The following is a 113,156-nucleotide window of genomic DNA, read 5'->3' on the forward strand; positions in this document are numbered from 1 at the left end:
CATGAAGGAATAGGCAACGGCGACCAGAAGCGGCACGACCATGAAGATGCCGATCACCAGGACAGCGGGGGCTGCGAGCGTCAGGGTGCGCTGGCTATTCATTCCACCCTCCCCTAATTCGCCAGATGCCGTTCGGCATCGCTTGGCCAATCGAGGATGACGGGCTGACCGGCATCGAGGCCAGAGATGGACTGCCGGCTTCGGCTTCGCAGACGCTCGCCATTGTCGAGCGTGATCTCGTAAAGCGTATCCAGACCAAGATAAGTGATGGAGGTGATCGTGCCGCGGATCTTGCCGGGCAAACCGCTGGCCAGCATTGAAAGCGCGATCCGTTCCGGCCGCACGGCAACCATGATATCGCTCCCGTGACCGACGATCGCCCCCGGCAACACATTGGATTCACCGATGAAATCGGCAACAAAGCGGCTTTTCGGATTGTCGTAGATTTCCCGCGGCGCGCCCATCTGCAGGACACGGCCCGCCGACATGACGGCGATACGGTCGGACATGGCGAGCGCCTCTTCCTGGTCATGCGTCACTAGGATGAAGGTGATGCCGGTTTCCTGTTGCAGTCGCTTCAGCTCGCCCTGCATCTCCCGGCGTAATTTCAGATCGAGAGCGCTGAGCGGTTCGTCGAGGAGCAGAACCTTCGGGCGCGGCGCAAGCGCCCGGGCCAGAGCCACGCGCTGCTGCTGTCCACCAGACAATTGCCGCGGCAAGCGCGAGGCCATGCTTTCGAGCCGCACGAGCCTCAACGCTTCGGCGACACGGGCCTGGCGATCGGATTTCGCTACCTTCTGCATCTGCAGCCCGAATGCGACGTTTTCGGCCACCGTCATGTGCGGGAAAAGCGCATAACTCTGGAAAACTGTGTTCACCGGGCGCTTTTGTGGAGGCAATGCCGAGCTGTCCGCCCCCTCGATCAACACCTTTCCGGCGCTCGGAAGCTCGAAGCCGGCGATAATTCGCAAAAGTGTTGTTTTACCGCAGCCGGAGGGACCGAGCAGCGTGAAGAATTCGCGGTCACGAATCCGCATGGACACGTCGTCCAGAGCCGTGAATGCCTCCGCCCCTTTTGCGAGGAACGATTTTGAGACGTTTTCGATGCTGATCATCGCTTGCAAGACGGCCTCGCATTACCACCAAATAACTAGTTAGTTACAAGCTATCAGCGGGAAATTTGCATTGTCAAGTTGAGTGTTTCACTTTTATTTTCGATCCCATCGTCACATGAAAAAACTCGTCGAAAGTCGGGCTCGCGATTCACACATCTGATTTTTATTGCTTATTTTCTGATATTTTTCTTCAGTCGACACCATTTCGGATTTCCATGGCACAACCAGTAGTTAAGCATCGCCAACTTCGCAAGAAGACGGCGTTCGGGTCAGGCGTGGCGATCATGCGACAGAACTCACCTGTCTGCGAGATTGAACTTCATCGATGTCATCCCGGTTCTTCGTTCACCCTTAATGCTCCTGAAACCGCCTTGTGCGCGGCCGGCTGATCCAGCTCTTCGGCGTCTTCGAGCCAAGGCGGAGTTTCATTTTTTATCCGCCATAGACGAAAAGATAACACAACACTTTTTATTTAAAAGGATTTTGATAAAGATCGGGCTGATGATAAGAATGCGACCATGAATTTGCGCCTTGACCGTGAAGGCGTGCTACCCGGCACGAACCTCCTTCAGACCCGCACGCTCAACAGACGGGCCGTTTTCGATGCGGTGCGCCGCAGCGGACCGATTACGCGCACCGAGCTCGCTCAATCGATCGGCCTGACTGTTCAGGCTATTTCCAATATTGCCGCCGAGCTTGAGGAAGCCGGCCTCATCCGGCAGGAGGGCCGACGCTCGGGGCAGCGCGGTCAGCCGGCGGTCGAGCTGTCGCTTAATCCGAAGGGCGGATACACCATTGGACTGAGCCTTGCCCATCAGCGCATCACCGGACTTCTCGTGGACCTGACCGGTAGTGTGGTGGCAAGCGAAACAAGGCCGCTGCCAGAGCGAGATCCGGCAACCACGGCAGATGCTCTCGGCGAACTCGCGCTGCGCCTGCTGGTAGCCGGCGAAATTGAACGCCAGCACGTATGGGGCGTCGGTTGCAGCGTACCCGGAACTGTCGAGAACGGCACCTTCTGGTACGATAAGGTTCAGGAAGGTGACGACTGGACGAAATTTCCGCTGACCGCGCGGCTGGAGGATCTAACGGGTATCAAAACCTTCGTGGAAAACGATGCCACGGTTGCCGCCATTGGCGAGCGGCTTTACGGGATTGGCCGATCGGTTCGTTCCTTTTTCTACCTGCATTTCAACCTGGGCATCGGAGGGGGCCTCGTTCTCGACGGCCAGCATTATCGTGGCGCTTTCGGCGGAGCCGGTGAAATCGGTCACCTGATCGTCAAGCCGGGCGGCAGATTGTGCGCCTGCGGAAGCCGTGGCTGTCTGGAACAATATGTTTCCTTCTATGCGGCAGCTGAGACCATCTGCGGCCCGACCCGAACGCCGGATGAGGTTTCGGCAGAAGAACTCGTGGCCTGCATGCTGGACGATGATCCGCGATTGACCGCCTGGCTGCGCGAGGCGGCGCACTACCTGCGTATTGCCATCCGCAATATAGAAGCCATGTTCGACCCGGATACCGTGGTCATTGGCGGTGGCTTGCCGGCCGAGATATTGGACCGGCTCATCGATGCAACTTCACCGCTTCTGCCTGCCATGATCCACCGACATGCAAGCCCGTATCCCCGATTGATGCGCGCCGAACACAGCTCGGAGCTTCCTGCTCTGGGGGCAGCGGCGTTACCGATTGCCATCGCTCTGCAACCCGGCGTCTCTGCCGTCAACGCGACCACTTCCTCTGCGGCGGGGATTGATAATCCTGCCCTGCTGACACTCGGCATCGATCTCGGCCGGCGGTGAAATCTCGTCAACCTCGCCCGGACGCTTGTCGAACACCCTACTCGGCTGGAGCTTGTCACAGGTGTCGTTGAGCTGTTCCGCGACGGAAGCATCACGCTTCCTTCGCCCCCGGGGCACGCGCCCGGAAGCCAATCTCTGACGGTTCATCCGGAGAACACCGAATACGTGATCCTCTCCGGCGACGTGATCCACCTGGGAGTCAACTTCGAACGCGATATCGTTCCGAAGCCGATGTGAACAAGTCAGAGTCCTTCGCCTCCATGGAGCGCGTCATAGCATTCATGACGAAATCCCGTGCAGGGCTCTTCATCAACCACGACAAGCAACAGACAGGCACGCCGAAGCTCCTGCCGGACTACTACGATTGGTGAGCCAAGGGCCCTGTAACCTGCGCTGGGCAGTGGTACCGCCGGGAACTAGAAGGTGGCGGCAGTCTTCAACCCGAACACGTAGACGTCGTCGTTCTCGCTCGTTCCGCCGGGATGGTGGATATATTGCAGATTGGGGCGGACGAGCAGGCCGTTCGTCGGTCGATATGTGTAATAGAGCTCGGCAGCGTATTCGGATCCACCCGGATTATTGGGAGCGAACGCACGACTGTTGACGTGCGTCGTGCCTACGGCAAGGCCGATATCATCCTCGGGACGGGAATCGAACAATCCCTTGTAGACAAGCCCTGCAGCGACCTGATGGTCGGTGACAGATGTCCGCTTGTCTGCAAAGACCGCATTCAGAAAGAGACTGAGGTTTTCGCTTACCTGCTGCTGGAAGGTCAGGTACGCACCGTAGCGGCCCCGGTGCTGTTGCGCGGGAAGCCCGGTCAGTTCGAAAGGATCACCGTTGATGTCCCGGGAAACGTCATCGGCACTCGAGGTGTCATACCAGGCACCAACCTTGTAGCTGCCCGGCAGGGCACCGTTCGCGAACTGAGGAAGCCAGCCGATCTCGACGGGTATCAACGCTCCGGTCGAGTTGCTGAAGAAGACGGGCAGCACCTGATCGTCTACCCCGAGATATTTGGGGTTAACGTCATACACGCCCACCTGGAAGTAACCGAAACCGTTGATATTGATCTTGGCGCGCGTCGCCCACTGGCTGATGGGCCAATTGAAGATGTAGTTACCGACAAGATTCCCGAGATCGGATCCACAGAACGTGAGATTTTGAAAGTCGCAGGGGAATGCTGCAAAGTCCTCGTTCACTGGAATTCGCCCGATCTTCCAATCGATAAGACCGTTCGCGAACTGCTGCTCGTACCAGAAGTCCGTCAGCCGAATGGTCTGACCGCGCCCAAAGACTTCCTGAACTTGCTGGAGGGTGCCGAGAAGTGCGTCATCACTCAGGTTGCGCCCGGTACGCTGCGTCAGCGTCACTTGGAACTTTGCATCCGGGACGCCAAGCAATCGATCGAGGTCGAAGGTCACTCCGGCGGTATACTGGTCGGCATACCTGGCCTTGGTTTCTATGCCTCCGCCCGGATTGACGGCAAACTCCCCGACGTAGCCAAACTGAAAATCGATGCCCCGGTCGCGAAGGTCGGTGCGAGCGCCATTCCAGTCGCCGAACAGCCACTGTTCGGGCTCGCTGGCAACCGCCTTGGGCTGAGAAGCTGGAGGAATCGCGTCTCCGGCGTGCGCGAGGGAAGAACCGTCCAATGCAATGAGCATGATAGCCACTCCCACCGTCCTTGCATGACGCACTTCGATATCCTCCGATTAGACACGCGTCCCCTCAGCCTTGCGAGGTCGCGACTGAAAACAAAATTTGCGTCCCGATTCGGGGCGGGTCGATTTTACAATGGTGTCGCTTAACGCAGCCGATGGGCTTGGTCGAGCATTTTACGAAGGTGCTTGGGCTCTTCACGCCTGCCTGGAACAGACCTAAAAGTTGGCGGCCTCCAGTGCACCGTCAGCCGCGACTGACTTGCCGGAATTGTACAAGGATTCGCTGCTTGCGATCAAATGTCTTTGGCCACATTCCACATCGGAGTTTGACCGCCGGGATAGAAGACGGCGTCGAAGTCGTCGGGAGGGGCGTCTTCGAGCAGTCTTGTCGTCGCGAAGATCTCCTGGGCGGCGGGATCCTTCTTGATTCCTGAATGTCAGTCCGAACACGAGCGGCTTGGAACGCCGCAGATAGTGGCGGGACGCCTCCAGCAGGAGAGACTGGGTGGCCCCTATGATCCAGCCAACCCCATGCTTATACGATTCGGTACATTGCAAATCAGGGGCCCGGCGGCGTGCAGGTGGCAGGACATGATGATGGGCGGTGGCTTATGGAGCGCAGCAAAGATCTTCGCCTCGTCTCCCACGTCAACGTGAGGGATATCTCCCAATCGCATATTGAACTGCCGATGCTCCGAGAACTCCAATGGCGATCGGAATATACAAAGTCGCGGGCGCAGCAGTGAATTCAACGGCAATCAACATGGCCGTGAGGGGCATGGCCATGGAGCATGATAGGAAAGCGGCGGCGCCTACGAGCGCGACGGCCCCAAGATCGATATTGGGAAGCCATTGGTTCCAGAAGGCCCCTATCACTATGGCGAGAAGAGCTCCTATCGAGAGCCCAGGGGTTAACAGGCCGCCTCTGGCTCCGGCTCGCAGGACTATCGTGACGCTCAATAATTTGGCGAGAACGAGGGGCGCCGCGAGGCCAAGCGTCAGATTGTCGGTGAACGCGAGCTCTGCAAGTCCCTTGCCGTTGCCAAGCAATTGCGGAAATATCATCGATAGAGCGCCGACAATGACAAATGCGATCAAGGAGCCGGCCACTTGCCGGAGGCCAGTCGCTGCGCGAGCCGAACAGCCGCTAGTCCACCGCCGGAAGAAAACGCCTGCTCCACCGACCAGTGGGCCGACGATAAGGCTGATCAACAACAAGCAGCCATTCGATGTGAAATAAGGTATCGGATATTGCACTTCGTTACCCAGACCCAGCCGGGAAACATATGCCGCAACGAAGCAGCTCAGCAGCGCTGCCACGACGATCTTTAGCTCAACACGTCTGAGAAGCACCTCCATGACGAAGATGATAGCTGCCAGCGGAACGTTATACACCGCGGCCAGACCTGCACCTGAACCACATGCCACCAGAATGCGCAGTTCGTCAGCAGGAGCGCCGAAAAGCGCGCAGACCCTCTGTGCGAAAAGAGCGCCATATTCCCTTGGTGCAACTTCTCTCCCGAGCGGTGACCCCAGTGCTACGGTCACGATCTGGAGAAGGCCATGGACGAGGGTTTCACCGACGGGCATCGGCCGCAGTGCCTTGCCCACGGCTGCGGTCACCGAAACCAAAGGGCGTCCGTATTTGGCAAGGACTGGCCAACCCACCCCCGCAACCAGCCCGCATATGCCGAGCATGGTCAGCCGTCGAAAGGGAGATGCGTTCGACACGCCTTGAAGGAAGCTCTCGGGACTGATGACGGCTTGCAGGCTGTATCCATAGGCGAGATGCTGTATCCAATGCAGGATCAGGGCCAGTGACAGGCCTCCGATCCCGGCAGCGATACCGGTGAGAATTGCGAGCGCGCCCATTCGCAGGGCGGCCTCGGCATCTGGCCTGCCAAAGGAAGGCCATCGCCGTAAATGGTCGCCACCCGTGGCCACATTCTCTCGTGGTGCATGAGACATGACGAGATGCCCGGTCCGTTTCCCAGAATTCCTCTGGCTGGCTTCGTCTTGATGCCGCCGCAAATCTTTCGGTCAGGCATGGAAAAGCGGTCACTTGAAACAAGGCGGGACGAATCATCGCCCTTTCTCAAGTGCTTCGCTCTCGGTTACGTCTACTGGCAGACGCGAACACTCTCGTTGTGCCAGCCGCCGTCGTAGGAATTCGGAACCTGTCGATTTTCGTACCAGCAACGCGGCGCTGGCTGCGGATCAATGTAGCGGGGACCGTTGTTAGCGCCCGCGATCGCGCCACCAAGCAGACCTCCGATCACACCAGCGGCAATTCCTCCCGCTATCGCTGCGCCGTTGCCGTGGTGATGATGCCATTGCGGTTGATCGTCATAGTAGGGCCGGCGCCATTCCTGCGCCGATGCCGGTAAGGCGGAAGCGACGAGGGTGATAACAAGCGCGGCAGCGGCCGCAGCGCGAAAGGTGGGCATCGTGACTACTCCACAGGTTGGCGACACTCGATCGCCAAAGCGGACTAGAAGGGTCTGACTTCATGCGATCGAGTTTTCGATGGAGAGAAGTTACGTCGTACCTATCGCGGGCGCATCTATACCCTCGTGTATAAGTCTTTCCCATAGGTATAGCTCGCATCCGAAGAGGCACCCGGCGGCGACACAGACCACGAGCGCGGGGACGATGGGAGGCAAGGGGATGCTGCCTCACGCGAACGACCTACACGTACGTATGGAACGCTTAAACCTAGTCGTAATTTGCAACGAAAGCGGATTGAGCGAAGGTTTGGGCAGTTAGGCCCCATACGCCCTCAAAAACGAGCTTCCAATGGTCATCCAGCACTCCTCGTACGTTATCAACGACGGAACAGTCCCGAGAACCGGCGTGAGAAAATTCTTGCGCGCTGCAAATTCGAACGAGAGGCGCGTGCATCTAGACTATCCGGTCCAGGCCGCAACTACTCCTTCGTCATGCCTCACTAGCGATCTTTGTATTCCGGTAGCCGTCATGGCGGTCTCCTTTACTTCGATTACGCTCGTTCTTCTCGCGCTAGCGCCCGTTGCAACGAGGGCAATCGAATATATGGTTTCCAGCGGATTTGGAGGCTGACGGAGTTCTGTAGGCACGGCAGCCGCGATTTTTAGAGGCGTCAATCGCCGATTCGTGGCTGGCTACACCTTGCTCGAGCACTTGTCGTCGCAAGGCGGTCAATTTGCGCTCTATCGCCTTGGTGAAGTTTGATTTCAGCGACATGCAGATCCTCAAGACCGATCTTGCACTTCAGCGAGAGTCACGGGGTCAACGTGGACGGGGCGCATAAGCGTATCGCCCGCCCTTTTCCAATGCCCTGCGATAGGCGGGGCGATCATGGATCCGTTTCAGCCAGTCCGCGGTCGCAGGGCGAGGCGTCACTTCGCCTGCTCTCTTCGCTGCTGTCTCCAGCGGAAAACTCATCATGATATCTGCCGCAGTCAACGTATCGCCGGCAAACCACTGGCGCGAGGAGAGTTCGCTTTCGACGTAATCGAGGTGAACGTCGAGCATCGGCCGGATCCTCTTCGCTCCCAGTCTGCCGAGGAGCGGAACCTTCGAAAGGACGAGGAGAGCGAGCAAGACTGGCATGACCGATCCCTCGGCGTAATGCAGGAACTGTCTGTATCGGTAGACCTCCTCCGGATCTGCCGAAGGGCCGAGACGTCCAGCAGACCTGTCTACCAGATATTGGCAAATTGCTCCGGTCTCGACCAGGATCGTTCGATTTTCGTCGTCGCCGATATCCTCGACGATGGGCGACTTGCCGAGAGGATGGATACGTTTCAGCGCATCCGGAGCCGTCATGTCGGGATTCCGTTTATAGAAACGGATCTGGTAATCGAGGCCGAGCTCCTCCAGCATCCAGAGAACGCGTTGCGATCGGCTGTTGTTTAGGTGATGGACGACGAGCACGGCTGTCTCCGCTGCGATATATCGAGGGCGCCTCAATTAACCTTCGACCGCTCCCGCGGTTCCAGAGCCGCGGGCGACTAACCGAAAACACGCTCGGTGAAGCCTCTAGGACGCGGCACTTCGCGACGGTAATGCCGCCCCCTTGCTCCGCCACGCGATCCATGCCTCTATTCAACCTTAGAGGGGTGAGCTTCAACGTCATGGCATCACGCACGAAGATAGCCGCTTCGCGGCAGCGCGGAGCTGGGGTCGACCTCCATCCCCAAGGGACAACCGAAGACTTGAGGATGGGTGTTTTGCGCAAGAATTCAACTCGGGTTGGCCCCGGCTATCCGCAGGTCGTTGTGCTCGTCGGCGCAACGGGCGATCTCTCAAGGCGCAAGCTGTTGACCGGGCTGTTCCACCTCACCAATGCGGGCTTCATTCCAGGGTGCCGTATTATCGGCGTCTCGCTCGACGATATCGATGCAGATGCCTTCCGGACCATCGCCCGTGACTCGCTGGACAAGTTCTTGACCCGCAAGTTCTCGCAGTCCGAATGGGAAGCGTTTGCCGCATCGCTCGACTACGTCCCCCTCGCTGCCGGCGCCAATGCTCTCAAGGCAGCGGTCGACAGGGCCGAGGAAGCACTGGGCGCCGAGACACGGCGCGTGCATTATTTATCCGTGCCACCAAGCGCCGCCCTTCCGGCCGTGCAACTCCTCGCCCAGGCTGGGCTGACCGAACGCTCCCGTATCATCATGGAAAAACCCTTCGGCACGGACCTTGCCAGTGCCGTTGAACTGAACAAGAAGCTGCACGAAGTGTTCGACGAGAAGCAGATATTCCGCATCGACCATTTCCTCGGCAAGGAGCCGGCGCAAAACATCCTGGCCTTCCGATTTGCTAATGGCCTGTTCGAACCAATCTGGAACCGCAACTTCATCGACCACGTGCAGATCGACGTTCCGGAGACGCTCGGCCTTTCCACCCGCGCCGCCTTTTACGAGACCACCGGCGCCTATCGTGACATGGTTGTGACCCACCTCTTCCAAATCCTCGCCTTCATGGCGATGGAGCCGCCCACTGCCCTTGAGCCTGCACCAATCTCGGAAGAGAAGAACAAGGTGTTCCGCTCCATGTTGCCGATCGAGCCGCGCGACGTGGTGCGCGGTCAATACATTGGCTATCGCAAGGAGCCTGGCGTCGATTCCGAAAGCGACACTGACACGTTCATCGCGCTGAAATGCGCCATCGACAACTGGCGCTGGGCTGGCGTGCCCTTCTATCTGCGTACCGGCAAGCGCATGGCCGAGGGGCAGCGCATTATTTCGATCGCATTCCGCGAGCCCCCGAAATCGATGTTCCCTGCGGGCTCTGGCGTGGGGGCACAGGGCCCCGACCACCTTACCTTCGACCTTGCTGATGCCTCCAAGGTCTCGCTTTCCTTCTACGGCAAACGCCCTGGACCAGGCTTCCGGCTCGACAAGCTCTCGCTGCAATTCGCCATGAGCGAAACCGGCCTGATTGGCGAAGTTCTGGAGGCCTATGAACGTCTGATCCTCGACGCCATGCGCGGTGACCACACGCTGTTCACGACGGCCGAGGGCATTGAGCGGCTCTGGGAGGTTTCCCAACCTCTCCTCGACAACCCGCCGCCCGTACGCCTCTACGACCAGGGCGGCTGGGGGCCGAAGTCGATCCACCAACTCATTGCCCCGCACGCTTGGCGCCTACCGTTCGAGCGCGCCTGGAGGGATGCGGCAAAGCGTGATTGACGGTCAGTTGTCGGATCGACGCCGGCGACCAGAATGGCGACCGATTGCGAAAAATCCCAATACAATGACGTTGCCAGAGACATGCAGGAAACCGAGCTTCGACCGCGAATACTCCAGAGTGGCATCGGTGCATGGATCTGCGTTTGTGCGGAATTCGGTCTTTGGCATCTTTTATTTGGTCGCCGCGGTCGGCGCCTTGCCGCGAATGGATTCAGGCGCCCGCAGGCATGCATTCGGTTCGGTATTGCGACGCCGATTACAGCCTTTGTTTGCTGAGCGGCGAACGAGCTACGCAGTCAGGACTTAGCGATTGGGATAGCGGTCAGGAAGAAGACCGTGCAAGCGGCCACTCCCGCCATTAAGCGGAATGTCCTTGAACAACCGCGATATCAGGCGCGGTCGAAGTCCTTGCCTCTCATCGATGAGGAGGAATGACATCCTCTTGATTTCGATCGTCATCACGCCTGCATTGTCATGGCGACGATAATTCCGCGAATCGATCGCATGGAATCCGTTTTCCATCGCCCAGGCGGCTATCATATCCGCGTTCATCAAGATCCTGCTCCAGGAGGTGCGGACGTGGCTTCTCCAGCTGTCCCGACCGTGCAAATCGCTTTTGCAGTCCTACTGATATCGCAACCGAAACGCTCTAAGCCAGTCAAATGCGTCCAAGATTTCAGTTGCCCCATAGGTGTTGCCAGAAAGACTCGCAGCAACCGGCACGACTCAGCCGTAAGCCCTGCCGTTTGGTGCTCTGGGATAGGAACTGGCGACACCGCCCGTAGGACCCTCAGCTCGAAGGCAATAAGGCAAAAACGGACTTACGGCGCATTTCGGTAGGGCGACCGCCTCACGCAGTCATTTCCAGTTGGCGAGGTACTGGACGTCATGGCGATACTGAGATTGTTCGAATTCCGCCTCGCCTAGCCTTTGATAGCCCCCGCCGTCATCGAGCCCGAAATTTGCCGATACATCAGCAAGCCGAGGAGGACAGGCGGCAGAGCGCCGAGGATCATGACCGCCGACGCGGTCCCCCATTGGACGCCGCCGCCGCTCGCGGCAAAGAAGAACGATGCACCGACAGTCATCGGCACTGCCTTGTTCGTCGTCAGCATCAGCCCGAAGAGGAACTCGTTCCAGGCGGTGATAAAGCCGAAGATGAAGGTCGTCACCATTGCGGGCCGCACCACCGGCCGGATGATGCTGACCATGATCTGCCACGAACTCGCCCCGTCCACCCTCGCCGCCTCGTCCAGTTCCAGCGGAACGTCGGAAATCGCATTGACGAGGATGACGAGCGCCAGCGGCGTGTTGACGATCGTCAGGATCAGGCCGAGGCCAAGCTGAGTGTCGAGCAGTCCCAGAAACTGGTACATCATGTAGAGCGGGATCGCGAAAATGATGAGCGGCACGGCGCGCAGATTGATGACAACAGGCAGCAGCGTGTGTTTGCCTACCTCGCTCCTTGCGATCGCATAGGCAGCGGGAAAAGCAAGCAGGATTGCAAGCCCGGTGCCGATCAATGAGGCAACGGTACTGTTCCAAAGATAGGAATAGATGTTGAAGCGATCGGTCTGCGTCAAAACACGCAGGTAATTTTCGAACGTCGGCTGATTGATCCACAAACCGGGATTGATCGAAAGCTCACGCGCGCTTTTGAACGACGTGACCAGCGTGACGATGACCGGAAAATTCATTGCGAGAGCGGCAACGGCAAAGACGATCCAGCGCAGTGCGTTTATCATGGCTCACGCCTCCTGCGGCCAGCCAGCCAGTTGAGGCCGTAGAGCACGATCAGCGACGTCAGGAAGAGGACGACGGAAGCCGCAACAGCCTTGCCGATCGCGCCCTCCTTGAAAAACGCCTGGTAGATATAGATCGACAATGATGTCGTCGAGCCGCCTGCGCCGCTGCCCGTCAGGGCGTAGACATTGTCGAACACGCGAAAGCCGTCGATGAAACGGATGAAAAAGGCGATCACCAGTGTCGGCAGCATCAACGGCAGCTCGACAAACCAGAGGGTTTTAATGGCCGAGGCCCCATCGAGCGCGGCTGCCTCACGCACGTCGATCGGCACTGCGACATAGGCCATGTAGAAGAGCAGGAAGGCGAATGGCGTCCATTGCAGGGTTTCGACCACGATCAGGGTCCACAATGCGTGTGAAACGTCGAGAAAGGCCGGGCTGTCGCCAAACCACATGAAGAGATAATAGGGCACAGGCCCGGCAAATTCGTGAAGCACCAGCCGGTACATCAGGCCGATCATGGCGGGCGCCACCATCAGCGGCAGCATGAGCGGCGCCATCAGTGCCGATCGCTTCGATAAAAGCGGCGCCAGAAAGATCGCCAGGAACAGCCCGAGCAGGCATTCGATCATCGCCGTCAGAATGCCGAAGCGCAGGGAAAAAGACGTGGCGCGCCAGAAATCGCGATCGGCGAGCACGGAAACATAGTTGCCGAAGCCGCTCAGCGTCGGACTTCGCAGGGTCTGGAAGTCGACGGTCGAGACTGAATAGATGAGGTTGATGACAGCAGGAAAACCGAGAAACAGCAGCAGGAACCCCACGAGCGGCGTGAGATAGGCTCTTGCCTCAGCACGTTTTATGATCGCCATTTCAATCCGCCGGATGGGCCGGACGCCTTGCAGGAGGCAAGGCGTCCGGCTGACATCACTTCTTTAAGAGGTCCTGCATTCCGGCCTTGGTGTGAGCCAGGGTATCGTCGAGGTTCTGCTGGCCCGACCAGTAGCCGGTGAATTCCTTGGCCTGCAGCTCGTAGACCGAGAGGGCGTTGGCCGAGGTGGCGCCGTTCATAACGTAGCCGTATTTGCTGGCAAATTCGCCGAGCTTGACAAGATCCGGACGTTCCTTGGCGACTTTCGCCACAACGTCAGGCGTAAGGGCTGGCGAACCGCCCTTTCGGGCATAGAGCAAGGCGGCATCCTCGCTCGCCAGCCATTTCAGGAATTTGACGGCGCCGTCCTTGTTCTTGGCGTTCTTGTTGAGGCCGAGGCCAAGGCCGTGAATATGGTCGGCCCGGCTATCCGGCCCGGCCGGCGGCGCCACGATACCGGTGACCTCGGCAACGGCAGGGGTTTTCTCGGCACTGGTGAGATCCGCGGCAGCCGCATTCCACTGAAGGGCCGTTGCCGCCTGACCGGAACCGAACGCGGCATTGGTCTCGGCATATTCGTAGCTCAGCGAATCCTTGGGCGAAGCGCCAGCGTCGTAAAGCTTCTTATAGAGTTCGAGGCCAGTCTTGTAGGCATTGGAATCGACGGTGATATTGCCTTCTTCATCGGTCCAGTTTCCACCGTAGGAGCGTGGCAAAGACTGAAACACCATCATGTTGAAAAGCAGGTTCTTCATCTGCAGGACCGTGCCATAACGCACGGGGCTTTCGGGATTGACCTGCTTGGAGAAGTAGAGAGCCGTCGCCGCCCAATCGTCCCAGGTCCAGTTGTCCGGATCCTTCGGCTGCAATTCCTTGCCGAGATACTGCTTGGCGATTTCGGCATATTTCTTCTTGGCCGCATCGTCCTTCATCAGCGCATCGATCAGATCCTTGCGGTAATACATGAAATGCAGCGACAGGTCCGTCGGCACGCCGTACTGCTTGCCATCGAACTGCATGGTCTTCAGCACGGATTCGCCAAACGTCTTGGCAGCGCCATCGCCGAGATCGACGGGTTCCATATACGGCGCGTAACGGCCGATCGAGTAAGTGGCGACGAGATTGATATCAAAGGCGGTCGAGCCCGCTGCCATGTCGGCCTGCAGCTTGTCGAAGAAGCCCTCCCGGTTGAAGAACAAAAGCTCGACCTTGTCGGCATCGCTGATGCCGGCTGTCTTGTTGTATTCTTCGACGGTTGCTCGCAGCGCCGTTTCTTCCGAACCGCCCGGCCAGCCGAGAACGGTGACTGTCGCATTGGACGTACCAGGCAGAGCAACGCTTGCGAGAAGTACGGCAAGCGCGGATAGGGTCGTTCTGTTCAATGTCATCGTAGTTCCCTCTTTTTTGGTTAGGTTAGGATCGATGTCTTCCGGAATTCATCAGTCACCCTGAACTGCAAGGCTCGCCACGCCGATGATACCCGCACGGCTGCCGAGCTTGGCGGCCACCAGAACAGGCGTCAGCCTGGGATCGACACCCGCAAAACAATCGCGCATGCGGTCGAGATAACCGGATGCAAGGCCGATGCCGCCACCGATGACGATATGCCTCGGATCGAGCATCATCTTGATGTCGCGGCAGAGCGTTGCCGCACGAAATGCCGATTGCGAGACGATCTCGCCAGCCCAGGTCTCGCCGCGGTCGGCCTGCTCGAACACTTCGGCTGCGGTACCCGGATGCCCGGCCTTTTGGGCCTCCGCCGCGATCCAGCGGCCGGACGTCTGATCTTCAAGCGGCGACTGCCCGGCGGACGGACCACGGATCAGTCCGAAATGGCCGGCAAGCCCGGTCAGCGCACGACCATTGACGATAATGCCGCCGCCGATGCCGGTCGAGATAGTCAGGAACACCAGATCGCCACCACTACCGGCGCCAAACCGATATTCTCCCCAAGCGGCCGCCTGCGCATCGTTGATCGCAAAAACCGGTTTGCCGAAAACGGCGCTCGCCTTGTCAACCAACGGATAGCGGTCGGGGATCCCGAGCGTTGCCGGGTTGAGGGCCGACCAGCATCCATCCTGAATGAAGCCGGTGACGGCAATGCCGACGTGGGAATAGCGATCCGCCCACGATCGAGTAGAGCTGGCAATCGTAGCAAGCCACGCATCCGGACCTGCTTCCCGTGCCGTCGGCACCGTCATTTCATCCAGCACGTCGCTGCCTCTGACCAGCGCGGCCATCGTCTTCGTGCCGCCAATATCGATGGCAAGCGCCGTCTGCAGGCTTTCGGCATCATAGGCCGCGGCAACGGCATCGCGAAACCACGAGGTCACATGCTCGGTGCGGGTGATCGCCGAGCCCACCACGACGGCGAATGCTCCGGCGTCGGCGGCACTTGCCGCCTGCTCGGGCGTGCGAATGCGACCCTCGGCAATGACATAGGGTGTGAGCGCTCGCATCGCTCTGATCAGGTCGATATCCGGATCGACGGGCTCAGGCCCGCCGACATAGCCGGAAAGCGTTGTGCCAACGAAATCGACCCCGGCTGCCAAAGCGGTGCGCGCGTCTTCGAGGTTCGAGCAGTCTGCCATTGTCAGCTTGCCGCGAGCCCTGACAGCCTTGACCAGCGCTTCGATGGATGCCGGCCGAACGCGATCCGTCGCATCGAAGGCGATGATGTCGGCGCCGGCATCCGCCAGCGCTTCGGCATCGGCAACGAAGGGCGTGATCCGCACCGGACTGTCATCGAGATCGCGCTTGACGATGCCGATGATCGGTACGGTCACGGCAGGGCGTACCGCTGTCACGTAGCTGACGGATTCGATCCGCAATGCCTTCGCACCGGCATCGACGGCGGCTTTCGCAAATCCAATGACGAATTCAGCCGTGTCCGTCGGCCCGCCGGGAACCGGCTGGCAGGAAACGATAAGGCTTTTCTTGATGTCGTCGCGCTGCAATCGTGACACTCCATTTCAGCATCACGATAATTGGAAAGTACCAGATTACAACCAGTTTATGACTGGTATCATCGCGTTAGCTCGAACACGAAGTCATAGACATCGCCCTTGTAGCGGCTCTCGCAATATTCGACGATCTGGCCGTCACCAAGAAAACAGCGGCGCTCCGTCATCAGCAGCGGCGCTCCAGCTTCGCAATGGAGATATTGCGCATCCTCAGCTGAGGCCGCCCGCGAACGCATACGCTGGACGGCACGCTGAGGAAGAAACCCGCGTGCTTGCAGCGCTTCGTAAAGGGAATCGCCGACCAGGCTTGCCGACGGAATGAAGCGAACGGGGACCGTTGACGTCTCCACGGCAATGGGCACGCCATCGGCTGTGCGGATGCGCTTCATGCGCAGGATATGGCTGTTTCCGGCCACTCCGAGCGCCATCATTTCCGTGGGGGACGGTCGGCTTATCTGCTTGGAAAGCCATATACATCCGGGAGTAAGCCCGCGCGCAAGGATATCCTCCGAGAAGCTCGTGAGTGTGGAAAGAGACTTTTCGACCCGTGATCCGACCTCGGTCTTGAAACCGTGGCGGCGATTGAGAAAGCCCTCCTCCTCAAGCAGCGCCAGCGCCTTGCGTATCGTCACGCGCGAAAGCGACAGGGCTTCCGCAAGCACCCGCTCTCCGGGCAGAACGGCGCCTGCCTTGACCGCATTCGAAAGGATCGCAGTTTCGATCGCGGACTTTAGCCGCTTGTAGAGCGGCAGACCCGATGCCGAGGCCTGTAACTCCTTGCCGATCACGTCGATCAGTTCATCCGTCGCCATAGTGTTCCCGATGCTCTCAAAATTTTTCTGCGAACCCCCTCTGGATCTATACTGGTATTAAGATGACGGGGCAATCGCCTTGGTCGCAACCTGTTTTCCACAGACAGTTCCAAACCTGCCCATTTGACAGATATCCTACAAGTGGATATGTAGCTCGCATCTTATCGACGAGGCGAAGAGAAGATCAGGCATGGCGTTGAAATCGATGAAGCCGTTGACACGCGCACCGCTGCTGCATGTATCCGTGCAGGAAAGCCTGCGCGCCTACGTCCATGATAACGGCCTGGCGCCGGGAACGATGTTGCCTGCCGAGGGAGAGCTCGCCGCCCAGCTCGGCGTCAGCCGCAATTCGCTGCGCGAAGGCATCAAGGCGCTGGAATCGCTCGGAGTTCTGGAGACGCGGCGCGGCGTCGGCATCTTCGTGAAGGCCTTTTCCTTCGAGCCGCTTTTAGACAACCTTGCCTATGGCCTCGGCGGGGCGTTGCGACAGATCGAAGAAGTGATCGAAATTCGCCGCACGCTTGAGGTGGGTTTGATCGGCAAGACGATCGAGATGATCGGCGCGGAGGATCTCGCCGAGCTGCGTGCGACCGTCAACCGGATGCGTGTCCATGCCGAACGCGGCGAAACCTTCGCCGAGGATGACCAGCTTTTCCACCGGCTGCTGTTTCGCTGCCAAGACAATGAGACGCTCGTCCGACTGATCGATGTCTTCTGGCTCGCCTTCTACAAGGCATCGGATTTCGTCAACCTCGAGAATATCGATCCCATGGCGACCTGGCGGGATCACGCCGCAATTGTCGATGCGATCGAGGCGAAGGATCTGGAGGAAGCGCGCAAGCGCATGGATCGCCACTACGAGGGCATTGCCCAAGTAATTGCCAACAACAAGACAAGTTCAAACGTGGGAGGAACACATGAAAAGACTGTCTAGATTATCCGTAGCCGCGCTCGGCGCCATGCTGTCGACGGTTGCCGTTCCGGCACTTGTCGCTTCGACCATCGCAACAAAGGCTGAGGCCGCCACGCTATCTGGCGGTTTCGATGTCGGTCCAGGCGGTTTCCAGGGTAATTTCAATCCGCTTGCCGCGACCTCCGGTTTCACCTGGCTCAGCGTTTATTACGAACCGCTCATTACCTATGACGAGAAATTGCAGAAGGTCGTCGGCGCACTGGCCAGCTCCTATGAGGTCAGCCCGGACCAGTTGACCTACACATTCAAGCTGGCGGATGCCAAATGGCACGACGGCAAGCCGTTTACCGCCAAGGACGCAAAGTTCACCATGGGCCTTGCGATGGATGCGAAAACCGGTTCGGTGCTCGCAGCACGCCTGAAGGCCGTCTCGTCTGTCGAGGCGCCGGATGACCACACCGTCGTCATCAAGCTCAGCGCACCGAGCGGCAGTCTGCTCGATACGATGACCAAGGTGATGATGCTGCCGGAGCATGCGCTCTCCTCGATACCGGCCGACCAACTGGCGAAGAGCACATGGTGGTCCACCACTCCGATCGGCACCGGTCCGTTCAAGTTTACCAAATACGTCTCGGATCAATATGTCGAACTTGCCGCCAACACCGACTATCGCGGTGGCAAGCCTGCACTGGAGCGCGTCATCAATCGCTATTTCGCCAATCCGGCAGCCGCTATTGCGGCGCTGAGATCCGGCGAGATCCAGTTCACCTATGTCGATTCCAACGACGTCCCGACCTTCAAGGACAGCAAGGACTTCAAGGTCATCGAAGGTGACTCCTTCGTGGTCAACTATCTCGGCTTCAATCACGATTCGCCGATCTGGAAGGATGTGCGGGTCCGCAAGGCGGTGATGTATGCGATCAATCGCGATGCCATCATCAAGAGCCTCTATGGCGGCGCGGCCAAACCCGCCAACTGCGCCTACGTTGCCGAGCAACTGATACCGCAGGGCATCGACAACTATGCCTATGATCCGGAGAAGGCCAAGCAACTGTTGACGGAAGCAGGCTGGGATCAGATCAACGGCGGCAAACCAATCACGCTTCTGACCTATTATACCACGCCTTTGGCGACCAATGTCCTTGCCGCAGTCCAGGCCATGCTTGCCCAGGTCGGCATCAATATCGTTCCGCGTGCCGTCGATACGCCGACCTATAACAGCATCGTGCTGAACGCGAAGCCGGATATCGCCCAATTCCAGATGGTCTATGCCGGGCTTCAGAACGGACCGGATGCCGGAAGCATCAATGTCGGCCTCAACGAGAAGCAGATTCCGCCGGCCGGACCGAACGTCGCCAGAGTTCGCATGCCTGACCTTTCGAAGGCACTCGATACGGCGCTTGGCGAGCCGGACATCGCCAAGCGGGATGCGGCCTATCAGGACGTCTGCAAGGTGATGAATACCAACCTCCCCTGGGCGACGCTCTGGGTCGCCAATCGCTACGGCGTCGTCTCGGCCAAGGTGAAGGATTTCGTCTGGACGCCTGCGCCGGGCGGCGGGCCTTATCAGGCCGACCCGCAGAAATGGTCGGTCGCCGAATAGGCGTTTCCGCAAAGCTAAAGGGTGGCTTCGGCCACCCTGACGGACGGATTTACGATGCTCCGATACAGTCTCAGACGCCTGATGATAGGAATAGGCATGCTCATTGCGTTGAGCATGCTGATTTTCCTGATGCTGCGCCTGGCGCCAGGCGATCCGATCGATGCCTATATCGATCCGAACATACCGATGTCGCCGGCCGATCTCGCCGATCTGCGCAGCCGCCTCGGCCTCGATCAGCCGCTTCCCCTCCAGTATCTTGGCTGGCTGCAGCAGGCGTTGACGGGCAATCTTGGCTATTCGATCAAGCGTCTCGACCAGCCGGTTCTCGGCCTGGTTCTGTCGCGGATCGGTCCGACAGTGCTGTTGATGGGCACTGCACTTGTCTTTGCCGTCATTGCCGGCATCGCCTTTGGGGTGATCAGCGCGGTCCGCCGTAATTCCATCGCCGATCTCTCCCTGTCTGTCGTTGCGCTCGCCGGCATTTCGAGCCCGGCATTTCTCAGCGCGCTGATCGGCCTCTATGTTTTCTCGGTCCGGCTGCACTGGATGCCCTCAGGAGGCATGCTGACCCCTGGCGAGGAATTCTCGGTTGGCGATCTCCTGCATCACCTGATCCTGCCGGCCGCCCTTCTGTCTGTCGCACAGGGCGCATTGATCATGCGCTACATGCGCGCTTCGCTGCTCGAAGTCCTGAACCAGGATTATGTCCGCACAGCGCGCGCCAAGGGCGTCCACAAGTTCTGGGTGATCGCCAAGCATGCCCTGCGCAATGCACTCCTTCCGATCGTGACGCTGATCGGTTCGACCATCGGCCTTGCGATCGGCGGCGCCATTTTCATCGAGAGTGTCTTCAATTGGCCGGGCATGGGGCTTCTGCTGGTCGATGCCGTGCAGACCCGTGATTACCCGGTCATCATGGGGGCAACGCTCATCATCGGCGCTTGCGTCATCGTCGTCAATCTTCTGACCGACATCACGTATGCGGTTGTCGATCCGCGCATCAAGGTGGGCTGACATGCTGGCACGCTCTCCGCAATCCCGCAGCCCGGGGCCACTTGCCCGCGCCTTCGAACGCTTTCTGCACAATCGCGCCGCCGTTGCCGGCATCTGCATCGCAGTTCCCATGCTGGCGCTGATCCTCTCCTACGCGCTGTGGTGGACTTTCCAGCCAAATGACATCGATCTCCTGGCGATGAACAGCGGTCCGACGATGACGCACTGGTTCGGAACCGACGGTGTCGGCCGCGATGTCTTTGCGCGAGTGCTGGAAGGCGGCAGGATTTCGCTGCTGGTTGCCGTCGCATCGACGGCTCTTTCCGCGGTTATCGGCTTTCTTTTCGGAGCCATCTCCGCGCTTGCCGGACGCTGGGCCGATGCAGCCTCCATGCGCTTCGTCGATCTGGTGATGACCCTGCCGCCCGTCATCTTCCTGCTGGTGCTTGCCTCGATTGCGGGCACCGGCATCTGGCCGACGGTCGTCGTCATCTCGCTTCTCTCATGGCCCTTGCTTGCGCGCATGATCCGCTCCCGACTGCTGGAATTGCGCGAGCGCGACTTCGTCATGGCCGCGCGCGGTATGGGTGCCGGCATCGGCCACCTGCTCTTCCGACATGGCCTGCCGAATTCGATCGATATCCTTGTGGTCTATGCGACGCTGCAGATTGCCAATGCCATCCTGCTCGAGGCGGGCCTCTCCTTCCTCGGTCTCGGTATCGCACCGCCGGCGGCAAGCTGGGGCAACATGCTGAATGCGGCCCGCTCGACGGCCGTGCTCGAACAATATCCGTGGCAATGGCTCTTCCCCGGTGCCGCGTTGATCCTTGCCGTGCTTGCAATCAACTTCATTGGCGATGGCCTCAGAGATGCCTTCGACCCTCGTGCCGAACTGAACTGACAATCGAAAGAAAGAGAAAATGACCAAATTCAAGGGCGTTGTTCCCCCCGTCGTCACGCCGCTCAATCCGGATTTCACCGTCGACTACCCCTCCTACACACGCGTGCTGGAACATCTGATCGATGCCGGCTGCCACGGCGTATTCGTGCTGGGGTCGACGAGCGAAGTCATCTTCCATGACGAAAAGACCCGGCGTGAGATCATCGAGCATTCCGCCAAGGTGGTGAATGGGCGCGTGCCGCTGATCGTCGGGGTCATCGATCCGACCACGGATCGCGTCATCGCCCATTCCAAGGTTGCAAAGGCGGCCGGTGCCGATGCAGTCGTGGTGACCGCACCCTTCTACACCGTCACCAGCCAGTCCGAGATCCTCGATCACTTCCGCTATATTCGCGACGCGGTGGACGTTCCGCTGGTTGCCTATGACATCCCCGTCTGCGTGCACGTCAAGCTTCAACGGCAGACCGTCGTCACGCTCGCCAAGGAAGGCACGATCATCGGCCTCAAGGATTCCAGCGGCGACGATGGCAACTTCCGTTACGCGCTCCTCGACCTCGCCGAACACAAGGACATCTTCCTGATGACCGGCTCCGAGATCGTCGTCGACAATGCTCTCCTGATGGGTGCGCATGGCGTCGTTCCCGGTATCGCCAATGTCGATCCCCACGGCTACGTCCGCCTTTGGGATGCCGCCCAGCGTGGTGACTGGGTTGCCGCCAAGAAGGAGCAGGAGCGGCTTTGCCGTCTCTTCGAAATCGTTTGGGTCGCGCAGGGTCGTGTGAGCGGCGGCGCATCCGGCATCGGCGCCTTTAAGGCCGCCATGCGCAGCCTCGGCATCATCGATTCCGCCGTGATGCCGCGACCGCGCGCCGCTCTGAACGATGCCGAAACCGCACGGATCGACGGGATCCTGCGCGCGACCGGCCTTCTGAACTGAGAGAACTGATGGAACAGACCGCCGAACCCGTACTCGACATCAAGGGATTGCGAACGGTCTTCCGCGTCCGCGGCAGCGAGATCACGGCGGTCAACGATATCGACCTGACGGTCGCCGCCGGCGAGACGCTCGCTCTCGTCGGCGAATCCGGCTCCGGCAAGTCTGTGACCAGCCTCTCGGTCATGCGGTTGCTCACCCGCAACATCGGGGTGATCGCCGCAGGCAGCATCCGTCTGACGACGCGCTCCGGTGCAGTCCAGGATCTTGTTTCTCTCGACGAGGAGAGCATGCGCCGGATCAGGGGCGACGACATCGGCATGGTGTTCCAGGAGCCGATGTCGAGCCTCAACCCCGTCTTCACGATCGGCGATCAGATTGCCGAACCGATCCGTATCCATCGCGGTGCAAGCCGCAAGGCCGCGATGGATGCCGCCGTCACGCTGCTTGAAAGTGTCGGCATACCGGACGCCAGACGTCGCGCCGGCCAATACCCGCATGAACTCTCCGGCGGCATGCGCCAACGCGCCACGATCGCAATGGCGCTCGCCTGCGATCCGGCACTGTTGATTGCAGACGAGCCGACCACTGCGCTCGACGTGACGATCCAGGCGCAGATTCTCGATCTGCTGCTCAAGCTGCAGCGCGAGCGCGGCATGGCGATGCTCTTCGTCACGCACAATCTCGGCGTCGTCGCCGAAATTGCCCATCGCGTCGCGGTCATGTATGCCGGCAGGATTGTCGAGGAAGGCCCGGTCGGCGAGGTTTTCCGCAATCCGAAGCATCCCTATACGATGGGCCTGCTCGCTTCCATGCCACGGCTTGGCGACGCGACACGGATGAAACAGGCGGGTGAAAAGCTCGCAGCCATTCCCGGCATGGTCCCGAGCCTGATGAACATGCCGAGCGGCTGTGCTTTTGCGCCGCGCTGCAAATTCGCGGTCGATGCCTGTCGCACCGCGGTTCCCGCGCTTGAAGAGATCAATTCGCAGCATCGCAGCCGCTGCATCAGATGGCAGGAGATCTAGATGAGCGAACCCCTGCTCTCCGTCCGTGACCTTTCGAAACACTATACGTCCCGCGGTGCGCGGCTGAATATCCTGCAAGGTATCTCCTTCGATATCGGCAAGGGTGAAGTCGTCGGGCTTGTCGGCGAATCCGGCAGCGGAAAGACCACGATCGGGCGCTCCGTGCTTCGGCTGGTCGAACCTTCGTCAGGCAGCGTCCGCTTCGACGGGAAGGAACTGACCGACCTTTCTGCCTCGGCGCTGAGACGGCAACGGCCGCGCATGCAGTATATTTTCCAGGACCCCTTCGCCAGCCTGTCGCCGCGGATGACGATCGGCGAAATCCTTACGGAAGGTTTGAAGATCCAGGGGATCGGATCGGCGCGCGACAGGCTTGACCGCGCGCAAGCCGCCTTGGCGCAGGTCGAGCTGCCGGCCGATGCGATCAACCGGTATGCGCATGAGTTTTCCGGTGGGCAGAGGCAGCGCATCGGCATCGCCCGCGCCCTGACCCTGTCGCCCGAATTCATCGTGGCCGATGAACCGGTCTCCGCGCTGGATGTCTCGATCCAGGCGCAGGTCATCAACCTTCTGCGCGAATTGCAGCAACGGCTCGGGCTGACCATGCTGTTCATCTCGCATGATCTTGCTGTCGTTGAATATATCTGCGACCGGGTGATCGTGCTCTATCTCGGCCGCATCATGGAGATCGCACCGAGCGCCGACCTTTATGCGAGGCCTCAGCATCCCTATACGCGCGCCCTGCTCTCCGCCATTCCGTCACCCGATCCGGATGCCCGGCGTGACCGGCAGATCCTGAAAGGCGATATTCCAAGCCCCGCCAATCCGCCGAGCGGTTGCGTCTTTCGCACGCGCTGTCCGAGCGCGCTCGATGCCTGCGCCGCCACGGTTCCTCAACTGCGGGAGGTCGCGCCTGGCCAATACAAGGCCTGTATCCGCGACGATCTCGATTGAACTCACGCCACAGGGAAACAAGTGATGAATGCGAAGACGTCGCAACCAACCCTCCGCGGAAACTGGGCGAGCCTACTTTTGCCGATTGCGCCCGACGATAGCATCGAATTCGACAAACTCGGCGAGGAGATCGACATCCTCATCGACGCCAAAGTCGATGGCATTTATTCGAACGGCACCGCCGGCGAATTCCACAATCAGACCGAGGAGGAGTTCGACAGGATACAGGCATTGCTGGCCGAGCGCTGCAGCGCATCCTCGACGCCCTTTGTGATTGGCGCCTGCCAGCCGGACCCGCTGATCATGCTCAACCGCGTCCGCCGGGCCAGCGCACTTTATCCGGCCGCCATTCAGGTGATCTTGCCGGACTGGTGGCCGCTCACCGATGCCGAAGCGACCGACTTCCTGAACCGTGCCGCGGAAACGGCCGGTGGAATTCCACTCATCCTTTACAATCCGCCACACGCAAAGCGCGTCCTCACGCCCAAGGAGTTGGGCGAGGTCTGCGCGTCAGTGCCCGGCGTGACCGGCATCAAGCTCGCCGACGGCGACAGCGCCTGGTATGCCGAAGCCCGCCAACATCTGTCGGACCTATCGCTCTTCGTTCCCGGCCACCATCTTGCAACCGGCACGAAGGAGGGTGTGGCGGCAGGCTCGTTTTCCAATGTCGCTTGCCTCAGCCCCCGCGGCGCGCAAAAGTGGACGGCGTCGATGCGCAGCAATATCGATGCCGCACTCGATCTCGAGCGACGCATCTGCGCTTTCATGGACAATCACATCGTCCCTTTCCGCCAAAACATGGGTTTTTCGAACGCTGCCCTCGACAAATTGCTGAGTGCGATCGGCAATTGGGGACCCGTGGGAACTCGTCTGAGATTTCCCTACCGATCGATCGATGCTTCGGAAGCCGAGAGTTTGCGAAGAATTGCAATGTCTGAGCTCCCCGATCTATTTCACTGAGTCACAGGGCGAGGCGCGTTGGGGCCTCGAGCGGACCCGAACCGGCGATCCTAAAGAAACAAATCGCTGCTCCCACCACATCGATGAGTTGAGGCGATAGCGACGCCGTCAGCAATGCCATCGAGCCGTCCTCGAGCAACGGACAGGCCGAAGGCCAGATCAACCGCCTAAGAACCTCAGCGCGCAATGCATGGTCGGGCAGGTCCCGAACTGCTGAGAGCACGAATGCTACCGCCGCTCCACACCAAGCGAGGAAGAACCCGGTTAACTGCCAAACGACATGAGCCCGTTCTGCGAACGAGCATGAAGTGGCGCCAACGTTTCAGTGTGCGACGCCTTGTCCCTCGTGTGCCCTAACGATGGCGTCCGCTTCCTTGCCGTATAGCTCCTCGAAGTGATCGAAGGTCTTGGAAAAGTAACCAATGCCCTGCGTCGCCGAACGCAGCGCCCGCGCGAGATCGTCAAGTGCGCTGCCGGGAACAAGTGCCCGGAAGATGTCCCATCCCTTAGCGGTTTCATCCCGGTCGAAGCCGAGAACCTGACCCTTGAGAGCGGAGACGATCTGGACGAGGTTGCCGGAATAGATCGACGGAATGTGAATCTCACTGCGGAAGACCGGTTGCATCAAAACGGCCGACCCTTCGGAAAGCGCCTGTCGCACTCCCATTTTCGACGCAGTCCTGAAGGCGTGTTCCGAACTGTCGACGGCATGGTGCTGACCATCAAACAGCGTTACCCCGACGTCGATGACCTCAAAGCCGAGCGGCCCTTTCTCCATGGCTTCGCGCGCGCCTGCTTCGACGGCAGGGATGTAGTTGCGCGGAACGACGCCACCCTTGACGGTTTCGCTGAAGGTGAACCCGCGGCCGCGCTCGTTGGGGCGAATGCTCAGCTTCACATCCGCGAATTGCCCGGCGCCGCCGGTCTGTTTGCGATGCCGGTAGTGAACCTCGGCCGGCTTTGCAATTGTCTCGCGGTAGATCGGGTTGGGCGTTCGATCGGTTACGTCGATGTGGAAGACGTCGGACAGGGTTCGGCAGAGATCGCGCAGATGTACCGGGCCCTGGGCGCGGACGAGCTGGGCGCCAGTGCCCTCCTCCTGCAAGACGACAAGACCCCGATCCGTCTCCGAAAGTTTTGTCAGCGTTTCGGAGAGCTTGTTTTCATCGCGTGCGCTGCCCGGGACCAGGATCCTTTCAAGCATGGGCGTAGGCGGCGCGGTCCATTCGGGTGGGGCGACCGTCGCGTCTGATGTCAACAGCGACGGGACGGGCAAATGGTCGGACTTGACCGTCGCGAAGACATCCCCCGGCGCAGGCACGATCGCCGAGCTCGACCGTCCGTTTGCGGGATCCTGCACGGCGCCGAGGCCGGAGCCGCCGAGTGATGCGCCTTGCCGAAGTCCCTCACCAAACGCACGCACCAGCACCGTCTTGCCGATATTCTGACGATGATAGGCATGGAAGCTCACGGCGCTCAGCTTGTTTTCATCGAGATTACCTGCACGAGCCAGGCGCTGTCGAAGAACCCCTGCCGGCGGCGCCTCGTGACGCAGCGCCTTCATCAGCCGCATCATGCCGTTGCCGTGACTTGCGGCACCGATCAGGACTGGAATAATCCTGTTTTCACTGAGAACTCGCGATGAAATGGCATAGAGCGCGTCGCTGGGCGGCTCGCGATCTTCGACCAGTTCCTCGAGAAGCCAGTCATCGAATTCGGACAGGTGTTCCAGGAGCTCGCTGCGCGCTTCGTGCTCGCGCTCGGCGGCGCTTTCGGGAATTGCGATCAGCGCCGACGTCTGGCCTTCCCGGTAGCGCCACGCCCGTTCCGAAATCAGATCGCAACTGCCTACGATCCTGTCTCCCTCTCGGATCGGGATCTGGCGAAGCAAAAGCGTGTGGTTGGCGTAGTCTTGAAGCGCGGCTATCACGTCTCTCAGCCGCCCTCTCGGTTCGTCCATTCGGTTGACGAAGAGGATGCACGGCGTCCCCGAGGCTTCGACTATCCGCAGATAGGGCGCGGCAAGCACAGCTTCCTCGGGTGCCGATGAAACGCACAGGATGCAGGCGTCGCTGGCAAGAAGCGCGTGCTGTGCATGCGCCAACGCTTCGTTGGCTCCTGGCGCATCCAGCGCACACCAGGCCTCGTTTCCAAAGGTGAATTCTGTGAGGTTCAATCCATAAGGGGACCTGGATTTTCTCGCCACCCCCTCCAGGGAGCCGAGCTTTTCCACGACTGTTGATTTTCCGGTCTGCGAGGGTCCAAGCACGGTAAAGCAGCGCATCGGCATTCCTCCAACTGCCATAAACACAATTTTCAGCCATCATAGGATGCCCTGAACCGCTGCAACGCGCCAGAGGTGTTCAGTTTCACAATGCTTTGACCTGGAGACGTAGGAGTTATTCTCGAATTCCCAGTGGATTTGAGCGCAGGGGAACGATCTATCAGCGGCTCTGAAGCTGCTCCTACAAGGAGTTAGGCCTGAACTTGCCCGCTGTCGCGCCAGCTTGGCGGCAAGTGCATCGCGTTCATCGCTACCACGCAAGGGACGGTCGACAACAACGAACTCCTCGATCGCCGCTAGGCAAGAGGAGGGAGGTAAGCTTGCGAGATAAGAACTCGGTGAAGTGGCGCACACGCTGGTCCTGCGCGTCTCACCCTGTGTGAGAAGCCAGAGCATGCCGTATATGTGCAGGTTCGAAGATCCGCAGAAGGGCGCTCCTTTCTGGGCACAAAGTGTGGATAAGTTCACTGTCAGGGGACATCTGCAAGCACGACGCTTCAATACGGGCTTCAGCAGGGCTATGCCCGAAGACGCAGTCAATAGCGTCGGCCAAGTGCCCCAAAACCTCTTTCAACTCCGGAACGATGACGATAGTACCCCCCAACCCATCTGACGATCAGCAAGAGAGGTTCGTGCGCTGCCAGGATGCGCTGTATAGCTCGTTTCTGAAGCTCCTGGAGGACGCGAACGAAACGGGATGGGGCCAGCAGGAAACGCTCGTCGCACTCATTTCGCTCGCCGATAACCATGCTTTGATGCTGAACGCGAATGCCGAGGCCGAAGAGCTATTGGCGACCATCAAACGCCGCAGTTGACACTACGAACGCGGAGATGTCCGAGATAAGTGGGCGAAGCGGCTTACGCCTGTTGCGCGCGAAGCAGTGGCGCAATGCGGTCGCGATATCTCAATCTTGCGTTAAGTCGCCAACTTCACCGAAGGCTGCAAGCAGCCTTGGCGAGCTCATGTCACCCGTTTCGCTGTCGACCATCACCGAATAGGCTCCGACACCCAGGGATCTGGCCGACATTGCGGAAGCGATTTTTTCCGCAGATGTCCCATTCGAAGCCTGTCGCATCTCTCCCGGGACCAAGCCAGCTCGGTTGCGCTTGAATGGAACGACGATGAATTTCTCAGCCAACGACATTATTGATCCCTTGTTGCCCCAAACTATTCGAAGGCGCCGAGCGCTTCGATTTGATCGTCCAGTTCACGCACGCGTTCCAAATATCGTGGCCGAAGCGGATGGTCCTCTGCCAGGTGTTCGAGTTTTGACAGCGCGAGCTGACGCTGGTCTCTAAGGAGCTTCAACCGACTCATGTAGTCCCTCGTTTTGTTGCCATTCCATAGCCCCAAAACGGCCGGAACGCCAGCGATGTTCTGTTTATGTTCGAAGTCGCCCTGTTGTCGCCTGATATCGAGTGAATGCCGCGCCTTTTTGGACCTGAGAGCGATCCGATTTTTTCACGGCGGCATGAGGCGCATCGCAGTCGGTTGCGAGGTTCGACATCTTGGTCGGCGATTCCTCCCGCACCACTCTCATGTCGGCAACACTCGACTGCGAGGCATTTACAAAGTGGAGCTTTTGAAAAACATGCAGCGGATAGAGATTTTCAGGCGGTAGCTCGCCATCGAATAACCAACATCCTGCGCGGCTCTGCAGTATTGCTCGGCTAGCTTCAGAGCGTCTTCCGAAGGGACAGGCGGGACATACTGAACTTCACTTACGGTGTAGGAACTTCCCGGTGATCTCGACCTTGTCGCCGCTCTCGAAGGTCCGTTCCGCATGGAACTCAAGGGGCTTGAAGTTGACGGGAAAAAGCGCCAGCGTCATGACCGAACCACGGGGCAAGAAACCCAACCTGCAGCCCCACTGGACCTGAGGTCATGGGGGCGGTGATCACCTTGGGTCGAAAGCGGTCCGAATGACGCAAGCTCTCGGCCGCCCTCCAGGACGTCGAACGGGCAGATGACCGTTCGACATGTTCTCTTCATCGTCTCCTGTTTCAGAGAATCTTCTCAAACGAAGACACCAAATGGGCGCCCGATGGCATTTCGATTCCGGACCCCGAAAATTTCGTGCAGCAGAGCAGATTGAGCCAAAAGCTGCTTCTGCCCTGGTTTCCCAATATATCGACGAGGCTGCTCAGCCTGATTTTCCAGTCATCTTTCAGCCTGATATAGTTGCGAGTGTTCATATTGATGAGGAAGAGGAACAGATTGTCGTCGCCCGCCAAATCAATATCCGGAGCGAAAGAGTTCGGTCCGGCCAGAACTGGCTCGGGATGGTAGTTGTGGATTGCCTTGGCCAGGCTCTTGTCATCCACTGTGGGGTCTGATCTCAAAGCTTTCCAGACAGCCAATGCTGTCCCATAGTCGAGGGCGGCTCCGAAATTGCCGCGGTATTGAAGCTCTTGCTTGGCAGCCAGGTTAAAACTTCCGAACTCGCGGATGTCACCGTGGCAAACGAGTACATAGTTCGACATCGAAGGCTCTCCTTTCAAGACGAGCGATAACGAGGTTGGCGGACTAGCAATGTTTGGTCGTTGGCGCTGCGGGGAGCACCGAGGTGTCACTTCCCCGCAGTCTTTGTCTTGGAAACAAACCTCTGCCAATCCGCCAGGTCAGCCGCATCCGCCATGCGTGCGAAGTCGAACGCATACGCGGAAATGACATCTGCCAGGCTCAACCAGACACCGGGCGGCTTCATGTTGGAGGTTTGTGCTGTCGTGGCCAGGCGATCGATCACATATACTTTCACGACAGGGTTGCCGGAGTCGCCTGGCATAGCGCTCATCACTATGAACACGAGCCTGGCGGTCGCCGAAGTCATGAGGCTCTGGCGCAATTCGTCGCTGATGTCGGATAGGCGCTTTTGCAGGGCAACATTATCATCAATGATCTGCCTGGCCTCAGGCACAAGCTCCACGATCAGCCCAGTCACGATCGGCCCATAGCCGACATCCCGCTCAGGTCTCGTGACCGTCTGCGTTCGTTCGAACCGACCTGCAGGTGACAGAAACGGCACATGGTTGAGCCCTGTTTCCCAAGCTGCCGCGGCAGCCAGACCTGGCTGACCGGCAACATAGCGGCCCACGACATCGGCGATTGTGTCGAGGACAGAGCGTGGCGTGACGGAGCCGGCAACGCATTGATCTGTCTTTGGATCGACAAAATGCAGTAAGATGCAGCTTTCCATCGAAGCTTCTCCTATGGTTGACGTGCCGCCGCAAAGCGGCGGCACTGCCGGATCAGTTCGTATCGAACTTGCCGTCGAAGAAGTTGGTGGCCGACTCGATGTCGTCGATCTGCGTGCCCGAGATGAAGGCGTCGTATTTTTTCTTGACGTCAGCATTTGCGAGTGCGCCGTAATTGAACAACGATGTTGCGACGCGATAGCTGAACGACATCGAGAAGCTCTCGGCCGATCCACACGATGAGTAGATCTTCTTTTCATCCTGGGTAAAGTCGATGAAGTACCCCTTCAGCCAGGGATTTATCTTGATCTCGTTGCCGACCTGTTGGCCCTCGAGCACGATCGAGATCGTGCCGACGCTATAGGATTTCGTACCGGTCTGGACCCCCATCCGTATGGAATCGCCGAGACCTGAAACGAATTCAGCAAAGGAGGCCAATGCAGGTCCACCGCCCACCGCGACGCCAAGAATCGTCGAGATGAATTTTCCAGCCAGTTCCACCCCCTTGATGTTCTGGGTCATCGTCTGCTTGACGAATTGGCTCGGCCCCATCAGCGGCAGATGATTGAAGACGCTCTGCCACAGCATGGTGTCGTAGACCTTGTTGGGATCGTTGGCTTTGTCCGCGGCCTTGCGGACGTAGGCCGACGCGACCCCGGTCAGGTCGATGAGGTTTTGACGCTGAACGTCCAACTCCTTCTGAACAGAGTCAGGCACTTTGGGCTGCGCCAGGATGACCGAGATCAGGCCATTGTCGGTTGTATTGAAAGCAGTTTGCGGATCTTTGGGCGCACTGGGCAGCGGAGCGCCGGCCTTTAGCATTTCGTTGACGGTTGGCAGATGCGGGTGACGAATTTCCGCGAAGTAATCCACTGCGGAATCAAGTGTAATCGAATTCATGATCGTCTCCATCTCGGTTTAAATGAACGTAACGATCGGATAGACCCGTTATATTTGGCTCTATACCGTGACTTCTCTTGCACAATTCAGTTGCGATCTCGGCAAATACATCCGGGATGCGAGACAAATAGACATCGATTGAAGGATATTTTCAACTTATAGGTATTTTGCTATTCGCAAAACGACCTCAGATTGTTTTCGCTCTGCGCAAAATGATGGTCACCCATCTGAACAAACAGACCGTAGGAAGGCCGTTAGGTGATCTGCGGCACCGGGCGGAAGGGCACGGAAGACACTGGCAAATTCGTGCTCCGGTTCAGAGCGCGAGGGTAGCTTATGGTGTTCAGGTGAGCCTCGCCCAAGCACCAGCCAGTCGAGGGACACATCCAGGGCCTTGCAGAGATTTGCGGCACTCTCCAGCGAAATTGAATCGCCTTTGCGCCAGCGCGTCAGCGCACTTTCGTTTACACCCAGGGCTGCAGCGAGCGCCGTAAGTTTGCGCCAATTCCGGAGATCGATAGCCTCCTGTATTCTACGGCCGCGAACGATATCTCTGGAAAAAAGATGGAGGGGGTTCCATGTAGACCTCACAGGATCGCTTTAAAGTAGCGCCGGTATAGCGATAATCTACCTTAAGAAGTGTAAACTGCGGGATGGAATTGCGCTACCGAGGGAGAGAAGCAGGGCATCGCTCTTAAAGCGGTCTTTTATGGAATAGCACAAGAACTTGGCGCGAACTTCTCGCCCTTGGGTGCGCAGAAACGACATCTGCAGCGACAGTCAATCGGTTTTCGTCAGACGGCGATGGCGAGGTCACGGGAGGTTTGCGGGGATGGTTGAAACTTGGGCCGACCTTTGCCCCCTCCTTTCTCGACGGCGCATTCACAGCGTCATATTGCTTGAACGTCCTGCTCGAGCCCCTCGTTTGGCCAATTCGCCCTCAAGGACGGTGGGCCAACGATCGCGAGCATCGTGCCGTTAGCGCTGAGCGGTATGGCACGCCATGATGGCCTCGCGAGCCACCGCCTGCAATATGATGATCACCGCGTTATCCATCTCAGGCTCGGTTGGCTGTCGACAACGGACACTGATCGGTCGAGCTCATGACCCGCGCAGTCGTCTGGCAAGCGCAGCGATACACTTGCGATGCGCAAGATGGTTTTCGCGAAGCGTTACTGCGTCGAAAGTAATAGATCCCATGCTCAACTCTTCACCGACCCGGCCGCCATGCCCGCGAGGAAGTAGCGCTGGGCTATCAGATACAAGACCAGAAGCGGGAGCGATCCGAGCACGCTCATCGCCATCATCTCGTTCCATTCGAACGCGTGTTGGCCCATAAGCAACTCGATACCGATGGGAACAGTCCTCATGTCCATTGACTTCGTCAAGGTCAGCGCGAAGAGGAATTCGTTCCATGCCAGCAGAAATGTATAGACCGCCGTCGCGACGATGCCCGGCACGGACAGCGGGATGATCACACGCCATAGTGCCGTCCAGCTTGACCCGCCGTCGACAAGCACCGCCTCGTCGAGTTCCTTCGGCAAGGTATTGAGATATCCAGTCATGAGAAGGATCGCATAAGGCAGCGTGAAAACCATGTAGGTTAAAATCAGCGCAAAATAGGTGTTGAAAATGCCGAAGGCGACGACCATGCCGAAATAGGGGATCAAAAGCGTGATCGGCGGCACGGTCTGCGTGCTGATGATGAACACGTTCAGCGTTTTCTTGAGCCGGAATGAATACCGGCTGAAAGCATAGGCTGTAAGGATGGCGATCAGCACCGTCAGAACCGTTACCACTCCAGCGACGAGATAGCTGTTGATAAAGAAGCGAACCTTCGTTGGGTCGTTGAAGATCGAAAGATAGGCGACGCTGGTGAAACGGTCGGGCAGCAGCCGCGGCGGCAGGGCAAAGATCTCAGTGTTCGATTTCAAGGACGTGAAGAACATCCACAGGATCGGAAAGCCCGCGAAGACCAGCCCGACCGCCAGCCCGAGATATGTCAGGAGGGTCGGTACTATGGTGCGACTGAGAGAGCGTTTTGCCATTGCCGGTCACCTGGCCTTCTGGTGTTTGATGTAGAAATATGTGGCGCCCATCGAGATGATCAGAATGAAGATTGCGCTCGCCGACGCGCGCGAAAATTCATAACTCGAAAACGCAAGTTTGTAGGTGTAGGTGCTGAGCACCTCGGTCGCGTAGATCGGACCGCCTCCCGTCGTCATCCACACGAGGGGAAAGACCTGCATCGTCCAGATGAAATCAAGCAAGGCGATGCTGATGATGATCGGCATCAGTTGCGGGATCGTGATGTAGCGGAATTTCTGAAACTCGTTGGCGCCGTCAATGCCGGCGGCCTCGTAGAGATCCTTGGGAATGCCTTGAAGACCAGCGAGAAGGCTGACCATATAGAGCGGGTATCCCGCCCAGATATTCGCAAAGGTCAGCGCATGCAGCGCGGTTCTCGTCGAAGAAAACCACTCGACCTTGAAGTCAATGATATGGAGCGTCATCAGGATGCTGTTGACGACACCATTCGGATCCAGAAGCAGCCGCCAGATGATTGCGATGATTACCGCCGTGAAGAGCCAGGGCAGAATGTAGAGAACCCGCAGAATGCTTCTGACCAACGGATCGACACGCTGGCTGTTGAGCAAAAGGGCGAAGGCGAGACCGATCAGAAGATGGAAGATGACGCTCATCACCGTGAAGTAGAGGGTCTGCCCGACCGACTGCCAGAAAACCGGATCTTTGAAGATCGTCACATAGTTCTGCAATCCGACGAAGGACGCGTCCTTTTTCGTGATCGCGCCGTCCATCAGCGAATAGCGCAGGACGGTGATCATGGGAAACAGCATCAGGAGGCAGAACAGAAACGTCGCTGGCGCAACATAAAAGTAGGGAACCAGCCTTTTTCTTGTCTTGTAAGACAGCAGACCGCGCTTGCGCGTTTTTGATTGCGTCCGGATCATAGTTTCGGTGGCGAGGCTCATGAGAGGTAATTTCTCCCTGGTCGTAACGCATTGCTTCGTCGCGATGCGACGGCAGCGTGATCGAAGTCTGTCACGCTGCCGCCCGTCTTGGGAGACTACTTGCTGAATTCGACCAACCATTGCTTCTGCGTATTGGCAGCCGCGTCCTTTGCGGTTTGCTGACCGTCGAACATCTTCTGAACTTCGACATTCATCTGACGCATGAGATCTTCGGCCACGGGCAGTCCGACGAATTCGTTGGCGAGCTTCCCGCTCTGGAATATCTTGAAGGCTTCTTCAAACAGCGGGTCCGATTTCGAGAAATCGGGTTTGGCGTGGATATTACCCGGGAAGGCATTGGCGATCGACACGAGGCGGCTGTTCACTTCCGGGCTCATCAGATATTCGACGAGCTTCCAGGCCTCCGCCTTGTGCTCGCTTTTGTCACTGATGCCGATGCCCCAGGAGGCATAGGGCAACCCGCGCTTGCCGGTGTAGCCGTCAACGGCTGGAAGGGCGGAGATGCCGAATTTGAGATTGGGGTTTCGCTGGCGAATGAGATTGATGTGCGCCAACGAGTCGATCATCATGCCGACACGCCCGTTGACGAACTCTTCGACCTTGTCCTGTTCCTTCTTGGCAAAAATACCAGGCGAGATGACGCCGGCGTCCTGCAGCGACTTGATGTATTCAAGCGTGCCGACGACAGAGGCATTTTCCAGATCTGGCTTGCCATCCTTCAGCATGGATGCTCCGGATGCCCAGACCCAGGACATCACATCATTCTGGATGCCGCCGGGGTTTTGCAACGACAGAGGCAACACCCAGCCATATTGGTTCTTGTCCGCATTGGTCATCTTCTTCGCGGCAGCAGCGAATTCGGTGCGGTTTGTCGGCAACTTTTCGACCCCGGCCGCCTTTGCCAGATCGAGGTTGACGAAGACCGGGTAGACGAACGAGGCAAGCGGGAACATGACGCTTTGCCCATTGACCTTGATGATGTCGGCGATCTGGCTCTGATCATATTTGGCATCAGCCATCAGGCTGTCCATCGAGGCGATTGCGCCCTGCTTTGCCAAGCCGTTGACCCATGCGCCGTCCAGGCCGACGACATCGCTGAGTGTCCCGGACGCTGCGCCCACGACGATCTGATCATGGGTGGCGGAATAGGGACCGCTGACAAGCGTCACCTTGATGCCGGGGTTCTTGGCTTCAAAGTCATCCATGATGCCGCGCAGAGCACCGGCGGGCATTTCTGGCTCCCACCACTGGATGAACTCGAGATTGGTCTGGGCAAAGGCGCAGGTGGTGCATAGTGCCCAGGCGGCCACAGCCGACTGAGCCGCCACGATAAATCTTCTGACGTTCATGTTTCCCTCCCTGAAAACGATATTTCGCTCGATCCTCCCGATCGAGACCAAAGTAGGTTCCTCCAGGCGTCTGGCTGTCAATGAAGAACTGCAATCGGAAAAAGCATGAGGGCTTCAGGGGCGATAAAAATTACTTTAAGCTATTGATTTTTATAAGCTTTATCTTCAAATCCCGAAGACATTTTTTCTTTCCGACATATTGCTCATGTCGCATTTTTTCTTTACTTTCGTAAACAAATGAAAGCTGCGCCGCCCAAAGGAAAACAAATGAAAGGCTTTGGCGACCCAGGAAAAGCGGTTCCGCCAGGCTATCCTCACGGACTTAACACTTTAAAGTAGCAATCAGCCGCCAACTAACTAACGCCAAAAGAACTCAGCCTCTGGCCGTAAAGTCACGGGTTACGAAACGGTGTAAGATCCTGCACTTTCGATGCGGAACGCGCAAAGCCGGCCGGCAAGGAGCGGCGAGGACTTGTGAACGATGACGCAAGCAGGCGCTCTTGCGAACGCCCGCCAAGCAGCTCGGTCGCCGCAGATCTTGCTAGATTGCCAGATGCGTCTGAGGATCGAAGAAGTGTAGTTTGGCTACATCGATCGCCAGGTTGATCATTGCGCCCGGCTGGACTGTGCTCACGGATTCGAACTTCGCCACGGCATTTGCCGCGCCGCTCAAGTCCTCGACGGCATCCGGGTCACCGGAATCGATCCGCGCTGCTTCTATCTTCAGATGAACGATCAGCTCCGAACCCAACTCCTCGATCGATTTCACGAGGGCAGGGATCGTCGCGTAGCGTGATCCCGATTCCAGACCGCTGTCGTAAAGGTCTTCCGGGCGAATGCCGAAGACGATCGTCTTGCCTTCGAACGCCCTCAGACCGGGAGACTGCTCGAATGCGGTCGTCGCGACCGGTATGGAAAAGGTCGGCAGATCAATCCTGCCGTTCTGCAAGCGGCCCTCGAACAGATTCATGGATGGCGAGCCGATGAAACCCGCAACGAAGGCGTTGACCGGCCGGCTATACAGTGTTTTTGGTGTGTCGACCTGCTGAAGGACGCCGCCCTTCAAGACCGCAACCCGGTCGCCCATGGTCAAGGCTTCGGTCTGATCGTGCGTCACATAGATCGTCGTCACGCCAAGCTGTCTTTGCAGGCTGACGATTTCGGCGCGCATTTGCACGCGCAGCTTGGCATCGAGGTTTGACAGGGGCTCGTCCATGAGAAACGCTGCCGGTTCCCGCACCATTGCGCGTCCCATGGCGACCCGCTGGCGTTGGCCGCCGGAGAGCGCGGCCGGCTTGCTGTCGAGCAGCGTATGCAGTTGAAGGGTCTTAGCAATTTCATGGACCCGCTTCGTGCGCTCTTCCTTGCTCTTGCCTGCAAGCTTCATCGAGAAGGCAATATTTTCGAACACCGTCATATGCGGGTAAAGCGCATAATTCTGAAAGACCATCGCTATGTCCCGGTCCTTCGGCGCGAGATCCTCGACATTCTCTCCACCGATGCTCAGGGTCCCGCTGCTGATCTCTTCCAGCCCGGCGATCATGCGCAATGCCGTCGATTTTCCACATCCTGAAGGACCGACGAGGATGAGGAACTCGCCATCATTTATCGTCAGGCTAAGATCCTTGATCGCGTGGAATTTGGTTCCAAAGGTCTTGCAAATTTTATCCAGTACAACAACAGCCACGGCACTTCCTCATTAGTATCGTCGCCATCCAATCCCCAGGACAGCCCCTCCCCGGCGTCGAACCGAAACCGTCATCTGCGCAGCGCTAGTCCGATCGTCCAGGGCACCGGTGTGATGAACTCTCACTCCGCTGGCGCGATCGGTCTGGGCACGGGTGCATTTTCCCTCGCCAGCCACGCGAGACAGGCGCTTTGATCCGGCAGGGCCATGCGGCCACCGGGGCCAGTCACCGAGATCGCGGCTGCGGCAGTTGCATAGATGGCGCAGTCGAGAGGCGGCTTTCCCTGTGTCAGCGCAAAAGCATAAGCACCGTGAAAGCAATCTCCGGCGCCCGTCGTGTCGACCGCTTTGACCTCGTAGGCCGGAACATGCCAAAAAACGGCGTCTCCCGTCTGCCTGATATAGGATCCTCGTTCACCGTCGGTCAAAACGACTGCGGTGCGGTCGTCAGACCAGAGCTTATGGAGGACCAACGCCGGATCGGCTTCGCAGGAATAAGTCTGCGCAAATTTCAATGGCAGTACCAGATGGTTGGACAGGCTCAATAATCGTTCGGTTGCAGGCCCGATCGTCCATTCAATGTCTGCCACCACAGCAAGGCCCAGTTTGCGGGCGCGCGCAACGATCGTATCGGCGTGGGTGGCATAGCCGTCGATCAACAGCACCTGGGCTTGTGCAAGAGTGCTATCGGCGAGTGCCTCGGAGGTTCCGTGCGGCACATTGTCGTCATAGGCGATAAACCTGTCCCCTTCAGGTCCGACCGTGATCACCGACCGTATCGGCCTGGCATCGGGGCGGCGCGGTGAGAAGGATATATCGACCCCGTGCCGTTCAAGCTCGCGGGCGCTGATATCGGTAACAGGCTGATCACTCAGCCAACCGATGAAACCGGCCCGTCCCCCCAGCTTTGCGACCGCAACAAGGGCCGTCGCGACATTGCCGCCGTGGTCCCGGGTGCGACTTATCACCTTTCCCTTGCCGGCACTCAGCGGTCGATCGACGTAGATGATATCGTCGATCGCCAGCGCCCCGAAGCCGAGAACCTGAAGGTTGTGTGTCACCCGTTAACCGCCCGCGGCAGCGAGCGCCTCTTGCGGCGCCATACCGCTGTGAATGACGAGCTTGAAGGCGCGCGCCGCCATCGTCGTATCGCCGTGGCCCCAAAGGTTTCGTCCCACTACGGCACCCTTCGCTCCCGCCCGCAAGGCATCGAAGGTTTGAGTGAGAGCCCCGAGCAGATTTTCCGTCTTCGGGCCGCCCGCGATAACGATGGGAACCGGGCAGGTGGCGACGGTTTCCCGGAAAGAGTCGAAGTCCCCGGTGTACCCGACCTTGATCACGTCAACGCCGGTCTCAAACCCGATCCGCACGGCATAGGCGATCTCGTCTGGGGTGAAGACAATCTTGCCGCCGTTTGAATAGTCGCGGGGATAGACATGGGCAACGACCGGCATTTCAAAGCGAGCTGCGGCGTTGACGGTATCGGTGAGCCAGCGAATGTATTCGCCTTCGGTATTGCCGCGCACCGGAATGGCAACGGCCAGAGCATCTGCCCCGTAGCGCACCGCATCCTCGGGGGTCGCGATCAACTGACGGATTCGATCGTCCGGCGTAAAGCACCCGGCTTGAATGACCAGCGCCGCCTTGCCTGCATAGGCGGGCCACAAGTGGCGCGCAGCACCAGGCTGAATGCTGATATAGTCCGGCTCTCCGGCCATCACCCGCTTCAGCGCGCCCGGTAGATCCGCCAGGCCGCCCTCACGGACGTTGCCATAGCCAACGAAGTGGTCGACCGCGCCACCGAACAGATGCCCCGACGGATGTGAAAACAGCCGTGACAGGCGAATTTTGGTTCCAAGGCCCATATCGATGCTGTCCCTCTACAATTTGATCTCGCGTTGAGACCCTAACTCGAAAATAAACGAACGTTCAATATTTCGATTTCTTTCGTTTTGATTTAATATGACAGTAGTGTGGGCTCAGCATACGTTGATGCCGCCCTCCATCGCGTCTTTTGATCACAATAGTTGCCGTGCATTTTCGATTTTCGAAAGATCGGTACCGTCATCTAAGGGAATTCGAGGTCACACATGCTTGCGGAACAACGGCGACATCAGATCATGCTGGAACTTCAACGGACCGGCCAGGCGCGCACCACGCAGCTGGCGGAAAACTTCGGTGTCTCCGAGGTGACCATCAGATCCGACCTGGAAATTCTGGATGCCAAGAAGCAGCTCATCAAAACGCATGGCGGCGCAATCGCATTGCCGGCCAGTTCGCCCGCAGCAGCCTTCGAAGAACGGATGAACCGTAATTTCGACGCCAAACGACGCATCGCGCAGATGGCGGCACGTCAAATAATCGACAACCAGTCCGTTGTGTTCGACAGCGGCTCGACACTGCTGCAGGTTGCCATGCAAATGCCCCCGGTCAATAACGTTGTCGTGGCCACAACCGCCATGAATATCGCGCAGCATCTGATGTATCGGCCGGGGCTGGACGTGCATATGATAGGCGGCCGTGTCTTTCCAAGTACCGTCAGCACGATCGTCTCGGATTCCGACAAGGCCGTGGGCGGTCTTGTCGCCCACCAGGCGTTCCTCAGTGCTCATGCCATCGATCACGCATTCGATGTCGTAGATGTCTCGGAAGACATTGCACGCACCAAACGCAATCTGGTCCGCATGGCGAGGCGCGTCATCCTCGTGGCGGATTCCAGCAAGTGGGATATTGGCGCCTCGTCTAAGGCATTTTCGCTTTCACGTGTCGATCTGATCATCACCGACACCGGCATGCCGCACGGGATTCGCAGCCGATTGGACAAGCTGGGGGTCGAAGTGCGCTATGTGTAGGGGCGTTTAGGCTGCCAATTGTACCTATGTAACAAAAAATTTTGCGCATGCGATATTCTCAGGCTACAAACGCATTTCGAAGCCCCCACACTGACCGCCCTTGCGACATCGGCTTACGCAGAGGTGCCTTGGCGCAGTGCAACCAGAATTGCCGATGGACAAGATGACAATCAAAACCATGGACGATTTCGCCCGGTCCTGTGGCGTTTCTCGTCCAACGCTTTCGAGGTATTTCGATGACCCGAGCAGCGTAAAGCCGGTGACACGCAAACGCATCGAGGATGCGCTCTCGGCATCGGACTACCGTCCTAATCTCTATGCGCGCAATCTCAATCGCAAGAGGACACGCAACGTCGGCATTCTCGTGCCTGTCATCACAGATCCATTCTATGCCGAAATGGTCAACCGTCTTGAATTGCTCGTCCGGGGTGAAGGTTACTGGCCAATCGTCATCTCGTCCCACGGCTTGCCGGATCTTGAAGCCGAGGCTGTGAACACGCTGCTGTCCTTGAAGGCTGCCGGCGCGATCATCGCGCCTCTGGGTCTTTCTTCCGAGCCCGGCATCTTCGAAAAACTCCGGGAGAGCATTCCCATTGTCTACTTCGATACGTTCATCGAGGGCGACACGCCCTTCATTGGCAACAACAATGCCCAAAGCGTTGCGACAATTGTCGACTATCTCTGCCGGTCCGGCGAGCCGCCCGCATATTTCGACATTCCGCATGTCAATCACAATTCCGGGGAGCGGCTGGCAAGCTATGTCGCCACGATGGAAGCGCTCGGTTTCGAACCGGTCGTGTTTGGCGCCACCGATAGCTACGGCTGGGATTTCGAACGTATGGGGTATGAGCAGACCGACGCAATGATCGCGGCTGGAACGCTTCCGGGCAGGACGATCCTCTGCGCGAACGATCGACTTGCCTTCGGCGCGATGGCTGCCGCCCACTCGCGCGGCCTCCGCATCGGCCGCAGGGGCGATAGCGATCTTCGCATCGCCGCCCATGACGATCACCCTCTCAGCCGTTATACCTGCCCGCCATTGACGACGATGGCGCAAGATTTCACCGCCATGGCACGCAGCAGTGTCGACACACTGCTTTCTATGCTGGACGAAGACAACGACACCAAGCAGGTCGTTGCACGAAAAATCATCCTCGATGGTACATTGGTGATGCGTCAGTCGGCGTGATCGACGAGGCTGCGCCATCCGGCAACCGCTTCTTCCACCGCCCGCCGCGCCGCCGGAATGTGCCGCCCCATGGAAACGAAGCCGTGGATCTGGTCCTGCCAACGCCGCAGGACTACAGGAACGCCCGCCTCGGCAAGCCGGCGGGTATAGGCCTCGCCTTCGTCTGCGAGGATATCCTGGCCCGCAATCGCGACGAAGGCCGGTGGCAAACCCACGACATTTCCGACCCGCAGCGGTGAGACGCGCCAATCACCGATATCAGCCGCGTCGCGGACATAATGATCGCGGAACCAGCGCATCGTCGATGCAGTCAAACCGTATCCTTCTGAAAACCTGACAAAGCTGTCGGTCGTCTGCCCGGCATCGGTGTTGGGATAGAGCAGAAGCTGCGCCGAGATTTTCTGCGCAACGCCATCGCGCGCAAGAAGCGACAGGACAGCGGCCAGATTACCGCCGGCACTATCGCCCGCAACCGCGATCCGATCTGGATCGATACCAAGCGCGCTTGCCTGCCCCACCACATAGGCAAGCGCCGATACGCAATCTTCCAAACCCGCCGGGAACTTGTGCTCGGGCGCCAGCCGATAGTCCGGGCAAAATACGATGCAGGCGCCGACATTCGCAAACCACCGGCAGATCTCGTCGTGGGATTCAAGCGTGCCGACGACCCAGCCACCACCGTGAAGGTAGAGAAGTGCCGGCGCATCCGCGTTCGGAGCGCCGACGCCTCGGTAGATCCTGAGCGGGATCGGGCCGCCCGTCCCGGCAATCGTTCTGTCCTCGATGGCCGCGACAGGCTCGCGATCGCCCTGCAATGTCGGGCATCCCGCGTCATAGGCAGCGCGCGCCTCACTTACTGTCCCCTGCTCAAAGGGCGGCTGGTTTGCTGCGCGACCGAGCGCCAGGACATGCGCGGCGCCGGGATCCAATCGATCTTTCATCGTCTCACCTCAAGCAAGCAGGCTGCGGGCTTCATCGTCCCCGAGCAGCGGCGGCTGTGCGACTGTGCCTGCGATCACAACCGCGCTCCTGGCCTCGCTGGATGCCAGGGCCGCTTCCATGATCTCGAGAACATGAAGGGCCAGATCGCCGGAGGCGCGTGGCGCCCTGCCCTCGCCAAGCGCGCGGACGAGATCGGCAACGCCCAGCATGCGATAGTTGGCGCGGTCGGGAGCGCTATACGGCCAGTTTGGGGCACCATACAGCTCGTTTTCGCTTTCGAAATTCTTCCATTCAGCGCCGCGCTCGGAGAGCCAGACCGTTCCACCGAACGTGTCGGGATCGGGCAGGCGCAACGACCCCTCGGTGCCGTGCAACTCGATCGGATGATTGGAGTGCCGGAAGACATCCCACGACGCACCGAAATTCACCGTCGCGCCCGATTGAAACTCGAGAAGCGAGAGCACATTGGTCGGCGTGCCCACTTTGAACGTCGTGTTCCTGAAGGGGCCGTCGGCCGTTATCAGCCGTTCTTCCTGGCCTTTCGTCGCCATCGCCATCACGCTTTTCACCGGGCCGAGCAGATTGACCAGCATCGTCAGATAATAGGGACCCATGTCAAAGAGCGGGCCACCGCCGGGTTGATAGTAGAATTGTGGATTGGGATGCCAATGTTCCATGCCGCGGCCGAACATGAAGGCGGTGCCGCTGACCGGGCGGCCGATCGCACCTGCATCCATCAGGCCTCGGGCACGCCGCCCAGCGGCGCCGAGGAATGTATCAGGAGCCGATCCCAACAGAAGACCGCGACCTGCGGCTTCGGCCACGAGCTTGCGGCCCTCGGCAGCAGACGTCGCGAGAGGCTTTTCGGTGAAGACATGCTTGCCCGCACAAAGCGCCGACATCGTCACGTCGAAATGGACGGCCGGGATCGTGAGGTTGAGGACCAGATCGATTTCGGGGTCGGCCAAGAGCGCATCGACCTCCATCGCCCGGATGCCATATTCCCTCGCCCTCAGCGCCGACATGTCGGATGAGATGTCGGCACAGGCCCTCAATTCGACTCCGGCAAACAGGGCAGCGTTACGCAGGTAAGTCATCGAGATATTGCCGCAGCCGATAACGCCGATGCCCAGCCTGGTCCCCGGATATGCTCTCATAAACTGGCCTCCCCACCAATTTCAGATATTCCGCCCATCATCGATGGGCGTTGCCGCAGCGACAACCGCTATAGAACATTTTATTTCTTGACGCGCGACATATTTTTATAAACCATGCGGAAATAGCAATCCAACCGTTACACGCAGCTCGCCAGGGGACGTCGCCGCTTCACCATCATGCCAAGAGCGCGGTCAACCGGTCCAGCGGCATATCAACGAAGGCCTACACAGGTCGAAGTCAAGGAATGGGCATGAGTATCAGAGACCTGAAAGTCGGCTGCCAGACATTCACCTGGGAAATGCTCGGGAAAAACTGGAATGGCGGCCCGGACGATCTGCTGGAAGCCATTGCGGCGGGCGGCTACGCGGGTATCGAGATTACCGACACGATGATCGGTCGCTACGCGGATCATCCCGATAATTTCGCCGCGAGCCTGAAGAAACATGGCCTGACGCTCGTGTCTTTTGCGATTGGCTCCAAAAGCGGCTTCACCCTCAGGGAAGAGATCGAGAACGACCTCACGACCACACAATACTGGATCGATTTCGCGGCCACCTTTTCCGGCGCCTTCGTTTCGATCGGCTCTGCGACGGTAGTCTCCGAAGGATCGCGGGAGGCGAAATTCGAAATCGCCGCGGAATTCTACAATCGGGCGGGCGAACTGGGCAAAGCTTCCGGCGTGGATATCGCTGTGCATCCGAGCTCGCACCACAATACGCTGCTGTTCGACCGCGCCGATTATGACAGGATCTTCTCGCTTCTCGACAAGAACCTCGTCGGCTGGGTGCCGGATACCGGTCATATTCTGCGCGGTCACGACGATATTCTGGATACGCTGCGAACCTATCAGGACCGTATCCGCTATCTGCACCTCAAGGACGTCGATGCAGAGGGCAATTGGGCCATGCTTGGCAAAGGGGTCTGCGATACGCCCGCCGTGATCGACATCGTCGCTGCCGCGCCGCGCTTCAATGGCTGGCTGGTCTTGGAAGAGGAATCAGACACCGCCGCCGCCGATCCCGTGGCAGCCGTCCGGACGAACCGGGAAACGATGCGCCGCTACGGCGCCTGAGGGAGAAGTCATGATCCGTAAGGAAGACCGTCGGCTGCGTGTGGGCGTGCTCGGCTGCGGCCCGATCGCGCAGTTCGCCCATCTCGAATCCTGCGTGAAGGCTGGGAATGCCGACCTCTACGCGATCTGCGACGCAGCACCCGACCTGCTCGCGCGCATGGGCGCGACATACGAACCACAGAAGATATACGCCGATTATGACGCGATGCTTGCCGATCCCGAGCTGGAAGCCGTCATCATCGCGACGTCGGACGCCTATCACGTGCCGATGTCGGTCAAGGCGCTCGATGCTGGAAAGCATGTGCTCTGCGAGAAACCGACCGGCGTGACGATCGAGGAGGGCCGCGCGCTCGCCGACGCCGTCAAGCGCTCCGGCAAAGTGCTGCAGGTCGGCCACATGAAGCGTTTCGACCCGGCGCTGGAGGCTGCACGGGATTTTGTCCGTGACGATATCGGCGAGATCTTCGCGCTGAAAGCCTGGTACTGCGACTCCACCCACCGCTACACCAATACCGATGCGGTTCAACCGCTGCCGATCACCAGCAAATTCGCGAGAAAACCCTCCGGAAACCCCAAGGCTGACCTGCGCCAGTATTTCATGCTGGCGCATGGCTCGCATCTCGTCGACACCGCCCGTTTCCTGTGTGGCGAGATCGTCGCGGTGCGAGCCCGCCTTCTCGAGCGTGCCGGCGCCTATTGCTGGTTCGTGGAAACCGAGTTCGCCAATGGCGCACTCGGTCATCTCGATCTGACGGTCGCGGTCCGCATGGACTGGCATGAGGGCTTCCAGCTCTATGGCGAAAACGGTTCGGTGATCGCCAAGACCTTCAATCCCTGGTACTTCAGGGCGAGCGAGGTCGAGATCTTCCACGAAAAGGACGCGACCACGCGCAAGCCACTAGGCGCCGACGGGCACTTCTTCCGCCGGCAACTGGAAGGGCTTGCCGATACCGTGCTGAACGGCGCGCCCATGCGCGGCGCCGATATAGAGGACGGCATCGCCTCCATCCGTGCCATGGTCGCCATCGCCCGCTCGGTCGAAACGGGCGAACGCGTCGAACTCGCAACCGTCACGGGATCGGTCTGATGCAGCTTGGCATCTTCGCAAAGACCTTCCCCGGCACAGACCCCGAGCGTGTGCTCTCGGCCGTGCGTGACAGCGGATTTGCGGCAACGCAGTTCAATCTCGCCTGCGTCGGCCTGCCGTCGATGCCGGATGCGGTGGCGCCGGAAACGATTGCCGCGATCCGGGCGGCATCTGAAGAGACCGGTATTTCACTCGCGGCACTTTCAGGCACCTATAACATGGCCCACCCGGACAAATCCGTGCGGGAAAAAGGGCTCAAACAGCTTGGGGTGGTGATCGAAACGGCAGCAGCCTTGCAGATTCCGCTTGTGACGCTTTGCACAGGCAGCCGCCATGCCCAGGATCAATGGATGCATCATCCGGACAATGCGCTTCCGTCTGCCTGGGCCGATATGGCTGCCGAAATGGAAAAAGCGCTGGAACTCGCCGAGCGGCACGACATCGATCTCGGCATCGAGCCGGAACAGGCAAACATCGTCACTTCCGCCGCTGATGCGGTGCGACTGATCGGAGAGATGGGGTCGAGGCACCTGCGCATCGTGCTCGATCCGGCAAACCTCTTCGAGCAGGCGACACCGGCCGAAGTGTCCGACATCGTCGACAGAGCAATCGATATCTCGGCCGGGTACGTGGCGATGGCCCATGCGAAGGATCGTTATGCCGATGGCCGCTTCGCGACAGCAGGTCAAGGTATCGTCGATTTCCCTGCCTTCATCGACGGCCTGTGCGTGACCGGTTTCGACGGTACGCTCGTCACGCATGGTCTTACGGCAGAGGAAGCACCCGCCGTCGCCAGATTTCTTTCGGATCTGATCCGATGAAGACGCACATCGCCTTCAGACGAGACGATGCCGACCTTTCAGTTTACGACTGCGGAACAGGCAAAGCCTTGCTCTTTCAGCACGGGCTCGGAGGCAATGAGGCGCAGGTCGCGCAGGTTATCCCCGAAGGGCTCGACTGGCGGCGGATCACGACTGAGTGCCGCGGGCATGGGAGCTCGACGCTCGGCATGCCACGCCCCTTCTCGATTGCGATGTTTGCCGCCGACGTCATCGCCGCCGCAGACGAAAAGGGAGTAGACCGGTTCATCGCCGGCGGCATCTCCATGGGCGCAGCGATCGCACTGCATCTGGCAAAAACGCACCCCGATCGCGTCATGGGCATCGTCCTGGTGCGCCCGGCCTGGTCGTTTGCCCGCGCCCCAGACAATCTCACGCCGATCCGCGAGATCGCGGCCTTGCTTCGATCTCATCCACCTGCCGAAGGCCAGGCGCTTTTTGCCAGGTCGGCGACAGCGGAACGTCTGCGGGTGGAAGCGCCAGACAATCTCGCTTCCCTGCTCGGATATTTCGAGCGCCCGGATGCACCTGATTTCGCCGACGTGCTTCATGACATCGCCTCGGATGGGACCGGCGTTTCGCGAGCAGACGCGGCAAGGCTCGCTGTTCCCGCCCTCGTCCTCGGCAACCGGCAGGATGCCATTCACCCTCTCGCCGTCGCACAAGTGATAGCCGACGCGCTTCCAAATGCGCATTTCCTCGAAGTGCCGGCAAAGGCAGCGGATGCGGAATCTCATTTCGCCGCGGTCCGAACGGTGATCCGGCAATTCCTCACCACAGAATTCAAACATCGGAGCGTCGCTCAGCCATGACATCGAAATCTCTCTCGGGCGGCACCATCGCCACATTGCCGCGGCATAGGCTGCTCGGCGAGTTTTCACTCTGGTCCGCAGATCTCGCCAATATGGAACGCGACCTTCACCGCATCGAACCCTATGTCGATCTCCACCATATCGACGTTGCCGACGCGCGCTTCACACCCGGCTTCCTGTTCTTTCCCGATTTCGTCGCCCGCATCGCCAAGCTGACGGCAAAACCGATCCATGTGCATCTGATGGTCGAGGCCGAGATTGTGGAGGAGCAGACACGCCAGTTCATCGAAGCGGGCGCCGATCTCGTCAGCGTTCATGCCGAGAACGGTGAAGCAGGCTTGCGCGCAGTAGCACTCGCAAAAGAGCTTGGAGCCGAAGCCGGCGTCGTTCTGCGGCTGGAAACTCCGGTCAGCGAGGCAGAACCGTTCCTTACCGAGGTCGCTTTCTTCACGCTGCTCGGAACCTCGATCGGCGTCAAGGGACAAAGCCTTTCGGATAAAGCCTGTGACCGGCTGCGCGAAGCCCGGTCGCTGATGAAGCGTGCCGGACGTGAAAAGGAGATCGTTCTTGCCGCGGATGGCGGCATCCGCGAACAGACCGTTCCAATGTTGCGGGCAGCAGGTGCGGAGACGGTCGTGCTCGGATCACTGGCGTTCGGCGATAAGGATCTGCCAGGGCGTATCGCCTGGCTGCACGCTTTGGAGACTCAGCCCTGATGAGCAAGATTGCGCTTGCATTCGATCTGGGTGGAACGGAGTTGCGCGCCGCATTGGTTGACGACGGCGGCAAATTACTGGCCTTCGCGTCCGTGCCGACGCGCGCGAGGGATGGCCCGAATGCAGTCATCGAGCAGATCGCGATGCTTGCCGAGAAAACCTGTTCGGAAATTCCCGACGCCAGGCCGCTCGGTGTCGGCATCGGAGCACCTGGTCCGCTCGATCCGGTCTTAGGCATTCTCACCGCGCCGCCTACCCTCTCGGGCTGGCGTGAAGTGCCCCTTGCGCGTCTTCTTCAGGAGCGCTTGAAACTTCCTGTGCGACTGGAGAACGATGCGAACGCCGCCGCTCTTGGCGAATGGCGTTTCGGCGCCGGGCGCGGCGCAGCCTCGCTGGTGTTCGTCACCGTGTCCACCGGCATCGGCGGTGGGGTGATCTCCGATGGCCGGATCATGCATGGGCGCCGCGGGCTCGCAGGCGAAATCGGCCACATGACTATCACGAGCGAGGGCGAACGATGCCTTTGCGGAGCGGTGGGCTGCTTCGAGGCGGTGGCGTCGGGTACTGCCCTCGGCCGGCGTGCGACGGCTCTGACAAAACCCGGCGACGGTTCGGCGCTGCGAACGCTGTCCGATGATGGCGAAGTGACAGGCCGACACGTTGTGGAGGCGGCGCGCGCGGGTGACGAAGCAGCCCTTGCACTGATCGAGAGGGAAGCCCGCTGGCTGGGCATCGGCTTTACCAACCTGCTGCATCTCTACTCGCCCGACATGATCGTCATGGGCGGCGGAATATCTCACGGCCATGATCTGCTACGCGACAGAATCGAGGCCACCATGCGGGAGCGGGCAATGCCGGCCTATCGCGACGTGCCGGTCGTGCCGGCACAACTCGCAAGGCATGCCGGATTGATCGGCGCCGCAAGCTTGATTTTTCTCAGCTGAGGAAGGTTGGAAATCTCTAGGCCGTGGTGACAAATTAACTATTTGAGCCAAAGCATGATGCTTGCCAGCTTGATGAAGCCGAGGAAATTGGCTGCGAGTTTGTCATGGCGTGTGGCGAGGCGTCGCCATTGTTTGAGATTGGCGAAGAAACTCTCGATGCCCCAGCGCTGCTTGTAGGCGATGCGAGCACCTGTTTGGCTGGCAGTCCCCGAACGAGGTCGCAAGCCGGAGCCATGTGGTTCTGCTGTCCTCGGCCGAGATGGAAACGAACCGGCAGCCCGAGGGCATCCACTACAGCATGGATTTTGCTGCCAAATCCGCCACGGGAGCTGCCGAGAGCCTGGGCTTGCGCCCCCCTTTTGCGGCGTCCGCCAGCCGCTTGCGCCTGCGCTCGGATCACGGTGGCATCGATGGACAGCCATTCCATATCCGGATCGGCAGCCACCGCTTCGAATATCCGGTCGAAGACGCCTTGATCGATCCAGCGGTAGTAACGTCGTTTGACCGTTTGATACGGACCGAAGCGATCTTCGGGCAGGTCGCGCCAACGCGCACCGGAGCGGGCCAGCCACAAGATCGCATCGAAGAACCGCCGTCCGTCGCTGCGTGGACCCCGCCTGCCCTTGCGACCGCCAAGCACAAACGGCTTCAACCGCTCCCACTGATCATCCCGGACAACTTCACCTTCCATCGCTGACCTCCAAAAGTCAGCGTTGAATCTGATTTGCTCCTCAAACGGCATCCCAAATCATTAATTTGTCACCACAGCCTAGAACAGAGCCGCTGCGATCTCGGCCTTGTCGAGCAGATGGTCGCGGCTCGACTCCAGCCTCGCCCGCAGTGCCGCAATATCATGACCGAGAAGCTTGCCCTGCCATTTGCGGACCTTGCCTGCACATAGGACGGTCGAGACATTCGAGCGCTCCATCAGGGTCACCACGGCGCCAGGGACGTTGTTCAGCGGAGCAACGTTGATGGCGGTGGCGTCAAGAAGGATGATGTCAGCTTCTTTACCGGGCGTCAGGCTACCCGTCTTATGGTCGAGCTTCAGTCCGCGCGCGCCTTCGATTGTCGCGAAGCGGATGACATCCATGGCCGACAGAAGCTTCGGATAATCTTCACCACGAAGAGCCTGATCATTTGCCAGCATACGCTGCAAAGTAATTGCCGAGCGCATCTGCGTGAACATGTCGGCAGTCATGGTGCATTCGACATCGGTCGACAGCGACGGCTGAAGTCCGAGATCGAGTGCCTGCTGCAGTGGCGGATTGCCATGGCGCATCTGCATCTCGATCGGCACCGAGAGCGAAATATGTGAACCGGCATCGGCTGCACGCTTCCACGCCATGTCGCTCATGCCGGTCATATGAATGAAGATATTGTCCGGCCCGAACCGGCCAGCTTCAGCCAATTGATCGAAGACCGGGCGCATGCCGAAAGTCCCGACGACATGCAGTGCGATCGGAATGCCGAGTTCACGGCCGAGCGCCCAGGCATCCTCGTAGAAAGGCAGGTAAATCTCGCCGCCCATGACCATCGTCAGTAACTGGTCGTCACTCGAAAAATGTTCGGCTTTGATGCGACGCGCATCCCCTGGGTATTTTGATGCATCCCCCCAGCCTTCGAAATAGCCGAAGACGGCACGCCGCCCCGCGTCGCGCAGTGCCGCGATGGCGGCATCCGAATGGTCAGGCGAATGATGGATCTGGCTGACATCCATTACAGTCGTCACGCCGGCATCGATCTGCGACAGGCCACCGAACAATTCGGAAATATAGACATCCTCGGGCCGGTAGAGGACGGAGAACTTTTGCAGGATCCATTCATAGTAATTTGCCGCACTCTCCGGCCGCCCGTCATTGATCAGGATCGCGTCGGCAAGCAGGCTTCGAAGCGCGGTCTCGAATTGATGGTGGTGGGTATCGATAAAACCCGGCATGACCACCATGCCCGACGCGTCGATGACAGCGGCTTCAGGCGCGTCGATCGCCTCGGCGATCTTGACGATCCGCGAACCACGGACCAAGACATCGCCTTTTCTAAAATTGCCGACTGCTGCATCCATCGAAAGGACCGCGCCCCCGCGAATGAGCGTCAAGCGGTCGGCCTCGCCGATGCCGGCGGGCATGTCTGCCGATACGGCGCTTGCCCTGTTTGCGCCGCTCCCGAGTTCGGCCGGCGCATGCGTCCGGTTACCACAGAACTTGCACATGGTTTTCCTCCACAATCCGATCCAGATAGCTTCCTTCGCCCAGGGCGCCGAAAGGTCGTTCAAAACGAAGTCTTCAGCGTGCAGCAGCCTGCCATAGCGCGACGGACGGATAATCCTTGCCTGTCCAGTGCTGCAACTTCTCAGCGAATTCCCGCTGGAAAGACAGCGGACCGTTCTTTGTCATGTAATCCTCGTCGTAGATGGCGATGAAGATCGTCAACGACAGGAAGAAATGCGCACCCATTTCGAAGAGCGTGACATAGTCGTGCTTGATCAGCGCTTCGCGCTCGGCATCCGTCAGGAAATTGACGGTGGAGATTTCCGCATCGTTGAGCTTCGGTCCGATCGACTGCTCCCAGCTGGCGACCAGCGAGCGCGGATCGTCCTTATATCGGCGCAGCAGGTCGGGATCGCGATCGACGGTGAAGAGGAACTTGTTCACATAATACTTGCTCATGCTGCAGCTCCTTCGGGATACCAGGTGAAATAGGCCTCCATGGTGTGGAAGAGATCGAGATTGTCGTGATAGGCCGTCGGGATCGGCCCGGCGATGCCCATCATCAGGATCAGGTCCATGAAGCCATGGGTGGCGTTGCCGCTTCTCGTCATGCTGTCATGCGTGACGTTTTCGAGGATCGCTTCGATATTGCCGGTCGACAGCCATTCGATCGCCTTGCGGTCGAATTCCGGGTCGGGACCAGTTTCCTTGAACTGGCGCGGACCGCCAAGCTCCAGTGAAAGATGCCCGCTGCCGACGGCGGCGATACGCTGGTCCGAGGGATACTCGTCGATGATCTCTCGAATGGCGCGGCCAAGATCCCAGAAGCGTTTCGGCGAGGGCAGCGGCGGCACGAAGATGTTTGTATAGATCGGCACGACCGGCAGGTCGGCATCCGGCCGGGTGGTGATGATCGGGCAGATGATCGAATGGTCGAGCTTCAGCTCATGGCTGAAGGCGAAGTCGAAGCCGCGGTCCATCAGACCCTGGTGCATGAAGTTCGACAGTTCCTCATGGCCCTCAAGCACATATTTCGGAATGCCGAATTCGCGCTCCTCATTGTAGAAGGTGGCGTCGTAGCGCGGTGCCTTTCCGATCAGGAAGGTCGGGTAGTTATCGAGGAAGAACTGGTGGAAATGGTCGGCGCCAACCATGACCAGAATATCGGGCTTCGCACGAGTGAGCGTCTCACGATAGGCCTCGATCTTGCGCTTCCATTCCGGCGCCTGCGGCATCTGCTGCTCGGGCGGTGCCGTTGTCGCCTTCAGGTAAAAGGGATGGTGGGTGGTCGCAAGGACCGCTGCCAGGGTTGCCATGTCTCTCCTCCAAATATCGCTTGTCCATTAAGCCGTTTTATTGCGCCGCTGCCACCGGTTCCATTTCGCGGTTCAGTTCCGGCCAGGCGCCGGGATTGCCTTTGAGCGCGGCGCGGATTTCCTCGCTGTGCTGGTCGACGATGGGCGCGGCCCGTACCGTCGTGGCGTGCTTGCCGTCGAAGGAAAAAGCCGGGCGCACTGTCTGCTCGGCGCCTTCGATGCGCCCTGCGACCGGAACGAACATGTTGAGATGCTGGGCCTGTGGATCGCCGACAACGTCAGGGATTGAGTTGATCGGTGCAAAGGGCACGTCGAAGCCGGAGAAACGCTCCACCCATTCGGCCCGCGTCCTCGTTGCGAAGATCGCATTCAGCTCGGCATTCAGCGCTTCATAATTGTCGATGCGTTTCAGGCGTTGCGAAAAGCGTTCGTCTTTGGCCAGTTCCTGCCCGCCGATCGCCTCCACCAGTGCATCCCAGAACTTGTCGAGCGAAGAGAGATGGAAGGCGAAGAGCTTTCCGTCCTTGCAGCGGACGATATAGGCCTGCGCGAGCCGCGGACGGTCGACGCCGCTCGGTTCTTCGCCGAGCGCGAAATAGCCCATGTAGGGTTCGACGGCAAAATGCATCATTGCCTCGATCATCGAAATGTCGATGCGCTTGCCCTTGCCGGTTCGGCCGCGCTCGACGAGGGCTGCGGAGATGCCGAGCGAGGCATAGATGCCGGTGATGGCATCGGCGAGCGCGGGCCCTATGAACCGCGGCTGCTCGGGATCGATGGAGACACTGAGGAACCCGCTAACGGCCTGGGCGACGGAATCATAGACCGGCCGCTGCGCGTATGGACCGTCAGGCCCGAAGCCGCTGATTGAGCAATAGATGAGTTTCGGATTGATCTTCGACAGCGTCTCGTAATCCGCGCCGATACGGGCGGCAGCGCCTGGGCGGAAGTTCTGGATATAAACATCCGCCTGGGCGATCAGCTGATAGAAGACTTCGCGATCCGCATCGCTTTTCAGATCCAGCCCGATCGCCCGCTTGTTGCGGTTATAGGCCTGGAAATGCGCGCTGTAGAAGCCGGTCTTGAAGCTGCGATAAGGGTCGCCGTTACCTGCGGATTCAATTTTGATCACGTCAGCGCCGAGATCGGCGAGCATCATGCCCGCGCAGGGCCCGGTAATGAACGTGCCCTGTTCGACGACACGGATTTGGTTCAAAGCAGTCAGCATTTCCGGATCCTAATTCTCGTTCGCAATGAAACCCTCGGGCGCGGGACCGTCATAGTCGATGGCGCCGGCGGCAGCGTGGGACATGATGAAGCCAATCGGACGGGTCTGCTCTTCGAGCAGGTGCCCGATAAGGCCGGCTGTTCGGGCCAGAAGCGGCACGCCCTTCAGCGCAAGAAGTGGATAACCGGCATCGAGCAGCACGCTTGGGATGGCGCTCGATACGTTCATCACCAACGACTTACCGATGATATCGGGAATGAGTTTCTCGACCGTCTTGGCGATCTCGCAATGTATGCCGGCGACGCCGAGATACCGGGCGATCTCAAGCAGCCGCTCGGCGCGGGGATCATGCCCCTTGTGCAGCGGATGGCCGTAGCCAGGCACCGGCTTCTTGTCTTCCCTGTAGCGCCGCAGCAGCTTTTCGGCCGCAGCCTCGGTGGAACTACCGTTTGCTTCGCTTTCCTGGCGCACGTCGCGAAAGAAGGCACCGGCCGATTCAGAAGCACCCAGGATCACCGAACCGCAGCCGAGAAGACCGGCGGCAACCGCTCCCTGAACGGCTTCCGGAGAGGCGGCGAGCGTCATTCGGGCCGCCTGCACGCTCGGGACGAGACCATGTTCGGCGATTGCCACAAGCGTGGCATCCAGCATGCGGCGCTGCTTTTCGTCCGGCAGCGAACCGGCCACAAGCAGCCAGGTATAGTCGGTGAAGGAAATGGAGCCCACGAGGTCTTTCACGAGGTCGTGGCCCCGGACGATGATCGTCTCCGGGTTCGAGGTGCAGATCGCCTGATAGGGCTGTGATTGCTTTCCGATTTTCATGCTGAAGTCCTTGGGTTGGTTCCCGTGTCAGGCGGCAGCGCTCTTCGCCGAAACGAAGCGGCTGACCCAGAGATCGAACTGATCCATGTAGAGCTGCAGGAAACGGCGGGTTTCCTCGTTCGTCACCTCGCCCTCAGGCGTGATGAGATCGGGGTAGAGATGGATGAAGGCCTCGGGCTGTCCCATGACGGCGATGTCGAGACAACCGAGAATGGCGCGCAGGTGCTGCTGGGCGGCGGCGGTTCCGATGCGCCCGTAAGACGCGCCGGCGATTGCGCCCGGCTTGCCCGTCCAGACGCTGGAATCCCGGGGCCGCGAAGCCCAGTCGATGGCATTTTTCAGCATGGCCGAAATGGAGCGATTATGCTCGGGCGTCACGAACAGCAGCGCATCGGCGCGCTTGATCTGGCTCTTCAGCCGCTCGACCTGCGGCGGTGTGCCGGCATCCAGAACCTCCTGGTCGAAGATCGGCAGGTCGCGGATCGTTACCCAGTCGAACTCGACGTCGGGCTTGGCAAGCTTTGTCATCGCAAGGGCGAGCAGTCGGTTGAGGGAGGCAGCCCGTGCACTGCCGACAATAAGGGCGACTTTCAATCGCGTCATAAGCTCCTCCCGAGGCCCTCTATTCGTCTAGCGAATTTATATTCGTATAATGAATTTCGAAAAAGGCAGGTGTCAAGCCCCGGCGTCGAGCCCTGTCAAAAAATACGGCTGGAGATTTGTTTAGCGCCCGGGTGCGGCGGTCGGCGCCAACGAGTGCAGGAGCGCCGGGAAGCGGGTAAAAAGTTGCGAGAGCCGGTTGGCGGCCAGCCGCATTTCCGGCAGCCGTTGAGCGATCAATTCATCCGGTGTGAGCCGCGGCGTATAGCCAGAACTGTTGATGGAACAGACGATACGGCCGGTACTGTCCTTCACCGGCACCGCGATTGCCGTGATGCCGTAGTCGAGTTGGTCGACGGTGATCGAATAGCCTTTGTTGCGGGTCTCGACGAGAATATCGCGCAGTTCCCCTTCGTCGGTAATCGTATAGTCGGTGAGCTTGATCGGATTGTAAGCCTGAAAATAGCGCTCGATCTCGTCGTCCGGCAATGCTGCGAGCAAGATACGGCCCATCGACGTTGCATAGGCAGGGTAGGTGACACCGAGGCTTGCATTGCGACGTACGCCACGGCTTTCAGACAGATGGGCGATATAGAGAACATTCGTACCATCGAGGACTGCCATGTTGGCCGCATCGCCGAACTGCGTTGTGATGCGATGAAGTTCGGGGGTAACCGCCTCCTCGACATTGAAGGCGTTCAAATAAGCGGAGCCGAGCGTCAGAATACGCGGGGCCAGCAGGAAATGTTTGTTGTGGCGACGAATGAAACCCAGCGCCTCCAATGTCAGCACATTGCGGCGGACGGTGGCAATCGACATGCCGACCTTGCGCGACAGTTCCGCCAGCGTCATTTCCGGATCATGCCGATCGAAAGCTTCCAGAACGGACAGGCCCCTAGCCAGCGCCTCGACAAATTCGGGCGAATTGTTGTCGATCATCGGAATCCTCCTGCAGTTCCTATTTTCGTTCGCACACGGGATTGACAAGCGCAAGAGCTGCCGCCTATCGTTATGCGAATATTTATTCGTCTAGCGAATTTTCTTGGGAGGGAAAAACGATGAAGACAAGGCGTGAGTTTCATAAGCTCGTGGCCGCAACCGCAGCCGGGCTTACCGCACCTGCCATTCTCGGAGGCAGAGCTTTCGCACAGGACAAGCCGATCCGCATCGGCGCCAGCGTTTCGCTGACGGGCCCGCTCGCCAGCACGAAGAACGGGCTGATCGGTTACGAGCTCTGGCGTGATGACGTCAATGCCGCCGGCGGTCTTCTCGGCCGCAAGGTCGAGCTCGTCACCTATGACGACCAGAGCAGCGCGGCCAATGTTCCGGCCATCTATTCCAAGCTCGTCGATGTCGATGCCTGTGACGTGCTTTTCTCGCCCTATGGAGCCAATCTCTCGGCGCCGGTTATGCCCTTCATCAAGCAGCGCGATCTCTTCATGATCGGTATGTTCGGGCTCGCCGGCAACGATGTCGCCCGCCACGACAAGTTCTTCCACAGCGGCCCCTGGGGACCGAATTCCGGCCGAGACTGGGCGCGCGGCTTCTTCGATCTCGCCAAGGGGCAGGGTGTGACGAAGATCGCCATCATCAATGCTGACCTGGAATTTTCAAAGAATGCCGCCAAGGGCGGCGCGGAAGTCGCCAAGGAATACGGCATCGATGTCGTCTTCAACCAGAGCTACCCGCCCAACACGACCGATTTCTCCTCGATCATCCGCAACATCAATGCCGCCGATCCGGAAGCGATCTTCATCGCCTCCTATCCGGCCGACAGCACGGCAATCATTCGCGGCGTCAAGGAAATTGGCATTTCCGACAAGGTGAAACTCTTTGGCGGCGCCATGATCGGTCCGCAATATGGCGCGCTCCTGAGTTCGCTCGGGCCGGAGCTCAACGGTATCGTCAACTCCCATACATTTGTTCCTGAACCGACGATGCAGACCTCGGCGATCAAGAGCTTCTTCGACCGCTACACACCGATCGCCGTCAAGCAGGGCGTTGATCCTCTCGGCTTCTATATCCCACCCTTCTACTATGTCGCGGGTCAGCTCGCCGAAGCGGCGATCAAGGGCTCGAACTCGGTCGATCCGGCGAAGATGGCCGAATATCTACATGCCAACGAGGTCGACACGATTGCCGGCAAGATCGGCTTCAACGAGATCGGCGACTGGAAGGAGCGGCGGGTGCTGATGGTGCAGCTACGCGGCATCAAGGGCAACGACCTTCAACAGTTCCGCAATCCCGGCCACCAGGTCATTCTCGATCCGCCTTCGCTGAAGACCGGCGATCTTGCCGGCCCCTACAATGCGGCGCGCGCCGGCTGATTTGTCAACCGATCCAGAGCCGGCTTGAGGCCGGCTCAAGGGCTCCATGATGTTTTCGATCGATATTCTGCTGAACGCCATCGTGACGGGCATTCTGCTGGGAAGCGTCTATGCAGCGCTTGCCCTCGGGCTCGGGATCACCTTCGGCATCCTTCACATTCCCAATATCGCCCATCCGACCCTGGTCGTGGCGGGCGCCTTCTTCGTCTATACCCTGTGCCAATGGGGGCTTGATCCAATCGTCGCAGCGCTGATCGGTTTGGTGCCGTTCTATCTTCTCGGCGTAGTGCTCTACATCTTCTATTCCCGTGTCTTCGAACGGCGGGGCAGCGCCAATGTGCTACAGAGCCTGACATTGTTCTTTGGTCTGTCACTGGTGATCGAGATCCTGCTTTCGCTCGGCTTCGGCTCGGAGCTGAAATCGGTCAGTGCCTCCTATATCGGCTCCAGCCTGAAGCTCGGCCTTCTCACCATTCCATACCGGCTGCTGATCCCTGCACTTCTTGGCCCACTGATGATCGCGGCTCTCTCGCTCTATCTCGCTCGCACCAGTTCCGGGACCGCGATCCGAGCGGTCGCGCACGAAGAGCGAGCATTGTCGATCGCCGGCATCAATCCGGCCGCCGTCAAGCGGCATGCGTTCGGCATTGCGACGGCGACAGCCGTGATTGCCGGGGCGGCGCTTATCATGGTCGGGCCGATCGAACCGTTTGCCGGCCGCTACCAGATCGGTCGCGTCTTTGCGATCATCGTCCTCGCCGGCATGGGCTCGATTCCCGGCAGTCTGGTGATCGCGATCATTATCGGCATCGCCGAAGCACTTGTTGCTTCCTATCTCAATCCGTCCTGGGCTCCGGGCGTGGCATTCGCCATCCTTTTGCTCGGCCTTGCCGGACGTCCCCAAGGCCTATTCGGAGTCGCACGATGAGCAAGAACTCCGCCCTCTTCCTCGCCGGAGCCTTCATCGTGCTAGCGGTTGGCTTCCTGATGCCGTGGCTTTTGAAGAACCCGTTCTATTTCTTCGTCGGTTACGTCGTGCTGCAATATGTGACGATCGCCACCGGCTGGAATATCCTTGGCGGCTACGCTGGCTACATCAATTTCGGAGCCGCCGGATTTGTCGGCGCCGGCGTCTATCTCTCCGCTTTCCTGTTTACGACCTTCGGCCTGCCGCTCCCGGTTCTCATCGTCGCAGCAGCTGTGGTCGGCGCCATCCTCGGTGTGCTGATGGGATATCTGACGCTTCGCATCCAGGGTGTCTATTTCGCCATCGCCACACTCGGTCTCGTTGTCGTTCTGGAAACCCTCGTACACAATATCTCAGCGCTCGGAGGTGCAAGCGGTATGGCCGTCTACGGGCCGCGCCCACCGGCCTGGAGCCCGGGGCCATCGCAGTATAATTTCACCGTCATGCTGGTGATCGCGGTGGCGAGCGTCGCTCTTGCCCGCTTCGTCGAAATCTCCTGGATTGGCCGCGGTCTGCGCGCCGTGCGGGCGAGCGAAGACGCGGCGGAATGTTCCGGAGTTCCGACGCTGCGCCTCAAGCTGCTCGCCTGCGCCCTGAGCGGCGCCGTGCTGGCTGCGGCCGGCGCTCCCTATCCCTTCTACACATCCTTCGTCGAGCCGGTCACTGCATTCAGCCTGATCATCGGGCTCAATGCCATCGCCATGCCGCTGATCGGCGGCACAAAGAGCTGGGCCGGACCGGTGCTTGGCGCACTGCTGCTTGCCTCCGTTCAGCAGATCGCCACCGTCACCATTTCCTCCGAGCTCAACATCCTCTTCGTCGGACTGGTGCTGATCGCTTTCGTCGCCTTCGCACCCGGCGGACTGTCCGGTGTCCTTGGCCGCAGACGGGAGCGAGCAGGGGCATGAGCGACATGGTTCTTTCCCTCAAGGGTGTCGAGAAAGTCTTCGGCGCATTCCGTGCGCTTGGTCCTGTTGACCTCGACATCACTCCCGGCGAGCGGCTCGGCATCATCGGCCCCAACGGATCCGGCAAGACGACGCTGATCAACTGCATCACCGGGGTCTATCGTCCCGACAAGGGTTCGGTGCATTTTCAGGGCCAGGATATTTCCCATGTGGAAGCCCACAAACGTGCTCGGCTCGGCATTTCCCGCAGCTTCCAGATTCCGCGGCCCTTTACCGGCATGACGGTGCTGGAGAACCTGCTGGTGCCGCTCGACTATTGCCATGTCGAAGGCAGCAAGCCCGAGCGCGCCCGCTCGGTCCTTGCAAGCGTCGGGCTCGCAAACAGGATATCCGACGCTTCTGAAAACCTGTCGCAGCTCGAATTGCGCAAGCTGGAACTCGCCCGCGCGCTCGTCGGCAATCCGAAGGTGCTGATTGCCGACGAAGCGATGGCGGGACTGTCCGAAGAGGAGATCGACGAGGTTCTGGCAATCCTCTTTGCGCTCAACGAGACAGGCGTAGCGGTCATCATGATCGAGCACATCATGCATGCGGTGATGCGCTTTTCGCAGCGGATCGTCTGTTTCGAAACCGGCCGCCTCATCGCCTCGGGTACCTCGGCCGAAATCGCCGACAATCCGCTCGTCCAGAAGGTGTATTTCGGTGAATAGACTGATCATCGACAATCTGTCCGCCGGCTACGGCGCGGTGGCCGTGTTGCGCAACGTTTCGCTGGAACTCAACGAAAGCGAGATGGTGGCTTTGCTCGGCATGAACGGCAACGGCAAGAGCACGCTGCTCAACTGCGTTCTCGGCTTCGTGCAGGCAAGCGCCGGCCGCATTCTGCTGGAATGGGATGGCAGGACGACCGACCTCACCCAACTGCGGCCACATGAAATCGTCCGCCTCGGCCTGTCGATCGTGCCGGAAGGACGACGGCTGGTGCCCAACATTTCGGTGGAAGACAATCTCAAGCTTGCGGGTAGCAATCCCCTCGTCAGTGCCCGCATGAAAGACAATCTCGCCTATTGTTTCGAGACCTTCCCGCTTCTCCTGGAACGCCGCAAGCAGATTGCATCCACGATGAGCGGCGGTCAGCAGCAATTGCTGGCAATCGCCCGGTCGCTGATGACGTCGCCGAAGATCATCATCATCGACGAGCCTTCGGTCGGTCTCGCACCGATCGTCGTGCGTGACGTGCTGAACGCCATCATGCAACTGCGCGAAAAGAGCAACATGACGATCCTGATGGCGGAGCAAAGCTTCCTGCAAGCAATCGACATATCATCGCGCGCCTACGTGCTGGCGCATGGCAGCATCCACCAGGAGTTTAAGCGGTCGCAGGGAGAATTTGCTCATGCGGAGATACGCCGTGCCATGTTGGGGACGGCACATTAAGACAGCTTTGGGGCCGCCAGTCGTAAAGCGGTCTGAAGCCGCGAAGGATCAGCTTCGCCATTGCCCAAAGTCGATTGTCCGGGCAGTGGCTAGCGTGTCGCCTCCATTGTCTTTCGAAGGGCCGCGTTGATGCGTTCCTGCCAGCCCGGTCCGTCTTCCTGGAAGAATGCCAGCACATCCCCGTCGATCTTGATCGAGACGGTCTCGGTCGCGACTGGAATTACGGGTCGCTCGACAGGTGGCGCCGTTGTCTTCTTGGCTGGTTTGAACAGGGCTTCGGCGGCATCGAGTGGATTGACCGGTCTGCGTGGGGTCGTCGCCATTGATCGTTCCTTTAGTCGGGGAGTGAAGAGGGGAGGTTAGGTGATGGTCTAGTGTCGGTGGCCTGGCTGCGCTCGGACCCGTTCGCGAACCCGTTGCATTCCATCAATTGCGGATTTACTCCCCGAGCGGATCGAGATGTCCGGGCGGACTCTTGCTCGCGCAGAACTGTCAGGTAACGGCGCCGCATTTCTCGTGCCTCGATGGCGCCGTCGACCCAGAGTTCGACAAGGAGCGTATATTGCGGATCAGCGTCGAGCGCAAAGCCGTGTGCCTTCCATCGTGCGACGACACGCTCCGCAATCTCTTTTCTTCGGTGCATTACACCTCGCGTGACTCCTCGAAACCGAGCGCCGTTCAAATTGCCATAGCAGTGCGGCAAGTAAGCGAACAGCCGAAAATGCCGTCCGAGCTTCTCGGCAATGATCTCGATACCTAGGCCAGCCATTCGCCAGCGGGCGATCTTGCGTCGTTCATCCAGATCGATATGCGAATGGGTACGATCCATTGCGTCTTCTTTGCGAGTGACAACCCACTGATATCATTCGCAAGTCTCTATCTTACGGAACCGAGGTGCGTCACCGCTCTTGCCCATCATGGGATACACAATTTTGCTCGCGCCCATCGTCATCGACGTCCACTGCCAGCGACCGCCTGGGCATCCGAAGCTATCCGGCGTTGATCCGCGTAAGATCGAGGGCCTTGTCATGACCGGCGACTGAAGGGCTTGTTTTTCGACTGTGACCGCCGGTGGAGCCCATATCGGCCGAGAGAGACCGGCCGACGTCAGGTCGCCACAATGATGGCGGTCCAATCGGGACAGACGCAGGGTTCCCTCCTCGCTCGTCAAACGTTAGAAGGGCGGAGTTCGATTGACGCTCGACCCTGCCCTTCCCATTTGCTGCAGTATGCCCAGAACAAAGACGAAAACCAAAGAAAGCGACGATCCCGAGCTGATCAGAGAATGGTCACTGCCGGTGGGTGCAACGCTTGGATCCGCTGTTCGGGTCAAGGGAATCCTTCAGGAAATCCGTTCCCGACTGCCGACCGCCGTCAGAAAATCGCTCGACATGCAGACCGGGGCACTGACCCTCACGATGCCCGAGACTGCCAGGGCGTCGTTCCGCGCGACCGCGTCGGTCATCTCCGAAGCGCTGGAGGACATTTCGAACCTTCCGATCATCCCCCGGGAGATCGAGGATATCCTGACGATTACAGCTTCTGAAAGGAAACGTTGGCTGGAGGACGGCCGTCTGCCGAGCGCTGGAACGCGAACCGTCAGATTGCAGGGGCGAGCAAGAAAAATCACTTTCCATGTATTTGATCCCCGGGTGGTCGAAGACCTGCTCGACCGCGCCGCCGTAGACGAATGGCGAGAGGAAGAAGCTGCCGCAAGAGCAGAAACCCGCAGGCGCGCTGCACACCAGGCGAAACTGACGCGTTCTCGGAAAAAGAAGAAGACGCAGCGCACCGAAGCCAACATTGATAAGACAGCGACAGAATTGAGCGGTTGGGACGACTTCGACAGCGACGGCCTGCTGCGTTAAAGGTGACCAATCAGCGAGAACTGAACTCATTTGAGCCACGCTCGCGGCCTCAGCTCATTGAGCGTCGTCGCCCAGGTGCACGACAAATGCAGCCACAACAGCTCAACGCAGCCCGAAGGAATGCCGGAACCAGCTGCCAGTGCCGAGGCGAAGGAGCGCTTCCCCGCAAAGGGGCTGATCTGCAAGCTCTTCGAAAGTGCTCTGCCTCTTGCACGCCATTGTGATCATGGCGGACCTGAAGACGATACCCTGGTACACTTGTCAAGGTTGCCCCTCGATCCCAGTTTCGGTGGCAAGGGCCACATCCGGTCGCCAGAAATGAAAGAATAGGTCATGAATATCGGAATCATTGGTGCCGGCCACATCGGCGGCGCTCTCACACGACTCTTGACGGCCGCCGGCCACACTGTTTTCGTCGCGAATTCCCGGGGCCCCGAGAGCCTAACTGCTCTCGCCAAAGAAACCGGCGCCAAGGCGGTAGCGGCTCGTGAAGCAGCGCGCAGCGGTGAGATTGTGATCGTCACCATCCCACAAATCCGGGTCCCTGACCTGCCGCAGGATCTCTTCGAAAGCGTCGATCCGGCCGTCGCCGTCGTCGACACGGGCAATTATTACCCGCGCCAGCGCGACGGGAAGATTGCTGCAATCGAGGACGGGCTGACGGAGAGCCAATGGGTGGAAACACAGATCGGGCGTCCCGTTCTGAAAGCCTTCAACAACATCAACTGGAAGAACCTTCTCAACGACGGCAAGCCGGCGGGCTCGCCGGGCCGCATTGCGCTCCCCGTTGCGGGTGACGATACAAACGCCAAGTCGAAACTCATTAGGCTCATCGATGATATTGGGTTCGACGCTGTGGACGCCGGCAAACTGAGGGACTCCTGGAGGCAGCAGCCCGGCACTCCGGTTTACGGCACCAATCTCGATCTTGCGGGCGTTCGAGATGCGCTGTCCGAGGCAAGCCCGATACGCAATTCCGATTTTCTTGCAGAGTGATCCAATCTGGCGAAATCCAGCCCGCGTTCGCCGCCGGAGACCGATCTTGACCTGCGGGCGCTGTGCTGTTCCCCCATACACATGGCCCGCATTGATCGAGCCGGGACACACACTGCCTGTTACTGGTCGTTAGTGAAGGGAGCGCTTCACAACGGCCAGAAACAGATCCCCAAGCCGAACCCGATCTGCAGCCGCGGTGAACAGGATGGCCTCCAATCGGTGGGCCGAGAGCCTCGATCGTTGGTGGCTGGCGCTGGTGCCATGGCCTGGCTTGAGGCAAATTCGGCCGCCGATTCCCGATTGATATTGGGCCAGCGTAAGGCCTGCCCTGATTAACAGGGCGCGCATATCCGGGCGATGCTCGGCCGCAATGACGGTGCAAAAAGCCTTCACGAGCAGTCTCTTACGGACGGGCAGCTCGATTTCATCAATCAGCTGCCTGCCGATATCGCTCTCTTTGACTAAGTGGAGGTATTCGTCGACGACTGCATTTGCCTGCCCGAGTTCATCAGGCTCGTCGTAATCGCGACCGATGCGATGATAGTCACCTTCAATGATCAGGCCCATGACGTTCTCCTTGCCCAGAAAACGCGGGAAAATGCTGTTGGTTCACGGGCTGCGCTGACCATCCATTCCGGAGATATCAAAGATACCGGCCGTCGCAGTTCGACCTGGCACGGCGGCGTATGCTGGACAGATCAGGTGACCTCGGTCGACATGTGTGGTGGGCCGCTAACACTGGTACGACATTGCGGGAACGAATGGAGCCTGCGGCTCGGAAAAGCTGCTCCACCCAAGGAGCAGCAGGTAACATCGCGGATGTGAATTTAGGGACCATCGGCGCTGGGAGTGGAAGCGGGTGGCTTTTTTTGAACCGAAGCATCCTCAGCATGAGTGCCGTGTCCAGGCGAACCGGCGATCAGTCGCATTGCGCCGGCCAATAGCAGAATCGAGATCGGGAGGACCAACGCGTTCCACTGTAACATCTGGTCAGTCTCGGCGACGAGCGTGGCGAAATGGACGACCAGATAGAGGATAATCATCTGGATGAAGAGATTCTTGAGTTCGGCGACACTATCGATGACCATCCACTCGGGCAGCGCCGCGCGTCGTTCGGGCGACAGATCGATGAGAAAGCCGAGCGCGATGGCACAGCCGAAGATGATAAGGACGATGGCAAACAGTAGCTTGTCCGTGGCCCGCATGACGGCCGCAATAACGGCAAGGTCAGGGTCGGTTCTCACATAGGCAAAGGCATGCCATAATGTCAGCAGGCCCTCCCAAAACATCAAACCCGCGGCGGCAATAACTCCTATGGATGCAAGCGCCATGACGAAGCGTAACTTCAGCAGGATGTTTATCATGGTTTCTCCGATCGAACCTTCAACTTCCAATTCAGAGTAAGAAAGACGAGAGGATACTGGTTTCTTTCTGCGCGAGGGTAAATGGTTTCTTGCAGTAGACGTCACTGGCCGACGTCCCGCAAATAGGCGCCACTCAACCGGATAACGTAGAGGCGACGATATGGACGCCAGCCAATCAATTCTCCTCAAACTGGTGATTGCCCTGCTGCTTGGAACGCTGATCGGCGCCGAAAGGCATTTAAAGCAGCGGAACTCAAATCTCGTAACGCATGCGCTTGTTTCCCTTGGTGCCGCATCCTATGCATCGCTTCCAAGCGCGATGGGCTTCGAATTCGATCTGCGCATGGGCGCTCAAGTCGTTACCGGTATAGGCTTCCTTGGGGCCGGTCTCATTATCCGCGACGGCACCAATATAAAAGGATTGAGCACGGCTGCGACTGTCTGGAGCACCGGCGCGGTAGGCGTCTTTGCTGGCTATGGGCAGCTTCTGCTGGCCGGCGAAGCGGCTCTTTTTATTGTCGCCTTCAATTACACGCTTCCAAAGCTTGGATCGTATATTGAAGCTTGGTCAGTGGTCGCACCAGAACAAGAGCTTATCTACGATATAAAGCTCAAATGCCCAACCGATCGTGAAATAGCCGTCCGTGCGACGCTGCTGCAATCGCTGAACGCCAACAAACTGCAGTTCCGATCGATAAAAAGCCGCCTATGCGATGCCGGCGACGGGATGGAAATCGAAGCAATCGTATTCACGAAAAACGACCAGGATAGCGTTGTCGAACAACTCGTAGCCCAGCTAAGCTTGAGATCGGACGTCGAACAAACAAGCTGGTCGAAAATCGATGAGACTAACTGAGAAATGAGAAAGTGCCCCCTGCAGTGAGCATGAAAAGACGGTGCACGAAATCCCCGGCTTTTGCCGCCTCGATGGTCAACTTCGCCGATGACGCCACCGGCATCTGGCCGGCACCAAATCGGTAGGTTCGCAAAGTCCAGCCGGCAAAAAGTCTTTGCGGAGCTCGAAGCCAGACGCGCGCGGGTACTGCGAACTCGCGATCGCCGGATGCTGCCCCCACGCGGCGAACGCTCAGAGATGTGCCTAATGCAACGCTGCCGCGCTGGCGTGATCGCAGTGGCTCTGCATCCGGCGAGCGTCGCCAGAGCGCCGAATTGGGACAGGACGCACCATCAGTAATGCTTGCTGCTTTCCACGTCCGGTAGTAGAACTTGAGCGCTTGCTAATTTTTGTAGACTGCTTCCATCCGCCTTGAGTTGTCGAATTTCTCGGTCTTGTTGGAGACATGTCGATGAAGTTGCATCGTCGGGTTCCGCCGACGTTCCTGATGTTATTGTTCGCAGCTCTGATGTCAGTGCCGCAGAACGTGGCGGCACAGGCTGGTCCGTCCGTTGGCGTCCTCACCGTGCCGGTTCAAGACGTTTCGCCGAAACACGAATTTGTCGGACGTGTGGAGGCAGTCAATGCCGTCGATATCCGTTCGCGCATCGAAGGCTTTGTCGATCAACGTCTTTTCAATGAAGGCCAACTGGTCAGGAAGGATCAGGATCTCTTCCTGATCGACAAGCGATCCCTGGAAATAGCGCTGTCGGACGCCAGGGCAGCGCTTGCGAGCGCCCAGGCGGCTTTGGCGGATGCTGAACGCCGCGTCGCGCGAAATCAATCGCTGAGCAACCAAACCGTTTCGCGCGCGACGCTGGAGGAAAGCCAGACCGCCCTTGAAACCAGTCAGGCAAACCTTCTGTCGGCACAAGCGCGCGTGAGCCAGGCCGAGCTCAATCTCAGCTTCACCCGGATAGTCTCGCCGATCGACGGCCGCATCGGAGCCGCGGAATTGTCTGTTGGAAGCTTCGTCAGCGGCAGCTCAACGACATTGGCTCGTGTCGTCGAAATGGATCCGATCCGCGTTGTGTTCTCCGTGAGCGATCGATCGATCCTCGAACTGCGTGCGGCCGGAGGCAATATTGGCAAGGAGGAGCTCGCCGGCGGCTATAAGCCCAGCCTGCGGCTGTCGAACGGCCAACCTTACACGGAGCCGGGAAGGATTGAATTCTTCGGCAACGAAATCGACCCGGCAACGGGGACGCTGGCAATTCGAACGCTGTTTCCCAATCCGGATGCACTGCTTATTCCAGGTCAGTTCGTAACGGTCATCATATCGGAAAGGGAAAAGACGCTTCGTCCTGTCGTGCCGCTGGGGGCGGTGCAGCAGGATCGGGGTGGCAAGTACGTTCTGCTCGTCAATGCGCAGAATGCCGTCGAGCTTCGTCGAATAAAAATTATTCGGCAGATCGGCGGCAACTGGGCAGTAGACGATGGTCTTAAAGGCGGGGAGAAACTGATCGTCGACGGCCTGCAGAACGTCTCGGAAGGCCTCGTCGTCGAACCGACGGAAGTTTCTCCAGCCGACAGCAGCGCGATCTCGCTCGCGCCTATGGAACCGCAATCGGGTTCAGCGCAATGAACCTTTCGGCGCACTTCATTGCCAGGCCGAGATTTGCGATGGTCATCGCAGTTGTGATGATGATTGCGGGTGGCCTGTCTCTCTTCTTGATACCCGTCGCCCAGTTTCCGCAGATCACACCGCCCGAAGTGCAGGTCACGGCAAGCTATCCCGGCGCGAATGCCAGCGTCATGACCGACAGCGTGGCGGCGCCGATCGAGGATCAGGTGAACGGCGTTGAAGACATGCTCTACATGTCATCGTCGAGCACCAATAACGGCACCTACAGTCTGACGGTTACGTTCGCGGCGGGTACGGATCCAGCGATCGCCCAGGTCAATGTGCAAAATCGCGTGTCAATGGCGTCGCCTCGGCTTCCTGCAGCCGTTACACAGACAGGCGTCTCGGTCAGAACTCGTTCGTCGAGCATGCTGCTCGGCTTTGCGGTTTACTCGCCGAAGGGCACTAAAGACGATGTCTTCATCAGTAACTATGCCATGATCAACATCCGGGATGCGATCGCCCGCCTGCCGGGCGTCGGTGAAGCGAGCGTGTTTGGTCCCGCCTACAGCATGCGTATCTGGATGAATCCCGATCGCATGCAGGCCCTTGGCATAACCGCAGCCGACTTGATGGCGGCGATACAGGCCCAGAACGTCCAGGCATCCGCCGGCCAGCTCGGTTCGCCCCCGTCACCCACCGGTCAGCAGCTGCAGTTGACCGTCATGGCCAGAGGACGGCTTGCCGATGCAAACGAGTTCGGCAACATCATCATCCGCACCAACAAGGATGGAGCGATCGTCCATCTCCGCGACGTTGCCCGGATCGAGCTCGGCGCACAATCCTACGATACGGCTTCGACCCTGAATGGCAGGCCCAGCGCGACCGTCGTCGTCTACCAATCGACCGATGCAAACGCGCTCGCGGTCTCGAACGCTGTTCTTGGCGAGCTGCAGACATTGTCGAAACAATTTCCGGATGACCTCGCCTACACGGTCGTTTTCGACACGACCGCTTTCGTTCGGCAGACCATCCATGAGATTTTTGTCACATTGGCGATCACCTTCGTACTCGTTGTCCTTGTCGTGTTCTTTTTCCTGCAGGACTGGCGCGCGACAATCATCCCGACGCTGACCATACCCGTTTCGCTGATCGGCGGTTTTGCCGTGCTTTATCTCATGGGTTATTCGGCCAATACGATCACGCTTTTCGCGATGATACTCGCGATCAGTCTTGTCGTGGACGACGCGATCATCGTGGTGGAAAACGTCCAGCGCATCATGAGCGAGATGGGCGTCGACGTGCGTGAAGCGACGCTGCGCACGATGAGCCAGGTCACGGGGCCAATCGTTGCAACAACGTTGGTGCTGGCCGCCCTCTTCGTACCGGTTGCGTTCCTCGCCGGCATAACCGGTGAACTCTACCGTCAGTTCGCGGTCACCATCTTGATCACAATCACATTCTCGACGATCAATGCCTTGACCCTCAGTCCGGCACTCTGCGTCCTGATCCTCCGGCCGGTACAGGAGAGCCGGTCGAAGCTGTTCGGCAGGATAAACCAGGGCCTCGATGCGTCGCGACGGTTTTACGTTTCTTTGCTGGCGGTTTTTGCCCGCAGGATTGCCCTCAGTCTGCTGTTTCTCATGATTACCGTCGTGGGCGTCTACGGTCTCTATCGCATCCTGCCTGTGGGTTTTGTCCCCGCAGAAGACCAGGGCTATCTCTTCATGAACGTGCAATTGCCCGATTCCGCTTCCCTCGAGCGCACGCAGGAGACAATTGCGACGGTCACCACTGTGCTCCAGCGGACGCCCGGGATTGCAAACACCATCGCCATTGCCGGAACGAGCATGATTGGCGGTGGCGGCTCCAATTCGGCAATGATCATCTCGGCGCTGAAGCCGTGGAGCGAACGCGGGTCGGACCAGAGCGCCTTTGCGTTGATGAATGAGCTTCGAACAGAGTTCAGAAAGGTTTCGACGGCGTCGGTGGTCCCGTTCAATCCGCCAGCAATACCTGGTCTCGGGACAACCGGTGGCTTTGACTTTCGCCTTCAGGCCCGCGCCGGGCAAAGTCAGGAGGAACTTGCCGAAGTGATGCGCGGGCTGATCGTCGCGGCAAACCAGACGGAGCGGTTAACAGGCGTGTTCAGCACGTTTTCGGCTGACGCGCCGCAGATCTATCTCGATATCGACCGGCGACGAGCCGAACTTTTCGGCGTTTCACCGGCGACGATCTTTAGCACGCTGCAAGCGCATCTGGGATCGGCCTATGTCGACGACTTCAACATTTTTTCGCGCGTATACCAGGTTCGGATCCAGGACGAGCCGACGTTCCGTTCGCGCATTGAGGACATCCAGCGGCTGAGAGTGCGGAGCCAGTCCGGCGATCTGGTTCCCTTGCAAGGATTGCTTTCCATCTCGACCATCTACGGACCAAACTCGGTCAATCGCTACAACCTTTTTCCATCCGCCGCTATCAACGGGCAGGCTGCGGCGGGGGCGAGCACCGGGGATGCCTTGAAGGCCATGGAGGCGCTCGCAACGGAGAAGCTGCCGCCAGGCTTTGGATATGAATGGACGGGGCTGGCGCTTCAGGAAAAGCAAGCGGGTGGACAGACGGTCATCATCCTGATCATGGGGATCATTATCACCTACCTCTTCCTCGTCGCCCAATATGAAAGCTGGAGCGTTCCGCTTGCAGTGATGATGTCCGTGATCGTCGCGGTGCTCGGGGCCTTGGCGGGACTGGTGATCGGCAGGATCGATCTCAATATCTACGCCCAGATCGGCCTGCTGCTGCTGATCGGCCTGGCGGCCAAGAACGCCATCCTCATTGTAGAATTCGCCAAGGAGCGCCGGGAAGACGGTCTCAGCATCATAGAAGCGGCACGCGAAGGGACGTCACAGCGCTTCAGACCGGTATTGATGACGGCGATGGCTTCGATATTGGGCGTAGTGCCGTTGGTGGTGGCGACGGGAGCCGGAGCAGGCAGCCGCCAGGCGATCGGCGTTACCGTGCTCGGTGGGCTGCTGCTCGGAACAATCGTAGGCCTTCTCGTCATTCCTTTGCTCTATATATTCGTTCAGACGGTGAGAGAGATTGCCAAGCGGCGAATATTCGGTTCCGGGCATGTCGAGAAGGATCGCGGCCTCACCGCAGCGACCGGTCGCGATTTATTGGATCGAACCAGGGATCTCTGAAACCGACTTCTTCAGAACCACATCGAGGGATTTGGCAATGATTGCTGCTAAGGACCGTGCGGAAAATGTCGTGCTGGTGCACGGCCTTGCGCGCAGCAGCGGATCCCTTCGGCTTGTCGAGAAGACTCTGGCGCGGCGCGGATACGTCGTCATCAACAACGAATATCCTTCGACGCGCGCGACCATTTCCGAACTCGCCGGCCACATAGGTGAGGCAGTGGCAATGTGCGGGTCAGGACGCGTCAATTTCGTTACCCATTCGATGGGTGGCATTCTTGTCCGCTATTGGCTGGCGCAAGTGCGTCCTGCAAATCTCGGCCGGATTGTCATGCTGGCGCCCCCGAACAACGGGTCCGAGATCGTGGACGTCTTCGGAGAGATGACGCCATTTCACTGGATCAATGGCCCCGCCGGGTGCGAGCTTGGGACTGGCCCCGCCGCGTTGCCGAAGCTTCTGCCACTTCCGGACTATCCAGTGGGCATTATCGCGGGTGATATATCCATCAATCCGTTTTTCAACGCCATCATAGAAGGGCGCAACGATGGGAAAGTGTCCGTCGCTTCGACGAAGCTGGAGGGCGCGACGGACCATCTGGTGCTTCATGCGACGCACACCTTCATGATGTTCAACCCCATCGTCATCGCCGAAATCGTCAATTTCATCGAAACAGGCGCGTTTCGGCGCGGCCTGACGATGCAGGAGGCAAGCAAGGCGCTTTTTGCGATGTTCCGATAGGGAACCCGGCGCATCTTTCTGCCTCGGATGGGCATTCCGACTTGTTTCCATCGGTCGCCAGGCGTCGCCGGTTTTCTGGCCCGAATAAATGAAGGAGTATTCCATGAACGTCCTGCATATGGCGACAGTCGCCTTTTTCACAGTTGCCTTAACCTTGGCGGAAGTTGCTCCGGCAGACGCTGCTTCGGCGCAGGTGACCGGCACAGTTCAAGTGCGATCCGGACCCGGTACCTCGTTTCGCGTCGTTGGTCAGTTACGAAGGGGAGATAGAGTGACCATTGACCGCTGCTCTTCGTCGCGCAGATGGTGTAATGTCCGCTCCCGGTATTCCCGCAGCGGCTGGGTCAACTCGCGCTTCCTCGACCGCGTTTCGAGCGGTGGCGGCAGTCGGGGCGGCATATGTTTTTACGGTGCTCGCGGCTATATATGCGTCGGGCGGTGAACATTCATTTCGCTGGCGCCGTTTCAGCCTGAGTCATCACCATGATCGTCTTCGCTGTCGCGTCCGAGAAGTTCGGATACCCACCGGCTGGATGGATGATTGCGGCAGAACGTCACCAGCGCGATCGAGATGGGTACACCGATGAATGCGCCGAAGATCCCCCATAGATAACCCCAGGCAAAAACGGAAAACAGCACGACGACCGGTGAAAGGGAGAGAGCATTGCCTGATACGCGAGGCTCGATATAGCTGCCGAGCGTGAATTGGATGAGGTTGAGCCCCAGGAACAGGGTAAGCGCCGATTGCCAGTTGTCGAACTGAATGAGGGCAAAGGCGGTAGGAAGCAGCGTTGCCACGAGCGGTCCGATAAAGGGTATGTAATTCAGAACGAAGGCGATGGCGCCCCATTCCTTTGCGAGGGGAAGTCCGAAAGCACTGGTGAAACCCCAGACGACGAGGCCCGTTACGATGCTCATGATCGTCCGGATCCTCATGTAGCGGCGAAGCTTTTCTGCCGTCTGCCGGCTGCCATCGAGAAGCAATTGCCGCGCCACAGGATAAGGCATTGTTTTGAGGCGATTGGCAAAACCCTCTACTTCCATCACTCCGAGAAGCAAGTAGGTCAGAGCGACCAACCAGAAGCTGAACGTGCTGTTGAGGCGGGTCGTCACGGTTTGAACCATGCGCACGACTGAGGCTGTGCCAACATTGTTGGCCCAGAGCACATCGACGTCGATACCCTGTTCCTCCAGCCACTGACGAACTTCATCATAGTGTTGTTGAAAGCGGGCGGCATTGCTGATCATCCATCCGCCGACACGGCCGAAGGACCAAGAGAAGATCCAGGCAAACGCAAGAAGGGCGATCATCACAACGGTCAAGGTAGCCAGAAGCGCGACGTATTTTGGAAGGAATGCCTGCATGCCGTGTTGGACCGGCCACAGAAGGGCTATTGCCAGGAGCGCGAATGCCAGTGGCGCAATCACCGGCGCGCTCGCCGGCAACAGAGCGATCACGACAAGCACCGCAATCACGACTTCGGCCGAAGAAACTGCTCGTTGGCGTCCAGCCCGCATCATCGTCCTCGAGTGGGTACCTCAGAGTGCATTCTTGAAAATCTGGCCGTCCTTCATGACGAGCTTCAGGTTTTTCTCGGGTTCCTCGATCATCTTGATGTCGTCGAGCGGATTGCCGTCCCAGACGAGGATATCGGCAAAGGCTCCCTTTTCGATGACACCCAAACTGCCCGAATAGGGCGTGCGCAGGTTGGAGAGCGTCAGAAGACTTGCATTGCCCGATGTCGCCATGCGCAACGCCTCGGCGTTGGAGTACCAGTTGCTCAGATGCGTGAGCATGACGTTCTGGCGAGGCGTCAATTCCGGCGAAAACAGGAGATCCGACCCCCAGGCCGTCTTGATCCCGTATTTTTTCGCGTATCCGTAGATCTTTGGTGTTCCGATGAAAATCTGCGCTGCGCGCTCGGCACCCACGCCGGTCTGCGAGGCAGCATCTTCGATCGACAGGAACGGTTGAGTGCTGAGCCAGATATTCTTGTCGGCAAACATCCTTGCCGTCTCTTCATCCATAAGGTGGGCATGTTCGATACATGCCACTCCCGCGTCGATCGCGCGCCGGACGGTATTGGATGCATAGGCATGAACCGTCACATAGGTGTTCCAGTCCCGCGCCACGTCAGCTGCTGCGCGGATCTCCCCCTCGCTGAACGTACTCATGTCGAGCGGGCTTCGCGGAGACGATACCCCTCCCCCTCCGACAATCTTGACCTGCGATGCGCCTTGAAGAAGCTGCTCGCGCACGCGACGTTTCAAGCCTCCGACATCATCGACGATGGCAGCGCTTCCCATCAATTCGCTGAGACTGAGCTGACCATCCCTCGGAGGAATTTCGAACGGCATGCGCAGGTCACCGTGACCGCCCGATGTCGTGATCATTGCCCCCGAGGGGAAAATGCGCGGGCCTGGGATGATGCCGGCATCGATGGCCTGTTTGAATGTGAAGACCGGACCGCCGAGATCGCGAATAGTGGTAAAACCCCGCATCAAGGTGCGTTCGGCTTCGGCGGTGGAAGCGGCAAAGATCATGCCGGGATCGCCGGTCAAAAGGACCTGCAGGGGAACCGCGGCGTAAATCGTGTGCCAATGCGCGTCGATCATGCCCGGCATCAAGACACGATCGTTGCAGGCGATTATGATTGCATCGGCGGGCGGCGGATTGTTTGCGGCATCGATCGCGATGATCCTGCCTTCTTCCACCAGGACCTGCGAGCCGTTCTGCAAGGTATTGGATTTGCCGTCGAAAAGCCGGATCTGGTTCAGAAGTATTTTTGAGGGCCGCTTGGAAGTTTGCGCGTTGCCTGCTCGGGGTACCATACCCGCAACGGCCATCGATCCGATGCCGGCCAGGAATGTTCGTCGCGAATATTCGCCGAGGTAGCGGGATCGCTGCTGAAGATCGCGATTTGCGCAACCGCAACCGGCATCGTGGACAAGGTGGCCATATTTCCTGCCAGCTTTAAACATGGCATGCCCCCGAAGATATCTCACTGAAACGGTGCGTCTCCGACATGACCATCCCGTGCCGTTCGAGAGGCGATGCTTCCCGAAGCGAGCGTTCCAGACCACAGGCAGGCGCCTTGACCCGGGCACAAACCCAAGGATTCCGGATAAGAAAGCCAGGTTTTTCGGCCACGATCAGTAGTCGACCGCGTCACGAGCGATAGGGCATGTCATGCAATGGCCGCCGCCGCGCCCACGCCCAAGCTCCGCGCCTGTGATCGTGATCACCTCAATCCCCTGCTTGCGCAGCAAGGTATTGGTGTAGGTATTGCGGTCGTAGGCATAGACGACGCCGGGTGACGCGCAGACCAGATTGGCGCCGCTGTCCCACTGGGTTCGTTCGCGCATGTAGTCGTTTCCGCCGGTCTCGACGACACGCATCGTCTTCAATCCGAGCGCGTCGCGCACGGTTTCGACGAAAGAGCCCTTGTCCTTGCGCAGTTCGATGCCGCCATTGCCGTCGGGACGATAGGAGAAGGCTTCGATATTGTTGACGATATCGGGATAGAGAAGCACGCAGTCGCGGTCCGCAAAGGTGAATACCGTGTCGAGATGCATGGCAGCGCGCAGCTTCGGCATGGCCGCAACGATAACGCGCTCGGCAGCACCTTTCTCGAATAGTGCTTTTGCCACCTGACCGATCGCCTGTCGGGAGGTGCGCTCACTCATGCCGATCAGGACGTTACCCTTGCCAATTGGCATGACATCGCCGCCTTCGATCGTGGCAAGACCCCAATCCTTCGTTGGATCTCCCCACCAGACGTTGACCTTGCCGGCGAAGTCGGGATGAAACTTGTAAATAGAAGTGGTAAGGATCGTCTCCTCATGACGCGCTGGCCAGTAAAGCGCATTCAACGTTACACCGCCATAGATCCAGCAGGTCGTATCACGCGTATAGAGGGTGTTCGGCAGCGGCGGCAGCAGATATTCGTTGACGCCGGCTGCATCGCGGATCAACGCCAGTTGCTCGCCGCCTAGAGCTTCCGGAAATTCGAATGTCGACAGGCCGCCGATCAGGGTTTCGGCCAGATCCCGGTCGGAAAGCCCCTCCAGATAGGATCGCACTTCGTTCAGCAGACCGAGACCGATCTGGTTGGCGACGACCTGATTGTCTAGAATCCACTTCTTGGCCTCGGGGATTGCAACCGTCTCGGCCAGCAAATTATGCATCTCGACCACGTCGACGCCGCGGTCACGCATTTTGGTTATGAAGTCGAAGTGGTCGCGCTTGGCATTATCGACCCAGAGAACATCGTCGAACAAGAGCGCGTCGCAATTGCTCGGCGTCAGACGCTGATGGGCACGCCCCGGCGCGCATACCAGGACCTTTCGCAGTTGGCCAACTTCGGAATGCACACCGAATGTGATTTGTGTCATCGATTTTCCTCCCTGTGTCCTCAAGGCGTGATGGTGCCGCTCAACAGACCATAAGCTCCGACAAGGCCCGCAATCACGGTGACGGCGAAGACGATGAGTTCGATGCTGGTGAAAAGCGTCACTCTCTGCTCTCGCCGCGCCCAGACGTAAAGGATGGTTCCCGGCACGAATAAAACGCTGACGAGCAGGACATATTTCAGCCCTGCGGCGATGAACATCACGATCGTGTAGATCACCGCGATCCAGGCAAATATCTGGTCGCGGCCGCGCTCCTCCGGCGTTTCCTCATAGCCTTCGCCCCGACGCGCAAGCAGCACGCCGTAGCCTGCGACCAGAAGATAGGGAAGAAGCGCCGTCACGCTCGTCATGTCGAGCATGAAATTGAAGGCATCGCGAGACCAGTAGGTCGAGATCACGAACAGTGAGACGACGATATTGGTCAGCCACAACGCGTTGGCCGGCACCCTGTTGTCGTTCTGCGCTGCAAATAGCCTCGGCATATCGGCTGATTTGGCAGCAGCAAACAGCACTTCGGCGCAGATCAGCGACCATGCGAGATAGGCGCCAAGGACCGATACCAGCACGCCGACCGAAATGAACACCGCCCCCCAATGGCCGACCACGACTTCCAGAACGCCAGCGAGCGAGGGGTTTTGGACTCCCGCGACCGTTGCGCGCGGCATCGCAGCGTAGGGAAGCAAAGTGATCGCCACCATCAGACCGGTCACACCGACAAAGCCGAGAATAGTCGCGGTACCGACATCGGCACGGGTCTTGGCGAAGCGGGAATAGACGCTCGCTCCTTCGATCCCCAGGAAGACGAAGACCGTGATCAGCATCGTGTCACGAACCTGCGCGAAAAGCGATTTTTCGGGCATGTGTACACCGCCGAAAAAATTCGCGGAGAACTCTGTGTAATTGAACGCGAATATCATCGCCAGGATGGCGACGACGATCGGGACGATCTTTGCAATCGTGACGATCACGTTGATGAAGGCCGCCTGCTCCACGCCGCGCAGGATCATGAAATGGAAGGCCCATATTCCCAGGAGAGAAACGACGATGGCGATCATGGTGCTCCCGTCTCCGAAGAGCCCAGGGAAGAACCGGCCTAGCGTCGAGCCGATCAACACCCAATAGAAAACGTTGCCGAGGCAGCTTCCCAGCCAGTATCCAAAGGCCGAAAGAAAGCCCATGTAATTACCGAAGCCCTCCTTGGCGTAGGCGAAAACGCCAGAATCGATCTCGGGCTTTTTCTCCGCCAGGGCCTGAAACACACGCGCAAGCATATACATGCCCGTGCCCGCGATCGCCCACGCTATGATCGCACCGAACGGCCCGGTCGCCGTCCCGAAACGACCTGGAAGGTTGAATATACCAGCGCCTACCATCGACCCGACAACCATGGACGTCAGTGCGAAAAGGGACAATTTTTGCGTGGAAGCCGAAGTCATGATGCCCTCTCAAGAAGGTTGTTCGGACCTTTTGAACATTCGTGCTGCAGGGAACGGCCTATAGCGCACTATAAAATGCTTCCGCCGTGGCCGTGATCGCACAGAATCTCACAACTATGCTTTGCGTTTAAAAGTGACGAAATTTGCTAAATTAGCGAACAATGCGTTAAGTCGCGACGTTTGCGACAACGACTTTGAGAAACGGATACCTGGAGCCGCACGGGGCGAAGCGAAATATTTCGAAACATTTCAGTCGGTTGGCACTCTCGCACAGTTGCGACCGAGGTCTGCATTCGGTTTGACTTGTCCTCAAACCGAAATGCGACCGGTTGCGAGGGCGTAAATGGCAATCATGGCGCCCGCGGCCGCAACGATGAACACCGGCATTTCGGCCAGCTTGAACACGGGAAGTTTCTGCTCTCGACGCGCCATTAAGAACAGGATGGTACCCGGTCCGTAAATGGCGGCGGAAAGCAGCAGATGAGTGCCACCTGCAGCGGCGATAAGAAAGGAAGTATAGGTGAGTGCTAATGCGGATCGCACGAATTCGCGGTGGCGGCTCGCGGAATCCCCTTCGTACGTTTCGCCAGTCAAGACAAGCTTAAAAGAATAGGCGGCGACGAGAAAATAGGGAATCAGAATCATCGAACTGGTAAGTTCGATAGCCAGGCGAAGCGCGTATTGCGCAAATAGTGACAGGATCAGGAAGACCTGCACCACAATATTGGTCAACCACAGAGCGTTCGACGGCACGCCAGCACTGTTTTCACGCCTCAGAAATCGAGGCATCGTCCCATATTTCGAAGCGGAGAACAGAATTTCAGCGGCAAGCAGAACCCAGGAGAGATAGGCCCCACCAACCGAGATCATCAGCCCGGCGCTGACGAAGAGCGTGCCCCACGGGCCGACGACGGCCGATAGCACGCCGGCCATCGATGGATTGCGCAAATTGGCAAGATCGGCACGAAGCATGACGCCGTAAGAGAGGATGGTCACGAGAACGAGCAGACAAAGCACGCCCGCAAAGCCAAGCAATGTCGCAATTCCGACATCAGAGCGGTTGCGGGCATAGCGAGAATAAACGCTCGCGCCTTCAATGCCGACGAAGACGAATACCGTAACCAGCATGGTCGCGCGGACCTGCCCCGCGACGCTGCCGAAGGTAACGGTTTCACCTCCCCAAAAGTTGAGCGCGAAGATGTCGGCTTGGAAACCGTAAATGACAAATACAATGAAGAGTATGATTGGGATGATTTTGGCGAAGGTGACGATCGTATTGATCAACGCCGCTCCGCGAATTCCACGCAAGATCAGCGCGTGAACGGTCCACAGCAACACTGACGAGGTGGCAATGGCGAAAATCGTATTCCCGTCGCCGAAGATCGGGAAAAAGAGGCCAAGAGTCGACTTGATCAATACAAAGTAGGAAACATTCCCAAGCAGGGCGGCGGACCAGTAGCCAAGCGTGGACAGGAATCCAAGATAGTCGCCGAAACCCGCTTTCGCATAGGCGTAGATGCCGGCGTCCAAATCTGGCTTACGTTGCGACAGGGTCTGAAAGACGAAGGCGAGCATCAACATGCCAAGGCCAGCGATCGCCCAAGCGATCATTGCACCAAATGGCCCCGTCGCACGTCCGAAAGCTTGTGGAAGCGAAAAAATACCAGCGCCGACCATCGACCCTACGCACATCGCCATCAGCGTCCACATCGAGAATTTGCGTTCGGAAGAAGATTTCATGGCTGACGATCCAGGTGGGCCTATTTTCGACGGCACGAACGGCCGTCCATCAGCTCACATTACCTGATCCGCAACGCCCCAGTGATGGCACGGAATCTCGTGCCTATGCTCTCCGTCCACGAAGCAGGTCGACTTTCGATCTGTTGGCACGGTAGCAACAGGTGCCTCTTGTAAGCAAGATTGCGCCAATCGTCGCGACCTAAGGGCGAGAAACCGGCTCGCTGCGACACAGCCCAAAAAACCTCGAAGGCCGGCATCGAAATAGCTTCGATACAAGATCGCACCAACGATTTCTGCGCATTCGACGGAACTGAGTACGTTGTCAGGCGATAGTAAAGCTGTCCCAGCCCGGCTAGATTGTAGTTTATAGTCGATCATGCTAATAGACGATCCGAAATCCGGCGTGAGTGTCGCAAGACGGCCAGACATCCAGTTGAAATGCAGATTTTGGTTGGAGACCTTCGATGTCGAATTCCGCTTTTCAAAGCGCAGCTCGGTCTGCGCGCGTATCATGACAGTTTGCCAGATAGGGACGCAGCAAAAGGCCTTTCAGCCAGCGCGACTTGCGGCTGGACGGAATGCGGTGGAAAACCGCGCTCCCGGACCGGTTACCGCCCCGCAGTCATCAAATCTCTCTTCCTTTGATTTTGTAACGAACGCTGTACCGACGATCCGCCAGTTCGAGGCGTGGCGCGCCAATTTCGCCCCGATCGTTGATCTCGGTTCGACGCGTGACACGACGAGGGGGTTCTTTGGACAGCTGTCCACCTGGGACCTCGGCTGCCTTGTGTTTTCGCATGTCACAACGGATCCCCTGCAATTCAAGAGCACAATACATCACCTCCACTGGGAGCCACTTGACCATTTCGTCCTGTCGGTTTTGCTTTCCGGAGAAACCTGTACCGAAACCACCACCGGCACATTCCGTGGCACTGCCGGGGTCACGCAGGTCCATACGATGGGGCGCAATTTCCACGGCAGTCTGACGGCGAGCGAGATGCTCATCTTGTTCGTCCCGCGGGACTTTTGCCCTCGTTTAACCCGGGCCTTGAGCGCAGCTGAATTCACAACAGTTGAAAGCGGCATGGCGCGGCTATTCCATGACTATATGATCGCGCTGGCCAACCAGCTACCGCTCCTCCAACTAACCGATCTTCCTGCCTTGGTGGAGGCAACGCGCGCAATGATGCTCGCTTGTGTCTCTCCTTCGTCCGGCAACGTTGAGATGGCAAGTCATCCGATTTCAACAACGCTGCTGGATCGAGCGCAGAAAATCATACAATCGAAGCTGTTCGACCCCACCCTGGGACCTCAAACGCTCGAGCGAGAATTGGGGGTTTCGCGTTCGCGACTTTACCGGATGTTTGAGGCTTTTGGCGGAGTTAAGCATTACATCCAGCATAGGCGCCTGCTCGACGCCCATGCAGCTTTAGCGAACCCTAGCGACCAACGCCGGATACTAGATTTGGCCGAGCAGCGCTGCTTCAGTGACGGCACGGAGTTCAGCCGCGCTTTCAAGCGGGAATTCGGCTATAGTCCGACGGATGTGAGGTTCGGAAAGAGGAGCCACTTCCCTTGCCGACACCCCAAAGGGCTTGAGGAAAGCGACCCGGCGAGCCGGCTTGGAACAATGCTGCGCAGACTGCACGGCTGATCCGACCACATGAGCCATTCGATTTATTCGCGGAAGCGACCACGAGGGCGCGGCGGGGCAACGCCATTCGGCGAGCCCCGCATATAAATCGAAGCAGCCCGCCGCCTCGGCGACATCCCAGTCGGCCTCCGAAAACGGCTTGCCGTTGTCGAGAACTTCGAGGCGGGCGATCTCGGCTTGGCGGGCGCGAATGACCGAACCAGTCAGGGATAGGCTGTCGATCCGTCCGGCTTGCGGGTTATTTTCCGCTCCCAGTGAATGTAGTCTTCCGTCTGCAACGCCTTTTCATCGATTTCCAGCCCCCAGCCCGGACGGTCGGGCCGCAATTCCATGTGGCCGTCGACCGGCATATACGGATCGGCCGCCCATGGCGCGTGGATATGGGGCTTGAACTCAAGCACCTTGAAGTTCGGCTGCGCGGCGCAGAAGTGAATGTTGACCGCCGTCGCAAGCGGCCCCATCGGGTTATGCGGCGCGACGGTTACATAGTGGGCCTCAGCGATTGTTGCGATCCGGCGCATTTCCGTTACGCCGCCGACAACGCATATGTCCGGCTGGATGATATCGGCGCCTCGGGCTGAAAGCAGGGTCAGAAATTCGAAACGATTGTAGAGCGATTCCCCGGTGGCCAGCGGGACGGAAACTTTCGACTTCAGCTCAGCCCATGCCGGAATGTGTTCCGGCCGGATCGGCTCTTCGTAGAACAGCGGATCGTTCGGCGCAATCGCCGCCGCAAGCTGAACAGCTTGATAGGGCTCGAAAATTTTCGCATGGGCATCAAATGCGAATTCGAAATGCGACGGCGTAATCTCGCGTATCTTGGCAAACCAGTCACCGGTTTCCTTTACAAGCTCGCCCCAACGGCTGGCATGCAGGTCGCGGCGGAAAGGGCTGAGCTTGAAAGCCGTGTAGCCGTATTTTTCGTTCAGCTCCAGGGTCTGGTCCTGCGCCGTCTGCGGGTCCGGAGCGGTATAGACGCCGCAATAGACGCGCACCCGATCCCGAACGTTGCCGCCAAGCAGCATGTAAACCGGCAGGCCGGCGGCCTTGCCGGCAATGTCCCAGAGCGCGTGATCGATCGCCGAAATGGCCGCAAGCCCGAGGGCGCCCGGCGGAAAACGGCACTGCTGATTGAGTTTCAGCACAAGGAATTCCACTCGGCGGGGGTCCTCTCCTTCAATCTGATGGAAGAGGTAGTCGAAAAGCGGCGGCAGCGCCCAGTCGGGGCCGTGATTGTAGCACTCGCCCCAACCGGAAATGCCTTCGCTCGTTTCGATTTTCAGGAGCAGTCGCGGCCGGTCGTCGACGCGCTGCATGTAGGTCTTGAAGCCGGTGATGTGCATTGACATTCTTCCTCAGGCGGCGCGGTTCTTGCCGCTTACATTGTCGACGATTGCGCGCAGTTCCGCGCGTTCCGCGTCCGTCAGACTTTCAACGCCGGGAAGGCGAACAGGGCCGACATCGGTTCCGAGCATGCCGAGCGCCTCCTTGACGACAGTGACATTGGCGCCGTTCAGATATTTGGTGCGCAGCGCTTCGAAACCGGCGATGTCGTCGATAAGCGCGCGGGCAGCGGCGTAGTCGCCGGCTTCCAACGCCTGATGGATGGCATGCGAACGCTCGGGGAAAACGTTGACGAGCCCCGAGGTAAAGCCGCGAGCACCCATGGCATAGAAGGCCGGTGCCCAGCCCTCGGCGAGGCCGCAGACCCAGATCGCCGGCGCATCCTTCGTCGAGCGGATGACTTCGGCAAGCAGCATCAGATTGCCGGAAGCGAACTTGATACCGGCAATGTTCTGATGCAGGGCAAGCTTCCGGAAATCAGCGACGGAGAATGTATCGCTGCGCACATAGGCAATGACAGGGACGGTCGACGCCTCGGCAAGTTCGAGGAAATATTTCGCCTGGTAGCTCGGCCCGGCAAAGGGATCCATCGGGTGGTGCCCCATGATCGCATCGGTGCCCTCGGCAATCGCGTGACGGGCGAGGGCCTTGGCTTCCGTCAGCGAACGCCCGACAGCGGCGCTGATCAGAGCCTTGCCATCGGCGGCCTTGATCGTTGCGCTGTGAACCGCCTTTACCTCATCCATCGTAAGCGTGAAGAATTCGCCCGTATTGCCGGCGGCCATCAGATTGTGGACCCGGGCGCTGGCGAGGCGCGCAATCAATGCGGAAAGCTTGGCCAGGTCGATGCTGCCGTCCGCCTTGTAGGGGGTCACCGGAACGCCGGAAATGCCCGTCAGGGCCTTGCGAATCTTGTCCATTGCCACGGTCACGTCAAATGTCCTCTTTCTTCCTGAATACGATGTTGAGGTAGGTTTCCCCGGAGCGGACGACGTGATCGCGCATCACCCGCTCAGCCCTGTCGCTATCGTTCGAGACGATGGCGGCAGCGATGGCGGTGTGTTCGGCCAGCGCCTTGTCGCGCTCCTTGTTGTCGGAATGAATGATACGGCGAATGCTCGCGTCGTAGAATTGCTGGCGCTCGATCATGCGAGACAAGTACTGGCAGCGCGAGGCGATGTGGATCTGTTCGTGAAAGGTCTCATTCAGGGCAATGAGGTCATCCGCAACGCCATTGGCTGTGGCCGCCTTCATCGACGCGACCGTATCGCTGAGCTTCCCGGCTTCTTCCTGGGTGATCCGCTTGGCGGCGAGATGGGCGATCATCGATTCCAGCGCGGCGCGTGCCAGGATCATTTCCTCCGCCCACCCGGCGTTGAACCGGATCAGCACCCCACGACGCGGCAGGGTTTCAACCAGTCCTTCGGTCTCGAGCTGCCGGAGTGCCTCCTTGATCGGAGTGGTGGAAACACCAAGCTGCTCGGCGAGCTGGCGCTCGTTCACGCGCTCATCGGCGCGAAAGCGGCCCGACAAGATCGCCGCTCGCAGCGTCTTATGAACATGATCACGAAGGGTCGTCAGGAATCGCGGATCGATCTTTTCGATGCGGTCGTCGCCCGCCCCACCCTCCATCCTATTTTCCATAAGCCGAAAATTCCCCCGTTGACGACAAAATCGTTTTGTGAGATCTGATATACCAGATTTCAGATCGATGTCGATATCAAAATTCGTTCTGATGCGATTGCAGAGATGCTTGGGAGGAAGAAAATGAAGATCCAAAGACGCGGGCTATTGATCTCGTCGGCTCTTGTTGCCGCGAGCCTGATGATGCCACTGGCTGCGGCCGCAGCCACCCCGAAGGACCAGTTGGTCATCGCAACGAACATGTCGTCGATGCGCGGTCTCGATCCTAATGAAATCAACCAGTTGGAAGCAGCAGAAATTGTCGCGAACCTTTATGAGCGGCTGATCGTGCTGCCGGCCAACGACATCACCAAGCCGGCTCCGGGTGTGGCCGAGAGCTGGAACGTCTCGCCGGACGGCAAGACCTTCACATTCAAGATCCGCCCCGGCATCAAGTTTCATTCCGGCAATCCGCTGACGGCGAAGGACGTCGAGTGGTCGCTGCGGCGTCTCGTCAAATTGGGGCTCGCGCCATCCGTCGACCTTCGCCAATGGGGCTTTACCGACAAGAATGTCGACGATCTGATCAAGGCGAGCGACGACAGCACCGTGGTCCTCCAGACGCCCAGCCTCTGGAACCCCAACCTCATCCTCTATTCGCTGGCGAGCTTCTCGACCTCGATCCTGGACAGCAAGTTCCTTGTCGAGCATGAAAAGGACGGCGATATGGGGCGCGAGTTCCTGCAGGCCAACGACGCAGGCTCTGGCCCCTATGCGCTGCGGACCTGGCGCGTCAATGACCTGCTAATCGCCGATGCCAACAAGGATTACTGGCAGGGTGCTCCGAAAATGCGCCGCGTCGTCCTGCGCCACATGCCGGAATCCTCCGGCCAGCGCCTGCAGCTCGAGGCTGGCGACGTCGATGTCGCGACGCGTCTTTCCTCCACCGACCTTGCGGCGGTTGAAGCGGGGGGCAAGGCCGATATTCAGAAGACGCCGGGCTTCGGCTTCTATTATCTCGCCTTGAACCAGAAGGACGAGATTCTGTCCAATCCCAAGGTTCGCGAAGCCTTCCGCTACCTGATCGATTATGACGGCCTCGCCAACACCGTCATGAAATATTACGGCATCAAGCAGCAGACGATCATTCCGGCCGGCCTGCCGGGTGCAAGTGAGGTCAATCCCTACAAGCTCGACATCGAGAAGGCCAAGCAGCTGCTCACTGAAGCCGGCTATCCGAACGGTTTCTCGAAAGTCTATTACGCAACGCCGGTCACCCCGGAATATGAGGTTGCACAGTCGCTGCAGGCCAACGCCGCAAAGGCCGGCGTCAAGCTCGATCTTCAGGGCGGCGACCATATCGGCAAGTTCCGCACGCGTGAATTCGAGATCTTTTCGGCACGATCGGGTGAACGCCTGCCGGATCCTCACGCGATCCTCCAGTCCTATGCGACCAATGCCAACAATTCCGACGATGCCAAGCTTACCGGCCTGAACGCCTGGCGCACCGCCTGGGATGTGCCGAAGGACATTCAGGATATGGTGACTGCTGCCGCCCACGAGACCGACCAGCAGAAGCGGGCCGATCTCTACGCGAAGATCAACAAGGCCTATCTCGAATCGTCTCCGCCGCTGATCACCTCCTTCCTGCGCACCGACGCAAAGGCGGTTCGCAAGGAGGTAAAGGGCTATCTCGGCCATTCGACATGGCTGACGCGCTGGGACACGGTTTCCAAGGGCGAGTGACCTCCTTCCAAGGGAGAATGACGTGAGCATCTCACAAACATCCGGGGCCGCATCGGGCGGCAGAGTAGCCGTGCTCGATGCGGTGAAGAAGGTGGCAACATCCTTCAGCGTCATCCTGACGACGTTGCTCGGCCTGCTAATCATCACCTTCGTCGTCGGCCGCATGGTCCCGGCCGATCCGGTCATTGCTGTCATCGGCGACCAGGCCGACCAGGCGACCTACGAGCGGGTCCACAAGGAGATGGGGCTGGATCAGCCGCTCTATGTCCAGTTCGCGACCTATCTCGGCAATGTCGCTCACCTGAATTTCGGCCAGTCCCATGTGACCAAGAACCCCGTGGCAAGTGACCTTGCCCGGGTTTTCCCGGCGACACTTGAGCTTGCGACGCTCGCAACGATCATCGGCGCCGGCCTCGGCATTCCGCTCGGCATCATCTCTGCCGTTCGCAAGGGAACATGGGTCGATCATCTCGCGCGTGTCGTCGGGCTGCTTGGGCATTCAACGCCGATTTTCTGGCTCGGCACCATTGTTATCCTGGTCTTTTACGCCAAGTTCGGGCTCATCCCCGGCAGCGGCCGACTGGACGTCTATAATGAAGGACTGGTCGAAGGGCCAACCAACTCCATCCTTGTCGATGCGATCATTGCCGGCGAATGGGAGGTTTTCCGGGATGCCTTGCTGCATGTCACAGCCCCTGCCCTGATCCTCGGTTACGCGGCCATGGCCTATCTCAGCCGCATGAGCCGCAGCTTCATGCTGGAACAGCTTCGGCAAGAATATGTGCTGACGGCGAAGGCAAAGGGTCTCGACCAGCGCGCGATCGTCTGGCGTCATGCCTTCCGCAACATCCGGGTGCAGCTTTTGACCATCGTTGCCCTTGCCTATTGTGGCCTGCTGGATGGCACGGTCCTCATCGAGACCGTCTTTGCCTGGCCCGGCCTCGGGCAATATCTGACCTCCGCGCTGTTCTTCGCGGACATGAACGCGATCCTTGGCAGCGTGCTCCTGATCGGCATCATTTCGATCGTCATCAACCTGCTGTCCGACATCGCCTACCGCTTCCTCGATCCGCGCACCCGGTGACATCATGGCGACACGCTATTTCAACGATCTCCACAATTGGCTGATCAACGAGGAATTTTCCTCGACCCGGCAGGCGCGTTTCCACAAGGCCTATGTCCTGTGGCTTAACCTGCTTGCCAATCCGCTGGCTTTTGCCGGCTTTCTGGTCGTGCTCGCGCTGGTGCTCGTCGCTGCCTTCGCGCCGCTCCTTGCCAATCACGACCCTATTGCCCAGGATCTGACGACGGCGCTGAGACCGCCGTCGGCGACCAACTGGTTCGGAACCGACGAGTTCGGCCGCGACGTCTATTCGCGTCTCGTCCATGGCGCACGCACAACGCTCTATATCAGCATTCTGGTGACCATCATCGTTGCGCCGATCGGCTTTGTAATCGGTGCGACTGCCGGCTATCTCGGCGGCTGGATCGATGTCGTGTTGATGCGCATCACCGATATCTTCCTGTCCTTCCCGAGCCTTGTTCTGGCATTGGCCTTTTCTGCAGCCCTCGGGCCAGGCATCGAAAATGCCGTCATCGCCATTGCGCTGACGGTTTGGCCACCGATCGCCCGATTGGCGCGCGCCGAGACGCTGACATTTCGCGCTGCCGACTTCGTCGTCGCCGCGGAACTGCAAGGCGCCGGCATGGGTCGCATCCTGCTCCATCACATCGTGCCGCTCTGTGCTCCCTCGATCATCATTCGACTGACGCTCAACATGTCGAGCGTCATCCTGACGGCGGCCGGCCTCGGCTTTCTCGGTCTCGGCGCCCAGCCGCCGATGCCGGAATGGGGTGCGATGGCAGCGTCAGGCCGGCAATATCTACTCGATGCCTGGTGGCTGACGACGGTTCCCGGCATTGCAATCCTCGTGGTCAGCCTTGCCTTCAATCTTCTGGGCGATGGCCTGCGCGACATCATGGATCCCCGAAATGCCTGATCAATCCCAGCCGATCCTTTCCGTCAAAAACATGTCGGTCCAATTCCCGACCCTTTCGGGCGTCGTGACGGCCGTAAAGAATGTCTCATTCACCGTCGGGCGCGAAAAAGTCGGCATCATCGGCGAATCCGGCTCCGGAAAGAGTACCACCGGACGCGCCATCATGCGGCTGCAGCCGGCCACTGCCAAAGTGGTCGCGGACGAAATGCGCTTCGAGGATGTCGATCTCGTACGCGCCAGCGAGGCCGATATGCGCGCGATCCGTGGGCGGCGCATTTCGATGATCCTGCAGGACCCGAAATATTCGCTCAACCCGGTCATGACGGTCGGCGAGCAGATCGCCGAAACCGTCATTCTGCATGAACGCGTCGGCCGCCGCGAAGCGCGAGAACGCACACTCGCCATGCTGGAGCGGGTCAACATTCGCGATCCCGAGCGCGTCTTCAATCTTTATCCGCATGAAGTCTCCGGCGGCATGGGGCAGCGCATCATGATCTCGATGATGCTGATTTCCTCCCCATCGCTGATCATCGCCGACGAGCCGACCTCGGCGCTCGACGTGACGGTGCGCCAGCAGGTCCTGTCGATCCTCGACGATCTGATCACCGAGCGCAACATCGGCCTGATCTTTATCTCGCACGACCTCAACCTGGTGAAGAGCTTCTGCGATCGGGTGGTCATCATGTATGCCGGACGTATCGTCGAAGAGCTTGAAGCTGCAAAGCTCGAAGAGGCAACCCATCCCTATACGCGAGGTCTCCTGCAGGCGCTGCCGAGCCTCGACCACCCTCGAGACCGCCTTGAGATCTTGAGGCGGGACCCGAGCTGGGCGGAGGCATGAGCATGATGATATCAGTCAAGAATCTTGCCGTTTCCTTCGGCAGCGGCCACTCCGCCAAACAGGTGGTCAAGGATGTCTCCTTCGACGTCGCTCCGGGCGAGACCTTCGGCCTCGTCGGTGAGAGCGGATGCGGCAAATCCACAGTTCTCGGCGCGTTGGCCGGCAGGATTAAAGCGTGGGGTGGCTCGATTGCGCTTGATGGAGAGGCAATCGCCGCCAAGCGCTCAAAATCGCAGCTCGCCAAGCAGCAGATGGTTTTCCAGGACCCTTTCGGCTCGCTTCACCCACGTCACACGATCGGCCGCACGCTTCTCGAACCCCTCGAGATTCATGGCATCGACCGGCGCAGGGAGCGCGTAGAGCAGGCGTTGCGTGATGTCGGCCTGCCCGCATCCTTCTATCATCGTTTTCCGCATCAGCTCTCGGGCGGTCAGCGCCAGCGTGTCGCAATCGCACGCGCCCTGATCCTGAAGCCGCGCGTTCTTCTCCTCGACGAGCCGACATCCGCACTCGATGTGTCCATCCAGGCCGAGATCCTCAATCTGTTGAAGGACCTGCGCGAAAGGGAAAAGCTGACCTACATTCTCGTCAGCCACGATATGGCGGTCATTGCTCACCTCTGCAATCGCGTCGCTGTCATGCAGGGCGGGATGTTCGTGGAAATCGCCTCGAGAGATGCTTTGCTCAGCGGAAATGTTGAGCACTCCTATACCCACACGCTTCTCGACGGCAGCAGGGGCTATCATAAAAAGCGTGTCGATCCTGTCGTGTAGCGAACCGCATCGAGCTCCGTGACTGATCGCCGAGAAATAGACTGCGAGTGCATACAATGGATAGTTGCCTGAAGGGATCAGAGCATCGAACCCGTCGCTCAGCACCTGGCCGCTAAGAGAATGCGAACGTTTACTCGGGGTCGACGTGCGGTGACGTAGGTTCCTCGCCGCTCCTTCATCGCCTCCGACGATACCTCGGCCATCCTGGCTGGAGACTTCAGGCTTTCCCCCGCTGAATGATTTCCAGTCCGCGCAGGTACTTCGCGGTCTCCAGACCAGCCTCCTCGGCCTGAACAAGATTGTCTTCGAGATCGGCCTTCTTTACGGCCCGGGCGATCGGGTTCGCAATGGCGCGCCGGACAAAATCATCGTCGTCTTCACCGACCCGCTTGGTCATCGCATCCACAGCGGCGATGACAGCAGAAGAAAATCCTTCCTGTTTAAGCCGATCCAATGTCCAGCCCGACGCTTTTTCCGGGATGTCGTGCAGGTAGGCTACGATTTGCTCTTCCTCGGTCGCAACCAAGTCGGCGACACGTCGACAATGCTCGACATAAGGATGGCCAGTCTTGTCCATCTGTCCGCCATGTGCCTCCGACGCGACCTGAATGGCGTGTTGAAGATGCTGTTGCGGCTGCACCTGGATCCTCCATCATCGAACGGCCCTGCGTTCTCTTCCTAAACCTCACCGGGCTAGTTACGGTTCCACGACCCAATTTCGAAGCCGTCCATCTGCACGACTTCCGCCAATCGATCCGAAGCCGCCGGAGACGGCGGCCGCCAGCTCTTCGTGGCGAGATATGCCGGAATGGTCGACCAGGGCGCTCCCCAACCCTCGGTCGAGAATACCGTTCGCCAAAGAGGCGATAGCCTCGGCGTCACGCACATCAAGGTGGAAGCCAATGGCTGGATTGCTCGAGGAATCTCGTCGGCCGGGAGGCGGGTACGATTTCGTGCTAATGTGCCCTCCCCACGCACACTTCGACTGGTATAACAAGCAGGGCGAACTCCGCTTGCCCTCCCCGGCCGATCTGCAAGCGCGCAACTGGACGGGCATCTTCTGGCAGGCACGATACGGTCGTCCCGTCCCTCGCCCAAGCTTCCTCGCTGGCGACGATGACAAGGCCATGCCTGCTGGATAGACGCGGATCTGACCTTGTACCAAATCCGCGCTTGTCACTTCCGAGCACTAGCACGGGCGCGATTTCCCCCACCGCGGCATCCAGCTTTCCGGCCTCGGCCCAGTTCAACCCCGCTACTGCGGGTCCATCCGGCATTCCAATCTTCAACCGCACGAGGACTTCCAAAACCGGAGACCAGTCAACCAAATCCTGAGTCGGATCATGGACGTTGATATTCAACCGCTGAAGCGCTCCCGAGGCTCCGAACGCCGCCGCCACTGTCAATAGCATGAGCGTCAAGGATGAGGTTACGATGGCATAGCGAATGGTCGGCCAGGCGCAGCCGCCGCACCGAGCGCCCAGCAATGGGAAGACGAACAACCATCCTGGCATCGGCCAATGCGGAAATCCTGTTCCGCTCCCGAGCGCCTGAAGCGTCGTGTAACCGATCGTCGGAACTGCGAGGGCAAGGCAAAACAACTCTCTTTCCGTTCGCCCCTTGCGAAATGCGTGAAGCAAGGCCCGTATGAGTGGGAGTGCTATCCACGGCCCCAACCAAACGATCTGGCCGAGAATTATGCGAGCCAAGGCCCAAGGGGAAAACTGCCAGGCGCCTCGCCCGGCCTGGAAACGCAATGACGCCCAATCATGCTGACCATTCCAGACCAGCACCGGTAGAACCACAACCAGGCCCGCGAGGCACGCGACGTAAGGACCTCGCCTTGACAACTGGCGCCGCTGCGGCGTTGTCATCACAAAGAATGCGAGGCCGGTCAGTGTGAAGAACGCAGAATATTTCGACAGGCCCGCAAGACCGAGAAGTCCTCCTGCGAGTAACCACCAAGAAATTGAAGGCTCTTCTTCACCCGGACGCGGGAAAAAAATCTTCGCCATGACTTGTGCGCCGCAGGCCAGAAAGAGAAGTAGAGGGCCATCCGGCACGATCCAAGCCCCCGCCGATACCAGAAAGAAGAGCGAAAGGTTGAGGAAAAGGATGGAAAATACCGCCGCGCTGCCGCCGAAGAGGCGCTCGGTCAGGCAGAAAATCGACCACGACGTACCCGAAAACAGCAGGATGGTAGGAACGCGAACCGCCCAGCTTGTTCCGAAAAGGACACCCGCCGCGTGGGTCATCCAATAGTGCAAGGGCGGGTGGTCGAAATACGACAGTGCGAGAAACCGTGCCTGGCCGATCGTATAGCTTTCGTCTATTCCAAAGCCGATCGAATAGGCCCACAACAGTCGCACCAGCGTGAACGCGAGCACGATCGCGACGGCGATGTGCCGCGGCGACATGGGGAGATTCTCGGATGGCCTCGTGCCAGGTAAGGGGCGCTCGACCTGCTTCCCCTCAACGCGATTGCTGCCCGACTTGCCATCGGTTAGATGTGGTAGAATGACCATCGCGCACGCCTCCGACGGCAAGGGAGAAAGTCGATGGTCATCACGTGCGCTCGCGGCTTCTGACAAGGGCTTGCGTCATCACGTTATTCCAGAGACCGCTGACAAAGGCACCCGCAAGACCGGCGGCCCACCAGGGGCTAGCTGCCGCGAACAAAGCCGTCGCGATACCGACATTGACCGCGGCTCCAAGGCTACCTACTGCGGAATATATCGACAATCCTCGGAGCAAGCCTCGGCCTCGCAGCCGTTGATCGCGATAGGTCATCAGGTTATTACCTGAAAAATTGACAATCATGGTGACGACGGTTGCGCTCGCTTGAGCCCACGCGAACTCCGCGCCCGTCGCAAGAACCGCGGCCAGCAGCGCCATGTGCAAGGTCAGGCCAGCGGCGCCGAGGATGACAAGGCAAACCAACCGCAAGGAGATGGCCCCTCTCGTAGCCTTGGCAACAAGCAGCTCCAAGAATTGAAGAGCGACGCGACGATCCATCTTGCTGTGGCCGGCTGAACGGGTCGCGAATCGGTAGGGTAGTTCGGCAATGCGAACATCCGGGCCGGCATTTGACAGGATATCAAAGAGTACCTTGAAACCATGGTTGCTCAACCGGGAGGCCATCGCTTCGACCAGGTCGCGGCGAGTGGCGAAGAAACCGCTCATTGGATCGGTTGTCCTTGCCTGGATTGTATGCTGTGCAACGAAAGTCCCGATCCGTGAAACAGCGCTCCTGAATGGCGAGAGCGCCGTTTCCTGATAAGGCGAGCTATAGCGGGTCGCGATTGCAAAATCATTTCCTTGACGGATGGCGGCGACCAGATCCGGCAGGAGTCGGTGGTCGTGCTGAAGATCGGCGTCCATGACCGCGACTATGTCGGCCTGGGCGGACAACATTCCCTCGATGCACGCCCCAGCCAGCCCACGCCTGCCGACCCGGTGAATGCAGCGTATCCGCGGCTCATCACGCCCTATATCGCGCAACACCTCGACGGTGCGATCGGCTGAATCGTCGTCGACGAATATCACCTCCCAGTTCAGGCCACGGAGGGTAGCGATCAGGTGGCGGACGAGCATGCCGACATTATCCCGCTCGTTAAATGTTGGTATGATGACCGAAACGTCGGGAGCGTGGAGAACTCGCCTCAGTTGGGCTCCACCGCTTTGAAGGAACATCTCCATATGCTGACGCCTTTGTTGGAATTCGACGCGAACGTCCTCGGCGCAGACTGACGGCGCCGAAAGCACTTTCTGATCCAAATCAAGTCCAAGGAGGAAACGCTGAGAGCAGGGCTACTTCGTAGAGGCTGATCAACCGACGGGTCGTTTCTTCTCGTTGCGAACTGCCAACCTGTCCCCGTGTCTCCAACTCGCTCGCGACGCTGAACTTCGACTGCCTGCGTCTCACTTAGTCGTCACTTCGCCCACCGGATTTTCGACCTGTTGGAGCGCTGTTGAGGCTCCCGGGCGCCGGCGTGTACGTTGCTGTGCGCCTGGAAAATTGCACCATGAATCCGCACTCTCATGCGCCGATGTTCAGTCCCATTTTCGCGTAGAGCCAGAGCATCAGCGAGCACACGAGGCTCCATCCGAGCACAACGTCCGACAGGAAATGAGCTCCCAAAACGACACGGTTCAAGGCAACGATCATGGATAGCGGGACAAGCAGCGCGGCGACGTATTTGCGGTATGCGTTCGGCACGAACACCAGCACGGACAGAAACGCGGCTGCCGATGCTGCTTCCCCGGATGGGAACGAACAATTGCGCTCGCACATCGACGCGACTTGCCATGCCGGCGTGAACTCCATCGTCCCACCAAACTCGATCACATCTTGGGGTCTCGCCCGGGCGAAGAAGTCCTTGAACAGGTGAACCATGATTGCCGACCCCAGGACGTAGCTCAACAAAACGAACAGGGCCTGCCTTGTCATCAAACGCGCTGAACGCTTGAGAGGTCTCGCCATCATCAGGACGACCATCATGGGCACGACAATGCAGGGAAGCACGCGGTTCGCGTCGCGGATCAACAGCAGCAGTGGATTGTCTGAAAGATAAAAGTGCGTCCCGAAGATGAAGAACCGCGAAACGCGCATGTCAGTCTGCGGAAACATGACGAACACCATGCTGGACAAGATGATCACGATTCCAGGTGCAGCCAGCGGATGCGAGGAGACGTACCGGGTTAGAGGATCCGATCGCCGGCTAGTTGATGCGTCAAGGGGCACCTCTGAGGGAGCTTTTTGAAAGGGACGCCGATTAACGTCGTTCGACGCTGAACATGAAGTTTGCACGAGGACCATCCGCTTAGGAGAAATGGTTGTTTGGCAGATTTTGATTGGGGGTTGCCTGATCTGGCAGGTTGGCGCTGAGCGTGCGCGTGCTTGAACAGGCGGGCTCTTGGCCACCTCTGTTCCTAGAATCGATAACCAAGGACCAGCATGGACTTCGGCTGGACCTTTTGTTTCACGAGAGGGCTGTCTGCGGCGTCTCCGACCAGGAATCCGACGTCCTGTTCAGCGCGGACCATCCAGTTTTCATGGAACATGTAAGTCGCCGACACCGAGAGATCGATGTTCTTCACGCCCGAACCCGGCTTGTATGCATCATATCCTGAACGCGCGGCCTGAGCCGCGGTGACGCCGAAATAGGATTCCATATAGTTCTTGTCGGCAAAGGTGGCGGACGCACCCGCGCCAAGGATCAGCTTTTCATTGACTGGTCGCGTAACCTCGACCCCGACTGTGCCCAGGAGACCGTCGCTGCCACCAATGGTCTTGTCGACGGAGACAAAAAACTCGGCCGGTCCGTAGCTCCAAGTCGCCTTGCCGCCGACTGTCACGCCACCATCGATGTCACCCATCCCGCGCAGATCGTCCGAATCGTCTTCGTTTCGACCGAAGTCGTAGCCGACCTTCACATCGAACTGGAACGGACCCCGTTCATAGGCCGTCAGCTCGACGCCGGTCGGATCGATGGTCAACCGATCGAAGAAGGTCGCCGAGACGAACGGAAGCGGCGAAATTTCCATTTCATCGCTTCCCTCATATTTTGGCTGGAACATCACGCCGGCGCCTACCATGACCTCCCAGTCGTGAAGCTTCTGGCGCACCGGGCCAAAGCGCTCCGGATCGGGCATGGGCGGTATGGCAGCTTGATCGGAGCTCTGTGATGGATCGGCAGCTTGGACAAGCGACGGCATGAGCGCAATAGCGACGGCAATGGGAAGTGATCCGCGCGCTGCGGACTTTGAAAAGAACTTGCGAAACATGAAATCTCCGGTCCTTGCCTTCACACATTCACCCCTTCCGGGGCTAAATCTGAAAGGCGGTTTCAATGCCCCTCTTGTGCCACGGTGCGGACCGCCAGAATGTTTGATCGTGTGAAGTTATGTTTCGGGCCGGCCCGAAACAGGCGAGATCTGAAACAAATTTTAATATTCCCGCAGCCAAAAAACATGCGCCGCCATGCTATTCACAATGGCAAATCGTCATGTGGATGGTGAAGGGAGCCAGAGCTTGTCGGACGCCTCTCGAATTCTGATTGTCGAGGACGACACATTGATCGCCGACATGCTGCGCGATAGCCTTAACGAAAATGGAATGATCGCGGAGATCGCCCCGGACGGCGTTGCAATGGATGTGCGCATGCGGGCATCCAATTTCGACCTGGTGATCCTTGATGTCATGTTGCCCGGCGAAAGCGGCCTCAGTCTGTGCCGGCGGCTACGGGTTACGACGAACATCCCCATCCTCATGCTGACGGCAGCCGATGCGGAAATTGACAGGATCGTCGGCCTCGAGATCGGCGCCGATGACTATGTCACGAAACCATTCAGCTTGCGGGAGCTCATCGCGCGAGTGCGCAGCCTGCTGCGGCGCGCCGCCTTGCCTCCGCCAAAGGAGCCCAGACAAAGGCAACTGCGTTTTGACGGATGGTTCGTGGATCCCATTCGACGACAGCTCTACGATCCAACCAACGCGCGCGTCGGCTTGACGACGCATGAGTTCGATATCCTGCTTGCCTTTTGCCGGAACCCGGGCCGCGTTCTGACGCGAGAGGAACTCTTAGGGGTCACCCATGCAGGTTTGGCCGGTCCAATAGAGCGCAGCATCGATGTGCACATCAGCCGACTGAGGCAAAAGATCGAGCATGATGTCCGCGACCCCGTTGTTATCAAGACCGTACGTCTCGGCGGCTACATGTTCACAGCGAATGTCGAGGAACTATGAGGCTGAAGCGTTTCCTCCCCACCACGATAAGAGGCCAGATCACCCTGATCATCGTTGTGGCGCTGATCCTCGTCAGCGTCGTCGGCAGAGTGTTGGAACAGTGGGCAAGGAATGCCGCGCCCGACATAGAAGATATCGTCATGCGCGTTGACACGATGGCGGAACTCCTGAAATCGTCCACACCGGGCGCACGCGAAATAATCCTCTCGTCATCGCGTGCTGCCGGCTGGCATTTCTCGCTGCAACCCTTTTCGGTCAGCGAGGCCTTCACCGGACCGTCGGAACCTGAAGGCGCGCTGGCCATGGCAATCGACTGGCTCTTTCCAACCGATCACATCCGCCCACCCGTGGGAGGCTGGCGTACCTTCTGGAACGGGGAGAGAGTGATTGCATCAAAGGTCGACGACGCCACGCTCCTTATCCTTTCCGGCTTTCCCGACACGATCCTGAACAGTTCGATCCTGAACGAGGGCCCATATTATTCCGTCGCCATTGTCGTCCTGATCGCGTTCTTTTTTATATTCGCCATTCGCGTCATAACCGAGCCAATCAAGCGGATCTCCGAAGCGGCCACCCATTCGGACATCGCAAACAGCACGGAGATCTTCGAAGAACGTGGACCTGTCGAGATCGTTGCGCTCGCCCATGCTCTCAACGCGATGCGAAGCCGGATACGGGTGATGGTCGAATCAAGGACACGCATGCTGCGGGGCATCGGCCATGATCTTCGAACCCCGTTGACCCGGTTACGGCTTCGCGCCGATCGCATGGAGGACGGACCGGTGCGCGAGGGACTGTTGTCTGATGTCATGCGCATCGACAGCCTCTTGAACGAAGTTCTGAAATATCTCAGGGACGACTACGCGACCGAACCAATACAACGTGCTGATGTCGCCAGCCTGCTGCAAACCGTTTGCGCGGAGTTCAGTGATGTCGGCTTCCCGGTCCGGTTCGAAGGGCCAAATCGGATGATTACTGATTGCAAACCACTTGCCATCATGCGCGCGGTAACGAACCTCTGCGACAACAGCGTCAAGTTCGCGACCGAGGTCATTGTCGGTCTACGAGATGGCAAAGGGGGCTGCGAAATCTCTGTCACCGATAACGGACCTGGAATTCCAGACCATTTGAGAACGCGGGTTTTTGAGCCGTTCTTCAAGGGAGACGATGCGCGGACGCAGGGGCAGGAAGGTTTCGGGCTCGGACTTTCAATTGTCGCCGATATCGTGCACGCCCATCGCGGCACCGTCTCCCTCGCAGACAACGCGCCGAGCGGGCTCATTTTTCAGATTCTGATCCCAAGCCATGTCGATACAAAGGCCCCGAGCGAGGCGAAGAGGCCCTCGCTTGATCTGAAATAGAAACACAGCCGCCTTGGTTGGAGTGGAAGGGGTGTCCTGTGGAACAGAATTCTGCCCGTTCTTTCACCTATGAGGCCTTCCCAATTCTGATCAGCACGGCGGCGCGTGTTTTTACCTGCTTGAACATTAAGATTTGTTGCAGATCTCGCCTGTTTCGGGCCGGCCCGAAACAAAACTTCACACGATCAAACATTCTGGCGGTCCGCGCCGTGGCACAAAAGGGGCATTGAAACCGCCTTTCAGATTTCGCTCCGGACGGACAAATGTGTGAAGGCAAGGACCGGAGATTTCATGTTTCGCAAGCCCCTTTAAAGTCCGCAGCCCGGAACACTTCCAATCACACTGGTTTTCGCGCACGCGCCAAGGCGATGTTGAATTATGGACCAGCCGCGTTTTCCTCTCCCTCGGCAAGACCATTGGCGTCACCGCGGCTCGGTCGCACGTTCCGGGTACGGGCGTGAAAAGCATCGATCTCTCAGCGACGCCGCCGACAGACCTCTCGTGAAGCAAAAGGTACAGCCGAAGTCGATGCTGGTTCTGGGTTATCGCTTCTCGGAACAGGGCCAGCCAAGAGCCACCCTGTTGAGCACGGGGCCCGCATTGCGCCAGCCTGCCAATCGCGAAATCCGCCCCCATACTGCGTAATACAAACATCGGAGCAGACACTGATATGACGCTACTCGCAAAGCCCCTAGAGCAACTTGGAATGGGACGTCGCAGCCTTCTAAGTGGCGCGGCTGTACTTGGTGTTGGTGTCGGACTGTCCGCGCCCGCCATTGTCTCCCGCGCCGCCGCCAGCGAGATTTTGGACATCTCTTCGCGAGACAGGGACCTGCCATTTATCGGGACCGAAGAGACCTTTTCTACCCATGAGCTGATGGTGCTGAACGACAGGCTGTTCCTCGAGGACACTGGACTTGCCGAAATAGGCCCGCGCCGCATCGGCGCGATGGATGAGGCGGGGATCAACATTCAAATCCTTTCCGCACATACGCCGGGTGTGCAGAATGTCCCAGGTCAAGAGGGCATCGATTTTGCGTATCGTCTGAACAAGATGATTGTCGATGGACCGATGGCGACCTATCCGGGACGATTCCGAGCATTTGCGACTTTGCCGCTGCAGAGTCCGGAGGCTTCAGCGGACGAGCTGGAACGCGCAGTTCGGAAAGATGGCTTCTTGGGATGCTTGACCAACGGAATCATCGGGAAAAAATTCCTCGATCATCCCGATTTTGAGCCAGTGCTGGCGCGTGCCGAAGCCCTTGATGTGCCGATATATATCCATCCTGGCCTGCCACCTGACGAAGTTTTCCAAATCTACTACAGCAATATGCGGCCGGAATATCAGGCGAAGTTCCAGGATCAGGTTCTCAGTATCTCAGCATATGGATGGCACCAGGAAGTCGTTACGCAATGCCTCCGAATGATCACATCTGGGGTATTCGACAGATTTCCCAAACTACAGATCATTGTCGGCCATATGGGAGAGGGCCTTCCGTTCTTCTATAAACGCATCGTGGAAAAGATGGGTGAAGTGACCGAAGGCACTTTGGATAGGCCCTTCGAGCAATACTTCCATGACAATTTCTGGTTCACGACCAGCGCATTCTTTCAAGATGAGCTGCTCGATCTTTTGCTGAAGTACATCAGTGTGGATCGAGTGATGTTTGCAACCGACTACCCATTTGCAAACATGAAGGAAGGAACCGACTGGTTTAGGGCTGTGGATCTGCCACGCGAGACTAAGGAAAAAATCGCATTCCGAAATGCAGAGAAACTTTTCGGAATAACAGTCTGACGCATCCGATCGAAGATTCTGATTGGATTTCCAACCGCTTCGCCTGAGACCAAGCTCTCTCAATCCTGCCCATTCTGCGCACCACGAAGGAGCCACCCGTGGTTACAAAATCGATTCAATTTTGTCGCATTGCACTCTTTGCGCTCGTTGCTGTTCCCACTGGATGCGCGAGCACCGATCCGATCGCGTATCAGGGCATCGCATCTTCCAAGCAACTATCGTTCAATACGCAAAACAAGGACGGGAGAATACCACTCATTTACTCCCATGGGACCGTCGATTTTCGGGCGTACTCAGCTATAATCGTTGAGCCTGTGGAGATCTATCGAAACCGCGATCATCAATTTGGCAGCATTGCCGAGAAGGACAAGGTCGAACTTGCATCCTACATGCAGCGGTCATTCGAAAGCCGTCTTAGGCGAAAATACGCACTTACAAAGTTCCCAGGTCCCGGCACGCTTAGGCTCAAACTTGAACTGACTGGCGCAAAGGCCAACGCCGTCGTGATCTCTACCGTGGCAAAATTGATGCCGGTGGGTCTGGCTGTGAACGGGCTCCAGGCCGCACGTGGAAAAGAAGGAACTCTCAGCGGTTCAATCAATTATTCCGTTGAGGTCTACGACAGCGCGACGAACGACCTACTCCTGGCTTATGTCTCCAAGCAGTATCCGAGCGCGTTAGACCTCAGCGCTAGCCTTGGCCCCCTCGGCGCGTCAAAGGTTGGAATAGACAAGGGCGCCGAGGCCCTTCTCTCCAAGCTACAGCCGAACATACCCATCGCGGCTCGCTGAGACATCATGGAGCGACGGCTGCTCGCGATCGGCACGCTGCCTTTGCTCCCGTGAACAAAGTGCCGACGGCTATGATACGAACCGGCGCGGCGTGTGCCGCATCGTGACAGGCCGGTCCCGGTGATTGAGGCGCACGCGATCGAGGAAACCACCTCTGTCGAATATCGATTGCGGCTGGTTTTCCGCCCTTTCGACATTTGGCAAGACAAACGCCTGAATATTGACGATCGGCAGATTACAGAGCGCCCGGACTTCACCGATCTTGGCAGTCACCGTGACGATGACCGCGAATTCTAGCCGTTCAAGCGCCAATTCAAGCTCGGACAGGTTCCGCGCCCTGTTGGCCTCGAAACCGCCGGTCCGCAGGATCTCTGCTGCAAGATCCAGGCCGCGTTGATCCGATATATAGACAAGAACGGGAGAGAAGATGGCTTGGTCTGTCATCAGTTGCTGTCCTCATGTGAAGTTCAGCCACATTAGGAATTCGGGTACGAAACTGGATGTTGTTATATTAAGATTTGTGTCGATGGAGTGTGAACCTCATAAATCTTTGCGAGTATCCGCCCTCTCCTCGGCAGGTCCATCCGTGTACAAGGAAAACGCTTTTTGCTCGCGGCGCTGCTGCTCGACTGACCGGGCGTCGCAAAGCATGGATCCTCGCCCTGACGGCTACTGGAGTTGTCGGAGAGCACAGCCTGCGCCAAATTGCTTTTACATTGCGATCGGTGCGACAAAGGTGCTCGAAAGTCGCAACGCTGAGGCTGTCCTTACTGGCCGAATGACCTCACGCGCACCAGTCCAGATCTTCGCTTCAAATTGACGATGTGGCGGGAAAAGGATCGAGAGATGCGTTTCACGTCGATCAGCGTAACATCGCCACAAGTGCTGAACGTATGCAGCCCGTCGGCATAATCGGCTTCGGCCAGATTGCCGGTCAACCGGTGAGGAAGATGCTCACAGGCGACATGGGTGGCATTCAGCTCATCAAATTGCAAGAAGCGTATGCTTCCGCCATAGCTGACGCTACAATCTTGAACTGGAAGTATGATCTTGTCATCGACGCCTACAAATGGCGTTCCGCCCGGGCGCGCGCCGGCGCGATCGTCCAAAACCGGATTACTCGGGTGCACCTTCCACGGGCCTGTCAGCCGTTCCGAAAACGCGATATGCAACTCTCGTTGGTCGCGCGCACCTGCCCCTACGATAGTGTAGAACATCCACCAACTTCCCTGATGTTGGATGAGACATGCCTCAGCTGCTGGAATATCGGCCAGCAGTACCACTTCGCGTATCCAGCGGTCCGGAAAAGCGTGGGCACGATAAAGGGCGATCTCACCGGCCTTGTGACTTTCCGGCACCATCAGCACATCCCCGTTTTGTTCGAGAAGAAAAGGATAGGAAAGATGAAAGGGCTTCGCCAAGGCAATAGTCTTGCCCCGCCATTCCATATTCGGTCCAAACTCATGGCGCTCAATGAAGCCGTGCTTCGTCCGATAATCATAAGCCTCGACGAATACATGAAGCGCGTCACCTTGCTTTATCCCGAAGGGATCAGCGAGATACCGCCAGGGTCCGGGATCAGGCAGCCAGGTGATGCGGCTCGCGCAGTCCGTCAGTGTCTCGGCATCAAGGAGTGCCTCCGCCGGCGCCGGAACAATGCCGACTTTCCAGAAATCGCTGCTGGGTCTAACACGCATCGGTCACATCTGCGCAGGCATGGTTGACGCATCGGTCACGTCACGAAACTCGATCTGGCGTTCCTCGACTTCCCCGTAAAACCGCAAAATATTGTCTACGCCGGTCGCTCTGGAGAATGGCACCATATCGTAGTCGATGCGCCATGGACGGCTGGTGTCGTCTGACTGCAGAACGTCGGCCAGAGCATCAGCGAGAGCTTCGACAGATCCAGGCTCGACGAAGCGTACTGGATGCTTGCGGAGATATTCCGAAGGGCCTTCCGTCGCCGAGGCTATTACCGGCACGCCCTCGTGCATGGCTTCGAGGATCGCAAGACCCGCCGATTCTTCGCGTGACGGCGAGACGAACAAGTCGAGATTGGCCAAAAAGCCGCTCACATTGTCACAATAACCGACCATGCGGATACGCTCGTCCCCAGCGGCCAGCTTCTCAAGCGCTGCCTTTTGTGGACCGACGCCCGCAATTACCAACGCCGCATTTTCCGGTGCAGCGCGCAAGAAAGCGGAGATCAGCACGTCGTTTCCCTTGCTTGGGTGCAGCCGACCGACGGTACCGATTATCCTGACGGTTGGAGGTAATCCCAGCTTGATCCGAAGGTCGAAGCGTTCGGTCTTCTTGACTTCCGGAAGCCAGTTCGGAATGCGGCCGGCATAGCCGGCATAGTTCCCGATGCGCATCATCTGCGCTTCGTTGACGCAGATGATGCCGTCCAATCGCGCATGTTGCTTGGGCTTATAACCGACATGCAAAGTCGCAATCTTGATAACGCTCCCCTGGACCGTAGCGAGCGCCTTGCAGCCTGGGCTCAAGTGCGCATGCGCCACCTCAAAACGTTCGGCGACAATCAATTTGCGAAGCCGCCAGCGCCGAAAAAGCCGAGTGGAGAAAGTGTGGAGGATAACTTCGCGGCTGAGGTGACGTCCAATATCGACCCGAGATGAGGAAACCATGTGCACATCGTGGCCAAGTGCTGCTTGAGCATTGGCAAGGTCGATACAATAACGCTCCGATCCCGCGATTTCGGATGCGAACAGGATATGTAGAATCCGAAGCTTCTTGGTTGAAGATGGAACCGAGAAAGGTGTCCGATTGTGTGACCTGTGGCCATGGTCAGCGTCTAGATTCTCGTAACGCACGTAATCAGCTCCCGATAATTCGTGAGACAGATTAGGGCACGAAGGAACGTCGACGTTTGTGTTGTGTTGTTAAGATATATTTCGAAACGTCCGAACTTCGGAGTATAAACCGAGCCTTGATGGCGATTTCATGCATATAAGAGAAAGATAATATTGCCGATGGGGCCGGCGCGGGTAAGCTTGTTCTTGAAAATTCGAGCCGCTTTTGAGGCAATTTGCTGACAAGAAGGCAGTGTCGCAACACATCACGGCACCTCGCTCTGGTACACCCTGACAGAGCCGATATCCGTGCTGACCGGGAATATTTTGTCGTCGATCACGTCAGCCATATCGCCGCCTATTGCAAGGTTGATCAGCAGATAACGAGGGGTGTCGAAAGGCCAGCTCAATCTGCCATCGCCGGGGGTGTTGCCATTTACGACCGTCTATAACGGCGCATGCATGGCCGAGGTTCGGAGACGCAGCCTCTTCTTCCGGTTGATGTTCAAAAGGCCGTCCTTGGACCCCAATTCATATGCGGTCGAACGGCATCGGACTGATCCAACATATATCGCAATACGATATATTTCAAGGCGAACGCCGACAAACGATGGCGGCTTCAGAGCCTGAGTCCAACAGAGCCGCGCCTCTCACCCGTGCGCCATCCTTGACTCGTCAACGGTTCATCGCCATCTTCATTCCATGTTGATCTGGCACCATAATAGTGTTGTGAAGCGGGTAATCCTTATCGCAGGATTCTAATCCCCGGCTGGCGACGTCGCCGCCCGCCGAGGGATACTGGCGTCCGATTTCAATATGTCGGGCTGCCACAGCGACATTCTCCTCATATCCGATCGTTTCGCTGCCGCAGATAAATTTGCGGTGAGCAGGAGATTGCAGATGCCAAACAAGGGAACCCCACGGAGGCCCGCGATCATCATCGGTCACTCCGACCACTTAAAATTGTCGAAAATCGCCGAGGCGCAGCTTTCGAAAAATCCCGTCGTGTCCGACGAACTGCTCTACGAATTGGAACGTGCGCACGTTGTGGACGACCATCAGCTCCCGCGCGGCATCATCCGCATCGGTTCGACCGTGCGCTTCACCAGTGACCTCGGGGAAGACCGGACGGTGACGCTCGTATTCCCGGGGGAGGCAGACATCGCCGAAGGCAAGATTTCAGTCCTTACCCCGATTGGTACTGCATTGATCGGCTTGAGAGCTGGTCAGTCCATGGACTGGACTGCTCGGGACGGCCAGCCGCACCGGCTGACTGTAGCAAGGATGTCTGAGTCCGCAGAACTCGGCCAAATGCTATGATCATCGACAGACGCGCAAATCATCTTCCCGGAGGGTGCATCACAGCAGGCTCCTGACCCCTGCGCCGTTCGCGGCCAGGGGAACTCCACCCATTCGATGAGTGCCCGGATACGGGCGATGGAGATTGCGATGAGAGACCAATGCTTGCTGACCACGAAGGACTTTACACTGCTCGAGGCGATGATCGATGACCCCCTCGTTCGCGACAGCCTGCTGCACGAGCTCCTGGGGCGGAAGATGGCCGCCGCGACTGTCGTGTTCAGGGAGGATCTGCCAGAAGATGCCGCAAGCCTGAACAGTCGAGTGACCTTCAGCATCGACGGCAGGCGGGACACGCGCATCCTCACCACTGGCCGTATGACGACTCCGGTCGGCATGCTGCTCCCGGTCGACACGCTTCGTGGCCTTGCTCTTCTTGGCTTAAGCGAAGGTCAGAAGATCATTATCGAAAATGCAGATGGGTTTCAGGAACAGGTTCTACTGGAAACCGTCAACTACCAGCCGGAACGAGCGATGAGGGGATCGGACGGCTTTCTGGTGAGGATGAGGCTCGCTGGGAAGCCGACGCTGAGGCTGCTAAAGGGTGGAGCGCCCGGCAGACAGGGGCCAGGCCCGGAGAAACCGGACGACCCCGGCCCATCGGCCGCCTGAAGGGCGGGGAAGAAGTCGATTGGCGAACCGCGCGTCTCGCGGTCGCCGTTGGTCTGGTCGTGCATGTCGGCAGGCTCGTCGCCCTGGCCGGCATAACGTTTGGAAGGGCTAGCCAGCTTGCCGCGGTGAAATCCGGTCAATTTGGCCCATGGTTCCGCTCGCCGGGTTTGCGATGCGACGGGGCTTGGTGGTTCCGATCAGGCAGTCATGATCCTCGATCGCGCGTTCTCGGGCCTGCACCCTGGATCGGGGAGCATTTCTAGTTTTCGGACCCGAGCGCGCGTGGCCAGCAATGAAGAGCGGCCAATGTAACAATGACTGTGGAGCAACAGCGAAAATGGCCGCTTTGATGAAATGTAAGCCATCAACCGGCTCATCCGTAGGATGTTTCGTCTGGAAAGCGCCAGGAGCAGACATTCCGGCGCTGCGAGCGGTTCAAAGCCGCTCGAAGCGGAAATTGCGGATGCGACCACTGTTCATCAGCATGCCTGTGACCCGACCGTCGTCATCGCGGGTGAACGTGAACCGGTCCCCGTCACCGAGAAAATGGTCCGGAGCGACGGCTGTCAGTGCTATTTCCCGTGACTTCACGGATTTCAATAGCAGCCCTGCTTCCCGAACCTTCACGTCGTAGGGCATGTCGTTTTCGACCGGACGATAGGTGCCTGCGAGATCGGCAAGCTCCTTTGGCGGCGGCGTATAGGCGGGCAATCGCCGGTATTGGTACAGGCGCATGCCGTCGCGATAGGAGGTCAGCTCAGTTGCCGGCTCGCCTTCTCCTTGCTCCAGCACGAGCTCATGGTTCGGGAAATCGCTGAAACGGAACCGACGGTCATCCACCGCTTCAAGGCGATATGTGCCATGTTCGATGTCATAGCCTATCAGCAGTTTTCCCTCATGCGCCACGAGGCGGGCGACGCGGCCGGCCAGTCGCGGTTCGGCGTAATAGCCGGTGAGCAGTTCCAATGCATCGGCGTCGGGTTGCGGAAACGTGCTCGGCAAAGATTCCGGGATCGGCTGCAACACATCTGCCAGATAGATATCGGCGATCCCCCGCGCGAGGTTGCTCGGCACGATCGACCCGAAATTGGCAAGGATCGCCACGGTGAAATGCTGCTCCGGAAAGCGGATGATATCGGAGCGGAAGCCGGCATCGCCGCCGGTATGTTCGACGATCGCAAGGCCGCGATAGGTACCGACGCCGAGACCCGAGGCATAGCCGATTTCGCTGCCATCGTTCAGTCGGCCGCATTCGACCATCCTTGCGATGACGTCAGGCCCTCCGACACGCTTGTGGTAGAAATTTTCATCCCAGAGCGCGAGATCTTCCACTGTCGTCAGCAGGCTGGTCGCGCCGACCGTATCGAAGTTCGTGTTGGAGATCTCAACCCCGGTCTCCGTCCCGACATAACCGTCGGCGACATTCCTGACAACTTCGGCATAGTTGTCGCGAAAGAACGTGTTGTGCATGCCAAGCGGTTCAAAAATCCGGGCCGAGGTAAAGGCACGGAGCGACTGGCCGCTGACCACCTTCACGACCTCCGCCAGCAAGGCATAACCCGTGTTGCAATAGAGGTGCTCGTCACCCGGCTGGAAGTTCAGATCCTGCTGCCGGGAGACGATCGCGAGGATGTCGTCATCGGTGATCAGGTCCTTGGAGTAGCGCCAGCCGGCGAGGCCCAGCAATTCCCAGTGATCGCGCAGGCCACCCGTATGGTGCATGAGGTGTCTGAGGGTGATCGGTGCGCCGAAATCAGGCAGGCCGGGCATGTATTTACTCACCACATCATCAAGCGACAATTTTCCTTCGGCCGACAGCAGCAGGATGGCAAATGCAGTGAACTGTTTGGAGACAGATGCCGAATGAAAGACGGTGGACGGCTCGATCGCGATACCGTGGCCCAGATTGGCGATGCCGAATCCCCGCTTATGGATAACCTCGCCGTCACGCATGACCGCAACCGCGCAGCCAGGCGAATGATCGTTAGCCCAGGCCTCGAACAGTTCATCAACGCGTTTTGCTTCCGTCATCCGCAACCTCCGAGATCACTTTCCGGTTGCAGGAAAGCCGAGAGCTGGGAAAATTGCAATGTATGGGATTGAGAACATTGAGGGCTGCGATGACTGCTTCGGGGCCGAGAGGCGGCAAAGCCAACGGCTTGCCGTGTGCTGACGCCGCAGTCAGACGAGGGCTGGTGTGATGCCACGCAAATCTCCGGTTACCTGATCGGCTAGTGCAAGGTTTGGACGAGGCAGCCCCTGCAATATGGGGTTGCCTTTCTGTTTCACGTTCACCTTTCATGAAACACTGAGAGCCATATGGATAACCGAACGTTCGACACCAGCCTATCGAAATGCCGGACTCCGCTGAAGATTACAGACGATGTCTGGAGAACTCTTCCCAGCAATTTATTTAGGCCTCTTACCGAGGAGCAGAAAGCGGACGTGGCCGCAACGCGCGATCTGCCACTGTTTGTCGTTGCCTTACGCCGCATCGTGTTCCATGGCCGCCGACCCCGAGAGATCGAACTGCAACTCGGCAAGCCTGGAATATGCACCGCCCTTGCGGATCAGCGCGGCGTGTGTTCCCTCCTCGATTACTCGCCCTCCGTCGAGCACCAGAATTCGATCCGCCTTGAGCACGGTGGCAAGCCGATGAGCAATCACGATTGTCGTGCGATTGGACATCAATTCGTCGAGCCCCCGTTGCACCAGCATCTCGTTTTCTGAATCGAGAGATGCCGTGGCCTCATCCAGCAAGAGGATCGGCGCGTTTTTCAGGACTGCACGGGCGATCGCCAGTCTTTGCCGCTGACCGCCCGATAAAGTGAGACCGCGCTCGCCGACAACGGTACGGTAACCATCCGTTAGCTCGGAAATAAACCCATGCGCTCTTGCCACCGTCGCTGCAGCCACGATCTCGTCCAGCGACGCATCCGACCGTCCGAGACTTATATTTTCTGCGATACTGGTTGCGAAGACGGTCACGTCCTGCGGTACGACGGCAATTTCGCCTCGTACTGCAGTGGTGGAGATCGTGCGCGCGTCGCAACCATCGAGCAAAATGTCGCCCGCATAATCCTTGTAGAAACCGAGCATGAGCGAGAAGATTGTGCTTTTGCCCGAGCCGGAAGCACCGACAAGCGCGACTGTCTCGCCGGACCGCACGTTCATCGACAGGCCCGTGAGGACTTGCCTGTCCGGAGCGCCCGGATAGGCGAAATGCAGGTCTCGAATTTCGATCGCGCCTTTTGCGGGTTGGCTGAGCGCAGAACGCGAGGCCTGCTCGCTCTCACCGGCATCTTCATCGAGCAATTCGAAAAGGCGTTCGGCTGAAGCCGCAGCCTGCGCCAGTTCGCCCCAGACCTCCGAGAGCGAGCCTAGCGACCCTGCCGCAATGACGGAATAGAGCAGGAACTGGCTCAGACTTCCGGCCGACAACGTTCCCGAGAGCAGATTATGGGCGCCGATCCAGAGAACCCCGACGACGCTTCCGAAAATCATTGCAATGGCAACGGCGGTCAGAAGCGCACGCGAGCCGGCGGCAAGGACGGCGCTGCGATAGGACGCCTCGACGTCATGCGCATACCTGTCGCTCGCCGCTGCCTCTCCGTTGAAGGCCTGGACCGTCCGGCTTCCGGCAATCATTTCGCTGGCGAAAGCGGATGCGGTCGCGAGAGCGTCCTGAGCCGCCCGCGATTTTCTCCGGACCGAGCGCCCGAAAAGGACGAGCGGCGCGATCACAAGCGGGATGGCACCCAATGTGATGGCGGAAAGTCCAGGGCTGGTGACGAACATCATCACCAGCGCGCCCAGGCACAGCAGCGAATTGCGCAAGGCCACCGATGCAGCGAGGTTCAATGCGGACTTGATCTGTGCGGCATCCGCGGTCAGTCGCGATGCGATGTCGCCGGATTTGTTGGCGTCAAAAAAGCTTGCCGGCAACCGCGTCACATTTCGGAAGGTCTTCACACGCAGGTCGCTGACAACGCGCTCGCCAAGCGTCGTGACGAAATAATAGCGGCAGGCGCTTGCTATGGCGAGCGCGATTGCAAGCGCAAGAAGCATCAGGAAATAGCTGTTGATGAAGCCACCGTCGAACTGTCCGAACCCATGATCGATCATCCGGCGGACCGCCATCGGCAACGCAAGCGAGATCAGCGCCGCCGCCGCAAGCGAGATCACCGCCAGGAGGACCAAGCCCCGGTGAGGCCGTAGCAGGGGCAGCAACCGGACGAGGCCGGAGACAGCAGACTTCGTTTCCCCCGGCTGCGGGCTGGAGCCCGCAATCACGTCGGCGGGAGGAGGGGCGGATCGGTCGTGCGCGGCAATCATCAAGGTGAAGGTCTCCTGGACTGGAATGTCTCCTTTTTGGCATTTACGCGGCGTTCGTCTTTGACCGCGATCAATTATCGGCCGGTTCCGCCAAGCGTTGCCGCGTCAGAAGACCTCGGCAATATGTCACGATGAGCCTGCCGGACCCGCGACCGAGGATCGAACTGTGATAGCAGGTGAGCGAAATGAAAGACGCATGACCGCACCAATGGTCGCAGTTTGATCCCGGTCAATTAATATGACGGCTTTGGGCGCTAGAGCGAGCCATGACCTATGTCGAACGCATCAAAGACGACATCACCAGGCTTGCTCAGCCCGCCAGATTCCTGGAACTGGCCGATCGGGTCCTGCCTGGACTTTCGATCGTCACCACCCTCTGTTTCGCTGTTGGACTTTATCTGAGTTTTGTGTCCGATGGTGATTACCAGCAGGGCGAGACCGTCAGGATCATGTATGTCCATGTCCCGGCGGCATGGATGGCAATGTTCTGTTATGTGGTGATGACCGCAAACGCCATCGGCTCCCTGGTATGGCGCCATCCGCTTGCCGATGTCGCCGCGCGCGCTGCTGTGCCAATCGGCGCCGCCTTTACCTTCGTGTCGCTCGTGACAGGCGCGATCTGGGGCAAGCCGATGTGGGGAACCTGGTGGGTGTGGGACGCGCGCCTGACCTCGATGTTCGTGCTTTTCCTGATGTATCTCGGGCTATTGGCAATCAATCGTGCAATCGACGAACCGACGCGCGCTGCTCGTGTCACGGCGGTTCTCATTCTCGTGGGCTTCGTCAACATTCCGATCATCAAGTTCTCGGTCGACTGGTGGAACACATTGCATCAGCCGGCAAGCGTGCTCAGGCTGGATGGCCCCGCTCTGGACATCGAATTCCTTCGCCCGCTCCTGACCATGGGCCTGGCCTTCACGGCACTCTTTTTCACCCTCCACCTGGCCTCGATCAGGAACGAGATCTGGCGGCGAAAACTCATGTCGCATCACCGCTTGGCGGCACGGGCCGCAATGCAAAAGGAGAATTGAAATGACACATCGGGACTATGTGCTGGCGGCCTATGCCGCCGCATTCGCCGTCATGACCGCCATCAGCGCGATGACCTGGTTTCGCGGCCGCACCTATCGCCGGCAGGTCGAGATAGTAGCGAAGATCAGGCATGGCGCGCGCCACGAGGCACGCTAGGTGCGCCGCTATCTGGTTGCCGCCGTGCCGCTGCTCGTCTTTGTGGCAATTGCCGGAGCCGCCGGGCGCACGCTCTATCGGGAGGCGGCGGAAGGATATTCGCCCTCCGCCCTCCCCTCCGCACTGATCGGTCAGACACGTCCGGCAATCGATCTGCCGCCGCTTGCTGGTCTGCAGTCTCCCGGACTTCAAGATAGCGGGTTTTCCGGCCAGGTCACGATCGTCAACATATTCGCGTCCTGGTGCGTTCCCTGCCGGCAGGAACATGGCGCGCTCATGCGGCTATCGAAGGACCCGCGCGTCAAGCTGATAGGCATCAATTATAAGGATGACAGCAGCAACGCTCTGGCCTTCTTGCACGAAAACGGAAATCCCTACGCTGCCGTCGGGGTCGATCCGACCGGAAGGGAAGCGATCGATTGGGGTGTTTACGGCGTGCCGGAGACCTTCGTCATCGACCGCGACGGCCGCATCCTGTTCAAGCAGGTCGGCCCGCTCGACGACAAGGTCCTGTCGGTCGGCCTTGGTCCTGCACTCGACAAGGCATTGGCTGCCGGCGGCTGACCGAAGCCCACGGCCTGCGACTCGATCAGTGGCTTGGATTTAAGCCTGTTGCGACCGCTTTTCCGGATCTGAATCTGCGACAAGCTGCAACCGATCGAGGCAGCTTCCCAATCCGAGATTCTCGACGAGCGCAAGCACGGCACGGCGCTGCAAGTCGGTTTCCACATTTCCTTCGAGCGTGATCTGTCCGTTATGGACGGAGACGCGGATCCTTTGCGGCGTCAGCCCGAGATCATATTTCAGGCGTGTGCAAACAGCGAGTAGGATCGCGTCATCCTCACGCGGCAACCTGAGTGTCGGCGCGTCGGTTATCAGAGCGAGGATATCGCGCCGGCTGACGATCCCCACGAGCCGTCCGTCGTCGACGATCGGAATACGCTTGATGCGATGGACCTCGAGGCTTTCGGCAATATCCGAAACCTCGCTGTCCGGGCTGGCGACGATAACATCGCGCGACATGATATCTCTGACGGACCAGCCGTTGCCGCGAATGTAGCGGTCGAGATCGACATCGGACGTGATTTCCGCGTTACGCGCGGTGCGCGGCGCAAGCCGGATCTCGCGCCGCAGCAACAGGTCGCCTTCGGTCAGAATTCCGCAGATCCGCCCTTCGTCGTCCACGACAGGCAGCCCGCTGATGTTGTTTTGCATCATCACCGCGGCGGCATGACGGATCCCTGCCGCAGGGCTGATCGAGACCACGTTGCTCGTCATAATGTCCTTGGCCTGCATGCGTGCACCTCCCCTTTCGGAAACATCTGGCGCCATGAGCGTAGGACGGCTTGAACGAACCGACCTTGACCTCCGTCAAAGTCGCGGTGTCGGATCAAGCAATTCGGCAAGCCTTGCCTGCTCTTCTGCCGTCAGCTTGCTGCCAGTTGGCTTTCCAGCCCGCTTGCGGGCAAAGACGATGAGCGAAACCCCGCCGGCAAGGATCAGCAGCACCGGTGCCCCGCAGAGCAACAGCGTGCGCAGACTGAAGCGCGGCTTCAGGAGGACGAATTCCCCGTAGCGCGAGACGATGTAGTTCAGCACCTGCTCGTCGCTGTCGCCATCGGTAATGCGCTCGCGCACCAGCAGACGCAGATCCTTGGCGAGATCGGCATTGGAATCGTCGATCGACTGGTTCTGGCAGACCATGCAGCGCAGTTCGGCCGACAATGTTCGCGCCCGGGCTTCTAGGGCCGGGTCGGAGAGCATCTCGTCCGGGTTGACGGCGAAGGCCGGTGCGGCCGCCAGGATCAAGGTCAGGACGAGGAGGAAACGCCTGATCATTCCGCCGGCTCCATGGCAGGCGCCACTGGTTTTGCTGGCTTTGCCTTCCTGCTCGGAGCCCCGACGCGCAGGCGCCGGTCGGTCAGCGAGACGAAGCCGCCAAAGGCCATGATGAGCGCCCCGCCCCAGATGCAGAGGATGAACGGCTTCCACCAGATGCGCACAACGATGCCGCCGTCCTTCGTCGCGTCACCCAGCGAGACATAGAGCTGGCTGAGGCCGAACGTGAGAATACCGGCCTCCGTCGTCGGCATCTGCCGGGCAGTGTAGAGCCGCTTGGCAGACCAGACATCGGCCACCTCGGCGCCACCACGACGGATCGAGAAATGGCCGCGATCCTCGGTGTAGTTCGGGCCGGTTGCCGGCTGCATGCCGTCAAAGAGGATGCTGTAGCCACCGGCCTCCGTCGACTGGCCCTGCTTCATCTCGACCACATGTTCGCTCTGGAAGGTGGTAACGGCGACGATGCCGAGCACGGTGACGCCAAGACCGGCATGGGCAAGCGCCGCGCCGAAGGCCGAGCGCGGCAGGCCGGTCAGACGGCGCCAAGCGATATCAGCCTTCACCTTGCCGATGCCGGCGCGATACCAGAGGTCGGCCGCCGCGCCAAGGATCAGGAACAGGCCGGCGGCAAGGCCGATCACGGCCATGACCGGGCCGCCATGTTCGATATAGAAGAAGACGAGGGCTGCGACGAAAGCGAGACCGGCCACGACATAGAGCCGCTGCAACGCGCCGAGCAGATCGCCGCGTTTCCAGGCAAGCAGCGGGCCGAAGGGCACGATGATCAAAAGCGGCGCCATCAGCAGGCCGAATGTCAGGTTGAAGAAGGGCGGGCCGACGGAGATCTTGTCGCCGGTCAGCGTTTCCAGCACCAGCGGATAGAGCGTGCCCGTCAGCACCGTGCCGCAGGCAACCGTCAGGATCAGGTTGTTGACGACGAGCGCCCCCTCACGCGAGATCGGCGCAAACAGACCGCCGGCCGACAGAAGCGGCGCGCGGAAGGCAAAAAGCGATAGCGCCCCGCCGATGAAGATCAGGAGAATGCAGAGGATGAAGACGCCACGGCTCGGGTCGCTCGCGAATGCATGGACCGAGGTCAGGACGCCGGAGCGCACCAGGAAGGTGCCCATCAGCGACAGCGAGAAGGTCAGGATGGCAAGCAGCACCGTCCAGATCTTCAGCGCCTCGCGCTTTTCCATGACGAGGGCCGAGTGCAGAAGTGCGGTGCCGGCAAGCCAGGGCATGAAGGAGGCGTTTTCCACCGGATCCCAGAACCACCAGCCGCCCCAGCCGAGTTCGTAATAGGCCCAGTAGGAGCCCATGGCGATGCCGAGCGTCAGGAAGGTCCAGGC

General features: G+C 58.8%; 104 protein-coding genes and 3 pseudogenes (1 of these 107 running past the window's edge). 46 read left to right on the plus strand and 61 right to left on the minus strand.

What is annotated here, in order from left to right:
• On the minus strand, positions 1 to 102 hold the beginning of the coding sequence (locus FHT93_RS18480; protein WP_112542614.1) for an ABC transporter permease. 768 nt of this gene lie to the left of the window's left edge; the window shows 102 of its 870 coding nt (coding positions 1-102); its start codon is at positions 100 to 102; its stop codon lies off the left edge, out of view.
• An 11-nt stretch (positions 103 to 113) separates the two neighbouring features.
• The gene (locus FHT93_RS18485; protein ID WP_183848938.1) at positions 114 to 1,115 is read right to left on the minus strand and encodes an ABC transporter ATP-binding protein; all 1,002 of its coding nucleotides are present in this window, start codon (positions 1,113 to 1,115) and stop codon (positions 114 to 116) included.
• 518 nt (positions 1,116 to 1,633) lie between these two features.
• On the opposite strand from FHT93_RS18485, the gene FHT93_RS18490 reads away from it, so the two are divergent.
• The gene (locus FHT93_RS18490) at positions 1,634 to 2,917 is read left to right on the plus strand and encodes an ROK family transcriptional regulator (protein WP_113015125.1); all 1,284 of its coding nucleotides are present in this window, start codon (positions 1,634 to 1,636) and stop codon (positions 2,915 to 2,917) included.
• Positions 2,918 to 3,150: 233 nt separating this feature from the next.
• Positions 3,151 to 3,288 carry a hypothetical protein gene (locus FHT93_RS18495; protein ID WP_162728540.1) on the plus strand — a complete coding sequence of 46 codons (138 nt, stop codon included), beginning with the start codon at positions 3,151 to 3,153 and terminating at the stop codon, positions 3,286 to 3,288.
• A 45-nt stretch (positions 3,289 to 3,333) separates the two neighbouring features.
• Here FHT93_RS18495 and FHT93_RS18500 read toward each other — a convergent pair whose 3' ends face one another.
• The 4 genes from FHT93_RS18500 to FHT93_RS18515 form a co-directional block, all read right to left on the minus strand.
• Entirely contained in the window at positions 3,334 to 4,584 is a 1,251-nt protein-coding gene (locus FHT93_RS18500) for a carbohydrate porin (RefSeq protein ID WP_113015177.1), read from the minus strand.
• 645 nt (positions 4,585 to 5,229) lie between these two features.
• Positions 5,230 to 6,453, minus strand: a complete 1,224-nt coding sequence (locus FHT93_RS18505; RefSeq protein ID WP_210299326.1) for a chloride channel protein — start codon at positions 6,451 to 6,453, stop codon at positions 5,230 to 5,232.
• Between the two features lie 248 nt (positions 6,454 to 6,701).
• Positions 6,702 to 7,028, minus strand: a complete 327-nt coding sequence (locus tag FHT93_RS18510) for a hypothetical protein (protein WP_113015123.1) — start codon at positions 7,026 to 7,028, stop codon at positions 6,702 to 6,704.
• A gap of 820 nt (positions 7,029 to 7,848) precedes the next feature.
• The gene (locus tag FHT93_RS18515) at positions 7,849 to 8,496 is read right to left on the minus strand and encodes a glutathione S-transferase (protein WP_113015122.1); all 648 of its coding nucleotides are present in this window, start codon (positions 8,494 to 8,496) and stop codon (positions 7,849 to 7,851) included.
• A 287-nt stretch (positions 8,497 to 8,783) separates the two neighbouring features.
• Between FHT93_RS18515 and zwf the strand changes: the two genes are divergently transcribed.
• The gene (gene zwf / locus FHT93_RS18520; RefSeq protein ID WP_112542621.1) at positions 8,784 to 10,253 is read left to right on the plus strand and encodes a glucose-6-phosphate dehydrogenase; all 1,470 of its coding nucleotides are present in this window, start codon (positions 8,784 to 8,786) and stop codon (positions 10,251 to 10,253) included.
• A 303-nt stretch (positions 10,254 to 10,556) separates the two neighbouring features.
• On the opposite strand, the gene FHT93_RS35550 is transcribed toward zwf, so the two are convergent.
• The 6 genes from FHT93_RS35550 to FHT93_RS18545 all read right to left on the minus strand — a co-directional run bounded on the left by FHT93_RS35550 (position 10,557) and on the right by FHT93_RS18545 (position 16,641).
• The gene (locus tag FHT93_RS35550) at positions 10,557 to 10,805 is read right to left on the minus strand and encodes a hypothetical protein (RefSeq protein WP_112970498.1); all 249 of its coding nucleotides are present in this window, start codon (positions 10,803 to 10,805) and stop codon (positions 10,557 to 10,559) included.
• Between the two features lie 371 nt (positions 10,806 to 11,176).
• Entirely contained in the window at positions 11,177 to 11,998 is an 822-nt protein-coding gene (locus FHT93_RS18525; protein WP_113144550.1) for a carbohydrate ABC transporter permease, read from the minus strand.
• Entirely contained in the window at positions 11,995 to 12,867 is an 873-nt protein-coding gene (locus FHT93_RS18530; RefSeq protein WP_113015121.1) for a sugar ABC transporter permease, read from the minus strand. The genes FHT93_RS18525 and FHT93_RS18530 overlap by 4 nt, the downstream gene beginning before the upstream one ends.
• Before the next feature lie 55 nt (positions 12,868 to 12,922).
• Positions 12,923 to 14,254 (minus strand): extracellular solute-binding protein, encoded by a 1,332-nt coding sequence (locus tag FHT93_RS18535; protein ID WP_113015120.1) that lies wholly within the window; start codon positions 14,252 to 14,254, stop codon positions 12,923 to 12,925.
• A gap of 51 nt (positions 14,255 to 14,305) precedes the next feature.
• Positions 14,306 to 15,823 (minus strand): putative N-acetylmannosamine-6-phosphate 2-epimerase, encoded by a 1,518-nt coding sequence (locus FHT93_RS18540; RefSeq protein ID WP_113015119.1) that lies wholly within the window; start codon positions 15,821 to 15,823, stop codon positions 14,306 to 14,308.
• Between the two features lie 68 nt (positions 15,824 to 15,891).
• Positions 15,892 to 16,641: a GntR family transcriptional regulator gene (locus FHT93_RS18545; protein WP_112542628.1), complete on the minus strand. Its 750-nt coding sequence runs from the start codon at positions 16,639 to 16,641 to the stop codon at positions 15,892 to 15,894.
• Positions 16,642 to 16,831: 190 nt separating this feature from the next.
• Between FHT93_RS18545 and FHT93_RS18550 the strand changes: the two genes are divergently transcribed.
• Genes FHT93_RS18550 through FHT93_RS18585 form a run of 8 tightly spaced genes read left to right on the plus strand, consistent with a single transcriptional unit; the run spans position 16,832 to position 24,927 of the window.
• On the plus strand, positions 16,832 to 17,575 hold the full coding sequence (locus FHT93_RS18550) for a FadR/GntR family transcriptional regulator (RefSeq protein WP_112542629.1): 744 nt from the start codon (positions 16,832 to 16,834) through the stop codon (positions 17,573 to 17,575).
• Positions 17,559 to 19,157: an ABC transporter substrate-binding protein gene (locus tag FHT93_RS18555; RefSeq protein WP_113015118.1), complete on the plus strand. Its 1,599-nt coding sequence runs from the start codon at positions 17,559 to 17,561 to the stop codon at positions 19,155 to 19,157. Before FHT93_RS18550 ends, FHT93_RS18555 begins: the two co-directional genes overlap by 17 nt.
• Before the next feature lie 54 nt (positions 19,158 to 19,211).
• Positions 19,212 to 20,171, plus strand: a complete 960-nt coding sequence (locus tag FHT93_RS18560; protein WP_113015176.1) for an ABC transporter permease — start codon at positions 19,212 to 19,214, stop codon at positions 20,169 to 20,171.
• A 1-nt stretch (position 20,172) separates the two neighbouring features.
• The gene (locus FHT93_RS18565) at positions 20,173 to 21,051 is read left to right on the plus strand and encodes an ABC transporter permease (RefSeq protein ID WP_183848820.1); all 879 of its coding nucleotides are present in this window, start codon (positions 20,173 to 20,175) and stop codon (positions 21,049 to 21,051) included.
• 19 nt (positions 21,052 to 21,070) lie between these two features.
• Positions 21,071 to 21,988 carry a dihydrodipicolinate synthase family protein gene (locus FHT93_RS18570; protein ID WP_112542632.1) on the plus strand — a complete coding sequence of 306 codons (918 nt, stop codon included), beginning with the start codon at positions 21,071 to 21,073 and terminating at the stop codon, positions 21,986 to 21,988.
• 8 nt (positions 21,989 to 21,996) lie between these two features.
• Complete coding sequence (locus FHT93_RS18575) at positions 21,997 to 23,013, plus strand: ABC transporter ATP-binding protein (protein WP_183848821.1); 1,017 nt, start codon at positions 21,997 to 21,999, stop codon at positions 23,011 to 23,013.
• Positions 23,014 to 23,967 carry an ABC transporter ATP-binding protein gene (locus FHT93_RS18580; protein ID WP_183848823.1) on the plus strand — a complete coding sequence of 318 codons (954 nt, stop codon included), beginning with the start codon at positions 23,014 to 23,016 and terminating at the stop codon, positions 23,965 to 23,967.
• Between the two features lie 24 nt (positions 23,968 to 23,991).
• Positions 23,992 to 24,927, plus strand: coding sequence for a dihydrodipicolinate synthase family protein (locus FHT93_RS18585; RefSeq protein WP_183848825.1), 936 nt, complete (start codon positions 23,992 to 23,994; stop codon positions 24,925 to 24,927).
• Between the two features lie 322 nt (positions 24,928 to 25,249).
• Here FHT93_RS18585 and FHT93_RS18595 read toward each other — a convergent pair whose 3' ends face one another.
• The gene (locus tag FHT93_RS18595) at positions 25,250 to 27,211 is read right to left on the minus strand and encodes an elongation factor G (RefSeq protein ID WP_113202372.1); all 1,962 of its coding nucleotides are present in this window, start codon (positions 27,209 to 27,211) and stop codon (positions 25,250 to 25,252) included.
• A 632-nt stretch (positions 27,212 to 27,843) separates the two neighbouring features.
• Between FHT93_RS18595 and FHT93_RS18600 the strand changes: the two genes are divergently transcribed.
• Positions 27,844 to 28,026, plus strand: coding sequence for a hypothetical protein (locus tag FHT93_RS18600; RefSeq protein ID WP_246781633.1), 183 nt, complete (start codon positions 27,844 to 27,846; stop codon positions 28,024 to 28,026).
• A gap of 90 nt (positions 28,027 to 28,116) precedes the next feature.
• Here FHT93_RS18600 and FHT93_RS35555 read toward each other — a convergent pair whose 3' ends face one another.
• From FHT93_RS35555 to FHT93_RS18650, 11 genes are all read right to left on the minus strand, one after another.
• Positions 28,117 to 28,356 carry a hypothetical protein gene (locus FHT93_RS35555; RefSeq protein WP_112542637.1) on the minus strand — a complete coding sequence of 80 codons (240 nt, stop codon included), beginning with the start codon at positions 28,354 to 28,356 and terminating at the stop codon, positions 28,117 to 28,119.
• Positions 28,357 to 28,929: 573 nt separating this feature from the next.
• Positions 28,930 to 29,061: a hypothetical protein gene (locus tag FHT93_RS35900; protein WP_281413560.1), complete on the minus strand. Its 132-nt coding sequence runs from the start codon at positions 29,059 to 29,061 to the stop codon at positions 28,930 to 28,932.
• 154 nt (positions 29,062 to 29,215) lie between these two features.
• Positions 29,216 to 29,695 (minus strand): hypothetical protein, encoded by a 480-nt coding sequence (locus FHT93_RS18605; RefSeq protein WP_112542638.1) that lies wholly within the window; start codon positions 29,693 to 29,695, stop codon positions 29,216 to 29,218.
• Positions 29,696 to 29,781: 86 nt separating this feature from the next.
• Positions 29,782 to 30,408: a hypothetical protein gene (locus FHT93_RS18610; RefSeq protein ID WP_183848826.1), complete on the minus strand. Its 627-nt coding sequence runs from the start codon at positions 30,406 to 30,408 to the stop codon at positions 29,782 to 29,784.
• 52 nt (positions 30,409 to 30,460) lie between these two features.
• Positions 30,461 to 31,306 (minus strand): hypothetical protein, encoded by an 846-nt coding sequence (locus FHT93_RS18615; RefSeq protein WP_183848828.1) that lies wholly within the window; start codon positions 31,304 to 31,306, stop codon positions 30,461 to 30,463.
• A gap of 1,202 nt (positions 31,307 to 32,508) precedes the next feature.
• The gene (locus FHT93_RS18625) at positions 32,509 to 33,354 is read right to left on the minus strand and encodes a carbohydrate ABC transporter permease (RefSeq protein ID WP_113117531.1); all 846 of its coding nucleotides are present in this window, start codon (positions 33,352 to 33,354) and stop codon (positions 32,509 to 32,511) included.
• Positions 33,355 to 33,360: 6 nt separating this feature from the next.
• On the minus strand, positions 33,361 to 34,299 hold the full coding sequence (locus FHT93_RS18630) for a sugar ABC transporter permease (protein ID WP_113145373.1): 939 nt from the start codon (positions 34,297 to 34,299) through the stop codon (positions 33,361 to 33,363).
• A gap of 95 nt (positions 34,300 to 34,394) precedes the next feature.
• On the minus strand, positions 34,395 to 35,648 hold the full coding sequence (locus FHT93_RS18635) for a sugar ABC transporter substrate-binding protein (protein ID WP_183848830.1): 1,254 nt from the start codon (positions 35,646 to 35,648) through the stop codon (positions 34,395 to 34,397).
• A 541-nt stretch (positions 35,649 to 36,189) separates the two neighbouring features.
• Positions 36,190 to 37,335, minus strand: a complete 1,146-nt coding sequence (ugpC, locus tag FHT93_RS18640; protein ID WP_113206536.1) for a sn-glycerol-3-phosphate ABC transporter ATP-binding protein UgpC — start codon at positions 37,333 to 37,335, stop codon at positions 36,190 to 36,192.
• 122 nt (positions 37,336 to 37,457) lie between these two features.
• Positions 37,458 to 38,396, minus strand: a complete 939-nt coding sequence (locus tag FHT93_RS18645; protein ID WP_183848832.1) for a PfkB family carbohydrate kinase — start codon at positions 38,394 to 38,396, stop codon at positions 37,458 to 37,460.
• 3 nt (positions 38,397 to 38,399) lie between these two features.
• Positions 38,400 to 39,200, minus strand: a complete 801-nt coding sequence (locus tag FHT93_RS18650) for a class I fructose-bisphosphate aldolase (RefSeq protein ID WP_183848834.1) — start codon at positions 39,198 to 39,200, stop codon at positions 38,400 to 38,402.
• A 225-nt stretch (positions 39,201 to 39,425) separates the two neighbouring features.
• Between FHT93_RS18650 and FHT93_RS18655 the strand changes: the two genes are divergently transcribed.
• Positions 39,426 to 40,187 carry a DeoR/GlpR family DNA-binding transcription regulator gene (locus FHT93_RS18655; protein WP_112542647.1) on the plus strand — a complete coding sequence of 254 codons (762 nt, stop codon included), beginning with the start codon at positions 39,426 to 39,428 and terminating at the stop codon, positions 40,185 to 40,187.
• 154 nt (positions 40,188 to 40,341) lie between these two features.
• Positions 40,342 to 41,376 carry a LacI family DNA-binding transcriptional regulator gene (locus tag FHT93_RS18660; RefSeq protein ID WP_183848836.1) on the plus strand — a complete coding sequence of 345 codons (1,035 nt, stop codon included), beginning with the start codon at positions 40,342 to 40,344 and terminating at the stop codon, positions 41,374 to 41,376.
• Here the strand turns inward: FHT93_RS18660 and FHT93_RS18665 are convergent.
• Both FHT93_RS18665 and FHT93_RS18670 read right to left on the minus strand, forming a co-directional pair.
• Positions 41,364 to 42,317 (minus strand): alpha/beta hydrolase, encoded by a 954-nt coding sequence (locus tag FHT93_RS18665; RefSeq protein WP_113015105.1) that lies wholly within the window; start codon positions 42,315 to 42,317, stop codon positions 41,364 to 41,366. The genes FHT93_RS18660 and FHT93_RS18665 overlap by 13 nt on opposite strands.
• 9 nt (positions 42,318 to 42,326) lie before the next feature.
• On the minus strand, positions 42,327 to 43,475 hold the full coding sequence (locus FHT93_RS18670; RefSeq protein WP_183848838.1) for a Gfo/Idh/MocA family oxidoreductase: 1,149 nt from the start codon (positions 43,473 to 43,475) through the stop codon (positions 42,327 to 42,329).
• Between the two features lie 251 nt (positions 43,476 to 43,726).
• Here FHT93_RS18670 and FHT93_RS18675 point away from each other — a divergent pair, with 251 nt between their 5' ends.
• The 6 genes from FHT93_RS18675 to FHT93_RS18700 are packed head-to-tail and all read left to right on the plus strand — an operon-like array spanning position 43,727 to position 48,946.
• A complete protein-coding gene (locus FHT93_RS18675) occupies positions 43,727 to 44,548 on the plus strand; it encodes a sugar phosphate isomerase/epimerase (protein WP_183848840.1) in 822 nt (273 codons plus the stop codon).
• A 10-nt stretch (positions 44,549 to 44,558) separates the two neighbouring features.
• Positions 44,559 to 45,635, plus strand: a complete 1,077-nt coding sequence (locus FHT93_RS18680; RefSeq protein ID WP_183848842.1) for a Gfo/Idh/MocA family oxidoreductase — start codon at positions 44,559 to 44,561, stop codon at positions 45,633 to 45,635.
• Positions 45,635 to 46,456 carry a sugar phosphate isomerase/epimerase gene (locus FHT93_RS18685; protein ID WP_183848844.1) on the plus strand — a complete coding sequence of 274 codons (822 nt, stop codon included), beginning with the start codon at positions 45,635 to 45,637 and terminating at the stop codon, positions 46,454 to 46,456. The genes FHT93_RS18680 and FHT93_RS18685 overlap by 1 nt, the downstream gene beginning before the upstream one ends.
• Positions 46,453 to 47,286, plus strand: coding sequence for an alpha/beta hydrolase (locus tag FHT93_RS18690; RefSeq protein ID WP_183848846.1), 834 nt, complete (start codon positions 46,453 to 46,455; stop codon positions 47,284 to 47,286). The genes FHT93_RS18685 and FHT93_RS18690 overlap by 4 nt, the downstream gene beginning before the upstream one ends.
• On the plus strand, positions 47,283 to 48,002 hold the full coding sequence (locus tag FHT93_RS18695; RefSeq protein ID WP_113117539.1) for a ribulose-phosphate 3-epimerase: 720 nt from the start codon (positions 47,283 to 47,285) through the stop codon (positions 48,000 to 48,002). The genes FHT93_RS18690 and FHT93_RS18695 overlap by 4 nt, the downstream gene beginning before the upstream one ends.
• Positions 48,002 to 48,946, plus strand: a complete 945-nt coding sequence (locus tag FHT93_RS18700) for an ROK family protein (RefSeq protein WP_112970524.1) — start codon at positions 48,002 to 48,004, stop codon at positions 48,944 to 48,946. Before FHT93_RS18695 ends, FHT93_RS18700 begins: the two co-directional genes overlap by 1 nt.
• Positions 48,947 to 48,984: 38 nt before the next feature.
• Here FHT93_RS18700 and FHT93_RS18705 read toward each other — a convergent pair.
• The 8 genes and pseudogenes from FHT93_RS18705 to FHT93_RS18740 form a co-directional block, all read right to left on the minus strand.
• Positions 48,985 to 49,637: pseudogene (locus FHT93_RS18705) on the minus strand (IS5 family transposase).
• 78 nt (positions 49,638 to 49,715) lie between these two features.
• Entirely contained in the window at positions 49,716 to 51,158 is a 1,443-nt protein-coding gene (locus tag FHT93_RS18710) for an amidohydrolase family protein (RefSeq protein ID WP_183848848.1), read from the minus strand.
• Between the two features lie 73 nt (positions 51,159 to 51,231).
• The gene (locus tag FHT93_RS18715; RefSeq protein WP_112542656.1) at positions 51,232 to 51,615 is read right to left on the minus strand and encodes a hypothetical protein; all 384 of its coding nucleotides are present in this window, start codon (positions 51,613 to 51,615) and stop codon (positions 51,232 to 51,234) included.
• Positions 51,612 to 52,472: an extradiol ring-cleavage dioxygenase gene (locus FHT93_RS18720; RefSeq protein ID WP_113212768.1), complete on the minus strand. Its 861-nt coding sequence runs from the start codon at positions 52,470 to 52,472 to the stop codon at positions 51,612 to 51,614. Before FHT93_RS18720 ends, FHT93_RS18715 begins: the two co-directional genes overlap by 4 nt.
• 37 nt (positions 52,473 to 52,509) lie before the next feature.
• Positions 52,510 to 53,700, minus strand: a complete 1,191-nt coding sequence (locus tag FHT93_RS18725) for a CoA transferase (RefSeq protein WP_112542658.1) — start codon at positions 53,698 to 53,700, stop codon at positions 52,510 to 52,512.
• Between the two features lie 9 nt (positions 53,701 to 53,709).
• Entirely contained in the window at positions 53,710 to 54,522 is an 813-nt protein-coding gene (locus FHT93_RS18730; RefSeq protein WP_183848849.1) for a citryl-CoA lyase, read from the minus strand.
• A gap of 27 nt (positions 54,523 to 54,549) precedes the next feature.
• The gene (locus FHT93_RS18735; protein ID WP_112970529.1) at positions 54,550 to 55,125 is read right to left on the minus strand and encodes an NAD(P)H-dependent oxidoreductase; all 576 of its coding nucleotides are present in this window, start codon (positions 55,123 to 55,125) and stop codon (positions 54,550 to 54,552) included.
• A gap of 120 nt (positions 55,126 to 55,245) precedes the next feature.
• The gene (locus FHT93_RS18740; protein WP_183848851.1) at positions 55,246 to 56,061 is read right to left on the minus strand and encodes an IclR family transcriptional regulator C-terminal domain-containing protein; all 816 of its coding nucleotides are present in this window, start codon (positions 56,059 to 56,061) and stop codon (positions 55,246 to 55,248) included.
• 119 nt (positions 56,062 to 56,180) lie between these two features.
• On the opposite strand from FHT93_RS18740, the gene FHT93_RS18745 reads away from it, so the two are divergent.
• From FHT93_RS18745 to FHT93_RS18765, 5 genes are read left to right on the plus strand one after another with little or no spacing between them, the layout of a single operon-like run.
• Positions 56,181 to 57,449: an amino acid ABC transporter substrate-binding protein gene (locus tag FHT93_RS18745; protein ID WP_183848853.1), complete on the plus strand. Its 1,269-nt coding sequence runs from the start codon at positions 56,181 to 56,183 to the stop codon at positions 57,447 to 57,449.
• A 46-nt stretch (positions 57,450 to 57,495) separates the two neighbouring features.
• Positions 57,496 to 58,377, plus strand: a complete 882-nt coding sequence (locus tag FHT93_RS18750; RefSeq protein ID WP_183848855.1) for a branched-chain amino acid ABC transporter permease — start codon at positions 57,496 to 57,498, stop codon at positions 58,375 to 58,377.
• Entirely contained in the window at positions 58,374 to 59,324 is a 951-nt protein-coding gene (locus FHT93_RS18755) for a branched-chain amino acid ABC transporter permease (protein ID WP_112970533.1), read from the plus strand. The genes FHT93_RS18750 and FHT93_RS18755 overlap by 4 nt, the downstream gene beginning before the upstream one ends.
• Positions 59,321 to 60,034: an ABC transporter ATP-binding protein gene (locus FHT93_RS18760; protein ID WP_183848857.1), complete on the plus strand. Its 714-nt coding sequence runs from the start codon at positions 59,321 to 59,323 to the stop codon at positions 60,032 to 60,034. Before FHT93_RS18755 ends, FHT93_RS18760 begins: the two co-directional genes overlap by 4 nt.
• The gene (locus FHT93_RS18765) at positions 60,027 to 60,761 is read left to right on the plus strand and encodes an ABC transporter ATP-binding protein (RefSeq protein ID WP_183848859.1); all 735 of its coding nucleotides are present in this window, start codon (positions 60,027 to 60,029) and stop codon (positions 60,759 to 60,761) included. Before FHT93_RS18760 ends, FHT93_RS18765 begins: the two co-directional genes overlap by 8 nt.
• Before the next feature lie 89 nt (positions 60,762 to 60,850).
• On the opposite strand, the gene FHT93_RS18770 is transcribed toward FHT93_RS18765, so the two are convergent.
• Together FHT93_RS18770 and FHT93_RS18775 are read right to left on the minus strand one after the other, a co-directional pair.
• Entirely contained in the window at positions 60,851 to 61,084 is a 234-nt protein-coding gene (locus tag FHT93_RS18770) for a BrnA antitoxin family protein (protein WP_183848861.1), read from the minus strand.
• Positions 61,085 to 61,482: 398 nt separating this feature from the next.
• Positions 61,483 to 61,590, minus strand: a pseudogene (locus tag FHT93_RS18775) (helix-turn-helix domain-containing protein); the annotation flags it as partial.
• 400 nt (positions 61,591 to 61,990) lie between these two features.
• Here FHT93_RS18775 and FHT93_RS18780 point away from each other — a divergent pair.
• Entirely contained in the window at positions 61,991 to 62,629 is a 639-nt protein-coding gene (locus FHT93_RS18780; RefSeq protein WP_183848940.1) for a hypothetical protein, read from the plus strand.
• A 333-nt stretch (positions 62,630 to 62,962) separates the two neighbouring features.
• Positions 62,963 to 63,625, plus strand: a complete 663-nt coding sequence (locus FHT93_RS18785; RefSeq protein ID WP_183848863.1) for an NAD(P)-binding domain-containing protein — start codon at positions 62,963 to 62,965, stop codon at positions 63,623 to 63,625.
• 129 nt (positions 63,626 to 63,754) lie between these two features.
• Here FHT93_RS18785 and FHT93_RS18790 read toward each other — a convergent pair whose 3' ends face one another.
• Together FHT93_RS18790 and FHT93_RS18795 are read right to left on the minus strand one after the other, a co-directional pair.
• On the minus strand, positions 63,755 to 64,192 hold the full coding sequence (locus FHT93_RS18790; protein WP_112970537.1) for a hypothetical protein: 438 nt from the start codon (positions 64,190 to 64,192) through the stop codon (positions 63,755 to 63,757).
• A gap of 260 nt (positions 64,193 to 64,452) precedes the next feature.
• On the minus strand, positions 64,453 to 64,989 hold the full coding sequence (locus tag FHT93_RS18795; protein ID WP_113015086.1) for a YqhA family protein: 537 nt from the start codon (positions 64,987 to 64,989) through the stop codon (positions 64,453 to 64,455).
• A 160-nt stretch (positions 64,990 to 65,149) separates the two neighbouring features.
• Between FHT93_RS18795 and FHT93_RS18800 the strand changes: the two genes are divergently transcribed.
• The 4 genes from FHT93_RS18800 to FHT93_RS18815 all read left to right on the plus strand — a co-directional run bounded on the left by FHT93_RS18800 (position 65,150) and on the right by FHT93_RS18815 (position 71,387).
• A complete protein-coding gene (locus FHT93_RS18800; RefSeq protein WP_183848865.1) occupies positions 65,150 to 65,845 on the plus strand; it encodes an MgtC/SapB family protein in 696 nt (231 codons plus the stop codon).
• Between the two features lie 487 nt (positions 65,846 to 66,332).
• Entirely contained in the window at positions 66,333 to 67,469 is a 1,137-nt protein-coding gene (locus tag FHT93_RS18805; protein ID WP_246781643.1) for an efflux RND transporter periplasmic adaptor subunit, read from the plus strand.
• Positions 67,466 to 70,651 carry a multidrug efflux RND transporter permease subunit gene (locus tag FHT93_RS18810; RefSeq protein ID WP_183848869.1) on the plus strand — a complete coding sequence of 1,062 codons (3,186 nt, stop codon included), beginning with the start codon at positions 67,466 to 67,468 and terminating at the stop codon, positions 70,649 to 70,651. The genes FHT93_RS18805 and FHT93_RS18810 overlap by 4 nt, the downstream gene beginning before the upstream one ends.
• 37 nt (positions 70,652 to 70,688) lie before the next feature.
• A complete protein-coding gene (locus tag FHT93_RS18815) occupies positions 70,689 to 71,387 on the plus strand; it encodes an alpha/beta hydrolase (protein ID WP_183848871.1) in 699 nt (232 codons plus the stop codon).
• Between the two features lie 465 nt (positions 71,388 to 71,852).
• Here the strand turns inward: FHT93_RS18815 and FHT93_RS18825 are convergent, their stop codons facing one another.
• The 5 genes from FHT93_RS18825 to FHT93_RS18845 form a co-directional block, all read right to left on the minus strand.
• Positions 71,853 to 72,905, minus strand: coding sequence for an AI-2E family transporter (locus FHT93_RS18825; RefSeq protein WP_112542748.1), 1,053 nt, complete (start codon positions 72,903 to 72,905; stop codon positions 71,853 to 71,855).
• A gap of 21 nt (positions 72,906 to 72,926) precedes the next feature.
• Positions 72,927 to 74,369, minus strand: a complete 1,443-nt coding sequence (locus FHT93_RS18830) for an amidohydrolase family protein (protein ID WP_113015080.1) — start codon at positions 74,367 to 74,369, stop codon at positions 72,927 to 72,929.
• A gap of 171 nt (positions 74,370 to 74,540) precedes the next feature.
• The gene (gene arcA, locus FHT93_RS18835; RefSeq protein WP_183848873.1) at positions 74,541 to 75,782 is read right to left on the minus strand and encodes an arginine deiminase; all 1,242 of its coding nucleotides are present in this window, start codon (positions 75,780 to 75,782) and stop codon (positions 74,541 to 74,543) included.
• Between the two features lie 20 nt (positions 75,783 to 75,802).
• A complete protein-coding gene (locus FHT93_RS18840; RefSeq protein WP_112542678.1) occupies positions 75,803 to 77,236 on the minus strand; it encodes a basic amino acid/polyamine antiporter in 1,434 nt (477 codons plus the stop codon).
• A 309-nt stretch (positions 77,237 to 77,545) separates the two neighbouring features.
• Entirely contained in the window at positions 77,546 to 78,976 is a 1,431-nt protein-coding gene (locus FHT93_RS18845; RefSeq protein ID WP_183848875.1) for a basic amino acid/polyamine antiporter, read from the minus strand.
• Positions 78,977 to 79,427: 451 nt separating this feature from the next.
• Here FHT93_RS18845 and FHT93_RS18850 point away from each other — a divergent pair, with 451 nt between their 5' ends.
• Positions 79,428 to 80,630, plus strand: a complete 1,203-nt coding sequence (locus FHT93_RS18850; RefSeq protein WP_246781634.1) for a helix-turn-helix domain-containing protein — start codon at positions 79,428 to 79,430, stop codon at positions 80,628 to 80,630.
• A 66-nt stretch (positions 80,631 to 80,696) separates the two neighbouring features.
• Here FHT93_RS18850 and FHT93_RS18855 read toward each other — a convergent pair.
• From FHT93_RS18855 to FHT93_RS18870, 4 genes and pseudogenes are all read right to left on the minus strand, one after another.
• A pseudogene (locus tag FHT93_RS18855) lies at positions 80,697 to 80,822 on the minus strand (aldehyde dehydrogenase family protein); the annotation flags it as partial.
• An 11-nt stretch (positions 80,823 to 80,833) separates the two neighbouring features.
• Entirely contained in the window at positions 80,834 to 81,973 is a 1,140-nt protein-coding gene (locus tag FHT93_RS18860; protein ID WP_183848877.1) for a mandelate racemase/muconate lactonizing enzyme family protein, read from the minus strand.
• Between the two features lie 12 nt (positions 81,974 to 81,985).
• Positions 81,986 to 82,894 carry a dihydrodipicolinate synthase family protein gene (locus tag FHT93_RS18865; protein WP_113206512.1) on the minus strand — a complete coding sequence of 303 codons (909 nt, stop codon included), beginning with the start codon at positions 82,892 to 82,894 and terminating at the stop codon, positions 81,986 to 81,988.
• Positions 82,895 to 82,907: 13 nt separating this feature from the next.
• Positions 82,908 to 83,606, minus strand: coding sequence for a GntR family transcriptional regulator (locus FHT93_RS18870; RefSeq protein ID WP_183848944.1), 699 nt, complete (start codon positions 83,604 to 83,606; stop codon positions 82,908 to 82,910).
• A gap of 135 nt (positions 83,607 to 83,741) precedes the next feature.
• Between FHT93_RS18870 and FHT93_RS18875 the strand changes: the two genes are divergently transcribed.
• From FHT93_RS18875 to FHT93_RS18895, 5 genes are read left to right on the plus strand one after another with little or no spacing between them, the layout of a single operon-like run.
• Positions 83,742 to 85,343, plus strand: coding sequence for an ABC transporter substrate-binding protein (locus tag FHT93_RS18875; RefSeq protein WP_113117560.1), 1,602 nt, complete (start codon positions 83,742 to 83,744; stop codon positions 85,341 to 85,343).
• 22 nt (positions 85,344 to 85,365) lie between these two features.
• Entirely contained in the window at positions 85,366 to 86,427 is a 1,062-nt protein-coding gene (locus FHT93_RS18880; protein ID WP_183848879.1) for an ABC transporter permease, read from the plus strand.
• 4 nt (positions 86,428 to 86,431) lie between these two features.
• Positions 86,432 to 87,343 carry an ABC transporter permease gene (locus tag FHT93_RS18885; RefSeq protein ID WP_183848881.1) on the plus strand — a complete coding sequence of 304 codons (912 nt, stop codon included), beginning with the start codon at positions 86,432 to 86,434 and terminating at the stop codon, positions 87,341 to 87,343.
• Positions 87,336 to 88,184: an ABC transporter ATP-binding protein gene (locus FHT93_RS18890; protein ID WP_183848883.1), complete on the plus strand. Its 849-nt coding sequence runs from the start codon at positions 87,336 to 87,338 to the stop codon at positions 88,182 to 88,184. The genes FHT93_RS18885 and FHT93_RS18890 overlap by 8 nt, the downstream gene beginning before the upstream one ends.
• Positions 88,185 to 88,186: 2 nt before the next feature.
• Positions 88,187 to 88,957 (plus strand): ABC transporter ATP-binding protein, encoded by a 771-nt coding sequence (locus tag FHT93_RS18895; protein ID WP_112970554.1) that lies wholly within the window; start codon positions 88,187 to 88,189, stop codon positions 88,955 to 88,957.
• Positions 88,958 to 89,174: 217 nt separating this feature from the next.
• On the opposite strand, the gene FHT93_RS18900 is transcribed toward FHT93_RS18895, so the two are convergent.
• From FHT93_RS18900 to FHT93_RS18920, 5 genes are all read right to left on the minus strand, one after another.
• Positions 89,175 to 89,597, minus strand: coding sequence for an HD domain-containing protein (locus tag FHT93_RS18900; protein WP_112970555.1), 423 nt, complete (start codon positions 89,595 to 89,597; stop codon positions 89,175 to 89,177).
• Between the two features lie 316 nt (positions 89,598 to 89,913).
• Positions 89,914 to 91,482 carry a glycosyltransferase family 39 protein gene (locus tag FHT93_RS18905; RefSeq protein WP_113015073.1) on the minus strand — a complete coding sequence of 523 codons (1,569 nt, stop codon included), beginning with the start codon at positions 91,480 to 91,482 and terminating at the stop codon, positions 89,914 to 89,916.
• A gap of 40 nt (positions 91,483 to 91,522) precedes the next feature.
• Positions 91,523 to 92,734 (minus strand): glycosyltransferase, encoded by a 1,212-nt coding sequence (locus tag FHT93_RS18910; protein WP_246781635.1) that lies wholly within the window; start codon positions 92,732 to 92,734, stop codon positions 91,523 to 91,525.
• 262 nt (positions 92,735 to 92,996) lie between these two features.
• On the minus strand, positions 92,997 to 93,599 hold the full coding sequence (locus FHT93_RS18915) for a phosphatase PAP2 family protein (RefSeq protein WP_246781645.1): 603 nt from the start codon (positions 93,597 to 93,599) through the stop codon (positions 92,997 to 92,999).
• 290 nt (positions 93,600 to 93,889) lie between these two features.
• On the minus strand, positions 93,890 to 94,744 hold the full coding sequence (locus FHT93_RS18920; protein ID WP_113015071.1) for a MipA/OmpV family protein: 855 nt from the start codon (positions 94,742 to 94,744) through the stop codon (positions 93,890 to 93,892).
• A 208-nt stretch (positions 94,745 to 94,952) separates the two neighbouring features.
• Here FHT93_RS18920 and FHT93_RS18925 point away from each other — a divergent pair, with 208 nt between their 5' ends.
• From FHT93_RS18925 to FHT93_RS18940, 4 genes are all read left to right on the plus strand, one after another.
• Complete coding sequence (locus FHT93_RS18925; protein ID WP_113015070.1) at positions 94,953 to 95,705, plus strand: response regulator transcription factor; 753 nt, start codon at positions 94,953 to 94,955, stop codon at positions 95,703 to 95,705.
• A complete protein-coding gene (locus tag FHT93_RS18930) occupies positions 95,702 to 97,066 on the plus strand; it encodes an ATP-binding protein (protein ID WP_112542692.1) in 1,365 nt (454 codons plus the stop codon). Before FHT93_RS18925 ends, FHT93_RS18930 begins: the two co-directional genes overlap by 4 nt.
• A 670-nt stretch (positions 97,067 to 97,736) precedes the next feature.
• Positions 97,737 to 98,864 carry an amidohydrolase family protein gene (locus FHT93_RS18935; RefSeq protein ID WP_113015069.1) on the plus strand — a complete coding sequence of 376 codons (1,128 nt, stop codon included), beginning with the start codon at positions 97,737 to 97,739 and terminating at the stop codon, positions 98,862 to 98,864.
• A gap of 98 nt (positions 98,865 to 98,962) precedes the next feature.
• Positions 98,963 to 99,655, plus strand: coding sequence for a DUF3313 domain-containing protein (locus FHT93_RS18940; protein ID WP_348649777.1), 693 nt, complete (start codon positions 98,963 to 98,965; stop codon positions 99,653 to 99,655).
• A gap of 69 nt (positions 99,656 to 99,724) precedes the next feature.
• Here FHT93_RS18940 and FHT93_RS18945 read toward each other — a convergent pair whose 3' ends face one another.
• The 4 genes from FHT93_RS18945 to FHT93_RS18960 form a co-directional block, all read right to left on the minus strand.
• The gene (locus tag FHT93_RS18945) at positions 99,725 to 100,099 is read right to left on the minus strand and encodes a hypothetical protein (RefSeq protein WP_183848885.1); all 375 of its coding nucleotides are present in this window, start codon (positions 100,097 to 100,099) and stop codon (positions 99,725 to 99,727) included.
• Positions 100,100 to 100,422: 323 nt separating this feature from the next.
• Positions 100,423 to 101,352 (minus strand): glycosyl hydrolase family 43, encoded by a 930-nt coding sequence (locus FHT93_RS18950; RefSeq protein ID WP_113015067.1) that lies wholly within the window; start codon positions 101,350 to 101,352, stop codon positions 100,423 to 100,425.
• 3 nt (positions 101,353 to 101,355) lie between these two features.
• Positions 101,356 to 102,489 (minus strand): glycosyltransferase family 4 protein, encoded by a 1,134-nt coding sequence (locus tag FHT93_RS18955; RefSeq protein WP_348649778.1) that lies wholly within the window; start codon positions 102,487 to 102,489, stop codon positions 101,356 to 101,358.
• Between the two features lie 245 nt (positions 102,490 to 102,734).
• On the minus strand, positions 102,735 to 102,878 hold the full coding sequence (locus tag FHT93_RS18960) for a hypothetical protein (protein ID WP_183848887.1): 144 nt from the start codon (positions 102,876 to 102,878) through the stop codon (positions 102,735 to 102,737).
• Positions 102,879 to 103,368: 490 nt separating this feature from the next.
• On the opposite strand from FHT93_RS18960, the gene rnk reads away from it, so the two are divergent.
• Positions 103,369 to 103,788 carry a nucleoside diphosphate kinase regulator gene (rnk, locus tag FHT93_RS18965; RefSeq protein ID WP_113015066.1) on the plus strand — a complete coding sequence of 140 codons (420 nt, stop codon included), beginning with the start codon at positions 103,369 to 103,371 and terminating at the stop codon, positions 103,786 to 103,788.
• A gap of 129 nt (positions 103,789 to 103,917) precedes the next feature.
• A complete protein-coding gene (locus tag FHT93_RS18970) occupies positions 103,918 to 104,439 on the plus strand; it encodes a nucleoside-diphosphate kinase (RefSeq protein ID WP_183848889.1) in 522 nt (173 codons plus the stop codon).
• A gap of 435 nt (positions 104,440 to 104,874) precedes the next feature.
• Here the strand turns inward: FHT93_RS18970 and FHT93_RS18975 are convergent, their stop codons facing one another.
• Positions 104,875 to 106,470 (minus strand): serine hydrolase, encoded by a 1,596-nt coding sequence (locus FHT93_RS18975; RefSeq protein WP_183848891.1) that lies wholly within the window; start codon positions 106,468 to 106,470, stop codon positions 104,875 to 104,877.
• A 453-nt stretch (positions 106,471 to 106,923) separates the two neighbouring features.
• The gene (locus tag FHT93_RS18980) at positions 106,924 to 108,774 is read right to left on the minus strand and encodes an ABC transporter transmembrane domain-containing protein (RefSeq protein WP_113206500.1); all 1,851 of its coding nucleotides are present in this window, start codon (positions 108,772 to 108,774) and stop codon (positions 106,924 to 106,926) included.
• Positions 108,775 to 109,040: 266 nt separating this feature from the next.
• Here FHT93_RS18980 and FHT93_RS18985 point away from each other — a divergent pair, with 266 nt between their 5' ends.
• Genes FHT93_RS18985 through FHT93_RS18995 form a run of 3 tightly spaced genes read left to right on the plus strand, consistent with a single transcriptional unit; the run spans position 109,041 to position 110,526 of the window.
• Entirely contained in the window at positions 109,041 to 109,805 is a 765-nt protein-coding gene (locus FHT93_RS18985; protein ID WP_113117573.1) for a heme ABC transporter permease, read from the plus strand.
• 1 nt (position 109,806) lies between these two features.
• Positions 109,807 to 109,962 carry a heme exporter protein CcmD gene (gene ccmD, locus FHT93_RS18990; RefSeq protein ID WP_183848893.1) on the plus strand — a complete coding sequence of 52 codons (156 nt, stop codon included), beginning with the start codon at positions 109,807 to 109,809 and terminating at the stop codon, positions 109,960 to 109,962.
• Positions 109,963 to 110,526, plus strand: coding sequence for a DsbE family thiol:disulfide interchange protein (locus FHT93_RS18995; RefSeq protein WP_183848895.1), 564 nt, complete (start codon positions 109,963 to 109,965; stop codon positions 110,524 to 110,526).
• Positions 110,527 to 110,565: 39 nt separating this feature from the next.
• On the opposite strand, the gene FHT93_RS19000 is transcribed toward FHT93_RS18995, so the two are convergent.
• From FHT93_RS19000 to FHT93_RS19010, 3 genes are all read right to left on the minus strand, one after another.
• Positions 110,566 to 111,258 (minus strand): CBS domain-containing protein, encoded by a 693-nt coding sequence (locus tag FHT93_RS19000; protein ID WP_183848896.1) that lies wholly within the window; start codon positions 111,256 to 111,258, stop codon positions 110,566 to 110,568.
• Between the two features lie 75 nt (positions 111,259 to 111,333).
• On the minus strand, positions 111,334 to 111,801 hold the full coding sequence (locus FHT93_RS19005; protein ID WP_183848898.1) for a cytochrome c-type biogenesis protein: 468 nt from the start codon (positions 111,799 to 111,801) through the stop codon (positions 111,334 to 111,336).
• Positions 111,798 to 113,156, minus strand: a 1,359-nt coding sequence (locus FHT93_RS19010) for a heme lyase CcmF/NrfE family subunit (protein ID WP_183848900.1), incomplete at its 5' end; no start/stop codon positions are given. The genes FHT93_RS19005 and FHT93_RS19010, both read right to left, overlap by 4 nt.

It is taken from the genome of Rhizobium sp. BK379, assembly GCF_014193955.1.
In the GTDB taxonomy this organism is placed as follows: Bacteria; Pseudomonadota; Alphaproteobacteria; order Rhizobiales; family Rhizobiaceae; genus Rhizobium.

Bases quoted from the DNA above. Each gene is read 5' to 3' on its own strand.
- FHT93_RS18555 (WP_113015118.1), top strand. From the start codon at position 17,559: ATGAAAAGACTGTCTAGATTATCCGTAGCCGCGCTCGGCGCCATGCTG.
- FHT93_RS18545 (WP_112542628.1), bottom strand. From the start codon at position 16,641: ATGGCGACGGATGAACTGATCGACGTGATCGGCAAGGAGTTACAGGCC.
- FHT93_RS18675 (WP_183848840.1), top strand. From the start codon at position 43,727: ATGAGTATCAGAGACCTGAAAGTCGGCTGCCAGACATTCACCTGGGAA.
- FHT93_RS18845 (WP_183848875.1), bottom strand. From the start codon at position 78,976: ATGAAATCTTCTTCCGAACGCAAATTCTCGATGTGGACGCTGATGGCG.
- FHT93_RS18780 (WP_183848940.1), top strand. From the start codon at position 61,991: ATGCCCAGAACAAAGACGAAAACCAAAGAAAGCGACGATCCCGAGCTG.
- FHT93_RS18710 (WP_183848848.1), bottom strand. From the start codon at position 51,158: ATGTGCAAGTTCTGTGGTAACCGGACGCATGCGCCGGCCGAACTCGGG.
- FHT93_RS18650 (WP_183848834.1), bottom strand. From the start codon at position 39,200: ATGGGCCTTGGAACCAAAATTCGCCTGTCACGGCTGTTTTCACATCCG.
- FHT93_RS18665 (WP_113015105.1), bottom strand. From the start codon at position 42,317: ATGAAAGATCGATTGGATCCCGGCGCCGCGCATGTCCTGGCGCTCGGT.
- FHT93_RS18535 (WP_113015120.1), bottom strand. From the start codon at position 14,254: ATGACATTGAACAGAACGACCCTATCCGCGCTTGCCGTACTTCTCGCA.
- FHT93_RS18700 (WP_112970524.1), top strand. From the start codon at position 48,002: ATGAGCAAGATTGCGCTTGCATTCGATCTGGGTGGAACGGAGTTGCGC.
- ccmD (WP_183848893.1), top strand. From the start codon at position 109,807: ATGACACATCGGGACTATGTGCTGGCGGCCTATGCCGCCGCATTCGCC.
- FHT93_RS18840 (WP_112542678.1), bottom strand. From the start codon at position 77,236: ATGACTTCGGCTTCCACGCAAAAATTGTCCCTTTTCGCACTGACGTCC.
- FHT93_RS18745 (WP_183848853.1), top strand. From the start codon at position 56,181: ATGAAGACAAGGCGTGAGTTTCATAAGCTCGTGGCCGCAACCGCAGCC.
- FHT93_RS18980 (WP_113206500.1), bottom strand. From the start codon at position 108,774: ATGATTGCCGCGCACGACCGATCCGCCCCTCCTCCCGCCGACGTGATT.
- FHT93_RS18870 (WP_183848944.1), bottom strand. From the start codon at position 83,606: ATGGAGGGTGGGGCGGGCGACGACCGCATCGAAAAGATCGATCCGCGA.
- FHT93_RS18905 (WP_113015073.1), bottom strand. From the start codon at position 91,482: ATGGTCATTCTACCACATCTAACCGATGGCAAGTCGGGCAGCAATCGC.
- FHT93_RS18895 (WP_112970554.1), top strand. From the start codon at position 88,187: ATGATGATATCAGTCAAGAATCTTGCCGTTTCCTTCGGCAGCGGCCAC.
- FHT93_RS18730 (WP_183848849.1), bottom strand. From the start codon at position 54,522: ATGAAAATCGGAAAGCAATCACAGCCCTATCAGGCGATCTGCACCTCG.
- FHT93_RS18865 (WP_113206512.1), bottom strand. From the start codon at position 82,894: ATGGACAAGATTCGCAAGGCCCTGACGGGCATTTCCGGCGTTCCGGTG.
- FHT93_RS18715 (WP_112542656.1), bottom strand. From the start codon at position 51,615: ATGAGCAAGTATTATGTGAACAAGTTCCTCTTCACCGTCGATCGCGAT.
- FHT93_RS18945 (WP_183848885.1), bottom strand. From the start codon at position 100,099: ATGACAGACCAAGCCATCTTCTCTCCCGTTCTTGTCTATATATCGGAT.
- FHT93_RS18725 (WP_112542658.1), bottom strand. From the start codon at position 53,700: ATGCTGACTGCTTTGAACCAAATCCGTGTCGTCGAACAGGGCACGTTC.
- FHT93_RS18750 (WP_183848855.1), top strand. From the start codon at position 57,496: ATGATGTTTTCGATCGATATTCTGCTGAACGCCATCGTGACGGGCATT.
- FHT93_RS18935 (WP_113015069.1), top strand. From the start codon at position 97,737: ATGACGCTACTCGCAAAGCCCCTAGAGCAACTTGGAATGGGACGTCGC.
- FHT93_RS18655 (WP_112542647.1), top strand. From the start codon at position 39,426: ATGCTTGCGGAACAACGGCGACATCAGATCATGCTGGAACTTCAACGG.
- FHT93_RS18720 (WP_113212768.1), bottom strand. From the start codon at position 52,472: ATGGCAACCCTGGCAGCGGTCCTTGCGACCACCCACCATCCCTTTTAC.
- FHT93_RS18670 (WP_183848838.1), bottom strand. From the start codon at position 43,475: ATGAGAGCATATCCGGGGACCAGGCTGGGCATCGGCGTTATCGGCTGC.
- arcA (WP_183848873.1), bottom strand. From the start codon at position 75,782: ATGACACAAATCACATTCGGTGTGCATTCCGAAGTTGGCCAACTGCGA.
- FHT93_RS18920 (WP_113015071.1), bottom strand. From the start codon at position 94,744: ATGTTTCGCAAGTTCTTTTCAAAGTCCGCAGCGCGCGGATCACTTCCC.
- FHT93_RS18985 (WP_113117573.1), top strand. From the start codon at position 109,041: ATGACCTATGTCGAACGCATCAAAGACGACATCACCAGGCTTGCTCAG.
- FHT93_RS18625 (WP_113117531.1), bottom strand. From the start codon at position 33,354: ATGGCAAAACGCTCTCTCAGTCGCACCATAGTACCGACCCTCCTGACA.
- FHT93_RS18760 (WP_183848857.1), top strand. From the start codon at position 59,321: ATGAGCGACATGGTTCTTTCCCTCAAGGGTGTCGAGAAAGTCTTCGGC.
- FHT93_RS18500 (WP_113015177.1), bottom strand. From the start codon at position 4,584: ATGCTCATTGCATTGGACGGTTCTTCCCTCGCGCACGCCGGAGACGCG.
- FHT93_RS18570 (WP_112542632.1), top strand. From the start codon at position 21,071: ATGACCAAATTCAAGGGCGTTGTTCCCCCCGTCGTCACGCCGCTCAAT.
- FHT93_RS18530 (WP_113015121.1), bottom strand. From the start codon at position 12,867: ATGGCGATCATAAAACGTGCTGAGGCAAGAGCCTATCTCACGCCGCTC.
- FHT93_RS18805 (WP_246781643.1), top strand. From the start codon at position 66,333: ATGTTATTGTTCGCAGCTCTGATGTCAGTGCCGCAGAACGTGGCGGCA.
- FHT93_RS18795 (WP_113015086.1), bottom strand. From the start codon at position 64,989: ATGATAAACATCCTGCTGAAGTTACGCTTCGTCATGGCGCTTGCATCC.
- FHT93_RS18660 (WP_183848836.1), top strand. From the start codon at position 40,342: ATGGACAAGATGACAATCAAAACCATGGACGATTTCGCCCGGTCCTGT.
- FHT93_RS18565 (WP_183848820.1), top strand. From the start codon at position 20,173: ATGCTGGCACGCTCTCCGCAATCCCGCAGCCCGGGGCCACTTGCCCGC.
- FHT93_RS18580 (WP_183848823.1), top strand. From the start codon at position 23,014: ATGAGCGAACCCCTGCTCTCCGTCCGTGACCTTTCGAAACACTATACG.
- zwf (WP_112542621.1), top strand. From the start codon at position 8,784: ATGGGTGTTTTGCGCAAGAATTCAACTCGGGTTGGCCCCGGCTATCCG.
- FHT93_RS18785 (WP_183848863.1), top strand. From the start codon at position 62,963: ATGAATATCGGAATCATTGGTGCCGGCCACATCGGCGGCGCTCTCACA.
- FHT93_RS18885 (WP_183848881.1), top strand. From the start codon at position 86,432: ATGGCGACACGCTATTTCAACGATCTCCACAATTGGCTGATCAACGAG.
- FHT93_RS18800 (WP_183848865.1), top strand. From the start codon at position 65,150: ATGGACGCCAGCCAATCAATTCTCCTCAAACTGGTGATTGCCCTGCTG.
- FHT93_RS18685 (WP_183848844.1), top strand. From the start codon at position 45,635: ATGCAGCTTGGCATCTTCGCAAAGACCTTCCCCGGCACAGACCCCGAG.
- FHT93_RS18680 (WP_183848842.1), top strand. From the start codon at position 44,559: ATGATCCGTAAGGAAGACCGTCGGCTGCGTGTGGGCGTGCTCGGCTGC.
- FHT93_RS18605 (WP_112542638.1), bottom strand. From the start codon at position 29,695: ATGTCGAACTATGTACTCGTTTGCCACGGTGACATCCGCGAGTTCGGA.
- FHT93_RS18490 (WP_113015125.1), top strand. From the start codon at position 1,634: ATGAATTTGCGCCTTGACCGTGAAGGCGTGCTACCCGGCACGAACCTC.
- FHT93_RS18950 (WP_113015067.1), bottom strand. From the start codon at position 101,352: ATGCGTGTTAGACCCAGCAGCGATTTCTGGAAAGTCGGCATTGTTCCG.
- FHT93_RS18925 (WP_113015070.1), top strand. From the start codon at position 94,953: ATGGCAAATCGTCATGTGGATGGTGAAGGGAGCCAGAGCTTGTCGGAC.
- FHT93_RS19000 (WP_183848896.1), bottom strand. From the start codon at position 111,258: ATGCAGGCCAAGGACATTATGACGAGCAACGTGGTCTCGATCAGCCCT.
- FHT93_RS18790 (WP_112970537.1), bottom strand. From the start codon at position 64,192: ATGGGCCTGATCATTGAAGGTGACTATCATCGCATCGGTCGCGATTAC.
- FHT93_RS18585 (WP_183848825.1), top strand. From the start codon at position 23,992: ATGAATGCGAAGACGTCGCAACCAACCCTCCGCGGAAACTGGGCGAGC.
- FHT93_RS18825 (WP_112542748.1), bottom strand. From the start codon at position 72,905: ATGCGGGCTGGACGCCAACGAGCAGTTTCTTCGGCCGAAGTCGTGATT.
- FHT93_RS18525 (WP_113144550.1), bottom strand. From the start codon at position 11,998: ATGATAAACGCACTGCGCTGGATCGTCTTTGCCGTTGCCGCTCTCGCA.
- FHT93_RS18735 (WP_112970529.1), bottom strand. From the start codon at position 55,125: ATGACGCGATTGAAAGTCGCCCTTATTGTCGGCAGTGCACGGGCTGCC.
- FHT93_RS18770 (WP_183848861.1), bottom strand. From the start codon at position 61,084: ATGGCGACGACCCCACGCAGACCGGTCAATCCACTCGATGCCGCCGAA.
- FHT93_RS18690 (WP_183848846.1), top strand. From the start codon at position 46,453: ATGAAGACGCACATCGCCTTCAGACGAGACGATGCCGACCTTTCAGTT.
- FHT93_RS35555 (WP_112542637.1), bottom strand. From the start codon at position 28,356: ATGTCGTTGGCTGAGAAATTCATCGTCGTTCCATTCAAGCGCAACCGA.
- FHT93_RS18975 (WP_183848891.1), bottom strand. From the start codon at position 106,470: ATGACGGAAGCAAAACGCGTTGATGAACTGTTCGAGGCCTGGGCTAAC.
- FHT93_RS18830 (WP_113015080.1), bottom strand. From the start codon at position 74,369: ATGTTTAAAGCTGGCAGGAAATATGGCCACCTTGTCCACGATGCCGGT.
- FHT93_RS18610 (WP_183848826.1), bottom strand. From the start codon at position 30,408: ATGGAAAGCTGCATCTTACTGCATTTTGTCGATCCAAAGACAGATCAA.
- FHT93_RS18740 (WP_183848851.1), bottom strand. From the start codon at position 56,061: ATGATCGACAACAATTCGCCCGAATTTGTCGAGGCGCTGGCTAGGGGC.
- FHT93_RS18510 (WP_113015123.1), bottom strand. From the start codon at position 7,028: ATGCCCACCTTTCGCGCTGCGGCCGCTGCCGCGCTTGTTATCACCCTC.
- FHT93_RS18635 (WP_183848830.1), bottom strand. From the start codon at position 35,648: ATGAACGTCAGAAGATTTATCGTGGCGGCTCAGTCGGCTGTGGCCGCC.
- FHT93_RS18695 (WP_113117539.1), top strand. From the start codon at position 47,283: ATGACATCGAAATCTCTCTCGGGCGGCACCATCGCCACATTGCCGCGG.
- FHT93_RS18630 (WP_113145373.1), bottom strand. From the start codon at position 34,299: ATGAGCCTCGCCACCGAAACTATGATCCGGACGCAATCAAAAACGCGC.
- FHT93_RS18615 (WP_183848828.1), bottom strand. From the start codon at position 31,306: ATGAATTCGATTACACTTGATTCCGCAGTGGATTACTTCGCGGAAATT.
- rnk (WP_113015066.1), top strand. From the start codon at position 103,369: ATGCCAAACAAGGGAACCCCACGGAGGCCCGCGATCATCATCGGTCAC.
- FHT93_RS35550 (WP_112970498.1), bottom strand. From the start codon at position 10,805: ATGAACGCGGATATGATAGCCGCCTGGGCGATGGAAAACGGATTCCAT.
- FHT93_RS18595 (WP_113202372.1), bottom strand. From the start codon at position 27,211: ATGCGCTGCTTTACCGTGCTTGGACCCTCGCAGACCGGAAAATCAACA.
- FHT93_RS18875 (WP_113117560.1), top strand. From the start codon at position 83,742: ATGAAGATCCAAAGACGCGGGCTATTGATCTCGTCGGCTCTTGTTGCC.
- FHT93_RS18815 (WP_183848871.1), top strand. From the start codon at position 70,689: ATGATTGCTGCTAAGGACCGTGCGGAAAATGTCGTGCTGGTGCACGGC.
- FHT93_RS18575 (WP_183848821.1), top strand. From the start codon at position 21,997: ATGGAACAGACCGCCGAACCCGTACTCGACATCAAGGGATTGCGAACG.
- FHT93_RS18860 (WP_183848877.1), bottom strand. From the start codon at position 81,973: ATGCACATCACCGGCTTCAAGACCTACATGCAGCGCGTCGACGACCGG.
- FHT93_RS18915 (WP_246781645.1), bottom strand. From the start codon at position 93,599: ATGGTGTTCGTCATGTTTCCGCAGACTGACATGCGCGTTTCGCGGTTC.
- FHT93_RS18810 (WP_183848869.1), top strand. From the start codon at position 67,466: ATGAACCTTTCGGCGCACTTCATTGCCAGGCCGAGATTTGCGATGGTC.
- FHT93_RS18930 (WP_112542692.1), top strand. From the start codon at position 95,702: ATGAGGCTGAAGCGTTTCCTCCCCACCACGATAAGAGGCCAGATCACC.
- FHT93_RS18890 (WP_183848883.1), top strand. From the start codon at position 87,336: ATGCCTGATCAATCCCAGCCGATCCTTTCCGTCAAAAACATGTCGGTC.
- FHT93_RS18560 (WP_113015176.1), top strand. From the start codon at position 19,212: ATGCTCCGATACAGTCTCAGACGCCTGATGATAGGAATAGGCATGCTC.
- FHT93_RS19005 (WP_183848898.1), bottom strand. From the start codon at position 111,801: ATGATCAGGCGTTTCCTCCTCGTCCTGACCTTGATCCTGGCGGCCGCA.
- FHT93_RS18485 (WP_183848938.1), bottom strand. From the start codon at position 1,115: ATGATCAGCATCGAAAACGTCTCAAAATCGTTCCTCGCAAAAGGGGCG.
- FHT93_RS18970 (WP_183848889.1), top strand. From the start codon at position 103,918: ATGAGAGACCAATGCTTGCTGACCACGAAGGACTTTACACTGCTCGAG.
- FHT93_RS18505 (WP_210299326.1), bottom strand. From the start codon at position 6,453: ATGGGCGCGCTCGCAATTCTCACCGGTATCGCTGCCGGGATCGGAGGC.
- FHT93_RS18755 (WP_112970533.1), top strand. From the start codon at position 58,374: ATGAGCAAGAACTCCGCCCTCTTCCTCGCCGGAGCCTTCATCGTGCTA.
- FHT93_RS18550 (WP_112542629.1), top strand. From the start codon at position 16,832: ATGGCGTTGAAATCGATGAAGCCGTTGACACGCGCACCGCTGCTGCAT.